This is a genomic window from Acinetobacter sp. YQ_14, from assembly GCF_043102985.1.
Lineage (GTDB): Bacteria > Pseudomonadota > Gammaproteobacteria > Pseudomonadales > Moraxellaceae > Acinetobacter > Acinetobacter venetianus.
In genome coordinates, this window is the sequence record NZ_JBICJJ010000028.1 from 1 (window position 1) to 98,481 (window position 98,481).

The window sequence follows — 98,481 nt, forward strand, 5'->3', positions numbered from 1 at the left end:
TTTATTGATTAAAAAAATATATGTATGCTAATGTAAAAGATCAAAAACAATAATCTTATAACTATTGAGAAAACATAATGAAAAAAATATTTGGGTTTTAGTATCACTATCAGTATTGATGAATAATAGTATTGAAGCTAAGACCATAACCACATCATTAGCCACTCAGAAAACGGCTGAATATTATCAGCAGCTTATTAAGCAACAGCCGCAAAATCTAGCAGAGTTGGCTTTATTTACGAATTTAATGCCTAAAGGAGCAGATTTACATCATCACTATTCAGGTTCTATCTATGCTGAAACCTATTTGGACTGGGTGGATGCACAAGGCTTTTGTATTTATATCGTTAGTACTGAAAGTAAGAAATTATATAGTATTGAAAAGAATCCCAAAGATATTAAAGGTTTAGATAAAGTAAATTGTGTTAGTGCTGCTTCAGTAAGAAGTCATAATGAGTGGTACATAGGTATTTTAAAAACATGGTCAGATAAGGACTACAGTAATCATTACCATATTCAGCCTCCGCCGAATCAGCAGTTCTTTAATACTTTTGGATATTTTGGAGAAGTATCATCCTATAAGTTTAATCAAGGTTTTCAACAATTAAAACAACGCGCCAAAGAGGAGAATGTCAGCTATATTGAAACCATGCTGACAAGTAGCCCTACGCTTGAGCTATCTGATATTGCTGCATTACTTACAAAAATAAATGCACAAAGTACTGATGAAGAGCAAGCTATATTGATAGAACAAGCACTTGTTTTACTTCGTGCAAATAATGATTTAAATAAAGAAATTAACAATTATTTAAATATTATTGATAATGCAGCTGTAGGCTTGGATGATGATCAGTTTACTTTACGTTTTCAAACTTATGTTTCACGTAATAATCAACCTGCGAAGGTTTTGAGCGGTCTTTATAGTGCATTTGTGGCTGTATCGAAAAATCCACATTTAGTGGCTGTCAATATTGTAGGTCCTGAGAATGGTTATGTGGCGATGCGGGATTATGCTTTGCATATGCAAATGTTTAAAGTATTAAAGAAACAATTCCCTAATGTGAAGCTTGCATTACATGCAGGAGAGTTAGCTCTTGGTATGGTACCGCCTGAAGGCTTAAAATCACATATTCATGATGCAATCAAGGTTGCTGGTGCTCAGAGAATAGGACATGGTATTGATATTGTGCATGAACATGAGCCGATTCATTTACTTGATCTCATGAATAAGAATGATATTGCTGTTGAGATTAACTTAACCAGTAATGCTTTTATTTTGGGGATTAAGCCAAATGAACATCCAATTCAGCTTTATCAGAAGTTTAAAGTACCTTATGTCATTTCAACGGATGATTCAGGCGTTTCCCGTAATAATCTAAGTTATGAATATTTGCTGTATACAAGCAATTATCAACCGAGTAATCAATCGCTGAAAGATACTGTGTATCGTAGTATTCAATATTCTTTTTTAAACGAAGTCGAGAAGCAACGAGAAATCCAGAAATTGAACCAACGGTTTTTGACGTTTGAGCAAAAAATTGCATCAATACCTTAAATGTTGAGAGAGTGTGATTTTAAGAATTTATTTCTTGTTTTTAGAATTATAAAAAGGAAACTTTTGTGCTCAATATCATTGTTCAGTTAATGGGCGGAATTGGTCTATTGCTTTTAGGTATGTCTTTGATGACAGATAGCCTAAAAGCAATGGCTGGTGAAGCATTAAGACAATGGTTGGTTCGATTTACCAACTCCCCAATAAAAGCTGTTCTATCAGGTATTGGCTTAACCGTAGTTGTACAATCTTCAACAGCAACAACTTTAGCAACAATTGGTTTTGTGAGTGCAGGAGTATTAAGTTTCAGTCATGCAATCGGTGTGATTATCGGAGCAAATATTGGAACAACGAGTACTGGCTGGATGGTGGCATTGTTAGGCCTGAAATTTTCTATAGCCAGTTTTGCCTTACCATTGATCGGGGTGGGAGCTTTATTAAAACTATTAGGTAAAGAGAAAATCGCATTTATTGGCTTAACTTTAGCAGGCTTCGGTTTACTGTTTTTTGGCATTCAAATATTACAAGATGCCATGAGTGGTGTTGCTGAATTGATTGATTTGTCACGTTGGGCTGAACCAACATTCATGATGAAATTGATTTTAGTTGCTGTCGGTATTCTCATGACGATTTTGCTTCAATCATCAAGTGCAGCGATTACAACCACATTAGCAGCCTTATCGACTCAAACAATTAATTTAGAACAAACTTTAGCACTGGTGATTGGTCAAAATGTAGGAACGGTTGCCACAGCAATTTTAGCTGCGATTGGCGCGACTACAAGTGCTAAGCGTACAGCCGCAGTACATGTTATCTTTAATGTAGTAACAGCCGTTTTTGCATTTTTTCTATTGTCTCCCGCATTTATGTTGGCTTATCAGTATTTTCAATTGATTCCCCAACTTGATTCTGTGTTATTAGTTGCTGCATTTCATACAGCATTTAGTTTATTAGGTGCATGTATTTTTATGCCACTTTTACCTAAGTTTGAACAACTGATTATTCGACTGCTTCCAGAACAAGAGCCAACGACAACACGTTATTTGGATGAGTCACTTTATAGTGTTCCTGCATTGGCGATTGCAGCAGCAGAGCGAGCATTGTTGAAGTCGATTGCTGATATGTATAAGGTTTTGACTCGAAGCATTCGGGGAGAGATTATTGCTTCATTGGTTAATACAGATGAATATGATCGGACTCTTGCAAAAGTTGAACATTATTTAGAAGAAATGTCTGTTCCTCAATCAAGCAGCGACCAGCATCGATTTATTATTTTGTTGAGGTTAGTGGTATATGTTCGAGTGCTCAAAAATGATCTAGCTGAGGTTGCAAATATTGAATCAATTCAGAAGCAAGATTCCATCTATGACTTAGCACAGCGTTTTGCCACGATTCTTGAGCAAAATATTCATTATTTATTGCAAGAACCTTTTGCAAATTTACCGAAAGGGCTAGTGAATGATCTCACTGCCATCGCTGAAGAAATGAAAGATAAACAGGAATTCGTGAGGCAGAAGCTTATAGAGGATTCTTCTCAAAAAAATGTATCTGCAACATATACACTAGAGCTTTTGGCTGCACAACGGTGGTTAGAGCATTTGGTGGTTCACTGTAGCCGTGTTGCAATCTTATTGGGTGATACAGAGCAAGAGTTGGTGGATGAAGAGCTAAGTTTAGTGGAATAAATTTTAGTTTGAGATACGATTAATGATGATATTATGATTCTAAATATCTACTTTAAAATCATAATAATATGAGAAGAAAACTCTACTTGGATTATGTGCTCTATGCATTAATAAGCTGTTGCTTCGTGGTTGGGTATGCCTATATTCTTGGCGAATCATTTCAATGGTTGTACTTAGTAATATCTTTCATCTTTGGTATTCTTTTCATGACTTTTGTGATTGTAAGATTGCCAATTTTTAATCAGCATTATGCGCAAAGTGCTTATCCACGCAATCTGATTATTCCGACAAAACCTATGAATAGAGCAAATCAGCGAGCAGCGCCTGTGATGTCAAGTTTATTAACAGGTGTCGTCTTAGGTGTGACCTTTTATAGCTTTGGGGTTGAACAGTTTAAAGTTGAATGCTTTGTCGGAGCTATTACTTCAGGTGTAATGAGTTTTTATTTTGAACCCAAAGTATAATTCGCCTAAACATCTAGTTTTTTCATAAAAGATAAAGTTTTCTACTTTTCTCCTCAGCTGACACGCCTATAATGATTGAGAATCATTCCAAATCTAATAAGGAAATAACATGTCTACCGATCAACAATTTCCAATACCTGCCAACTTAGGGATCGCAGTTTATTCAAATAATGCGGAAGCGATTGGTAATACACCTTTAGTTCGCATCAATCGTCTCATTAAAACTGGCGCAACTGTATTGGCAAAAGTTGAAAGCCGTAACCCTGCATTCTCAGTGAAATGCCGTATTGGTGCAGCGTTGATTGCGGATGCTGAAAAACGTGGCGTACTGAAAGCAGGGATGCATATTGTTGAGCCAACTAGTGGTAATACAGGGATTGCTTTGGCATTCGTTGCAGCAGCAAAAGGTTATCCAATTACCTTAACTATGCCCGCAAGTATGAGTCTCGAGCGTAGAAAAGTATTAAAAGCTCTAGGTGCAAATCTTGTACTGACTGAGCCTGCTAAAGGCATGAAAGGTGCTGTAGATGAAGCAGTTCGTTTAGCGACTGAGAACCCTGGACTTTATTTCCTACCACAACAATTTGAAAACCCAGCCAACCCTCAAATTCATGTCGATACGACTGGTCCTGAAATCTGGCAAGCAACCAATGGACAAGTTGATATTCTTGTCGCTGGTGTTGGTACTGGCGGTACGATTACAGGTATTTCACGCTATTTTGAGCAAGTTCAGAATAAGCCAATTTATTCTGTTGCCGTTGAACCTGCTGAGTCTCCAATCATTACACAAACAAAAAATGGTGAAAGCATTACACCTGCACCACACAAGATTCAAGGGATCGGAGCAAACTTCATTCCTAAGAACTTAGATTTAGATTTGGTCGATGAAGTTGTACCTGTAAACAGTGCTGATGCGATTGAATGGGCACGAAAATGTGCTACTCAAGAAGGCATCTTGGTCGGTATTTCTAGTGGTGCAGCTTTGGCCGCAGCCGCTCAGATTGCAGAGCGTCCTGAAAATGCAGGCAAAACTATTGTTGTCATCCTTCCAGATAGTGGCGAGCGTTATTTATCCTCAGTACTTTTTGAAGGTTTATTTGACGAAGCTTAATTGGTTAAGCTGCCAAAAAACCATGCTTTCAAGCATGGTTTTTTATTGAAGTTAGAGTGCTTTCTTCAAGGTTTTTTCATGTCGTTTGACTGAGCGTGCGTATTTTTTTGCTTTGTGGCGTGTCCAAAAACTACGTTTATAACCTGTTGGTCCAACATTGTAATAAGCAACGGCTTTCGACCAACTTCCAGCAGATTTATAGTAACTTGCCAATACAAATGCACCACAATTAACATTGACTGTTTCATCGTACAGATTGCCTGGGCAAGATTGACGCCAATGGCTTGGAATAATTTGGGTTAAACCGACTGCACCCGTTGGGGAGCGTGCAGAACTGTTATAGTTTGACTCTTGGCGAATTAGTGCTGCCAGTAGCGTGGGTGATACATCATAACGATCAGCACTTTGCACAATAATGGGCGAGATACGATTTGCAGTATTGGGTGATACAGAATAAGCAGTTTGTAACCCTGAAGATAGTTGAGTTGAGCGATGAGCAAATGATCCACTTAGACTGCTACATGCACTCATGCTGATGGCAATCACAACAAGACTGATTTTTAAAAACACTGAGCTTAGATTTTTAAAGGTGATATGTTGATCAGACGTAGATGTAATTTGCAAAATATTGAACCGTCAAATGAAGCTCTATGGATGGTATTAATTCAATTTGAATGAGTCAAGGCTGTTATTTTATCATGTTGATAAACTTAAAATTCAGTTTGTAAAAAAGCCCCGACATCCTGTCGAGGCTTTTTCATATTTGGTTTCTTGCCGTTAACTCCTGTCAACGACCACGTCCTGTGCTTCTTGTTGTTCTGAATGAGACTTCCTATCTCTTTATGACTCTCATCATAGAACTATATACTTTAGTCGTATATTCGCCAATCACTGCAACGTGTGTACGTTTAAACTTACAGGGCTTCTTTTAAAGCTTGTTCATGGCGTTTTACTGAGCTGGCATATTTATGTGCCTGTTGCCGCATATAGAGGCTTCTTTTATAGCCTGTTGGTCCTACATTGTAGTAACCCAGTGCTTTGATCCAATCACCTGTAGATTCATGGTAACGAGAGAGAATATATGCACCGCAATTAATATTGATTTGCTCATCATAAAGATTACCTGGGCAGGTCTGTTGCCAAAACTTAGGGCGAACTTGAGTTAAACCAACCGCATCTGCGGATGATTTTGCGTTGCTAATATAGCTTGACTCTTGGCGGATTAGGGCTGCGAGTAAATGTGGTGAGATGTTATAGCGATCAGCAGTTTGTAAAATAATGGGTGCAACACGATTTGCAGTGGTGGGATGAACCGAATAAGCGTTTTGAATGCCCGTAGAAAACTGCTGAGAATGGTTGACTGTTGGTGCTTTAGTGGTGCTACAGGCAACGGTTAAATATGAGCTTAGGAAAAGGATACACAACTTAAGAAACGTATTTTGAAACCGAGAAAAAGAGAACTTGTTGTAAGTTATCATCGTTGAAAAAGTTTAACCATCATATAAAAAACAAGAGGATAGTATGGAGGTCAACTTATTGAGTCAATGGTAGCTGTTTAGCTAAATCGTTTGTTTTTATATATTCAGCTTGATCTAGTACACATAAAAAAAGCCCCGACATCCTGTCGAGGCTTTCTCGTATTTGTTTCTTGCCGTCAACTCCTGTCAACGACCACATCCTATGGATCTTGTTATTCTGAATGAGACATCCTATCTCTTTATGGTTTTATAGTAAGCGAAAAATATTTGGGAGCATATTCGTCAATTGCCACAGCTGGCTGTACGTTAAAACCTACAAAAGATCTTAAAAAGATTCTAACGATCTTTAAGAATAAAATTCACGATTCTTTGAGCAATAGGTGCACAGATCAATACACTTGGAAAAGCAAACATCCAAGCAATAATCCATGCTGACATCCACATTGAAAAAAAATGCTCAATAAAACCAACTGCTTTAAGCGTGGTAATTCCTGAAATCAAAAAAGACATCATACAAGACAAAATGAATGGAAATAAAAGCCTTGAAGCCTTCATCAGTTAACCCCTTGGTATGCACTTAAGGTCAATGCAATGTTTTGCCCAAATAATTGAGCCGTTTTAATATCACCAACATGGAATGCATGAGCTGCACTGGCATGTTCGGCTTGAGCCATTAATCCAGACCATGAACCTAATCGATTGACTGCCTCAGTATAGGCAACGCCATGATGTTGGCTCGGTCGTATTGGATTACCGACCCATATCATACCGTGTTGCATACAAAAGGTGAAAAGTGAAATAAGCGTTGACTGTTTATCTCCTGCAGGAAGAGATGAGACCGTAAATCCTGCCGATAATTTTCCTCTAAAGCTTTGCTTTTTCCATAAAGGGCCAGTGCGATCCATCAGCTGTTTGAGAGGACTAGATACACCTCCAAGATAGGTAGGTGAACCCCAAATTAAAGCGTCATATTGAATAAGTTGCTCAGGCTGATGTATTAATTGTTCGGTTGTAAATAAATCAATTTGAATATGATCGACCAGCGCAGCCCCGAGTTGAATTTGCTCGGCGATAAATCGGGTATGACCTTGGTGACTATGATAAATAATTGCGATTGATTTCATGATTGAGGCCCTTAATTGAATAATTTTAAAAATTTGGCTGCGAGATATAAACCACATCCGAAAATACCGTGGTTGATGAGACTTTTAAGACGGTTGAGCCAAGGCTCTGGAATATTTGCAGCTGCTATACCAGCACCCATAGCAGGTTGCATAATCAAAAAGGGAACTAGCACCGTGATCAGGCCGAAAGCGAAAGCGCTATAAAACTGTGGCTGAATGAGCCAAGTTTCCCCCGCGAAAAGAATAAAAATAAAAGCAAACAAGACGCCGACACTGTAATGCGTACACCAACCCAATAGAGATTCATGTTGAATCTGAGGACTTTGGCTAATCGAGTGATGTCGAGTCTTCCCTTTAAATATCCAACCGATCCAACGGCCCAATAAGGCGAAATTTAAAGTCGGAATATTCAGTTGCATTAGGATGAATAACCAAATATCCATGACAATCGTTGCACCAATACCTAAGACGAGTATCTGAAATAATTGCTCGAAAAAGTTCATGAATTCACCTCAATTCCATCTCTACAAATGTGATAAATTCATTGTGCAAGTTCAAGTCAACTTGAAGTCAAGAGGTATTTATGGATATTGGTGAAGTCGCAAAAAAAGCGAATGTTGCTCCTTCAACTTTACGTTTTTACGAAGAGAAAGGATTAATCAAATCTATTGGGCGACAAGGTTTGCGTCGTCAATATGCCAAACAAGTTTTAGATCAGTTAGCATTGATTGCATTGGGGCGGGCAGCAGGCTTTTGTTTAGATGAAATTGCAACAATGTTTGGACAGGATGGTCAGCCAGAGCTAGATAGAGGCTTGTTGAATGAAAAAGCCGAACAGCTCGAGAAGATGACACGACGGCTACATTTGATTAGTGAAGGTTTAAGGCATGCAGCGGTTTGTCCGGCTGAGAATCACCTGCAATGCCCAACGTTTCAAAATTTTTTAAAAGCCGCAATTGCAGGAGAATATCAGCCGACCAAGTTGTAGCAAAAGTATCCGAGTAAATAGGCATGTCATTGTATCGCCATAAAGATTTCATTTTATTGAAGTCAAAGTTTCATAAAAACTTGTTCTAATTTTCTTAATTTTTTTACCAAACGTATAAAATGATGAACAAGAAAACTGTATTGGCTTTGATCTGTGCGACAACTTTTGGATTAAGCGCCTGTAATGATGATAACCAAGATCAAAATACATCAATAGAAAAAGTCACTGAGCCAACTTTGGTTTCTTTTGCCAAACTTCCTGTTGAAACTTACGCAGCTGGCCCTGATTCTGGTCAAGCTGTTCAAGGTGCTAACGGCATTTATCCACCCTTTAAAGGACAGCCTGTACAAGGTTTTTCTGCTGCACTGAAAAACGATGATGGCAGCTATATGGCGATGTCTGATAATGGTTTTGGTACACAAGATAATTCAGCGGATTATTTACTTAGAATTTATAAGCTAAAAGCTGATTTTAAAACTAAGTCGAAAGGAACTGGACAAGTCGAAGTACACAGCTTTATTCAGTTACGTGACCCGAATAAGCGCATTCCATTTGATATTGTGAATGGCAATACCGCCGAGCGCTTATTGACAGGTGCAGATTTTGACCCTGAGTCTATGCAACGCACAGCGGATGGAACATATTGGATTGGCGACGAATTTGGCCCATATTTACTTCATTTTTCCGCTGAAGGTGTCTTGCTGGATGCACCTATTCCATTGCCGAATCCATTGAACCCAGCGCAAGAATTACGTTCACCACAAAATCAATTCAACAAAGCCAATATCAATTATGTTGAACCATTGGTTCCGCAGAGTGGTGGTTTTGAGGGAATGGCAATTTCTCCAGATAGAAAATATTTATATCCATTGCTTGAGAAGCCATTGAAGTCGATTCGAGAAGGTGAGCGTTTATTATTAATTTCTCAGTTTGATGTGCAGAAAAAAGCTTATACAGGACAATACTATTGGTTCGCTTTAGATAGTAAAGCCACGAATATCGGTGATTTCCAGTTGTTCAATGACAAAGAAGGCATCATCATTGAGCGTGATGCCAGCCAAAATAATTTAGGTGGCTATAAGAAATTAATTAAGATCAAGTTTAATGATGCTGCTCAAACGGTAGTGCGTGAAGACTTGGTTGATTTAATGAAGATTGCCAATCCAAATGCTTTATATGGTGCTGCACGAGAAGGTGATATTGGTACAGACCGTGTTTTTGCATTTCCATTTGAAACGATCGAAGATGTGATTATTGAAAATGGTACAACGCTGACTGTGCTAAATGATAATAATTTTCCGGGTTCAACGGGACGTAACGCCAAACTGGCGGATGATAATGAAATTATTCAAATTCGTTTGCCAAAAGCACTATTTTAAACTTTAGGTCAAAAATGGCCTAAATGATCATTTCTCATTTTGGTTGAAAGCGTATACTGATCAGGCATAAGGAGTCGTAATGTCTGAGTCAGTTATACGCCCAACTCATATCGAATATGGTTCGAAATCGTTTACAGCGATTTTATGGTCATTGTTCTTTGCTGGTTTTGCTTCATTTTCATCGTTGTACTGTGTGCAGCCAATGATGCCAATTTTTGCAAAATTCTTTGACGTGACTCCGACACAAAGTAGTTTGCCCCTTTCTTTTTCCACAATTGCGCTCGCAATCGGCTTGTTATTTACAGGCTTTATTTCTGATCGGTTTGGACGTAAACCGATCATGGTGTTTGCTTTATTCCTCGTCTCTGTGCTGTTACTGGTCAGTGCATCTTTTCCTGTTTGGGAAATCTTTCTCACGACTCGTATTTTTATTGGCTTGGCAGTCAGTGGTGTTGCCGCAGTCGCAATGACCTATATTGGTGAGGAAATAGCTCAGAATGATATTGGCTTTGCCATGGGATTATATATTTCGGGCACGGCGATAGGTGGTATGGGCGGACGTTTGATAGCTGGGGTCTTGGTTGACTTTATTTCTTGGCAGTCTGCAACGTATATCATCGGTTTTTTAAACTTTATTATTGCGTGTCTATTTTATTTATTATTGCCGAAATCACAGCATTTTAAACCTTATCCTTTCCGTTTTTCGCGTTTTAAAGCGGCATTTGAACAGAACCTTAAAGATCCGAAATTGCGTATTTTATTTGCGCAAGGCTTTATCTTAATGGGTTGTTTGGTGACTGTATTTAACTACATCAGTTATCACCTGTTAGAAGCGCCATTTCATTTGTCACAAACATGGATTGGTCTGATTTCGATTGCTTATTTAGCGGGTATTTATAGCTCTCCTAAAGCGGCGAAATGGGGCTTTCAGTATGGGCGCGATAAAGTGCTTCCTATTTTACTGTTGACCATGATCGTAGGTTTGCTGATCACCTTGATTCCCACACTTTGGGCGATCTTACTTGGCTTAACGATTTTTACTTTTTCTTTCTTTGCCGCACATTCAACAGCAAGTAGTTGGGTTTCAGTACAAGCCGTACAATATCGTGCAGTCGCATCTTCTTTATATCTGTTCTGTTATTACATTGGTTCAAGTTTACTTGGTAGTAGTGGCGGCTTGATTTGGGAAAATTTTGGTTGGGTTGGGATCAATTTCAGTGTCGGGATGATATTGGTGCTTGGGCTAATTTTAGCGGCTCATCTTAAACGCTTATAAGATATTCTATTTACTAGAATTTGTACTAATTAACTAAATTTTAACAAGGATAATAAATTTGAATCATTTAGAAAGTTTGATTGCGGAATATTATGATTGGAAGGGATATTTGGTTAAGAAGAATCTGAAAGTCGGGAAGTTGAGTCATGGTGGCTGGGAAATGGAACTGGATATTATTGCTTTTAATCCAATTACTCAGCATTTAATCCATATTGAGCCATCTATAGATGCATATTCGTGGGAAATTAGAGAAAGTAGATTTAAGAAGAAGTTTGAGTCGGGTGAAAAATATATGTTTAGTAATGTTTTTCCATGGTTGGATGAAAACACACCCGTTGAGAGAATTATTGTTTTACCTGCACATTCGGCTGGTCGGGATTATTTATGTGGAGCTAAAATCTTTTCGCTAGATGAGTTTATGCTCAAGATAAAGAATGACATTATGAAATGCGGAAAGATGGCAAGAAATGCAATTCCTGAGCAATATCCATTATTAAGAACGATTCAGTTGGTAACGAATGGTTATTACAGGCCTCATTGATAGCTGCGCTTGAAAATTTATAGATTGTGATTAAACTTTATACAAATAATTTGTTATCTCCTTGTTCTTGAATGTTTTATAAACAAGGAAAATGAATGGAATTCATGTTAAAATGATCGGCTTTCATTTTAGGGGCTAAAATACCACCAGCCCCGATAGATGTCTCTCCTTCATCTGCTAGCCGAGATTCGCAAGCCATGTCTACTGCCTACACCATGCAGACCGCGCCAAAAGCGCTGTTTGATTACGACAAATATTGGGCGTCGTGTTTTGAACCCGCACCATTTTTGCCGATGACACGAGAAGAAATGGATCTGCTCGGTTGGGATGCATGTGACTTCATTTTGGTGTGTGGTGATGCTTATATCGACCATCCATCATTTGTATCAGGTGTGATTGGACGTGTACTTGAAGCACAAGGTTTCCGAGTAGGAATCATTGCGCAACCCGATTGGACCAATGTTGAAAGTTTCCGAGTATTAGGTAAACCAACAATCGCATGGGGTGTGACTGCGGGGAATATGGATTCGATGATTAACCGTTATACGGCTGATCGTAAGATCCGTTCTGATGATGCATATTCTCCAAACAATGAAGCGAACAAGCGACCAGACCGTGCGGCAACGGTTTACTGTCAGCGTTGTCGTGAAGCGTTTCCTGACGTTCCAGTGTTATTGGGTGGTATTGAAGGCAGCTTGCGTCGTATTGCGCATTATGATTACTGGTCAGACAAGGTTCGCCGTTCGATTTTAATGGATTCGAAAGCAGACCTGTTGATGTATGGTAATGGTGAGCGTGCCATTATTGACGTCATGCATCGTTTAGCCAAAGGTGAGAAAATCCACGAGATTACGGATGTTCGTGGTACAGCATTTATTATTAATAAACATAACAAAGCATCTAAAGCAAAATTCGTTGAAATTGCTAGTAATGACATCGATACCATTGGACGTGTTGATCCAATTATCAATCCCTATGTGATGACTGAAGATATTGATGGCTGTGAAGTTGAAAAAGAAAAAGGCAACTCACTGGCACAATATCAAAATTTCCAAAAAGAAATCGTTGCTAATCCAATCGTTCGAGAAGGGGATAATTTAGACCCTGATACTCAGATCGTACAATTAAAGCCTGCACCATCAAAAGCAATTAAACATAAGCTGCCACCGCGTGAATTAGCAGTGATTCGTTTGCCTTCTTTTGAAGAAGTTGCTGATGATCAAGTACTTTATGCACATGCGAACCGTATTTTGCATTTGGAAACCAATCCGGGTAATGCGCGCGCTTTGGTGCAACGTCACGGTGAGCGTGATGTTTGGATTAATCCACCACCAATTCCGCTAACGACTGAGGAAATGGACTACGTATTTGATTTACCGTATGCACGTTTACCGCATCCGTCTTATGAGAATGCACGTTTTCCTGCCTTTGATATGATCAAATTCTCGGTCAATATTATGCGTGGTTGTTTTGGTGGTTGTACGTTCTGTTCGATCACTGAACATGAAGGTCGTATTATCCAAAACCGTTCGGAAGATTCGATTTTACGTGAAATTGAAAAAATCCGTGACACTGCACCTAACTTCACTGGGATTATCTCGGATTTAGGTGGGCCTACGGCAAACATGTATCGTTTGCACTGTAACGATCCTGAAATTGAAAAGAACTGTCGTAAACCATCCTGTGTCTATCCGGGTGTGTGTCAAAACTTACATACCGATCATGCACCATTGGTTCAACTGTATCGTAAAGCGCGTGAAATCAAAGGTGTGAAGAAGATTCTGATTGGTTCTGGTCTGCGTTATGACCTCGCGGTACTCAACCCTGAATATGTGAAAGAATTGGTACAGCACCATGTCGGCGGTTATCTGAAAATTGCGCCTGAACATACCGAAAATGGCCCATTATCGAAGATGATGAAACCGGGGATTGGGACGTATGATCGCTTCAAGCAAATGTTTGAGCGTTTCAGTAAAGAAGCAGGTAAGGAACAATATTTAATTCCTTACTTTATTGCTGCACATCCGGGGACCACGGATTACGACATGATGAATTTGGCGATTTGGTTGAAGAAGAATGGCTTCCGTGCTGATCAGGTACAAACCTTCTATCCATCACCAATGGCAACTGCGACCACGATGTATTATTCAGGCAAAAATCCGTTGTCTAAAGTGGCGCGTTATACCGAGAATGTCGATATTGTGAAGGGTGAAAAACGTCGCCGTCTGCACAAAGCATTCTTACGTTACCATGATCCAAATAACTGGCCATTGTTACGTGAAGCTTTGAAAGAAATGGGACGTTCAGACCTCATTGGTAATTCAAAGCAGCATTTGATTCCGACGTATCAACCACAAGGTACGGCTGAAGGTGAATATAAGTCAGCGCGTAAGAAGAATTCGAGTGTTGCTGGGGATTCTGCAAAACGTAATGGTCAACAAAATCAGTCACGTTCGCAGTCAGGTCAAAAACGTCCACAAAAAGGACAGGTTTTAACTCAACATAATGGTTTACCGCCTCGCGAAACAGGTGAGAAAAGACCATTTTCAGGAAAGCCTAAACAAAAAGCCAAAGCACAGCGCTAACTGAACAAAAGAAGGCATTCAATAGAATGCCTTCTTTTTAAGTAATATTGTGAGTTGTGTCACATCGGCTTTAATTTTTCATAACGCAATAGAAACATATACTGACAATATCAACTTGAATATTTACTGCTCGATGATTATAAATAAAAGGGCAGCAAACTTTTACGACTTTGGTCGGCTTGTAAAAAAGGATGAATAATTTTAAGTTTGTATTGCTAAAATGACTTTGCTATCGCTTGCTTTTGACTAAAAAAGTATTGATTAAAAAAATTGGCATCATAGCCAAAATGATTATAAAAAATCTAAAGGATTGGTTAGAAATGTATTATTTCATAACAATAGTAGGATTGCTGCTAATTGCAGCACTTGTGCTTCGGCGTTTACACCAAAATCAACGTCAAGACAGCCCCTTAAAGAGACGTGGTATTCTCACCATTTCAGAACAGATCACCTTGATGCGTCTTCAGGCTGTGTTACCAAGACATACGATTTTAGCGCATGTGTCTTTTGATGCATTATTAACGACTAAATACGCTCATACGCGCCGTAAATATCAAGGTTTAGTTGCTGATTTCGTTGTATTAGATCAACAACATCAGGTTTTGGTTGTGATTGAGATTGTTGATGAGTCTTATGTGAACCGCCTTCATCAAAAACATTACCAAGATAGTTTGCTTGAGCTGGCTGGTTATCGAGTTTTGCGTTATAGCAGTATTCCAACTGAGCAAGAGTTACGTGATGATTTGGTATCTGATCCATTAGAACCCAATACCACAATTTCGACAGTATCAACAGGTATGGTACAAGCAGAACATATCATGAAATATAATATGTTCGCTGCAAAGTCTTAATCTGGCTTCACGGCTGTGACCGTCATTTCAACTAAAACATCAGGTGCATACAGTTTAGATTCTACGCAAGTACGTGCTGGGGGGTGACCCTCAGCAATCCACGCATCCCATACTGCATTCATTGCTGCATAATCTTTCTCAATGTCTTTTAAAAAAATCAACACGGATAAAATATGTGTTTTATCTGTTCCTGCTTCGGCAAGTAAACGATCAATATTGTCTAAGGTCTGCTGTGTCTGTGCAGCCGCATCTACACTGGTATCATCTGCAAGCTGACCTGCCAAATGAACTAAATTTCCTGAGATTGCGACTTCACAAAAACGAGAGGTGACATGTAGTCGTTGCACAGACATTTTATGTTCCTAATAAGAATAGATTTTGTTTAATTGTAATAGATGAGATAAACCTAGAGTGTAAATTTGTTTTAAGTCAAATCCTAAAAGCTTGTATTTCCATCAAGTGACGTTGATAGAAAAATAAAGCACAGCGTTGTTGTGGACAGACAATCAAGCTGCCCAAATTTAAAAATTGAATATTGGCATATCGTAGTTGATTTAAACAGGTTGCGATAGAGCTATGCAGAGGGCACAGTTGTTTCAGTTGACTAATCGTTGCATAAGCGCTGTGATACATATCATTATTCCTTTTTCAATTTTGAAAAAATGGGCGAAATCGCTTCGCCCAATGATGATTTATGTGCTTTGTTGTTCAGATTGATACCAGTTGACATGACGTGTAATGAACATGACGCAGGCGATGAGAATAAAGGAGAGGATGGAGCCAAATAAGAAGGTCTTACCGCTAGATTGTAGTAATAGATACATCATGCTGTACAAAATGCTTAGCAGAACTCCAAATAAAAATGCGGCTTTAAATCCTTTAACGACGAAATACAAATACCATGTGATTAAGCCAATACAAGCGATTGCCGCGATCAGATATGCCCAAGCGAATGCATAGTATTCACTGATTGAAAGCAATAAAACAAAGAATACGCCTTGTGCCATTGCAACAAGTGCATATTGGATGGGATGGATTTTTAGTTGTTTTAAAACTTCGAATAAAAAGAAGCATCCAAAGGTAATAATGATCACCATAACACCATATTTAATGGCACGATCTGTTTGTGTATAGATGTTTACAGGGTCTAGAAATTGAGTAGAAATACCAGAAATATTGGCTCTGGATGCATTACTTTCATATTGATTGTCTGGATTTTCTCTAGAATTGAGCGCTTGATAGAAACATTGGCTATTTTCACATAGGGCGATACGATCCAAATTTCGCTTACCTAAAGCGATATTTTTCCAGTCAGCCTGAAAGTGGTTTTTCTGATTGAGTTTTTTGAATGGCAAACTTTGTCCATCATATTTTACATCGCTCCAATTCCCTTGAGCTTGATAGGTCATTTCATAGCTGGTTGGAATAAAACTAAATTCACTGAGTCCTTCAAGTTCAAACTTTAGATTAAACTTAAAACCTTGTTGAAATTTTTGAATCAGTTCAGGATATTGTTGAGTGGTAATATGCATTAAATCAAAGCTATTTTTTCCTTGGCTTTGTTCATAAAAATCAAATTTATAGGTCTTATTTTCAATGTTTAGAATAGGTTTGGCATTGAGTCCACGAGCATCTTGAATCGGGAAGATGATTTCGGCTTGGTCCCATAGATAATGCCGTTGAGATTTATTATCGATTGCTTTAAAAGAACCTTTGCCTGACATTGAATTTTGATAGCTAATCGCTTTGTAAATTGTGCGCTTATATGTGTTATCGGATACTTTGAATTGCGCACGCCAGTCCGCAGATTCTGCACCTAGAACAATAAAAAGAGTTTGGTTGCAGCTATAGGTTTTCTTATCCTCATCTGTGCATGTTGTTTGGACTTGATAGGGCAATTTTAAGTAAGGTGCGATGATTTGTTGTGGTCGAATTTGTTCATTTGCAATATCATTAATCACTTGTTGTTGATAGCTTTGGCGTTCAGAAACGAGATTGGAAATAAATAGAAGTCCAATATAAAAAATGAAAATCAAGAACAGAATTGCTCCGATTTTAAGATGAATAAAGTTACGGCGCATGGTGGAATCCATTGTCATAGTGATATGACAAGTATTCCAAGGTGATATGCATTTTGAATGCGCTCGATTTGAAGTTTATGTGAAGTTTGTATGAAGTGTTAGTGTGACCAGTACGCCCGAGTGGTGATTCTCTAAGAAATCGAGAGCATTTGCAGAGATATTTTGAATCGTAATTTTACCTCGATGTTGCTGAATAATGTGTTGAACAATGCTTAAACCAATCCCAGTACTACGTTGCTGATTATGTGGTCGAGGCAGTGAAAAATAAGTCTCAAAAATACGATTTATCGCGTATGAAGGGATAGACTCTCCCTCATTAAAAAATAAAATTTCGATCTGATGATTCGCATGATCTTGTTTGAGATGAACTGCTATTTTTCCATCGGGAGGGCAAAAGTCCCTTGCATTATCAAGTAGATTATTTAGCGCCTGTTTCAGCCAAAAGGGATCGGCATATATGCTGCAATATTCAGGTAGTTCCAGTTGAATATGGAGATTTTTGAGTTGTAAGGCACTATTTTGCTGTAAAAAGCATTGTTTTAATAATAGGCATAGATCTAATGTTTGGAACTCAAGCGCATGATCATTTTTTTCTAAACGCGTTAATAAAAGCATTCGTTCGATCAAAGACTGTAAGCGCTGACTTTGCTGCATGATATGTTGTGCAAATTGCTGTTGATCTGCTGGTGGTAGATCATCTTGCAATAGCTCTGCACTGGCTTGAATGGCAGTCAGTGGGCTTTTTAGCTCGTGCGTTAATGTATTGACGTAATTTTCAACATAGGCTTTATCTTCAAGTTTCTCACGCATTTCACTGAGTGCTTGGGTCACTTGATTGAGTTCTTTGGCTGAATAAAAGAATGGAGCTTGATTCACAGGTGCAAGTGCTTGCGCATAACGACGAACCCGATCAATGCTATGTTTAAGCCAATACGCCACTATACTGGCAAGCAAAAGACTGAGCGCTGCTATCCAAAGTGCTTGATAAATCAATTGCTGTTCTGCACGAGCAATATAGGGCTGTACTGACTGGTTGGGCTTACCAATACTGACCACACCGAGCAACTGTTGTTTATAAATGATCGGTGCGGCGATATGCATCACACTGCTATTGCGGTCATCAGGGTTCGTTGCTGTAGAGCGCGCGCCGTATTTTCCTCTTAAGGTTAAATAGACGTCATTCCATTGAGAATAATCCTGTCCAACAGCTTTTCCTTCTGAATCATAAATCACAATGCCATGCTGATCAGTAATATAAAGCTGTTGATTAATTTCTTCTTTTTTATGCTGCCAAATGGTTGCATCAAGTTGACGAGATAATGCAGCTTGAACTTTTTGATTAAATTCAGGCGTATTGACTTGATGTTGATACACATCTTCAGCAATGAGTTGGGCAATAATATTGGCATTTTCGGCAAGCGTGTCTTCAACCACTTGTCGTACATTGGGTTTCACTTGTTGAGTGAGTGTATAAGCGATAAAGCTTAAACTGAGTACAACGACTAAGCTAAAGAAAAACCAAATGCGAATAAAGATGGACATGTTTTAATCCAACTTCATTAAACTATAACCAAAACCTCGATGGGTTCGTATTGGGTCATCGTCTGGCGTAATTTGTTTGAGCTTTTGTCTTAAGCTTTTGATATGTGTATCGACAGTTCGTTCCAAACTATGCTCTGGGTGTTCCCAAATATGGTCCATCAATTGTTGGCGACTAAAGACCTGCTCAGGATGCTGAATTAGCAAAAATAACAAGCGGTATTCATATCGCGTAAGTTGCAACATTTGCCCATGATATTGGATTTGTAAGGCTTGTGGATTACATGACCATGTTGCCGATTGCAAAGTAACGTCAGTTTCAGGAATTTCAAGTGATGCGGTTACAGGCTGTGCTTGAATCTCCATTCTACGCCAAATCGCTTTGATTCTCGCCACGATTTCTCGCGCGCTAAATGGCTTGCTGCAATAATCATCAGCGCCAATTTCCAGCCCTACAACACGATCAATTTCATCGTCTCGAGCGGTTAAAAAAAGTAAAGGGGTATGATCTTTTCTGCGAAGTTGTTTACACACTTCAAAACCATTCATATCAGGTAAGCCGACATCAAGAATAATAAAATCAAAAGTTTGTAATGCACTCATTGCTAAAGCTTGAGTACCCGTATTTGCCCAATGAACAGTCCATCCTTCACGCTCAAGCGCATAACGGAGTGGTAGAATAATCGCAGCTTCGTCTTCAACACAAAGAATTTGTTTAGGGTTCATGATCTCGTTGTAATCAATCGTTTTCTGATTTTATTAAATTGAGTTTATCTGAACTTATTGAGCAATGCAGAAGATTCTAAGAATTTTTATCGCTAGTGGAAATATGTATGAAGGACACCAAAAGTGCCCTGTAATATTCGGATTTGATCGTCACGCCAACCACAGGAGCAGATGCTAAAAGCGAGGATTTCTTTAGCATGGGCAGGTAACAAGGATAAAGTTACTGCGCTGCCTAGAGTACTGAAAACTGGATAAAAAGCAAACATAAATTTAAGTGAGCGCTGTGCTTTTGTGTAAAAAATCAGCACTACCACAATGAAAGTTGGGATTCTTCCTGAGCTTGTTGAAGTTGATATACACCAACACCGACTAAGCGGAATTGAAAATCAGGATCTATATGCATTTCTTCGAGTAGTTGAATCACAACTTGTTGCAAATCATGTTGTGATTGCAAAGGACTTTTAAAGCTCTTGCTGTGTTGTAGCACCTGAAAATTCTTGAGTTTTAATTTGACGTTTACACCACGCGCTGTAAGTTGTTTTTTATTCAGGCTGCGCCAAACTTGTTCACTGAGCGGTTGCCAAGCATGTTGGCATTGAGCAAGGGTATAGTCATCATCAAAGGTAATTTCTTTTGATATCTGTTGGCGTTCACGCTCTGCTTTTACAGGACGATGATCAATGCCTTGCGCATATAAATATAGTTGCTTTCCATATTTACCGAAATGATGAATCAGCACATTTTCGTCAATTTGTTGCAGATCACCAAGTGTATGTAGATTGAGCTGATTAAGTTTTTCTTGAGTAACCTTACCGACCCCTGGAATTTTATTCAGCGCTAAATCTTGGATAAATTTTAGGACTTGATGGGGCTTAATCACAAACAAACCATTGGGTTTATTCCAGTCCGATGCAATTTTTGCCAAAAACTTATTTGGAGCAACACCCGCAGAGGCGGTTAGCCCCGTAACGGCAAAAATATCAGCTCGAATTTGTGTCGCAACTTCCGTTGCGCTCGAAATATTTTTTAAATTTTCCGTGACATCTAAATAAGCTTCATCTAAAGAAAGTGGCTCAATGAGCGGTGTGTATTTTTGGAAAATCTGATGAATTTGAGCTGAAACTTCACGATATTTTTCAAAATGCGGTTCGATCACCACCACTTGCGGACAAAGCTTTTTTGCCTGTCCCATCGACATTGCTGAACGTAAGCCAAACACTCGTGCAGGATAGGACGCTGCTGCGATGACGGCACGAGGATGATGAGAGGAAATGACCACAGGCAAGTCTTTAAGCTCAGGGCGATCTCTGAGTTCGACTGATGCATAAAAGGCATCCATATCGATATGAATGATTTTGCGCAGTTCATTTGCCATCTTGAATGCCTTGTTCTTGTAAAAACAGAAACCATTCTTTTGGTGATTCTGCATAGACATTTAAGTCCACTGCTTTAGGCACGCCTTGAATTTTACCTTGACTGGTATGCTGCCAAAACATCCATTTTCGACCATCTTTCAGTTCAGGTTTTGATTCATAATCTCTCACCCATAAAGGTGTTTGATTAAAATTGCCCATCAATACGATGTGATAAAAGCTTTTAGAAATATAAAAAATGGGCTGTTTACCGTAATGCTTCTGAAGTTGGTCATGCATCACTTGGATTTCTTTAAGCAACTGCTCTTTGGTATAGGTATTAATACAATTACTGTCATATTCGAGATCGATGACAGGCGGTAATGCATCCGTTTTATTGGGCACAGTCGCTATAAAATTTTCTGCTTGAACTTGCCCATCGCGACATAAACGATAGAAGTGATAGGCACCGACATGTAAACCCTGTTCACGCGCTTTTAGCCAGTTTTCTTGAAATTTTCGATCTTTAAAGTCACCACCTTCAGTCGCCTTGAGGTAAACAAACTGATAATGCTGCGGTGAAATTTTTTTCCAATCAATATCACCTTGATGATGAGATACATCAAAACCACGAATTGAATAATCTTTTGCAGATGCTTTCTGTTGGTAGAACAAACCGAAATAGCTCACTAATCCAAGCATGAGTGCTAAACCAACACTGGTGAGCGTTGGATAATACTGGGAAAGTCGTTGTTTCGGTTTTGTCTTGGTCATGGTTGTTCAGTTATGCGATTTCGAGTTGAGTATCAGATTTACAATATTGATCATGCAGTAATTGTACGCGTTTCGCTTTGGGATGGCTGAGTTGGTGACCAAATTGTTCTATAAATCTACAGGATGCATAATTTTGAGCATGTTGTTGATAGTTTTGAACCCAATCTGCTCGTTGTGCAATTCGTTCTTGCTGAACGGGCCATATCCCTTGTCGCAAGCGTTCAACTCCGATGCGCCAAGGTTTGGGACTAATGCGAGCACGAAAACAATTTTGATTTTTGCACATCAGGACATAACAACTGTCCGTTGAAATGGCTTGGAATAAGTTTTGTGCTGGTTCACCCCGAGGATCAAAAGTTTGATGCATAACTAAAATGCGATAACCATTCGGCGTACGATAGACGCGTAAATGCCAATCAGGATGTTGTTGTGAGAAGTGACGGATTTTTTCTAAGGCACGTTGTGCTGGTGTGCCTGTAAATTTGGATTGAATATGGAATAACCATTTACTGATCAGGCCAGTTATAAATAATGCGATGACACATCCAAAGCCGAAGATCCACCAAGAACTCAAGTAAATCGTACACAGGCCGCTCAAGCTGAGTAGGGTAAGAAATACAGTCGTAGCAAGCTTCGAGCTAGGATGATGGATCAGATCAACATCAGCAAATAATACATCAGGTGTATTTAGGCACAACGCTCCGTAGCTATTTCGGGTAATGATGACATCATCCTGTTGGGCAATAATTTCCTCCCGAATCGGTAAACCTTCAGCGCCGTTATAAGCGACTTTATGATCGAGTCGGCGAATCTTTTTGTCTTTTTTAAGTTGTTCTATCGCTCCAGCAACACGTTGTTCAGCATGCTGTTGAGTAGATTCTACGTTTTGATCCGACCAACCAAAGCGTTTAATCGTATATTGTCGGCCTTCAAATTTCATTTTAGTTTTCGCTTCAGCCCAATATCGCGGGATGATCATGTGGTTTTCCTTATTGTCATTGTGAGTGTAGGGTTGATCGTTCTTTTTAGTCTGTTGTGTCTTTGGGAATCTGCCAAAACACAAGTGCTGTAATGATGTTGATACAGCCAAGTGTGATCAATGTGGCATGAAATGCGGTGTCGATGGTCGCTGTTGTAAAATGTTGCTCAAATGTATTGATCAGTGTACCTGCTAACGCCACGCCCATACTCATGGATAACATCATGATCATTGATAAGAAACTATTGCCACTACTGGCGTCTTGTTGTGGCAAATCTTTTAAAGTAAATGTATTCATGCCGACAAATTGCAGTGAATTTAAAGTCCCAAAAATAAATAGATGGAGCACTTTCAGCCAAAGGGGAGTTGCCGCTGTCATCAACGAAAAACTGATGATACATAATCCGACTAGCACCGTATTGGTCAGTAAGAAACGACGATAGCCGACATGCTGAATTAAGGGGCGAACAATTGGCTTCGAGAATAAAGAACCCAAAACAGCAGGGATCATCATTAAACCCGTGATAAATGGCTCAAACCCAAAAGCAACTTGTAGCATCAGTGGGAGAAGAAATGGAATTGCATTGCTACCTAAACGTGCGAAAAAGTTACCGAGCACGCCGATCGAATAGAGTTTGTAGCGGAATAAACGTCCATGGAATAGTGCATTTTGATGGCTATGCGCATGATAGGCATAGCTACAGGTTGCAATCACTCCAACGATTAACAGACTTAGACTGACCCAGTGTGAATACTGCGGTGAGGCAATATTTTCGATTCCGAGAGATAGTCCAACCATGGCAACCATCAATAAAATAAAACCGCTCAAATCGAAATGTTTTACTGTAGGCTCTTTCTGATTCGGCATGACTTTCAGAGTCATGATCATCCCGAGAATACCCATCGGAATGTTAATGAGGAATATCCAATGCCATGTGCTGACCTCGACCAACCAACCACCCAAGGACGGTCCCATTAATGGCCCAAGCAAACCTGCTAAGCTCATTAAGCTCATCGCGGACAAGAATTGCGAACGGGGAATCAATTTGAGTAGTGCCAAACGCCCGACAGGCATCAATAATGCACCGCCAATGCCTTGAATCACACGGAAAAATAGCAGTTGTTCTAGGTTTTGTGATAAGCCACAGCCCAGAGACGCCAAGCTGAAAATGACCATTGCGCTGAGATAAATATTACGAATACCAAAGCGATCCGCCAACCAGCCACTTAACGGAATACAAGCTGCAACGGATAAGACATAGGCCACAATGACACCATGCATTTGCAAGGGATTTTCATTGAGTTGTACTGCCATCGCTGGAATGGCGGTATTAACGATTGTGGTATCCAAGGCTTGCATAAAAAAGCCAATCGACACCAAAAATACCAACAGTCGAAATTCAGGTTGTACAGCTTGATGCGTGGTCGTTGTCATAAGTTGTGACGAATTAAAAGTCAGCTTTAGTTTAAAGCAACTCTGCCTGAAATAAAGCCAAAAATTGTCAAAGAGTCGTCATTGAACTGACATGAAAGTGTCATCGAACTTGCACCTCACAACACTAGATTAGCCATATAAAAGAATTGTATGGAAATTGAGCATGAAATTTAAGATTTCAGTTTTATTGGCAGCAATGCTGTCTGTGGGGTTGGTTGCTTGTAATGATGATAATGACAACCACAACAATACGCCTGAAGTAGTTGAGCCTACGCCTGAGACGATTAAACTCAGTTTATTGGGTCGATATGAAACCAATATATTTGCTCAAAGCGCTGCGGAAATTCCTGCCTATGACGCAGCAGCCAAACGTCTATTTGTCGTAAATGCCCAAAAAGGTTTGGTTGATGTATTAGATGTCTCAGCACCTGAAAAGCCTGTGCATATCGCAGAGCTTTCTGCACGCGCCTATTTGACAGATTCAGAAGTAAATAGTGTTGCCGTGAAAAATGGAATCGTTGCGATTGCAGTTCAAGCAGCCAATAAAACAGATGTGGGAGTTGTCGCATTCTTTAATGCGAAGGATTTGAGTTTTATCAGCAAAGTTGCAGTCGGTGCATTGCCTGATATGGTGACTTTTAGCCCCGATGGCAATACGGTACTGGTCGCAAATGAGGCTGAACCGAATGATGATTATTCTATTGATCCTGAAGGTTCGGTCAGCATTATTGATGTGCATAATATTCAACAACCGAAAGCCAGTGTTGCTGATTTTAAAGCATGGAATAACCAAAAAGCTGATTTGATTGCAAAAGGTGTGCGTATTTTTGGGCCAAATGCAACCGTTGCTCAAGACTTAGAGCCTGAATACATCACGGTCTCTGCTGACAGCAAAACTGCATGGGTGACTTTGCAGGAAAATAATGCAATCGCACGCATTGATCTTGCACAGCAAAAAGTAACGGACATTTACCCATTGGGTTACAAAGATCATGGTCAAGTGGGCAATGAGTTAGATGTCAGTGATAAAGATGGATTGATCAATATTAAAACGTGGGCAGGTCTGGTAGGTATGTACCAACCTGATTCGATTGCCAATTATCAAGCCAATGGACAAACCTATTTAGTTACTGCAAATGAAGGCGATAGCCGTGAATGGTTGGCTGATGAAGATGCTTATTTTGCAGGGGACATGACCAAAGGTTATGTTGAAAATATTCGAATGAAACATTTGTTTAATAGCAAAGGTTTCAATGCAGACGGTGATTATCCTGCCCATTTACAGAAGTTTGCGAATGGGGTGAAAGGTGCAAAACTCAACCCAGTCACTTTTGCTTACTGCGGCGCAACAGCGACTGAAGCGGGTGATTGCCGTAAAGACCCAAATCTCGGGCGTTTGAATATCGCATGGAATATGGGTTATCAAACCAATGCCGATGGTTCGCCAAAGTTAGATGCCAACGGTTTATTAACCTATGACAAGCTTTATGCATATGGTGCACGTTCATTTAGCATTTGGAATACACAAGCTCAGCTCGTTTGGGATTCAGGCAGTGAGTTTGAGAAGAAAACAGCAGAATTGTTCCCAGCGTATTTTAATAGTGATCATGAAGAAGCTGCCTTTGATGACCGTAGTGATAATAAAGGGCCTGAACCCGAAGGAATTGCGGTGGGTGCTATTGGCAAAAAGACCTTCGCATTTATTGGTTTAGAGCGTATGAGTGGCATTATGGTGTATGATATCAGCACGCCAAATCAGCCGAAGTTTATTGAATATTTCAGCACACGTAACTTTGCTGAGGCAGATACAGCGAAACAAGGTGATTTAGGGCCAGAAGGATTAATTTTTATTGCAGCTAAAGATGCACCAAACGGTAAGCCGCTTTTGGTGGTGGGCAATGAAGTGAGTGGTTCAACTGCAATTTACCAAATCAACGTGCAGTAGAGTAGACCCAAAAAAAGCGGATAATTTGATCCGCTTTTTTATCTATTTTTGCTTAAACTTCGATATGTGTTGGTGTGCTTAGATTTTTGATGACGCTGGAAATTTGTTCAAGCGTATCGCAGATGATTACTTTCGCGCGATGTTGTGGAGGTAAAAAACCTTCTTCGACAGCATGATCTAGCTGTGCGATCAGCGGATCATAGAAACGATTCACGTTATAAATGATCATAGGTTTTTGATGTTGGTTGAGCTGTCCCCATGTCGCGATTTCAAGAATTTCTTCGAAAGTTCCAAGACCACCTGGCAATGCAATAAATGCATTTGCACGCTCAGCCATAAGCGCTTTACGTTCATGCATGGTTTTTACAATATGCAATTCAGTGAGTTTGCTGTGGGCAATTTCATAATCCAGCATAAATTCAGGAATCACACCAACCACTTCACCGCTATGTTCCAGTACAGTATCGGCGACTTGTCCCATTAAGCCGATACTTGCACCACCATAAACGATACCAAAACCTTGATTGGCAATGTGTTGAGCAAGTTCGATGGCTTTATCACGATAAATGGGTTTATTGCCTGTACGTGAACCGCAATATAAAGCAATAAGAGGTTGAGTTGTTTTTGGGAGAGTAATCGTTTTATTTTCAGTCATTCTTAATACACTATTCATTTCGTTTATTTTCACCTTATCATTTTCATTGTGCTTGTCTAGGCTAAATCACTTTTATGACAGTTTTATGCACATTTTACATACAATGCCTATTTGTCATTGTGAGAAAGAATTTGCAAAAAACATCCACATAAAATAGATGAATTTCACTGGAATCTTGCCTATACTGAAAATCCTTTTATTAATTCATGTCCCTCTATGAGTAGTGGTTGTTGTTGCTCCGCTTTATTCTTATTTCCTAAAAAAAATGTTTTGGCGACGCCTGCCGATCTTTTAAACTTTCCACTTGATAAAAATATTGCTGATTTAGCCGAGGAGTCACATCAATGATTCTGGAATGGATGTCTGACCCCGCTGCATGGGTAGGTTTAGCAACTTTGGTGGTGCTCGAAATTGTATTGGGTATTGATAACCTTGTTTTTATTGCAATTTTAGCTGAAAAGCTGCCACCTGAACAACGTAATACTGCGCGTCGCGTTGGTTTGATTCTCGCTTTATTCATGCGCTTGGGACTACTTGCTGCCATCGCATGGGTGGTGACACTCACTGAACCATTGTTCCATATTTTTGATCATGCTTTTTCTGGTCGTGACTTGATCCTATTATTTGGTGGTGTGTTCTTGTTATTTAAGGGCACAATGGAGTTACATGAACGAATCGAAGGTCACCAAACACTGAAAGAAGAAAACCCCGTACATGCGACGTTCTGGATGGTTATTGTTCAGATTGTGGTTTTGGATGCTGTCTTTTCTTTAGATAGTGTCATTACTGCTGTGGGAATGGTGAAGCATCAAAGTGTAATGATGCTGGCAATGATTATTGCTGTTGGTATTATGCTTTGGGCATCAAAACCGCTGATGGACTTTGTGAATAAGCACCCAACAGTGGTGATTCTGTGTCTTGGCTTCTTAATGATGATTGGTTTCTCATTGGTGGTTGAAGGTTTTGGCTTCCATATTCCTAAAGGTTACTTATACGCAGCGATTGGTTTCTCTGTATTGGTCGAGATGGTCAATCAAACTATGCGCCGTAACCAAGAGAAACTCGTGACGACAACGGACTTGCGTTATCGCACCGCGTCAGCCGTTTTGCGGATGCTCGGTGGTAAAGGCAGTGAAGGGCAGAACAATGAAGCTGAAGATGTTCTGGCAACACAAGCTTATGCCAAAGAAGTTTTTGACGAAGACAATGGTGTGTACCACAGTGTTATGGTGCAAGGTGTTTTAGGTTTATCTGAACGTCCAGTGAAGTCGGTGATGACACCGCGCCCTGAGCTTGAATGGTTAGATTTAGAGGCTGAACCTGACGAGTTAAAAGCACGTTTAATGGCAATGACGCATTCGCGTCTGATCGTGGCACGCGGTGAATTAGACAATATTGAAGGTATTGTCCTGACGCATAAAGTCCTGAATGAATACATCGAAACAGGCGCAATTGATTTTGCTAAGCATTTACGTGAACCGTTGATTGTTCATGAAAATGCGCAAGTGTTGATGGTGATGGAGCAATTACGTCAAGCACCATTACAAATGGCAATTGTGTTGAATGAATATGGCTCGATTGAAGGGATTGCCACGCCGATTGATGTATTAGAGGCGATCGCAGGTGAATTCCCTGATGAGGATGAACTGGAAGCAGCGGCTGAAAGCCTAGAAGATGGTTCAACTCTATTAGAAGGTTCAACCGATATTCGTCACGTTTCATTGTTATTGGGCAAAGACTTGGTTGATGAAAGTGAAGAATATTCAACCTTATCAGGTTATATCTTGTTCCATTTAGGTCGTTTACCTGAAAATGGTGAGACGGTTGAAGCGGATGGTTACTTATTTGAAGTGGTGACGATGGATGGGCACAAAATTGAAAAAGTGCGCATCATCGCTAAAGACAAGCCAGAGCGAGATTAAATACAGTCACGCTTTGTGCGAACAGCTATGCTGTACGTGAAAAAGTAATTTGTAATAGCGGATAGCCTTGGGTTTTCATAGACGAAACTTAAATAGTTTATGATTGATCCCAAGGCTATTTTTATTTGAGAAAGAACCATGACACTGCTAAAAAATTGTCCATGTGGGCGCGGCTTATATGTTGAATGTTGTCAGCCTTTGCATTTAGAGCAGCAATTTGCACAAAATGCAGAGCAGTTAATGCGTTCTCGTTATAGTGCCTTTGCTTTGCAGCAAGTGGATTATATTTTGTCGACCACTGCGACTGGGCAGCAGGCTTATTTAGATCGTGCTGCGATTGCAGATTGGAGCAAATCGAATCAATGGCTCAAACTCGAAGTGGTACAACATCAGCCTAAACTAGATAAAACACATGCCTTGGTCGAGTTCAAAGCGCATTACTGTGATCAAAATCAAGATGGTAAACAGCAGCATATTCATCATGAAATTTCACATTTTGTTTTACATCAACAGCGCTGGTATTTTCTTGATCCAACCTTGGATATGCCAATCACGATGAAACAGCCTTGTATTTGTGGTTCGGGGAAAAAATTTAAGCAATGTTGTGCACAATTCATCTAAGTTTGTCTTAAAATAGCGCACACTTTTACGCCTGATTTAGGATGTAGGCAGATGTTACTCACCGTTATTTATATTATTGCCATTACTGCGGAAGCGATGACAGGAGCGCTGTCAGCGGGTCGACGTAGTATGGATTGGTTTGGTGTGGTACTGATTGCCTGCGTGACGGCTCTAGGTGGTGGCTCAGTCCGAGATGTGCTATTAGGTCACTATCCGTTAACATGGGTGAAGCATCCTGAGTATTTGGTACTTACTTGTGCGGCTGCATTTGTAACGATCATTATTGCCAAGTGGATGCGTCATTTACGTAATATTTTCTTGGTACTGGATGCCTTGGGACTCATTGGTTTTACCATTATTGGTTGTCAAATTGCATTATCGATGGGACATGGCTTTGTAGTATCTGCGGTGGCTGGCGTATTAACAGGAGTGTCGGGTGGTATTCTGCGTGATATCTTGTGTAATGATGTACCTTTAGTGTTCCGCCGTGAGCTTTATGCGAGTATTTCTTTCGTTGCAGTTATTTGCTATTGGGTATGTTTAGAGCTTGGCCTACCACATGATTTGACTGTAATTTTCACTTTAGTTTTTGGTTTTACCTTACGTTTGATCGCAATTTATTTTGGTTTGGAAATGCCGAAATTTATTTATCAAGAAGATGATGCCGAGTCTGCTTCATCTACGGATGAGCATTGAGATTAAAATGGATAGAGAAAAAATTGAGCAAATAAGAAATGAGTTCTCTATTCCGCTTGCATATGCGATAAAGCTTTTAAAAGAAAATCAAAATGATGTATCTGCTGCGATCGTTGGTTACCATAAAGATAATATTCAAAAAATAATTCAGGTGACTGACTGCCAAATTTCAGTAGCACAGGAGATTTATCTGCATTGTAATTTTGATGTTGAACAGTCAATTAGAAAGATTAAGTCACAAGTGATACTTCTTACAACACGTGAAAATCGAAAAAAAATAAAGAATGAAATAGGGTTTATTCTTTGGGCTGAATCTGAAGGTACTAAAACGAGTTCAAATGATATTTTTATTCCAGTACAGGATTTTGATTGCATCCTAAAAATTTTCCAAGCTGTGTCAGCTTCTAATCTACAATCTTCTTTTGATATGTGTGGCGAAAACTATTTTGATCATGAAACGAGTCTCTGTATTTTAAATGAGATAAAGAAAATTCAAACGAATAACTCTCAAATAAATAATTTCTTGGGATTAGTAATCACTTGGTGGAATGAGCAGCTAAGTGATGCTGAATTTATTGTCGTTTATGGCAATTTATGATACATCTCATTAACTCTGGTTTATGAAGCCTTAGATGTTAAAAAGAATTACTACAGGTATTTATCAATCTCATTCGATCGAAATTGATGGTTATGTACCCTTTGATATTCATTTCAATGAAAAATCTCCAGATTTGTATTGGAGAGGCGGTAATGGCCGTACGTCTTTAGTTGAAGTCGGCCTTTTAAAGACTGGTGAATTATCAACAATTACGTTGGTTAGCTTTAGCTGCCATAAGCTGATTCAAACAGGAAAGAATTTGTTTTCTAGTGATTTAGCACAAGTATATTTACCAATTTTTGATGTGTCATCTTGGTCAGATGATTCGGATGATTTTTCTAGTAGATTTAAGGATGCATTTGATACAGAGTTCCAATTATTCATGGGTAAAAATTATATTGAACTCGTATTTTTACCTTTAGAAAATACAATTGAATATGTGTGTGATTGTAATTTCAGTTTTGGTTTTAACGTTAATAATGAATTGATCTCCTTGCAAATCTTGAATATTGATGAAGTTAAAATGAAATTATTCAGAGAAAGTCTCCGATTTGATAGCTAAAAAGTTGGTTCATTACCTTATTCAATTACAAATTCTCCCAACAAGACACCATTTGACGTTTAAACAACAACAAGGGCTTGTCACAACGCTTTCATCCACATAGCATACAAAACATTGACGATAATAAATGAATTTGGATGACTCGCTGAAATGACCAGCCTTGCACATCATGCAACCGAAAACCGTTCCGTAGCTGAATTCACAGAACAAGCTTATTTGAACTATGCCATGTACGTGATTATGGATCGTGCATTGCCACATATCAGTGATGGTTTAAAACCTGTACAGCGTCGTATTGTCTATGCGATGAGTGAGCTGGGCTTAAAATCGACAGGTAAGCCAAAAAAATCGGCACGTACCGTTGGTGATGTACTGGGTAAATACCATCCGCATGGTGATTCAGCCTGTTATGAAGCCATGGTGTTGATGGCACAACCATTTAGCTATCGTTATCCATTGGTTGAAGGTCAGGGTAACTGGGGTTCGCCTGATGATCCAAAATCATTTGCGGCAATGCGTTATACCGAAGCCAAACTTTCTGCTTATAGTGAATTATTGCTGAGTGAACTTGGGCAAGGTACAAGTGAGTGGCAAGATAACTTTGATGGTTCAATGAAAGAACCAATTACTTTACCTGCACGTATTCCAAATATTTTGTTGAATGGTACCACAGGTATTGCTGTCGGGATGGCAACTGATATTCCACCACATAATCTACGTGAAGTGGTGAAAGGTACGATTGCGTTGATTCGTAATCCAGAAACGACAGATGAAAAGTTAGCAGAATATATTCCTGCTCCAGATTTACCAACGAAAGCTGAAATTATTACCCCACCTGATGAATTATTAAAAATTCAAACCACAGGTCGTGGTAGTTACCGTATGCGTGCGGTATACGCTGTCGATAAAAATGAAATAGTCATTACTGAACTGCCGTATCAAGTTTCAGGTTCTAAAGTGATTACCCAAATCGCAGACCAGATGATTGCCAAGAAATTGCCGCTGGTGAGTGATGTACGTGATGAATCTGATCATAAAAATCCAACCCGTTTGGTGATCGTACTACGTTCTAATCGTGTCGATGCAGAAACAGTGATGAGTCATTTATTTGCAACGACAGATTTAGAGTCGAGCTATCGCGTTAATCTAAACATGATTGGCGCTGATGGGCGTCCGCAAGTTAAATCAATTCGTCGTATTTTGTTGGAATGGATTGAGATTCGTAAGCAAACAGTGACACGTCGTTTGCAATACCATTTAAATAAAATCGAAAAACGCTTACATATCTTGGCAGGTCTTTTAATTGCTTACCTCGATATTGATACTGTGATTCGAATCATTCGTGAAGAAGATCAACCGAAACCAGTATTGATGCAGCATTTTGGCATTGACGATATTCAAGCCGAAGCGATTTTAGAACTCAAACTTCGTCATTTGGCGAAACTTGAAGAGATGGAAATTCGTCGTGAGCAGGAAGAGTTAGAAGCTAAAGCGGCCATTATTCGTGAGCAATTGGCAAATCCAGAATCTTTAAAGAATCTAATCATCAATGAATTAAAAGAAGATGCGAAAAAGTTTGGTGATGATCGTCGCTCTCCAATTGTTGCGCGTGCAGAGGCCGTACAAATTAAAGAGCAAGATTTATTGCCAGCAGAAACGGTCACAGTTGTCCTCTCAGAGGCAGGTTGGGTACGTGCTGCGAAAGGTGGTGAGGTCGATGCAGCGAATTTAAATTATCGTGCAGGTGACCAATATCTCAGCCATGCGGTGGGTAAAACCAACCAGCGAGTCTACTTCTTAGATGAGACGGGGCGAAGTTATGCTTTGCCAATCAGCAGTTTGCCTTCGGCTCGAGGACTTGGTGAACCGCTTAGTTCTAAATTAGCGCCAGCCAGCGGTGTGTCATTTATCCAAGTGTTAACAGGTGATAACAGCCATGACATTCTTGCAGCAAGCACCAAAGGTTATGGTTTTAAAACGCAAATTGCACAGCTTGATACTAATGCAAAAGCGGGTAAGGCTTTCTTAACAGTAACGGACAAAGCAACAGCTTTACCATTGTTGCCAATTCATCAAGCAACGCATGTTGCAATCCTGAGTTCATCAGGTCGTTTGCTTATTGTTGATTTAGCAGAGTTACCTGTACTGAATAAGGGTAAAGGTAATAAGTTGATACAACTTGATGAAAAAGAGCAAATTTTATCCATGACAACCCTGAATTTAGATGAAATAATCCAAGTCGCTGCAGGACAACAGCATCTAAAACTGAAAGGGGATGATCTCCAAAAATATATAGGAAAAAGAGCAACAAAGGGGCAACTTTTACCACGGGGATATCAAAAAGCAAATAGACTCTTCATTCAGAGATAAGGCTAGTATTCTGTGTCACAAATACGTTATATATGAAATGTATTCATATTGTTTGAATAGATTGACAGGGCAATGCAAAAAGTTAAAAAAAATGTTTTGTCATGGAAAGTAACGTTGTTACATTTTTAAGGATTACCACTCGGAGATAATGGCATTATGGAAAAGATTTGGTTTGCTGAATACCAAAAGACAGGAATTCCAGAAACAGTTGCGCTGCCTGCTGAAAACACCTCACTTGTTGATATTTTTGAACGCAATTTCCAAAAATTTGGTTCACGTGATGCCTTTATCTTCATGGATAAAGTTTTAACGTACAATGAATTAGAAGTCGCTAGCCGTAAATTCGCGACATATTTACAAAGCCTTGGCTTGGCAAAAGGAACACGTGTTGCGGTGATGATGCCGAACGTTTTCCAGTATCCTGTGGTTGCTCTTGGTGTATTCCGTGCTGGTTTAGTACTTGTCAATGTAAACCCACTTTATACAGCGCGTGAGCTTGAACATCAGTTAAATGACTCTGGTGCTGAAGCATTAGTGATCATTGAAAACTTTGCTAGCGTTTACCAAAGCATTATTGGTAAAACACCTGTGAAGCATGTTGTGGTTGCTTCTGTAGGTGACATGCTCGGTACATTAAAAGGAACAATTGTAAACTTTGTTTTACGCAAAGTACGCAAACAAATCCCTGCTTGGAATATTCCAGGTCATGTGAAATTCAACACGGCTTTAAACAAAGCTAACCCTAGCAACTATAAACGCCCAAGCTTGACGTTAAGTGATACGGCTGTATTGCAATATACGGGTGGTACTACAGGTGTTTCTAAAGGTGCTGAGTTAACTCACCGTAACCTTGTATCGAATCTATTGCAATGTGATGGTATTTTCTCAAGCAAATTCGGTACAGGCGATGGCGCTAAAGATGATCGTATCGTGTGTGCATTGCCGCTCTACCACATCTTTGCATTCATGGTGTGTGCACTTTATGGTATGTATAAGGGGCAAGCAAATATCTTGATTCCTAACCCACGTGATTTACCTGCTGTAGTTGGTGAATTACGTAAATACCAACCATCATTCTTCCCTGCTGTAAACACTTTGTTTAATGCTTTAGTGAACAACGAAGAGTTTAAACAACTTGATCACAGCAAATTGAAGATGGCTATGGGTGGTGGTATGGCTGTGTTGCCATCAACTGCTGAAGCATGGAAAAAAGTTACAGGCACAATCATTATTGAAGGTTATGGTTTATCTGAAACTTCGCCAGTTGCGACTGCGAACCCACCTGCAACAACTGAATTCAGTGGCACTATTGGTATTCCATTGCCATTAACGGAAGTTGTATTACTTGATGATGATGGTAATGAAGTGGCACAAGGTGAACAAGGTGAGATTTCAATCCGTGGTCCTCAAGTCATGAAAGGCTATTGGAACCGTCCTGATGAAACTGAAAAGGTAATGACCAAAGATGGTTTCTTCCGTACAGGTGACGTCGGTGTTATGGATACACGTGGCTACTTCAAGATTGTAGACCGTAAGAAAGACATGATCTTAGTTTCTGGCTTCAATGTTTATCCAAGTGAAATTGAAGAAGTTATTGCGAAACATCCAAAAGTATTGGAAGTTGCTGCGATTGGTGTGCCAGATGAAAAATCAGGTGAAGTACCTAAATTATTCATCGTGAAGAAAGATCCATCTCTAACGACTGAAGAAATTCTTGCTTACGCGAAACAAAACTTAACAGGCTATAAATGCCCACGTTATGTTGAATTTATGGAAGAATTGCCAAAATCAAATGTTGGTAAAATCTTACGTAAAGATTTACGTAAACCAGCTTAATAAGCTTAGCCTCCTGCTCAAGCAGGGACGCTAAAAAAACGCCGCAATTGCGGCGTTTTTTTATTTTATTTTTATTTTGGGTTATTCGATTTCATGAGCCAACGGTCAATATAAGGACGACCAATCCCTACAATGCCAACAAAAACCAGCATAGTGGCCAATTGAAAGCGTAATCGAGTAGGATCAATGCCATTAAAACTAAAATAATTATCTACAACAGCATAGATGGCAATCGCAGTTAACCAATGCCAAAGCGTCAAACGATAAATGCCAACTGCATAGAAAGCGATGCTGAGGATCACAAAAGTGCCGAGTGTCGATTGCCAATTCAAATTTGCACAAATCACACTCAGCAGAAAAGCGACAATAGGCAAAACCACTTTGAGTACACGATCAACCAAAAGCTGATGTTGGCGTTGTTGTGCAAGCACATCAAACATTTCTTTATGATCTTGCTTTTGCATAGAATGACCTTAAAACAGTATGAAAAGACACAACTTTTGCACAAACTTGCTGTGTAAAAGAAACGCTTGTTGAACAAGCGCAAATGAAAGTTCAATAAATTGTAAGTTATGATAGCATGATCAGAAGAACTTCAAATGATGGATGTCAGCATGCAAGGTATTAGCGGCATTATTTTGATTATTATCGTCGCATGTTTGTTGCCGTATGTTTTTACCTTGATTGCAAAATCAAAAGGTGGTTTCCAAGCGCAAGACAATCAAAATCCTCGAGATTTTTTGGCCAAAACGACAGGTTTGGCAGCAAGAGCAAATGCTGTACAGCAAAATAGCTTTGAAAGCTTACCGCTATTTATTGCTGCAATTTTAATGGCAGAATATATGGTCATACCAGAGTGGTTCATTCTGACTCTAGGTTGGGCATATATCGTATTTCGAGTGATCTACGGGATTTGTTATTTAGCAAATCTAGCGACTTTGCGTTCCATTATTTGGTTTTTTTCGCTGCTTTGTCCAATTTTCCTATTTGTGATCACCATCAAAATGATATGAGACATGCTAGGGATAAAAAACGCTAGCTCTCAGTTTATCTAGCATCATTTTTACTGTATTCACGTTATAATCTGTCCGATTTACATCTGACTTCACAATATATACGAGTGTTGATATGAGTTATAGCAATATTCCTGCGGGTAAAGACGCACCAAACGACATCTATGTCATCATTGAAATCCCTGCAAACGCAGCGCCGATTAAATACGAAATCGACAAAGATTCAGATGCATTATTTGTAGACCGTTTCATGGGTACAGCAATGTTCTACCCAGCAAACTATGGTTATGTACCAAATACATTGTCTGAAGATGGTGACCCATTAGACGTGCTTGTTGTAACTCCACATCCTGTTGCTGCTGGCTCTGTAATCCGTTGCCGCCCAGTGGGTAAATTAAAAATGGAAGATGATGGTGGTATCGATGCGAAACTAATCGCTGTTCCACACGAAAAATTATCTCCACTTTACAAAGATGTTCAAGAATATACTGATCTTCCACAATTGTTGATCAGCCAAGTTGAACATTTCTTTGCTCATTACAAAGATTTAGAGCCTGGTAAGTGGGTAAAAATCAGTGGTTGGGAAGGTGCAGATGTTGCTAAAGCAGAAGTACTGAAAGCAATCGAAGCTGCGAAGAAGTAATAAAACGATTTAATTAGGTTTTATAGATTATAAAACCTAATCTGGTCGATAAAAAAACCTCCATTCAATGAATGGAGGTTTTTTTATAACTCGATCAAATCGACTGCGAATTAGAATAATTTCACAGGAATATCGAGCCAAATACGCCATTCATTCGTATCGCCGATGTAACCAGATTGGTATTCATCGCTTGCACGGTAATAAGAGTGACGTAAACGTAAGCTTGCATCTTTAGCAAAACCAGATTGAACTGTGTACTTCACTTGGTTGAAGAATTCACGTTCAGTTGCATTGTCTGCTGTACGTACACGACCAATTACATCGCCACCAGCATTTTTAACTGCTGCGTTTGTGTCGATATCCCAGCCGTATACAAATGCTGTTGTCCAGCTTAAGCCTGGTACGCCGAAGCTACCAAAATCAAGGCTGTATTGAAGCTGAGCTGATTTTTCATCGTTACCGATAAAGTCAGAAAGGTATGAGTTTGGCATGTAAATCGTTTGGTGACCGTCACCTACGCCTTTACCAAGACCATAGTCGTAACCAGCATTACCACTGTTTTGTTGGTATGCAACCATCACTGTATGTGGGCCAGTATTATATGTTGTAGAGATTGCCCAAATAGAGTTTTGGAATTTATCGTCTACAGAACCGATATACGAATATAAGCTATCATTTGCTTTACGATCCCAATCAGTATGGTAACCACTGAAATCATAAGTTAATGAGCTGTTGTTCGCTAAAGCTTGTTTGTAGTTTACGTTTGCGTAATGACGTTCTAAACGATCTTTGATATCAGTACCATAATAAGAGGTATTAATCTGATCATTTACTTTGTATTTCGCACCCCAAACAACAGCGCTATCTAATTCGTTACCGTCAGATTTAATTTGGTCAGAATATTGATTCTTCGTAAATTTACCAGCAGTAAGTTCTAGACCATCGATTTCGCGGCTGTTCACAAGAACACCTTCGAAATACTCAGGAACTAAACGTGCAGTGTTACTTGCAAGTACAGGAAGATCTAAGATCTGAGTACCGTAAGTTGCAGTTGTATTAGAAACGCGTGCTTTAACAAAACCGCCACCACGAGCCCAATGGTCATAAGCTGAACCATCTGGGTGTTTAGGGATCATACCGTTACCAGCATTATTGTTTGAGCCTAACTTGAAAGAAGCATCGCCAATAATACCAGCACCAAAGCCGACAAAACCTTGAGTAAAACCTGATTCAAGTTTTACCATCGCCGTCTGAGCATATGAGCTAGTGTCTTCGACACCATTTTTCTTGTCACGACTTAAATAACCAGTACGGAATAAAATATTCCCTTTGGCATCTTCAACAAATCCTTTTGCTTCGCTTTGTTCGCTTGCATATGTTGAGGAGATCAATGCGGCATTAATCAAAACCGCCAATGTAAGTTTCTTTGCCTTTGGCATAGGTAGCCTCATAAATAAAAAAATAAATTTCGATCAAAACCGAAATTTTGACCAATTGTATAAGTTATACATAAAAAAGATAGATTTTTATTAAAAAATTTTAATTATTTTTAAATAAAATACATATATGATTTTATGATTTATTTCTTGTTTAAAAAGCAAGCTAATTAAAATTAAGATATTGAATATTATCTATATTTAACATTATATTGAATGTAATTTGTGTTGGTTATTTTTTGATTTATTTCTACAAAAATACGTGATTTGTTCAAGTTTTTCTCCTTTATATTTAAGTATTTATTTTTTCTTTGATTGAAAATTATTCTGCTGATTTGCAAAAAATGACATCCCGATGAATGGCAAATTGTTGAGGATGAAAAACAAACAGTTTGTTCAGTTTTGTTTAAGTTTTTTAAGATGCACTTTTTTTGATCACTTTGGTCTTAATCGCTAGAACAGTTGTATTTTAAATACTCTGAGTGAAGCTAAATTTTTATTTTGCATTGTTTTTGTGCAAAAAATGGTCTGTTTTTTTGTGGTGCGTCGAAATTGATCAAAAATAATCATGATATTGAGTTAAGGGAGCATTAAAAGCGCACAGCTTCTATAAGTTTGGCACTTTTATAGCACAAGACTTAGATTTGATCAGGGTTTTTAAAAGTTGGCACAGCATTTGCTAATTACAAACGTGATGCAATTTAAAACATAAATCAGTCGAATATCCATCATGGGGGAGATCAATATGATGAAATTTGCATGTAAAGCAATCGCGATGAGTATCATTGCTGTAACTTCATCTTTTGCTATGGCTGAAGAAACAACGACATTATCTCAGTACGGACTTAGCTTTTCAGGAAATGCTGCATTAACCACAGATTATCGCTATCGTGGTATGACTCAAACTCAAAGTGATCCAGCCGTTCAAGGTGGTTTTGCGTTATCTCATTCTTCTGGTTTATATGCTGGTGTATGGGGTTCAAATGTAAACTTTGGTTCAGCTGACCCGCACTTAGAATTAGATCCATATATTGGTTATACAACTGAATTGCCTTTTGCTGGCAAGCCAACTTTAGATGTTGGTTTATGGTACTACGGCTATCCAAGTGCGTCAGATTTCAACTGGCTTGAGCTATACGCTAAATTAGGTTTCAGTGATGTTATTGCTTCTGGCGATAGCTTATTAGCAAGTGTTAATTATACAAATGATTTCTTTGGTTTGGATGAAGATGCTTGGTATTTAAACGCAACGTATACAGTACCTTTTGCTGACACAGGTTTTGGTGGTGTCGCAAGTATTGGTTATACAACAGCGGATAACTATGACTTCAGTGATAATGGCAGTAAAGATGACAACTACGTTGATTGGAAAGTTGGCGTAACTTATAGCTTCAAATCTATTCCTGATTTCTCAGCTGAACTTGCTGCTGTAGGTACAAATATTGATGCTGATATGCAACCTTACAAACGCGGTGTAGAAACGGGTGCAGTATTTACATTAAATAAAACATTCTAATTATTTAGAAAACTGAAAAGCCAGCTGAAATGCTGGCTTTTTTGTGCGGTGCATAATTAAAAAAATATTAGTTTCATTTTCTTTATAACTATCTTGGAATGTCTTGATTGCAGGCGTGAATATTTCATTTTCTGCCATAATATTTAAGGTCGTGACTTTATGCGCTAAAAAGAGCAGGTTCGCCCTAGTTTGGTTGCATGTATAAAAACCGCATCATGATAAAAGACTGGAGAATAGCTATTTAGTCTCTTTGTTTTATTCAAGTTTCTGTTAAATATAAGATATTATTTATTTTTAATCTTTTTTTAATGTTGGCACAGCAATTGCTAATTACATATTGATGCAATTTTAAACAGAAATCTGTTGAATATCTAAATCTAGGGGGAGATCAATATGATGAAATTTGCAGTCAAGGCATTAGCTTTAAGTGTTGCAACATTAACATCAACTTTAACAATGGCTGAAGAGAGTAAGCTACCATTTCCGGGAACAGTTTCTGGAAATATCAGTGTGATATCGAGCTATAACTTGCGTGGTATTACTAACTCTCCAGAAAATAGCGGTGCAGCTGTACAAGGTGGATTGGATTATAGCCACAAGGGTTTTTATGCAGGTTATTGGTTTTCAACGTTAGATTATTCTTATGCTTGTCTAAACCCTGACTGTAAAGATGTCGATGCGAGAGATTCTTTTGAAAGTGACTTTTATGCTGGTTATAAGGGCAATATCACTGAAGATCTAGGCTATCAAGTGGGTGGGACGATTTATTATTATTATCCGGGATGGGAGTCTACAGGTTACGAAACCATTGTTGGTCTAAGTTATAAAGACTTTGGTGTGACGGCACAAACTTTATTAAACAACGTTACTTTTGGTAATAAAGGAGATACTTATTTCCTCGCGACTTATGCGCCTGCATTACCTGCTGGTTTTACGGGTAAAGCACAACTGGGTGCCTATTATTATGGCGATGATGATGAGTTTACTGCAAAAACAGAGCATAGTTTTGCTTTCCGTCATGCGACATTAGGTTTATCTCATGCTTTAGGTGATACAGGTGCTAACTGGAGTCTCGATTATATTTTAGGAGGCTATGATCGTTCTGATATCAAACAAAAAAATAAAGTGGTTTTAGGATTAGCTTACGCTTTTTAATAATAACAATAATGAAAAGCGACCAATATGGTCGCTTTTTTTATGCCTGATGCCCTCGATAGGACAATGCTTCTGTTAAATGTGAGCTAGAAATCATTTCACTCTCAGATAAATCAGCAATGGTTCGTGCGACACGTAAAACCCGATGATAAGCACGAGCTGAGAGATTCAGACGTTGTTGAGCCATTGCCATGATTTTTGTTGAGCTGTCATCAAGTAGCGCATATTGCTCTAATAAGTTCGGTGATAACGCTTGATTTAAACACTGCTGTCTTTGCAGTTGTTGTTGATAGGCTTTAATCACACGTTGTCGCACTGTTTCAGAGTTTTCAGTTACTGCTCGATCTTGTAATTCGGTGGCCTGCAAAGGCGGAACATCAATATGTAGATCAATTCGATCTAACAAAGGGCCAGAAATCCGATTTTGATAACGCTGAATACTTTCTGGTGAGCATTGACAGCGACTATCTTGGTTGAATGCGTAACCACAAGGGCAAGGGTTCATTGCAGCAATGAACTGGAAATTTGCAGGAAAAGTCATTTGTCTTGCTGCGCGTGAAATCACAATTTCTTTGGACTCTAAAGGCTGACGCAGCACTTCCAGCACTTTTCGATCAAACTCAGGTAACTCATCTAGAAATAAGACACCTAAATGTGCAAGGGTAATTTCACCTGGTTTTGGCTGTGAACCGCCACCCACCAATGCGATGGCTGATGCTGTGTGGTGCGGGGCGCGAAATGGACGTTGTCCAAAGGTATGTTGGGCATTTGCAACCGAATAGATACTTGCGACTTCTAAATTTTCATGGGCAGCTAAGGGTGGCAAAATTGAGGGTAATCTTGATGCGAGTAAGGTTTTCCCTGTACCTGGAGGCCCTTTAAATAATAGTGAATGTCCTCCCGCAGCCGCAATTTCTAGCGCTCGACGAGGACGCAATTGTCCTTTTACATCGGCAAGATCAAGTTGATAGCCAGCAGAAGTGGTTTCTGTTCTTTGTGGTGCGGCTTCTATCTTGGAGTTGCCCAAAAAATGTGCACAAACATCTTGCAGATGTTGTGCAGCATAAACCTCAAAGTTTGGTAACTGATTGGCTTCTTCTACATTTGATATTGGTAGTAATAGGCGATGTTGAGCTTGTTGGCATGCCATGGCAATCGTTAAAGTACCTGACACTGGTCTTAAGTGCCCATCTAGTGCAAGTTCACCAATAAATTCAAATCCTTCAGTGCAGTTTTCAGGTAGTTGACCTGAGGCAACGAGGATGCCAAGTGCGATAGGTAAATCGAGTCGAGAGCCATCTTTGGGTAGGTCTGCGGGTGCTAAATTGATTGTTAAGCGCTTGGTTGGAAACTGAAAACCACTATTGATGATGGCTGAACGGACTCGATCTTTACTTTCTCTGACGGCAGCTTCTGGAAGTCCGACAATTGTTAAAGATGGAAGCCCTGAACTAATATGGACTTCAACCTCGATTTGAGGAGCATTCAGCCCCAATAATCCCCGCGTATAGATTTTTGCAAAAGACATTTTATTATTGTTCCATCATGGTGCTTTATTTTTAGTCACTTTAGGGTTTAATTTGCACTGTGTTGGTGCTTATTTTTTGTTCTGCACCATTTCTTCAAGTGACTTCATTTGTTGTTGTAATTCATTTAAGCGTTGATTGGCTGAATTAAGGGCAGTTCTTTGACGTTCTAGCTCTTGCTTTGATACGAGATCTAATTTTTCGATGCTTTCATTTAAAAGGGCACGTAGGTTTTTTTCTAAATCTTTTTTTGGTTGATCAACTTGCTGCAAAATTGCTTGTAAAAGAGTTTCAATCATAAAGAGCTCAATAGGTTATGTATATTTGCTGCTCAGTGTATCACTGCTTGTATTAATCCTCTAGCGCTGTTGAATCAAGCGCGATAGATAACTTAGAAATATCGCTAAACTTTGGCAAATGAAACTTATTTTCGATTGTATGTCTACATCTTGAAGCCTAAATAGGTTATAAAGAAAGCTTGTGCTAAGTATTTAAAAATCCCCAACCTTTAAATATTGGCATGAAAATTGAACATAAAACCTTACTGGTGAAAATAAGCCGAAGGAAAACAAACATGAAGCTTGTAACTGCAATTGTAAAACCATTCAAATTAGATGATGTGCGTGAAGCACTCTCTGATATTGGTGTTCAAGGGATTACCGTAACTGAAGTCAAAGGTTTCGGACGTCAAAAAGGTCATACTGAACTGTATCGTGGTGCAGAGTATGTTGTTGATTTCTTACCGAAAGTAAAAATTGAAATTGCAATTAGCGATGAAATGGTTGATGCAGTCATTGAATCGATTACTCGTGTCGCAAGCACAGGCAAAATTGGTGATGGGAAAATCTTTGTCACGAATTTAGAGCAGGTTATCCGTATTCGTACTGGTGAAACTGGGCCAGATGCTGTCTAAATTGGCATAAAGTTTGCTGAGTTAGAAATTAAGAGAAATAGCTCACAAAATAAGGTTGGGGGACACGAATGAAAAAAATGCTTATGGCGCTCAGTCTATCTGGCGCACTCTTAGGTGGTTCAGCTGTTGTTTGGGCAGAAGATGCTGCATCAACTCCAGTGACTGAACAAACTGTAGCAGTTGCTGATACTGGCGCTGCAACTACAGAAGTCGTTGCAGTAGAAGCACCAGCTCCTGAAGAAGCTGCTCCAGCGGCTGAGGCGACAGTAGACACAGGCGATACAGCTTGGATTCTCGTTTCAACAGCACTCGTTCTGTTGATGACTATTCCTGGTTTGGCTCTCTTCTACGGTGGTATGGTTCGTAAGAAAAACGTTCTAAGTACTATGATGTTCAGCCTTTCTGCGGCAATTTTAGTTAGTTTAATTTGGGTAATCGTAGGTTATTCACTCGCATTCTCTGGTTCAGGCGCATATGTTGGCGACCTTGCCAAGGCAATGTTGAATGGGGTCGCATTTGATGCCTTGAGTGGAACGATTCCTGAAAGCTTATTTGTTATTTTCCAAATGACATTTGCGATCATTACTGTAGCGATTATCAGTGGTTCGATTGCAGATCGTATGAAATATTCAGCGTTCATGGTTTTCATCGCAGTATGGGTGATATTGGTATACGCACCAATTACTCACTGGGTATGGGCAGCTGATGGTTGGTTATTCCAAGCAGGTGCATTAGATTTCGCTGGTGGTACAGTTGTACATATCAACGCGGGTGTTGCTGGTTTAGTTGCAGCATACATGTTGGGTAAACGTACTGGTTTAGGCCGTGAATCAATGGCGCCACACAATCTTACTCTTACTGTTATCGGTGCAAGCTTGATCTGGGTAGGTTGGTTCGGCTTTAACGGTGGTAGTGCGTTAGGTGCTGGTGCTCGTGCAAGTATGGCGATTTTAGTAACACAAGTTGCTGCTGCCGCTGCTGCATTCTCTTGGTTAATCGTAGAACGTGTAATTCGTGGTAAAGCATCTGTTTTAGGTGGTGCTTCTGGTGCGGTTGCTGGTTTGGTTGTGATTACACCTGCTGCTGGTTTTGTCGGTGTAGGCGGTGCTTTAATCATGGGCTTAATCGGTGGTGTAGTTTGCTTCTGGGGTATTACAGCATTGAAACGCTTCCTTAAAGCAGATGACGCTTTGGACGCATTCGGTTTACATGCTGTTGGTGGTATCGTTGGTGCGGTTCTTACAGGTGTGTTCTACAGCGATGAAATCATCAAAGCTGCTGAAGTTGCACTTGCTCCAACATTTGCTGGTCAATTATGGGTTCAAGTTGAAGGTGTATTGGCGACAATCGTATATAGCGGTGTTGTAACCTTCATTATCCTTAAAGTGATTGATTTAGTGATGGGTATCCGTGTAAGCGCTGATGATGAACGTATGGGTCTTGACCTTAGCCAACATGGCGAACGTATCGAATAATCGATTATAGATCATCTAAAAAAACAGCCCTCATGGGCTGTTTTTTTATGCATGGGGTGAGCTAGTTCAGCATTTGCATAAACTTTGCTACACTTAAGCAAAGTGAGTAAATAATCGCAAAATTATGCATTGTCCTTTTTGTAACGCTGCTGATAGTAAAGTCATTGACTCTCGTCTGGCTGCCGAAGGGTGCCAGATTCGTCGTCGCCGTGAATGTACAGTTTGTGGTGAACGTTTCACGACCTTTGAAAGTTATGAAATGGTAATGCCTCGTGTGATCAAATCCGATGGTAAAAACGAACCATTTGATGAGGCAAAGCTACGTCGATCATTGATGCACGCATTACAAAAACGTCCAGTTACACAAGAGCAGATTGAAACAGTACTCAGTGATATCCAGTCACAAATTCGACGTTTGGGTGAGCGAGATGTGAAATCCAGAACGATCGGTGAAATCGTCATGCAAGCTTTATTTGCACTGGATCACGTTGCTTATGTCCGATTTGCTTCTGTCTATCAAGATTTCCAAGATGTCGAAGCATTCCGTCATCAAATTGAACAAATGCAACAACGCGAAAACGAAGCTTAAGTTAGAGAACCCATGTCTGAGTTAAATCAAGATTCCTTGTCTCAAGATCAGTATTGGATGCAACGAGCAATTCAACTCGCTCGACTTGGACAATATTCGACAAAACCTAATCCAAATGTTGGCTGTGTCATTGTTAAAGATGGTCAACTGATTGGTGAAGGCTTTCATCCTCAAGCAGGGCAACCACATGCTGAGGTGTTTGCATTACGCCAAGCAGGTGAGAATGCTAAAGATGCGACAGCCTATGTAACGTTAGAACCATGTGCGCATTATGGAAGAACACCGCCATGTGCTGAAGCTTTAGTCAAAGCACAGGTCAAAAAAGTTGTGGTTGCATGTGCTGATCCAAATCCTTTAGTGGCTGGTAAAGGTGTAAAAATCCTACAGGATGCTGGTATAGCGGTTGAAACGGGCATTTGTGAAGACATTGCAAAAACATTGAATTTTGGTTTTTTGAAGGCAATGGCGACGGGTCTGCCCTATGTGCGTTTGAAGATTGCTTCAAGCCTCGATGGTAGGACGGCAATGGCGTCAGGTGAATCAAAGTGGATTACGGGGACAGCTGCTCGTCAGGATGTTCAGCATTGGCGTGCGATCTCTAGTGCTGTGATTACAGGTATTCAAACAGTTCTTGCTGATGACTGTGAGCTGAATGTGCGATCTTTAGAAAATATTGATCTTGAACGTATCATTCAGCCTAAGCGGATCATCTTAGATCGTCAGGGGCAACTACCGCTTTCTGCAAAAATTTTACAGAATCCTGCAACCGTTATGGTGATGACACCATTTCGCCAAGAACTAGATGAATTAGGCGTGATACAATTAACGCCGCAACCTTTAAATCAGTTATTACAAACCTTATCTCAACAATATCAAATTTATGATGTGTTGGTTGAGGCAGGTGCAACATTGTCGACAGCCTTTTTACAGCAAGGTTTAGTTGATGAAATGATAAGTTATGTTGCGCCGACTTTGCTTGGTCAAACAGCTCGCGCCATGTTTAATGCTGAGTTTAGCCAAATGGCTGAGCAGCTTCGCTTTGAGTTAATTGATGTAACCCAACTTGGGCAAGATATTCGCCTAAGATTGCTCCCTATCCAAGAGATGATATGAATCCAGAACCATCGGTTTATCACAAACGTCGTCATGCGGCACGCACGACAGACGAGTATCTTTTTCATCAGTTAGTTCCTTATCTTGGTAATAAGCGTCGTCTGCTACATTTGATTCTTGAAGCACTTGAAATCACTGGAACACTGAATAGTAAGAAAAAGAACCCACCGATTTTTGCGGATTTCTTTGCAGGAAGTGGCGTGGTATCTCGTTTGGCCCGTCAAAATGGTTATCGTGTGATTGCCAATGATTGGGAGCCTTATAGCCATGCATTGAATCATGCCATTTTAGCTTCAGTGGATGCGCCAGCGTTTAAAGAATTAGGTGGTTATCAAAAAGCGATTGATTATTTAAATCGGTTGCCTGAAGTTAAAGGCTGGGTTACGCACAACTTATGTCCGCGTAATGATGATGTTTATGATCCTGCCCGTGACCGTTTGTTCTTCAAACGTCGTAATGGCATGCGTATTGATGCGATTCGTCAGCAAATCGCAACGTGGCAAGCTCAAGGTGCAATTAACGATGTTGAAATGAGTGCGTTACTAGCACCATTACTTTATTCGGCAAGTTTTGTTAGTAATACCAGTGGCGTATTTAAAAGTTTTCACCAAGGCTGGGGCGGGCGTACACAAACTGCTTTAGAGCGCATCGAGTCTTTATTGTGGTTAACGCCAAGTCGTTTCTGTGAAATGGGCGATACGAAGCGTCCTGCCGCAGAAGTGTGGTGTGTAGATGCACAGCATTTAGCAAATCAAATGAGTAGTTTTGAGGTTGATGTTGCTTATCTTGATCCGCCGTATAATCAACATGCCTATAGTAGTAATTACCATGTATTGAATGCCTTAACGCTATGGGATCAGGTGGATTTACCTCCTCCAGATACCAAAGGCTTTAAGAGTGGTATTGATCGTGCGTGGCGTAAAGAACGTCCAAGCCCATATAATTCATCAAAGCATGCTAAAGATGCTTATGAGAAATTATTAAATACGATTAACGCACGCTATATATTGACCAGTTATTCGACTGATGGAAACATTGAGCCGAAGGATTTACTGACAGCCAATTTGAAGCGCGGCAAAGTCACGTTATTGACCCAAGATGTTCCACGTTATCGTGTGAGTAAGCAACGTCAATCTGAGCGTGCACGTGTATTGGAATTTATCGTGATTACAGATACGCATGCGAAATCAGGTCCACCGTTAAGACAACTACTGGGGCAGCTTTATCACTTTGCTGAATTAGGCGGAGTCGATACTTCTGGTAATAGTACTCAGCTTGCGCTTTGGTAGTTTGAAAAACACCACTTCGAGCAATCAAAGTGGTGTTTTTGTATCAACTATTTCTAGTAAATCGGTTAATTAGATTAACTAAATCGGTTTATGTGATAAATATCTGTTTTTATAATAAAAATCTCTCATTTTTCCGCGTAAAACTCGTGTAGAAAATATTTTGGTATTTTCTTTTAACTCTCATTTTATTTTAAGTTTTTAATTTAAAAACAGTAATTTGTGGTGATTTTAATATTTGGTTTAAAGAGAATTATATCTTATTTTTTTATAGAGAATAATTTTACTAATCGTTCAAAAAATTACCAAATGATATTGACCATAATAGAGAATAAATATAATTTGCCGTCCTTAATTTAGGGTCTTGCCTATTTGCAGCGATGACCAAGAGAGGTTGTTATGAGTCGCTCGGAACCCACCTTATTGGGGCAATGTGTAGCAGAGTTTTTCGCTACCGCAGTTTTTCTATCATTTGGTATTGGTGTGGTTGCTGCACTTAAACTTGCAGGGGCAAGTTTGGGGTTGTGGGAAATTAGCTTAGTGTGGGGCCTTGCTGTTGCATTGGCTGTCTACCTCTCGGCAGGTGTTTCTGGTGCGCATCTGAACCCAGCTGTGACGATTGCATTGGCTTTATTTGCAGGTTTTGATAAACGCAAAGTACCTTTCTATATCATTTCCCAAGTGGCTGGTGCTGCTTTAGGTGCTTTTCTGGTTTATAGCTTATATAGCAATCTATTTATCGATTATGAGCAAAGTCATAATATGGTTCGTGGCAGTGTTGAAAGTCTAGAGTTGGCAGGAATTTTTTCAACCTATCCTCATCATTTGCTTTCTATTGGACAAGCGTTCATGGTTGAAATGTTTATTACCATGTTGCTGCTTTGGTTGATTATGGCGATTGGCGATGATGGTAATGGTTTGCCGCGTGGGCCGTTAGCTCCGCTGTTAGTGGGTCTGTTGGTGGCGGTTATTGGTGCATCATTTGGTCCATTGACAGGCTTTGCAATGAATCCTGCGCGTGACTTTGGCCCGAAAATAGTGGCTTATTTTTCAGGATGGGGTCCTATTGCTTTTACGGGTGGACGGGATATTCCTTATTTTATCGTTCCGATTATTGCTCCGATTGTTGGTGCGTGCTTGGGTGTTTTGGGATATAAATTATTTTTTAGTCATTTCTTGGTTAACCATCAAGTCGAAACTAAATCGAATGCTGAAAAGCAAATTTCAGAAATGCAGTCTTGATAAGCTGGTTTTAATGAAATCTATAAGGGCGATCAAAGGATTGCCCTTTTTTTGTAGAGGGAGATTTGAGCGAAGAGTGGCTTGTTATCTCTAGTCCTTTGTTTTAAGGTATTTGATTCACGCTAGCACGTACTTGAATAAAGGTAGGTTATAAGTCTCATGTTTACAGGTATTATTGAAAGTTTAGGTAAGGTTGAGAGCCTGCAAAGTGTGGGCGGTGATGTACGCTTGCGTATTCAAACTGATTTAGACATGTCTGATGTGCATTTGGGTGATTCAATTGCAACCAATGGGATCTGCTTGACTGTAATTGAATGGGGTGCAAACTGGTATGCAGCAGATGTTTCTCGTGAAAGTTTGAATCGAACCACTTTAGGTCAGTGGAAAGTGGGCCAAGCTGTGAATGTGGAAAAGGCAATGTTGCCAACCACGCGTTTTGGCGGACATATTGTCAGTGGTCATGTTGATGGTTTGGGTGAAATTACTTTGGTTCGTGAAGATGCACGTTCATTATATTTTGAAGTGACGGCGCCTGTTGAGTTAGCTAAATATTTAGCAGAAAAAGGCTCAGTGACTGTGGATGGTATTAGCCTGACGATTAATCATTTACGTGGCAATATTTTGAGTTTAAATTTGATTCCACATACAGCAGAACGTACCAATATCGGCACTTGGCAAGTGGGTACGAAAGTGAATTTAGAAGTTGATGTGCTAGCACGTTATATTGAGCGCTTATTGTTGGGTGATAAAGCAGCAGAGCAGAAAACAGAATCCAATATCAGCATGGCTTTCTTAGCTGAAAATGGTTTTTTAAAATAATAGACCTGAATAAAAAGCCCAGTTCAAACTGGGCTTTTTATTACTTTTCATCTGAGAATTCACTGTTCTTTAGAATATATTCGATTTCATCTTGAGCTAGAGCATGCAATTTGGCGCGGAAAACAGTGACGGCCTGTTCAATGAGACTTTCTGCTTCCAATTCTAAGCGTACACGCACACTTTCCAACTCAGATAAAATCTGTTGATCGTCAATAACCAAACGTTGCGGTTGCGCAAAGTCGATACTTGGTTGCTCAGGATTTGGTTGATAACGTTCAGTTTGTTGAGCAATTTCTTGATCGATATGATTGCGTAAAGCCACTAAGTTTTCAGTTTGTTGCTCAAATTGCTTTGCTTCATCGGCATGGAGCTGGGCAGCATACGCTGCTTCAGCGGCACGTTTCTCTTCTAAGGCTTTCTCAAGTGCAAGTTGCTTGCGAATGCGCGCTTGTTCAATTAATTCTGCTTTGAGATCAGCATAGGCTTGTTCAATACGTTGTTGCGAAATGTGTTGAGCCTTTTCCTCATCAAATTTCCACGTTTGAATTGATGTTTGTGGTTGCAGCAGGTCACAGATGCGCGCTAGATCTTCCTGATAGGTTTGACGAACAGCTTCAGGGGTATTGAGCCAACGTTTCTTAAAGTCCTGACCTACATTTAATGCCACACGATACTCCTCAAATGATCTCATCTCATACAGATTTATAATTTAAATGTCCGAGGCTCAATGCCTAAACGACGATACAATTTAAATTTTTCTCGCCCGATCTGCTTAGCAGTCTCATTATTTTCAATAATCTCGATAATGTGGCGAAAATCTTGAGTTAGTTCAAGTGCATGATTGTTAAAATTAAACACGATCCAATCTTTCGATGGTGGAAGTTCTGCGGAAATACAAACTGCACTGTTTGGCGTATCAATACCATGCGGTATAAAACTAAGTTGGTCGAAAGTCCAAAGTTTCTCGTCGAGTTCAGTTTGTAATTCTGAATTAGTACAATGCCACCAGATTTGAGGATGCTGATTCAGAATTTTGCGACATAGGCGGCAAGCACTTTCGACTTGCCGTTCTGTACTATTTTCAAAGAGATAAAAACTAATCTGCGGGTTCACTAACATCAAACCTTAGTGATTCGTCTGAGCACGATTTGCTAAAAATTGCATGAGCAATGGAACTGGACGACCTGTTGCACCTTTGGCTGCACCGGATAACCATGCTGTACCTGCAACGTCTAAGTGTGCCCAACGGTATTCACGGGTAAAGCGTTCAAGGAAGCAAGCCGCTGTAATCGCGCCACCATGTGGCCCACCGATATTGGCTATATCAGCAAAAGGCGTATCGAGTAGTTCTTGGTATTCTTCCATTACTGGCATACGCCATACACGGTCAAGTGATTGTTCGCCAGCTTGGAGTAGATCTTGAGCGAGTTCATCATCAGGCGTAAATAAGCCGCTCACTACTTTGCCAAGTGCAACAACACATGCACCTGTGAGAGTTGCGATATCAATTACAAGGGCAGGGTTAAAGCGTTTGATATAAGTCAATGTATCACACAGTACTAAGCGGCCTTCAGCATCGGTATTTAGGATTTCAACCGTTTGACCGCTCATCGTTGTGACAATATCACCCGGACGTGTAGCATGACCTGATGGCATATTTTCAGCAGCAGCAATTGCACCTATGACATGAATTGGAAGTTTTGCTTCACAAAGTGCTTGCATCGTACCGAGAACGGAAGCAGCGCCGCACATATCGAATTTCATCTCATCCATGCCAGCACCAGGTTTAAGCGAAATACCACCTGTATCGAAAGTTACGCCTTTACCCACTAAGATAACAGGTGCTTGATCAGTATTGGCATTATATTCTAGTGTAACGATACGACCTGGACGATCTGAACCTTTGCTGACGGCAAGAAATGCGTACATGCCAAGGTCAGCCATTTGCTGCTCATCTAATACGGTGACTTTAAGTAAATCAGGGTATTGTTTTGCCAATGCGAGTGCTTGATCTGCAAGATATTCTGGGAAGCAAATATTGCCTGGACGGTTACCCAAATCACGCGCGTAGCTCTGGCCAGACTGTACTGCATGGATCAAGTTCAATTGCGCTTCATTTAAAGATGTTTGGCTTGCGATGAGATCAATCGTTTCTAAAACAAATTCGTTCTTTTTCGACTTAAATTCATCATAACCATAAGCAGATTGAGTGAGGCTAAGTGCAAACAAATGATGTAAATCAGTTGGTAATGCAGATAAATCGACACTAATTTGTTTAAATTTATTTTGTGATGATTTGATAATGGTTTGTGCGAGTTTTGCTAATTTAATCGCTTTTAACTCATTACTTTTACCCAATCCAAGGATTTGAGCATTTGGTTGTGCAGCAATTTTTGCAATCAGTGCTAAGTTTTCATTAAAACCTGCTTTGAATTGAGTTGCGATAATAGATTCTTCTAGGTCTTTGATTTGGTATGAATTTAAATTTTGTTGTAGTTGTTCTGAATCAACCAAAATCCATAAAGATTCACTAGATGATTGCGCAGGAAGGGGGGTGTGCAGGGTAAATTTCATTGTTTATATAAAACCTAATGCATAAAAAACAGAGATCATTCCATTAAACACTTTCAGATATGAGGTTGCAATCCGCAACAAGCGATAGGTTTTATATTTTTAACATTCGGGTAAACTAGCACTACCCCTCGATTGGTCTATTTTTGGAAGCATTACTTTGATTATTCGGCGTTACCTCGTCAAACAAGTGGTGTCCACCTCTCTGGTTGTGACTGCCTTACTCACGTTAATTATCATGGGTGGTCAGTTAATCAAGATATTTGGACGAGCTGCACAAGGTCGTTTGGATGCTGGCGTGCTGCTCAGTATTATTGCTTATCGTCTGCCAGAATTCTTAACTTTGATTCTGCCATTAGGTTTCTTTATTGGTCTAATGTTGGTATTTGGTCGTCTGTATGTCGATCATGAAATGGCAGTTTTGAATGGCAGTGGGGTCAGTCGAAATCAATTAGCAAGATTATTGCTGCCGATGACTTTGGTTTATTTGTTTGTTCAGTCATTTTTAATGTTCTGGGGTTCGTCATCAGGCATACGTGCTTATGAAAATTTGATGCAAACCCAAGCCGTTCGTGCGGGTTTTGATTTAGTTCGACCGAGAGAGTTTATTTCCTCAGGCCCTTATACAATTTATGCGGGTTCTCTTTCAGAAGATCGAAAGAACTTAAAAGACATTTTCTATTATCAAAAAGCAGATCGTGAAGATAAGCCAGACGTCATGATTCTGGCAAAAGAAGCGACACGCGTCGAGATGGCAAACGACACGGCAAATGTAGTTGACTTGGTACAAGGTCGCCGCTATGAGATCTACCCGAATCAGCCCAAATATACCCAAGCCGAATTTCAGTCTTATCGTTTACGTTTAGAAAATGATAAGGATGTTAAATTTGAAAGTGATGATGTTGAAGCATTATCAATGAGTAAGTTGTGGCAAAAACGTGACGACTCAGTTGTTAGAAGTGAATTGGGTTGGCGAATTTTCGGTCCTTTTGTCATTGTCGTTGCATTAATGTTAGCTGTTGCGTTGTCTGAAGTGAGTCCTCGACAAGGTCGTTATTATCGTCTTATTCCTTCAATTTTTATTTTTGCCAGCTTAATTGTATTGATGATCGCAATTAAGACTCGTATTAGTAAAGGTGAGTTGGATGTTTGGGCATATCCAGCGGCGTTGCTAGTTTATGCGACTGCTGCGGCAATTTTTGCACGTAAACAAAAGTTAGCACCAAAAATAAAGAAAAGTATTCAGCGAGTGGGGTTGTGATGTTAGCACGTCGAATAGTTGCCAAACATGTCGTGAAAACCACGGTTTTAGCGATGCTCGGAACCACGCTGGTCTTGTCATTTTTACAGATTTTATTTACCTATTTAGGTGAATTGGGTTCACTCAAAGATAACTATAACGCATGGCAGGCTTTCCTCTATGTGTTGTGGGGTGCTCCAAGCTATTTATATGAGATTCTCCCTGTTGCTGCTTTGATTGGTTCAGTTTTAGGATTGGGTGCTTTGGCATCTAATAGTGAATTGATTGTTATGCGCTCGATTGGTATTAGTCTGTGGCGTATCGTTGGCTGGGTTATGCGTTCTGCACTTTTATTGATTGTTTTGTCTTTTGTCTTAAGTGAGTGGGTGATCCCTTATACCAATGAAAAAGCACAAAGCATCAAGAAACAACGTAGTGTTGCCACTTTAGGTGAGGTCAAGGGTTATTGGTCACGCGAAGGTCAGCGCTTTACCTATATTGATTATGCGAACTCGCAAGGGCAATTGCGTAATATTCAGTCCATTGATTTTGATGAAAATTACCGCTTACAGTCTTTTATCACTGCGGATAAAGGTCAATTTGTTAAAGATGGTCAGTGGAATTTAGAGCAATCACATCAGGTTGATTTACTGGCTCAAGGGAACGCTATTAAAACGGATCATGAGCAACAAGCTCTTGGTTTGGCTTTACAACCCAAATATGTACATATGGTGACTTTAGATCCAGATGATTTATCACCAAGTCAGCTGATTAGCTTCATGCAATATTTAAAAGAATATAGCCAAGTGCCGAAAACTTATGAGTTGGCTTTTTGGCAGAAAGTTTCATCTCCATTTGCCATGATTGCCTTGGTATTAATCGCCTGTTCGTTTATTTTCGGTCCTTTACGTCAACAATCGATGGGCTTCCGTTTGGTTATTGCCTTGTTCACGGGTCTTGGGTTTTTCTATCTACAAGATTTCTTGGGATATGCAAGTTTAGTGTATGCACCTTCGCCTGCGTGGTTTGTGTTATTGCCGATTCTGATGATGTTTGGGGTAGGCAGTTATTTGCTTTATCGAGCAAGATAAACTGATTTGACAATTCTATCCTCAGCATTGAGGAAAGCCATGAGTTAGGTCGTAGAGAATTCGCTTAAATTTCGGTAAAATATGCCGATCAAATGATAGACAAACAGAGAGTCCATTATGACGGATGCAAATGCTGGCAAAATTCCTCACGTTCTTGTAATTATGGATGGTGTGGGACATCGTGAAGCAGTTGAAGATAATGCGTATCTAGCAGCGAAAACACCAAACTTGACTGCGATGAAAGCAAAGCATCCAAATAGTTTAATCTCTGGTTCCGGCGAAGATGTTGGTTTACCTGATGGGCAAATGGGTAACTCCGAGGTTGGACACATGAACCTTGGTGCAGGCCGAGTGCTTTATCAGGACTTTACTCGTATTACTAAAGATATTCGTACAGGCGATTTCTTTGAGCATGAAGTGTTGGTGGATGCTGTAGAGAAAGCTAAAACAGCTAATGGCGTTGTTCATGTAATGGGCTTGCTTTCTGAAGGTGGCGTTCACTCACATGAAGATCATATTGTGGCAATGTGTGAGCTTGCATTAAAGCGTGGCGCAACGGTTTATTTACATGCTTTCTTAGATGGTCGTGATACACCACCTCGTAGTGCCAAGCCGTCATTAGAAAAACTAGATGCACTTTTTGCACAATATCCAAATCAAGGTCGTATCGTTTCGATGATTGGTCGTTACTTTGCAATGGATCGTGATAATCGTTGGGATCGCGTAGAACAAGCCTACCGTTTGATGACAGAGGGTGAAGCGACTCGTGTAGCCAACAGTGCTGTAGAAGGCTTAGAGCTTGCTTATGCAGCAGAAGAGAATGATGAGTTTGTCAAAGCAACCCGTATTGGCGAAACTGTAAAAGTACAAGATGGCGATAGTGTTGTTTTCATGAATTTCCGTGCTGACCGCGCGCGCGAAATTACCCGAGCTTTTGTTGAAAAAGACTTTGCTGGCTTTGAGCGTAAAGTTGTACCGAATTTATCTAAATTTGTCATGTTGACACGTTATCAAGCGAGCATCGATGCGCCAGTTGCTTATATGCCTGAAGCTTTAAAGAACTCAATTGGTGAATATCTATCTAGTTTAGGTAAAACCCAATTGCGTATTGCTGAAACTGAGAAATATGCGCATGTGACGTTCTTCTTTAGTGGTGGCCGTGAAGATGAATATGCTGGTGAAAAGCGTATCTTAATTCCATCACCAAACGTTGCAACTTATGATCTACAACCAGAAATGAGTGCAATCGAAGTGACTGATGAACTGGTGAGCGCGATTAATTCTGGTGAGTTTGATTTGCTCGTTGTGAACTATGCAAACGGTGATATGGTCGGACATACAGGTGTCTTTGGTGCGGCTGTAAAAGCTGTTGAAACGGTCGATACATGTTTAGGCCGTGTTTATGATGCAGTGATGGCAAACAAAGGTCATATGTTAATTACGGCTGATCATGGTAACGTAGAGCAAATGCAAGACTATGATAGTGGTCAGGTTCATACTCAACATACCACTGAGTTAGTACCCTTTATTTATGTCGGGCCAACACAGGCAACGATTGCTGAAGGTGGTGTATTGGCGGATGTTGCTCCAACACTTTTGAGTTTGATGCAAATTCCTGTACCAAGCGAAATGCAAGGTAAAAACTTAATTACATTACAATCAACCTAGTTCTTATTTGTAAGATAAGAAAGTCCCTCTTATCCAATGGGGGATTTAGGAAGATTTTATAAAATAAATAAGGTGAAAGAATGACTCAACACAACAACATTTACCGTGCACTATTTGCAAGTGTGTTGATGTGTTGGTCACATATCACTTTTGCTGCACCGATTACACATGCATCGGGATGGGACGATGAGGCTGCTCCACGTAGTGCTGAAGTCCCGATTGAATCAATTCAGCAATTTGTGCAGATTTATGGCATTGTTAAAGACAATTATGTTGATAAAAAATCTGATGAAGCGCTTTTCCAACAAGCCGTTCAAGGGCTAGTCGGTGGCTTAGATCGTTATTCTCGGTATTTATCTGCTGAGGAATACCGTCAGTTGATTCAATATACAGAGGGTGATCTCGCTTCTGTTGATTTCAATCTCAATTATGATAACCATACTCGTTCATGGCAGATTCAGGATCTTAAAAGTGGCTCTGATTCAAATAAGCTCGGTTTGAAAAATGGTCAAACCATCATCAAAATTGATAATCAAGAATTAAAGAATTTGAACCAAGACCAAGTACAAGGGCTGTTATATGGTTCGATTGGTAGCACCATTCAAATACAACCTGAAAATAGTAATAGCACGGTAATTTTAGTCCGAAATAAAAAGGTCGAAACCGATATCGAACCGGATTTATTGCATAATCAAGTGTTGGTCTTAAAAATTCGCGTTTTTCAACAAGATACGGCAAATGAAATTAAACGGATTATTGAAGAATACAATCCAAATAAATTAAAGGCGGTTGTTTTGGATTTGCGAAATAACCCTGGCGGCTTGCTTTCAGCAGCAGTTGAATCCGCAGATTTGTTTTTGAATGACGGGCTTATTGTTACGACGAAGAGTCGCTCAGAAGGCGATCAGCAATTTCAGGCATTACCAGCAAATAAGTTTCAGAAAATTAAACTTGGCATTCTGATTAATCGTCGTTCCGCTTCAGCCGCAGAAGTTTTTACAGCAGCATTAAAAGAACATAAACGTGCTTGGGTTATCGGTGAGAATAGTTATGGTAAAGGCGTTGTTCAGAAGCTTTTCCCATTACCGAATGGTGCAGCTTTGCAAATGACTGTGTCTCACTACTACACACCCAATGGAAATATGATTGAAGGGCAAGGGATCCAGCCGAATCAAATCTATCCTTTATCTCCAGAGATAAAAGAAGATAACTATTTGGATCATGTCGCAGAGTTCACGCTGAAAAGCAAGTTATAAAAAAAAGCCCCTAATCAAAGGGGCTTTTTTTTAATGATTATTCGTCGTCTTCAGTATCTAAACCAAATTTTTTCAAGCGGTAACGTAATGATCTAAATGTCATTCCAAGTTTCTTCGCCGCTAAAGTTCGATTCCAATGCGTTAAATTCAATGCATTGAGTAAAACTTCTTTTTCAATATTTTCTAAATAGCGTTCCAACCCTTCTGGAGGAAGCTTTTTAGAACTCATGGTTGGGCTTGGACTCTGTTGTACATATTCAACTTCTTCTGGCGCGGAAAGTGATGCGGCAGGAGCAAGAATTGGACTACGTAGTGGTGCAGTTTGTAAATGAGCAAGATCAATCGTTTCATCATCACTTAAGGTAATGGCGCGTTCGATGATGTTACGTAATTCACGTACATTTCCTGGGAAATACTGTTGTAGTAAAAACTGTTCTGCTCTCGAAGAAATTGATTTTGCAGGAAGCTCCCACTCTTGACTAATTTTTTGAATAAAGTGATTTGCCAATAACAAGATATCTTGGCCGCGTTCACGTAACGGAGGCAGAACAATATCCATGACATGGATACGGAAGAATAAGTCCTGTCTAAAACGCCCTTGCTGCACAAGTAATTCTAAGTCTTGATGGCTGGCACTAATCACGCGGAAATCAACATCAATCTCTTGATCAGAACCAACAGGGCGAATTTTTTTCTCCTGCACGGCACGCAAGAGTTTTACTTGCATACTTAATGGCAGTTCAGCAATTTCATCTAGAAATAAACTACCGCCATGTGCTGATAAAATTAACCCTTGTTTATCTTGGGTTGCACCAGTAAAGCTACCTTTTTTATGCCCAAATAACTCACTTTCCATGAGCTCTGTTGGAATAGCACCACAGTTAATTGCGATAAAAGGACCTTCACTGCGGTTGCTTAAACGATGCACAAGGTTTGCAACGACTTCTTTCCCTGTTCCCGATTCACCTGTAATGAAAACAGGCGCTTGCGAACGGGCGATTTTCTTTAATGCAATACGCAATTGTTGAATAGGAGCAGAACGCCCAATCAAGAGCTTATTTTCTAAGGCTGTTTCGGCAGCTTCTTGCTCAGGCTGAGGTCGATTTAAAGCTTTTTGAATGAGCTGATCTAAATGTGTTTGATTGACTGGTTTGCTGACAAAGTCAAAAGCACCTGCTTTCAGTGCTGCAATCGCCGTATCCATATTGCCGTAAGCTGTAAGGACTGCAATTGGCGTATTCGGATAATTTTGTGTGACGTGCTTAACTAAATCTAGACCATTACCATCTGGAAGGTTTAAATCAGTCAAACAAGCATCGTATTGAAACTCAGTAAAGAATTTTTTTGCTTGCTCTACACGATATGCTAAATGAGTTTTGATCCCCATTCTAGATAGCGTCATTTGCATTAAAAGACATAAGTCTTCTTCATCGTCTACGAGTAGAACGAGTGGTTGTTTAGTTGCCATTTCCCCGAAAAACCTAATCTAATCAATGAATTTTTGAGCATTCAATCCTGAAACATGCTCCTTGTTGTTGCTCTACATAAGTGAGCTTTGCATGATTTGCCTCACAAAAAGTATGAGACAGATATAATCCTAAACCAGTTCCTTTAATTTCGGTACTAAAAAATGGCTTGAACAGTTGAGAAATATCTCGTTTTGCGACTCCTGTCCCAAAATCGACAACATCTATGCGAGTACGCCCATTATTTAAGTCGATATTTATCTGAATGAACTCTGCATTCTCTGCATTGTGTCTTAGAGCATTCCTAATCAGATTGATCATCACCTGACGAAGTTGTTTTTCGTCAAATAAGATATTTACTGGTTCAAGCAGATTTAATTGAATTTGATCTTTTGCATCAGCCAAATCTTCATTTAATAGACTGGTAAAGAATTCTTCGAGATGAATAATTTGTGGTTCAGTGGGCTTATTACGAGCCATCCCCAAAGTATCTTGAATAATACTATCAATTCGTTTCGCTTGTTTGCGAATCATTTTAGAAAGCATTTCTTGTTGATGAGCATCACTGTCTTTAAATAAATCATTTGCTTGAACGATCGCAGCTAAAGGGTTTCGAATTTCATGGGCAATACTGGCTGAAAGCTGTCCTAACGCAGCAAGTTTTAATTGTTGTACTTGTTGATTGAGCTTCTGCGCATCTTTCAAAATCAATAAAAAAAGAGGCTGTTCTGGAACAACCAGATGCTTCACGCGAACATTGACGGTATATGGGCTTTGCTGTGATTCAAAGGTAAATTCTTCCCCATCTTCTAACTCACTGAATTTGATCAGCTCAAATAAATCAGGTTGCCATTTAATTAATGGCGTTTTTTCTTGAGAAACAGGGACATTAATGCCTAATAGCGTATTGGCAGCTGGGTTGGTCAACACAATATGGTTGCTTTCATCTAAGACTAAGTAACCATCTTCAATTTGTTCGAGAATATAACGATTGATATTTTGTAGTTGATGAATTTCAATGGATTGATGAAAGGTTAGGGTTTCTAAAATCTTAAAACGTTGAACTGCAATTCGCCCAATTGAATGAACGACAAAGAACAGAAAGGCAAGGAAAATGCTATTGCCTAAATGATTTAAGTTGTTGTAATCAAAAAAGTTACCAAGGAAGCGTTGATAAACCACCATAATCACTGCGAATAGCGTGATAATTAGAGAAAGTTGGGCATTTAATAAAATAGCGGAGGAGAAAATAATAATGACATACAACAGGCTAAGTTGGAGATTAGGACCTCCTGATGAGAACGTAATTAAGCTTAAGCAAATCACATCCACAAGGAAGATAAAAATCAGCTGTTTAGACGTTTGTATGGGCAGAACTTGGAGCAAAAAAAGCTGGAAAATATTTAGCGCGATATAGCAAACGAGCGTGTAAAAATATAAAAAAGGATAGTCATAGTTGGTTGCTAGTTGCTCAGCCGTGAGCATATAAATAAGCAAAAGACTGACTGAAATAATCAGTCTATAGCCGCTATACCAAATTCCCAGCCGATAGACTGTTTGTGATACAGAAGAAGCGATTTTTCCCAACATAGGCGATCACTTTATTAAGGTTTAATCAGTCCATATCGAATCGCAAGATGGGTCAATTTGACATCGCTATCAATTGCCAATTTTTCAAAAATACGATAACGATAGGTATTTACGGTTTTTACACTTACAAATAATTTATCAGCGATCTCTTGGGCACTAATACAGTTAACCACCATCATGGCCACTTGCATTTCGCGTTCTGAAAGTGCATCAAAAGGTGATTGTTGAGTATCAGAGAGATATGAGCTAGCAAGTTGCTCTGCAATATCTGCACTAAAATATTTTCCACCCTGCATCACTTTATTAATCGCACGAACCATTTCTGCGATAGGCGCACCTTTGGTGATATAGCCTTTGGCACCTGCTTTCAATAATAATGAAGGATACGGTTCTTCTGCTAAGCCACTAACGGCAATAACCTTAGTTTCGGGGGCAGTTTGTAACAAGCGGCGCGTCGTTTCTACCCCCCCAATCCCAGGCATATTTACATCAAGTAGTACGACTTGTGGATGAAGTTGACGTACTAAAGCAATTGCTTCTTCTCCAGACTCTGCTTGCCCGACAACATCAACATCTGGATGGTCTTCTAGCATACGGCAAATGCCTGTGCGTACGAGTTCATGATCATCAACAACAAGAACAGTGATCAAGAAGACCTCCTTTTTTTCCAAAAAACTGGTTTTTTGTTACATAAAGCAAAATTAGCTTGCAATGAAACGACAAAATTAGCAATCCTATTCTTCATCATTAGAGAATAGTTGTACACAATTGTGTCTATAAATGCTTTACCCGATTTGTTCAAATGTAAGGCATAATGATAGTAAGCGCAAATGTGCAGCGTCCTGAGTTGAGTATTGTGTCGTGAAAAATTCTAAAAAATCTGTCATGCATGTTCTAGGCATGTCTATCTTGTTGGCTTGGAGTTCAACAAGCTTTGCTGATTTAGTTGTTAACAACAATTCGGCAGCTTCGAGTGTGGGCGCTTCGTCTGCATCGATTAGTTGGTCAGCAAGTGATGCTAGCCAGTTAATGGATGATGATGAAACAGAAATTAGCCCTCAAGGTTCAACGTCGGTTACTACAACTTTACGTAACGGCGGTTCTGCGACAATTACCTCTTCTGCTACGCCGCAGAAAAGCGTCCAGATTCGCGATACCTTTGGATCGACTAGTCAACCCTCAGTAAATGCACGTTCTGCGTTGGTGATGGACGCGCAGACAGGTGAGGTGCTATTCAGCAAGAATAGTAATATGTCTGTGCCGATCGCTTCGATTACTAAGCTCATGACGGCTGTGGTTACTGCTGATGCACGTTTGAATATGTCTGAAGAGATCACACTTGATTCAATCGACTTTGCAGGTGCTGGTGGCAAGAACTCAAGCTCGACATTACGAGTGGGTGACACGATGAATCGTGCAGAGCTGTTATTGTTCGCTTTAATGAAGTCTGAAAATCCTGCTGCTGCTGCCTTGGCTCGCACATATCCAGGTGGTCGTTCTGCATTCGTTGCAGCAATGAATGCGAAAGCAAAACAATTAGGCATGAATTCGACTCGTTATGCTGAGTCGACTGGTTTGGATCCACATAATGTATCTTCAGCACGTGATTTGGGTATTCTTGTAAGTACGGCTTCACAATATGGTTTAATTCGCCAGTTCTCTACAACACCAACTTATGATTTTAATTTGGGTTATCGTGTTCTTAAATCGAATAACACGAATGCCTTGGTTCGTAATGGTGGTTGGAATATTAACTTGTCAAAAACAGGTTTTATCAATGAAGCGGGACGTTGTGTAGTGATGCATACAACTGTGAATTCTCGTCCAGCTGTTGTCGTGCTACTTGGTGCATCGAGCTCTCAAGCACGTACCAACGATGCAACGAACTTATTGAACTGGGTTGCGACATTGCCAAAACGTATTTAATACCATTGGTTCGATTTAAAAACTCTTCTTGGTGAAGAGTTTTTTTATGCTCAAATAAAACGACATAACTTGTCATATATCAATGAAGTATATTCGTTTTTAAAATAAAAATCGGTTAATGTTGAATCACAATTTGAGGTGATGACTTCTCATACAATGTTGTAAATCAATTCCGTTGATTTTACAGTGGTTAAGCTTTACATCAGAAAAATAAACAATTCAGTGATAAATAAATTAGGGGAACAACATGAGCACCTATGTGATTCGTGAAAAATACTTTGGCTACAACGATGAAGTTTTTTATGTGTCAGGGAGCCGTATTAACAATGTTTTTCAAGACAAAGAGCAAGCGGAAGCGGCCTATAAGGAACTAGAAATCAGTGGGGCGCGTGATTTTGCACTCTATGAGGTTGAATCATTGTTTGATGCAGATGAGGCACTATTAAAACAATTGGATGATTTTGTCTTTTTACGTTGTGGTGAACATATTTATCAGGAGGGTGAAGTTTCTCGAGATACGCTGCCTGAAAGCCTAAGTGATGAGGATACTTTTGAATTTATTCAACTTGCAGATATGCAGAAATTTCAACTGGTTCAGTTTGAATATGAAGCGAAGTTTTATGCACTTTGGTCAGTCAAAAAACAACAATGGGTGGAAGAACATGATGAGTTTTTTGCAGGTTTAGCTTATGCAGATCAGCCCGAGCAATTAAAAAGTAATGTCAGAACTATTTTTGCAGATTATGATTATGAGGATATCCAGCTTAAGGGTTCACTTGAAGATTTGTCGGAACAACCTGTATTATTACAAGCTATAATAAAAAATAGTAAAGCATTAAAATATAATAATAAAATTCAAACTTTAACTATTCTGCAGGGCTGGGAGGAAGAGGGGTTGTATGCTGTTAATCCTTTGCTCAAACAGCCTTTATTTGAAATAAAAGAAATTAGTTTAGAGGAAATACAAACGATTGAAAACGAACTAGCCAAGCAGTATAGCTATCATGAAGATGGCTGGGGCGAAGAAGAGGATGAAGACTTTGATGCTGAAGCTCTTGTTGAAGAATTGATTCAGGAGTTGGCCGAAGAATTGGACTTAAGCGATGAACAGCGAGCTGAACTGTTTGATGAAATGAATAAAGAATCCTGAAGCTTAAAGATCAAAAAAAACCTGCCGTAGCAGGTTTTTTTGATGTATCAAAGATAGCTTACATATTAGAAAGAATAGAATCTTTCACTTGATCCATCGTTGCATCAATAGACAACATTACGGCATCAGCACATTGCTTGATTGCAGTATCAGGATCTTTTAAGCCATTACCTGTAACTGTACATACAATGACTGAACCTTCAGCAATTTTACCTGCTTTGATATCACGGATAGCACCACCGATAGAAGCAGCTGAAGCAGGCTCTACAAATACACCTTCATACATAGACAGTAAACGTTGTGCTTCTAAAATTTCGCTATCTTGAAGTTCATCAAACCAACCTTTAGAGTCACGTACAACTGCTTTTGCATGATTCCAGCTTTGTGGATTACCAATACGAATCGCTGTTGCAACTGTTTCTGGGTTTTCAACAGGTGCGCCACGTAAGAAAGGCGCAGCGCCAGATGCTTGATAACCAACCATTGTTGGTAAGCCTTCTGGTTTTGGGCCTGTAAATTGATCTGTCGCTGCATCATAGATCACTTGCTCAAACTGATCCGCAGGCTGATTTGCTACAGCTTCTGTATAACCCATCCAGTGCGCAGTGATGTTACCCGCGTTACCGACAGGCAAGCAGTGATAATCAGGTGCACGACCCAATGCTTCTACAATTTCATAAGCAATGGTTTTTTGACCTTGCAAACGGTAAGGGTTGATTGAGTTAACGATGGTTACTGGCGCTTGGTCAGCAACTTCTTTGACTAGACGCATACCATCATCGAAGTTACCACGAATTTGCATCGTGATCGCACCATACATCATTGCTTGTGCCATTTTACCCATGGCAATTTTGCCTTCTGGGATTAATACGAACGCTTTGATGCCTGCACGAGCTGCATAAGCAGCTGCGGCAGCTGAAGTGTTGCCTGTAGACGCACAGATAATCGCTTTAGAACCTTCCTCAACTGCTTTGGTCACAGCCATTGTCATACCACGGTCTTTAAATGAACCTGTTGGGTTTAGACCTTCGTATTTCACATAGATTTCAACGTTTTTGCCAATAAGACGTGGAATGTTCTCTAGTTTAATCAGTGGAGTATTACCCTCACCTAAAGAAATTGCACGTGTAGTTGCAGACACAGGTAAACGGTCACGATAACGATCTACAAGACCAGTATAACGATTGGCATTCGACATGATGGTGTTCCAATATGAGGTAGAGCGGGGTGAGGGAAGTCATTTTCCCTCAACCTGATTAACTATCGAGCGATTCTAAACGAATTCTAACGATTTCGCCACGAATTGCAGGTAATGCTTGAATTTGTGCTAATGCTGCATCCATTTTTGATTCCACAATTGGATCCGTTAAGATCACGATAGGAATCAAATCTTTGAGACGAGATTGTTGCATGATGGCATCAATGCTAATGCCTGCGCGACTTAGAATCGTCGTTACATCAGCTAATACACCTGTTTGATCTTCTGCATTTAAGCGGATGTAGTACCCAGTCGTCATTTCTTCACGACTGAGAATTGGCATATTGGTCAATGCTTCAAAGGCAAGCTGTGGAATTGTACCAGCACCGTCTTCGGTATATGAAATATCACGGACAATATCAATAACATCAGCAACAACAGCAGATGCTGTTGGACCAGCACCAGCACCAGCACCGTAATATAATGTTGGGCCTACGGCATTGGCTTGAACGAGTACGGCATTCTTAACGCCGTTCACATTTGCAATGAGTTGTTCATCAGGAATGAGCGTGGGGTGTACACGAAGTTCAATCCCTTTTTCAGCACGACGCGCAATACCAAGATGCTTGATTCGGAAGCCTAATTCTTCAGCATATTTCACATCTTGTGCTGTAATTTTGCTGATGCCTTCGGTATATACCTTGTCAAATTGAAGTGGAATACCGAAAGCACATGAAGCCAAAATCGTTAATTTGTGCGCAGCATCAATCCCTTCAACATCAAAGGTTGGATCAGCTTCTGCATAGCCAAGTTCTTGTGCTTCTTTTAGGACATCGTCAAATGCACGCCCTTTCTCACGCATTTCAGTCAGGATAAAGTTACCTGTGCCGTTGATGATGCCTGCAAGCCATTCGATATGGTTTGCTGCAAGACCTTCACGGATGACTTTAATAATTGGAATTCCGCCTGCAACCGCTGCTTCATAGGCGATTTGTACATCATTGTCTTCGGCTGCTTTGAAAAGTTCGTTACCGTGCTCAGCAAGCAAAGCCTTATTGGCAGTCACGACTTGTTTGCCGTGCTTAATCGCTTCCATGATGATTTCATAAGCTGGGTGAATGCCACCCATAACTTCAACCACTACATCAACATCAGGTTGACGGACGATGTCCATCATATCAGCGCTTTGTTTAATTCCATCGAGTTGTAGATCTGGACGTGGACGGCGAGTGCCTACGTGTGTAATTTGAATTTCTCGACCGGTACGGCGTTTAATTTCAGCAGCATTTTCTTGTAGTAATTTAAGGGCTCCACCACCTACAGTACCAAGACCGAGTATCGCCAGACGAACTGGTTTCACGTCACACTCCATTTTATTCAATCGTTTTAATGAAGCTTGATCATAGCTAAAAAAGTGCGCAGACACTAGGGCTAAGATGATCTTTAATCTGTCGCCCTAGTCGTTATTTTGAAAGAAGATGAGAGGGGTTATTTGTTTAAGCGTTGAACGATTTCATCAGGTGTCATATAACCACCTAAATATTCACCATCGACATTGTAAATTGCTGGCGTACCATTCACACCCATGTTTAAACCAAGCTGATATTGTTCACGTACAGGGTTTTTACATTCATTCGCTAACACTGGTAAGCTTTGAGCGGCTTGATCGAATGCAGCTTTGCGATCTTCACTACACCAAATTGCTTGCATGGTTGGCATGAATTGTTCACCACGTGGCCAAGCGATATAACGAACTTCAATCCCTTTCGCGGTAATTTCACCTAAGTGTTCATGGAGTTTATGGCAATAAGGGCAGCTTGAATCGGTAAATACATAAATGACATGTTTTGCTTTGCCATCCTTGGCAGGATAAACAATTAAATCTTCATTTTTCAGTGCAGCTAAGTGCTTTTTATTTTCAGTAGCTTGTAGTGCTTCACTGACATTATGTAGTTGTTTGTCACCTAAACGGATGACATCACCTTGGATAATATATTTGCCATCAGCAGTAGCGTAGACTGAACCCATACCTTCTAAGCTGATCCAAAATAGGTTTGGAACCTCAGTTTTTTTGATTGTAATAATTTTGGCGTTGATATTGGCTGTTTTAAAATTCTTTTCTAAGGTTGAAACTAAACGTTGTTGTGCATTGCGCTCGCTTAATGTAGATGCTTCACCTGTTGCGGGTGCCGTTGCTGTAAGAGCATCTTGTTTTTGTGCGGCATCTTCTTTAGAGCAGGCACTTAGGAGTAGTGTCGATGCTAATGTGCAAGCAATTACAAGCTGAGATCGAGTAAACAACATAAAGAACCTTTTTGTACGTATTCATGTGTGTAAGGGGCTAAGCATAGCAAAAAAATGAAATGACTTCGTTAAATCTTGCATAGTGACTGTGAACGAAATCATGTTTTATCTTTTTCTAAGATAAAAGGTCATTTTAGCCACGTGGATGGTATTTGGTGTGTAATTCTTGCATACGATGTTGAGCAACATGGGTATAAATTTGTGTGGTAGATAAGTCGCTATGACCAAGTAGCATTTGTACAACACGCAAATCAGCACCATGATTAAGTAAATGTGTCGCAAAGGCATGACGTAACGTATGTGGAGACAACTCCGCTTGGATATTTGCTTGTAAAGCATAACGCTTAATCGCATACCAAAAATTTTGTCGACTCATAATCCCACCATGTTGAGTCAAAAACAGATAATCAGTACTACTTTTATAAAGTTGTGGTCGTGAGTCTGCTAAATATTTTTCAATCCAATCACAGGCATATTGACCTAAAGGAACAAGGCGCTCTTTATTACCTTTACCTGTAATACGAAGAAAACCTTGTTTTAAATTGATCAGTTCTAAACGTAAATTAAGTAATTCAGAGACACGTAGTCCACAAGCATATAAAACCTCTAGCATGGCACGATCTCGTAGCCCTAACATGGTATTAATATCTGGTGCGTTGATCAGTGCTTCTACATCTTGCTCAGATAAATCTTTAGGAAGCGCACGACCAATTTTAGGTGATCGATGAGTGGCAACGGGATTGTCATCCCGAATACCTTGTTCTCTTAGAAATTTATAAAATTGGCGTAGGGCAGATAAACAACGTGCAATAGAACGAGGACTTTTTCCTGCTTTAGTGAGCGCAATCAGAACATCAGCAATATCTTCACTTGACCATTCTGGCAAGGTTTGACTTTTATGTATCTCACTACATTGAATCAGATCAGATAAATAGGCATTACGGGTATGTGGGCTCACGGTCTGAGCCACGAGATAATCGCGAAAACCTTGCAAAAAACTAAGATCATTGGGAATAGAAACCGCAGAAGGGATTCGAGGTTTTTTATTTAACATAAATGATGCCCTATATTCATGAGCACTGTAAAAGAAAAATGAATTGTTGTCGATGTGTGACAAAAGCAAATGCCATTGATATTGTTTTTGGTAATTATTCTCATTTGTATGTATACTAAGATAAAAGATTTTAGGGTTAGTAGCGGTGCGATTGTCAGCATTAAAAGTCAAGCAAACGGCGATGATTACTAAGGTAAATCGCTTGGTTGATGACTCTGAACAGCCAGATTTAGTGGCGATTCGTTTAGAAAGTTTAGGCTTTGTTCCTGGTACACAAGTACAAGTCATTACCAAAGGCGTTTTTGGTGGCGATCCGATCCTAATCCAAATTGGTTTTACACGTTTTGCATTGCGTAAAACTGAAGCTGAAAAAATTGAAATTCAAGTTGAAGGAGCACCTGCATGAGTGATGCGTTACGTGTTGCCCTTGTGGGAAATCCAAACTGCGGTAAAACTTCTCTATTTAACCACCTTACTGGAACACGCCAAAAAGTAGCCAACTATGCAGGCGTGACCGTTGAGCGTAAAGTCGGTCATTTTCAGCTTCCTTCTGGGAAAAGTGTACGTGTTTTAGATTTGCCGGGTACTTATAGTCTACTTGCGACGAGTCCTGATGAAGAGATTACGCGTGATGTCTGCCAAGGTAAAATTGCTGAGGAAGGGCAACAAGACGCCTTTTTGTGTGTGGTTGATGCGACAAACTTAAAGTTGCACTTGGGTTTAGTGCTTGAAATGATTGAATTGGGTCGACCAATTCTTGTGGTGTTGAACATGATGGATGAAGCGCGTCGTCGTGGCATCCAGATCAATACGCAAAAACTGTCTGAGCGCCTTGGTGTCCCTGTTGTGGAAACAGTGGCTGTGCGTAATACAGGGATCGAAAACTTACTGCATGCCTTGGATCAAGAAAAATATACCGCTCCGCAAACAGAATTAAGTGGTTTAACGGGTGAACACCATCAGAAAATCGAAACGATTTTTAAAGATGTGGTGAACTTCGTTGATCAGGAGGATAAGCGTACAGATTTCCTAGATCGCATTTTCTTGCATCCTGTGCTGGGTTTGCTCAGCTTAGCGGTGATGATGTTTATCGTGTTCCAAGCGGTATTCGCTTGGGCTGCGCCATTCATGGATGGTATTGAAGGCTTCTTTGGTTGGTTAGGTGAAACTTTAGGCGAACACATTACGCAACCATTACTTCAAAGTCTTGTAGTAGATGGAATTATCGCCGGTGCAGGCGGTGTGGTGGTGTTCTTGCCGCAGATTTTGATTTTATTCTTCTTTATCTTAGTGTTGGAAGAATCTGGTTATTTACCACGCGCAGCTTTCTTACTCGATAAGTTGATGTTTAAAGCAGGCTTAAGTGGTCGAGCATTTATCCCTTTGCTTTCAAGTTTTGCCTGTGCAGTGCCGGGAATTATGGCAACACGTAGTATTAGTGATCCGCGTGATCGTTTTACCACGATTATGGTTGCACCACTCATGACCTGTTCGGCACGCTTACCTGTTTATGCTTTGTTAATTGCCGCATTTATCCCAAGTCAAACCGTGTGGGGGATCTTTAGCCTGCAAGGTTTGGTGTTATTCGGTTTGTATATGGCAGGCATCGTGAGCGCATTGTGTGTTTCATTTGTGATGAAATTTTTGCAGAAAGATAAATCACAGCATGCATTACTGCTTGAGCTGCCAAGTTATCGTATTCCAGATTTAAAGAGTGTGGGTATTGGTTTACTTGATCGCGGCAAGATCTTCTTGAAGCGTGTCGGTGGAATTATCTTTGCACTTTCAATCTTGCTTTGGTTCCTATGCACCTTCCCTCAAGCACCTGATGGTGCGACACAGCCAGCGATTGATTATAGTTTTGCAGGAATGTTAGGGCATGTAATGCAACCAATTTTTGCTCCGCTCGGTTTTAATTGGCAGATCTGTATTGCCTTGATTCCTGCAATGGCAGCGCGTGAGGTTGTGGTTGCTGCATTAGGAACGGTGTATGCCTTATCTGGTGCTGATGATGATGCCGTTGCTCAAGGCTTAGCACATTTAATCAGTGCTGATGGCTCAGGTTGGTCTTTAGCTACAGGCTTATCTTTGCTGGTTTGGTTTGTTTATGCGCCACACTGCTTAGCAACACTGGCAACTGTTCGCCGTGAAACAGGTTCTTGGAAGCATGTCGCAGTGATGACTGCTTATTTGTTTGGTTTAGCTTATTTAATGTCTTTCTTTACCTACCAAATCGCATCACGCATTTGGGGGTAATGAAATCCCACTACACCTCCCTTTAAAAGAGGGAGGGAATCATTGGAGAGACGCTTATGTTTGAATACTTAATTGTTGCAGTATTGGTGCTGTGGAGTGCTATCGTTGTCTTTAAAAAAGTGTTCCCTCAGACTGCGAACTCTGCATTTTTAGGACTATCGAATATCTGCCAAAAATTCGGCTGGAATGGTTTGGCAAAATGGTTTAAACCTAAAGTGGCAGTAGGCTGTGGCGGTGGTTGTGGATGTGCTGTCGATGAAAAAAATGACAGCAAAACTACTGAAGCTGTGCAAACAGTGAAATGGCGATAAGAAACAAAATGATAAATACCCATACTTGATATGGGTATTTTTTTTATGCTGAAAAAATAAAATAGCTCTAAATAAAAGAAGTTTTAAAAAAGAAGATGGTTTTGAATTTAATTAAGCTAAAACTTCATTTATGAAGCTTCATAAACCATGAGGAAATCGAAGTGGCTAAGGATCGCTTTTGTTTTACTCACTGACACAAAAAAGACGGAATAAAACTAAAACTGAAAAAGCATTTAAAACAGTAAAGTGCTAACATTTTTGCCATTCTGTGATCTGCAATCAAATGGGGCAAAAATGTTAATACAACGTGGTGGATTAAAAGTTGTGGCTGGCTTGGGAATCTCTGGCGTATCAGCTGTAAACTTTCTACATGGACAGGGCTACCAAGTTGCAGTAACAGACTCTCGAGAGACTCCACCGGGTCATGATCAAATTCCTGCTGGCGTTCGAACGAGCTTTGGGAAATTAGATACAGAGCTTTTGCTACAAGCGGAAGAAATTATTTTAAGTCCAGGGCTTGCACCACAGCTCCCAGAAATTCAACAGGCAATTGAGGCGGGTATTCCTGTTGTAGGTGACATCCAACTTTTACGCCGTGCAACAGATGCGCCAATTATTGCGATTACAGGTTCCAATGCAAAAAGTACTGTAACGACTTTGGTTGGCTTAATGGCAGAAGATGCGGGTAAAAAAGTTGCTGTAGGTGGAAATCTTGGTCGCCCTGCGCTTGATCTTTTGCAAGATAAGCCTGAGCTGATTGTTTTGGAGCTTTCAAGTTTTCAGCTTGAAACGACTTCGCATTTAAATGCAGAAGTTGCAGTTGTGCTTAATATGAGTGAGGATCACTTGGATCGTCATGGTGACATGTTGGGCTATCACAAAGCTAAACATCGTATTTTCCAAAGTGTGAAAAAAGTGGTGTTTAACCGTGATGATAATCTCAGTCGTCCGCTGGTTCCAGATGTTACGCCAATGCAAAGTTTTGGTCTCAATGCACCTGATCTGAATCAATATGGTGTACTTCGTGATGCAGACGGTACAATGTGGTTGGCACGAGGCCGTGAACGTTTGCTTAAAACGTCTGAAATGTATATTCAGGGCATGCACAATGTCGCGAATGCTTTAGCATGTTTGGCATTAGGCGAAGCAGTTGGTTTAGATATGCAATCGATGCTTAACACATTAAAAACCTTTAAAGGTTTGGAGCATCGCTGTGAGTTTGTGAAAACAGTCGATAACGTCCGATATTACAACGATTCTAAAGGTACCAATGTTGGTGCAACGCTCGCTGCGATTGATGGTTTGGGCGCTGCGATTGATGTAAAAAAAGGTAAACTTGCATTGATTCTAGGTGGGCAGGGTAAGGGTCAAGACTTCCGTCCATTGCGTGATGCGATACAAAAATATGTCAAAAATGTCATTCTGATCGGTGAAGATGCCGCGATAATTGAGCAAGCCATCCAAGGCACTACAATCATTCAGCATGCTGATACGCTCAAAGCTGCTGTTGAGCTTGCTCAAACAGTCACACAAGCTGAGGATGTTGTTTTACTCTCGCCAGCTTGTGCTAGCTTTGACATGTTCAAAAGCTATAATGATCGTGGACATCAATTCGTGGCATGTGTAAATGCCTTGAATGAAAATAAAAACTAGGAACTGAAGTATGGCTGATTTAGCCCAAAATACAGTGCAGAAGATTTCAAGATTATTTAATCGGTTGCCTAAACTTCCTGCTGAAATGACACCACGCAATATTCTGATTTTTTGTGTGATTTCGTTACTTTGTTTTGGTTCTGTCATGGTGGCATCGGCATCTATGCCTTATGCAGAGTATATCCATGAGAATCCATTTTACTTCTTGATCCGTCATGGTATTTCAATTGTTGTTGCAGCTGTCGTTGCTTTTTTGACGTATCGTGTTTCTTTAAATATCTGGTTTAAAAATGCCTTCCCTTTATGGCTAGTTACCATGGTGCTGTTATTGGCGGTATTGGTTGTAGGCACAGAGGTTAATGGTTCGCATCGTTGGATTAAAGTCGGTGGTTTTACTTTGCAGCCGACAGAAATCGCCAAAATCGTTATGGCTATTTTCACGGCAGATTACGTTGTGCGCCGTGCGAAAGAGGTTAGAACGCATTGGAAAGGCTTGCTGCGTTTGAGTGGCGTGATGGCGCTTACGGTTGGTTTTATTGTGGCAGAGCCAGATTTAGGGGCAACCGTTGTTATTGTTTTGATGATGGTGGGTGTATTCTTCTTGGCTGGTGCGCCTGCAACCCAGTTCTTAATTATGCTTGGTGCAATTCTTGCAGGGATTAGTGCACTGATTATCTTTGAGCCTTTCCGTTTCCAGCGTCTTATTTCATTTACCAACCCTTGGGCTGACCCATTAGGTGTTGGATATCAGTTATCCAATGCATTGATGGCATTTGGTCGTGGTGAATGGTTTGGTACGGGGTTAGGTCATAGTGTGCAAAAACTTTCCTACCTTCCTGAAGCACATACCGACTTTATGTTGGCTGTTTTAGGTGAGGAGTTTGGATTCTTCGGCGTAACGACAGTGATGGTTTTGTCATTTACTATGTTGGCATGCTGTATTCGCATCGGACATCGTGCCTTACAACATAACTACCTGCGTGCAGGTTATTTGGCTTATGGAATCAGCATTATTTTCTTACTGCAAATTCTGGTGAATGCGGGCATGAATATGGGTTTAATGCCGACTAAGGGTTTAACGTTGCCATTCATTAGTTATGGTGGTACATCTCTGATGATGTGTGCTGCGATGATTAGTCTGATTTTAAAAATTGATGCGTCAACGCAAGAGTTGAATCCAGTGAAAGAAGAATCAAACTTCTAATCGCATTAAATTCAAAAAGCCCTGAATTCAGGGCTTTTTTATTGCTTATTGATAGATGTCATTTAAATAAATGCCTTTGGGAATACGTTCTATATCCCATTGTTGAATAGCTTGTTGTAGCATTATGCGAGGTTGATCGAGCTCAACCATAGACTGACCTAAGGCAAGAATTGCTGCACTAAGTAATTCAGATGCTTTATTGATGTCTAAGGCTTGAGCGAGATTCTGCTTTGATAATTTTTGGCCTTGACCATTCATTGCCAATGGGAGATGCATATAGCTTAACTTGGGATAGTCAAGTAATGACCCAAGCCAAATTTGTCGAACAGTATTGTCGAGTAAATCTGCACCACGAACGACATGCGTGATCTTTTGTAGATAATCATCTACAACGACGGCAAGTTGATAGCTGATAATGCCATCGCGTCGCTTCAAGACAAAATCACCTAAGTCATTTTGTAGGTTTGAACATTGTTGTGCTTGTAAACGATCCTCGAAACAAATCAGTTGATCTGATACTTTTAGGCGAATGGCCTGCTGCTCAAAATGAAGATTTTGATTGCGGCATGTACCTACATAAATATGATTTGAGCCAAGCATTTTACGTGTACATTGGCAGGCATAAATCAATTGTGCTTGCTTGAGTTGTTCAAGCACTTGCTCATAAATATCTAAACGGTCTTTTTGAAAAATAATTTCGGAATCTGGTTCGAATTGAAATGCATCAATACAAGATAGAATATGCATTTCACTATTTGGATAAATACGAGGGATGTCTGTATCTTCGATACGAACCAACCATTTACCATGGTTGGCTTTAGCATCACAATAACTCGCAACGGCTGTTAGCAGCGAGCCAAAATGCAAAGGGCCAGTTGGCGATGGTGCAAATCGTCCGATATAAGACATAAAGATTGAATGGTCGTGTTTTTTAATCCTCCCCCAGACCCCTCCTTTATAAAGGAGGGGAGTACTCAAACATTATAAATTTTCAGTACTCCTCCCATTTTAAAGGGAGGCCCGGTGGGATTATTAACCGTTATTTTGCTTTTCTTTGATTTCAGCCAAAGTTTTGCAATCGATACATTGAGTTGCTGTTGGTCGAGCTTCTAAGCGACGCAAACCAATTTCGATACCACAGGTTTCGCAGAAACCATAATCACCGCTTTGAATTGTTTCAAGAGATTGTTCGATTTTACGAATAAGTTTGCGCTCACGATCACGTGTACGTAGCTCAATCGCAAACTCTTCTTCTTGAGTTGCTCGGTCATTGACATCAGGTAGTGCACTTGATTCATCTTGCATTGTATTCAATGTGCGATCAACTTCAGACATTAACTCAGCTTTCCATGCATTTAGGATTTGGCGGAAATGCTCAAGTTGTCCATCAGACATGTATTCTTCATTTTTTTTCGGCTGATAAGGTTCGATTCCAAACAAGCTAGCAGTTGTACCGCCTTCAGAAGCTTTTGGTTTGGTTTTGCGTACACGTTTTACAGTCGATTTGTGATCGTCGATCACTGCTGTCTGTTCGTCCAAGACTTGATTTTGGTTGTCATTCGCCATATAGGGCATTCCTCATCATACACGTACTATCTATACGCAAAAAATATGGTGATATGCAAGTGTTTTTATAGAAACCGAAGATGGTTTTTTCCATCAAGGGTCGACATCATATAGAGTTTTTGAGCAAGATGGTAGTCATTCCTGTCTAGATTTCGTGAGAAATCTAGGATGTGATTTGTAATCAAAAGTTTAGTCATAGCCTAAAACTTCAGAACTACTCATCCGCTGCGAATTTGATAGTCTATAGACTTGAGTTTCGATTTCACCATTGGATTTAAGTCGGATATAACGATAACCAGGATGTTCTTCGTCTAAAGCAAATTTGTCACTTTTTGGCTTAAACTGGATGCATGTCGAAGGTGTAGATAAGAATTCTACGCCTTGCCAAGTATTGATCGAATCCTGATGCACATGCCCACATACAATTGCTTTAACATTATTAAATGGCTCGATCGTCTCTAATAAATCAGAAGAATTTTTGAGTTTATGTTGATCAATCCAAGCTGATTGCATTGCAAACGGATGATGGTGACATGCAATAATCACATAACAATCTTTTAACTCAGTTAGTAATTGAGTGAGTTGCTGTAATTGAATGTCTGCAATTTTCCCATCGATACGTTCTGGTTGCGCGCTGTTTAATAAAATGATGCGCCAGTTACCTACTTCAACAACGGTCGGTTTGGTCGGTTCTGTTTCATGAAATGGAAAATAGGCTACATCGTCATGATTTCCCGGTGTATGAAAAAATGGAATTCCCAAGGTATTCATATGTTCGAGATAACGATGGTACGTCACGGGTGTTGGATTTTGTGCTAAATCACCAGTATGGACGATTAGGTCAATTTCAGAGTGCTGTTGGCGCATCAAGTCGATTACTGCACGGAAACTTTGCTCAGGTTGCATCCCGACAAATTCCAAATGCGGATACTCTAATAAGTGTGTATCGGTAATCTGTACCATCACAAAATCTTTTTGTGATAATGTTGAGACTTGAAAAGTCACAGTCTTACCCCCTTCAGATTTTTATCGTTGTTGTAAATGTTGAGCAAGCCACTGTAATGCCATGATCACAGGTGCATTTCTCAAACGCCCGTTTTTTAATAAGAGTGTTAACTCAGAATAATCAAATAAATGAAGTTGAATATTTTCGCCTTCATCTGGCATACCAAAGATTCCACCTGTTAAAGGTAGATCTACTTCTGCCACATAGAGATGAAAGAATTCTGAACATGCGCCAGCAGAAGGGTAGAAGCTAAATAAATGTTGTAATTCTTTTATTTCACAACCTGATTCTTCTAAACTTTCACGGCGAATACATGTTTCAGGAGATTCATCTCCATCAAGTACACCAGCAATCACTTCAAGTTGCCATGCTGATTCAACGTCATTCAACGCACCAATACGAAATTGTTCTATCAATGCAAAGCGCTGTTGTTGATCATCATATAATAAAACGCCAGCGGCTTCTGGACGATGTACGAGTTCACGTTGAATCAAAGGTGAATAATCCGAGCGATTAAATAATCGATGTCGAATATTCACTTTCTCAACTTGAATGAATCCTCGAAATAAAAACTCTCGAGATTCTATCGTAACGTCGGATGCTGAATAGCTGGCGTGGTCAAGAATGGTCATCTTCAATCAGGATGAGATTGTACATATCTCATCCTAACCGAGAATGATTCGCGGGAAAATCTTTTTTTAGTCGATTTACACTTTGTGGTACAGTTTTTGACCATGTTCCTGATAAGCGGTTTTCATGGCATTGAGACCTGCTTCAACATCTGTTTCTGCATCATTTGACTGCTTGGCATTGTGTTGATTTTGAGCATAGTCTCGCACATTTTGTGTGATTTTCATCGAGCAGAATTTAGGTCCGCACATTGAACAGAAATGCGCTGATTTATGTGCTTCTTTCGGAAGTGTTTCATCATGCATACTGCGTGCTGTATCAGGGTCTAAACTCAGATTGAATTGGTCATCCCAGCGGAATTCAAAACGTGCTTTAGATAAAGCATTGTCACGAACTTGAGCACCCGGATGACCTTTGGCTAAGTCGGCTGCATGAGCTGCAATTTTATAAGTAATGATGCCATCTTTAACATCTTTCTTATTTGGCAAACCTAAATGCTCTTTCGGGGTAACATAGCAAAGCATCGCTGTGCCATACCAACCAATCATCGCAGCACCAATCGCAGAGGTAATATGGTCATAACCCGGAGCGATATCTGTAGTGAGTGGTCCAAGCGTATAGAACGGCGCTTCTTTACAGACTTCAAGTTGTAGATCCATATTTTCTTTGATCATATGCATTGGCACATGTCCCGGGCCTTCGATCATCACTTGTACATCATGTTCCCAAGCACGATGTGTCAATTCACCCAGCGTTTTAAGTTCACTAAATTGAGCTTCATCATTGGCATCTTGAACACAACCAGGGCGTAACCCATCACCTAAGCTAAATGACACATCATAAGCTTTCATGATTTCACAAATTTCGTCGAAATGCGTGTAGAGGAAGTTTTCTTCATGATGCGCTAAGCACCATTGTGCCATGATTGAACCACCGCGAGACACGATGCCAGTGAGGCGATTCGCGGTCATTGGTACATAACGAAGTAAAACGCCAGCATGGATCGTAAAATAGTCTACGCCTTGCTCGGCTTGCTCAATCAACGTGTCTTTAAAGATTTCCCATGTGAGATCTTCAGCAACGCCATCGACTTTTTCTAAAGCTTGATAAATCGGAACTGTACCAATTGGAACTGGAGAGTTGCGGATAATCCATTCACGTGTTTCGTGAATATTCTTGCCTGTCGATAAATCCATAATAGTGTCGGCACCCCAACGGGTTGCCCATGTCATTTTAGAAACTTCTTCATCAATCGAAGAGCCAAGTGCTGAGTTACCAATATTGGCATTAATTTTGACCAAGAAATTGCGACCAATAATCATTGGTTCACATTCTGGATGGTTAATATTGGCAGGAATGATGGCACGACCCGCAGCAACTTCTTGACGGACAAATTCAGGCGTAATCTCTTTTAGATTCTGTGCACCAAAGTTTTGACCTTCATGTTGACGCATATCAACACCTTCAGATTGACGCTGATTTTCACGAATCGCAATATATTCCATTTCAGGCGTGATGATACCTTGTTTGGCATAGTGCATTTGCGTGACATTCTTGCCAGCTTTGGCGCGGCGAGGGTTTTGAATATGTGCAAAGCGAATGTCTGCGGTACGAATATCTTTTAAACGTGCTTGGCCAAACTCAGAGCTTAAGCCTGTCAGTACATCGGTATCTTGACGTTCTTCGATCCACGTTTGGCGTATAGAAGGTAAGCCTTTATTGAGATCGATTTCGATGCTTGGGTCAGTATAGACACCAGACGTGTCATAGACCATCACAGGTGGATTATGTTCACCGCCTAAACCTGTGGGTGTTTCAGTCAAACTAATTTCACGAAACGGAACTTGGATGTCAGGGCGAGAACCTTCAACATACACTTTGCGCGAAGCAGGTAATATACGGGTTAAATCTTTAGCGTCTTGCTCATGTTGAGCAGAAATATCAGCAGGGGAAAGATTCGTTAATTGGTTCATGGCATGATCCTTATGTATGGCATTAACGAATCAAGCACGACCAAAAACAATGGCGGATTTATCTCTATGATAAATAAAGGCTAAGTTTTTTGTTGGGCTTGATTCCTACGCAGGTGTTAACCTGATCAGGTTCAACGGTACTCATCTTTAAATCCCGAAGTGTGACCTCAGTATTAAGACAATCTCAGCAGTTTGTTAACTGCGCTCCGTCAAGCTATGTCCAAAGCTTAGCAGATTTAAAAAAAAATGCTTGTTTAATTCTCGTCAAATTTGAATGCAAATCGCATCAACGTGACAGTCTTTTTGGCGCTCCTTTTCCCAAGGTGAGGAAAGCTGCAATAACGATTTTAATTGCTCATATGGATTCGGTGTTTCATGGCTCTCACTTGTTGCAGAAGCCTCATGAATGTCTGAGTCACTGACAATTTGAAACTTCTCAGATCGCTGCTCTATTGGTGTCGCGATAAAATCCAAGAATTTTTGTGCAGTAGAAGCAAGGTTGGTGTCTGTTCGTTTTGCTAAGGCTTTAATTGCGGCTAAGGCGTCTGGATCAATCCATGTATTTGGAGCAAACTCATCCGAAACAGGGCTGTTGTCTACTCCTAGAAAGATCAGGTAACGATACTCGTCCAGTAGACTTTGAGCATCTGTTTTGAATTTAGCGTTTGGATATTTTTTTAAGTAGTTTTCCCAAAATAATGCTCGATTTACTAACTCATTCCAAGAAATAGTTAATGCAGCATCATTGTAGAGAATATCTTGGTTATCCATTGCCATTTGTTTGACAAAGCGCTGTTGGTCTATGGGTAAAGCGGGAGCGAAAATATCAAGGATATATTGAGGCTGTCTTCGATATTCAAAAACACCTTCACCAATATATTGAAACTCAATATAGGCTTGACCTTGATGTTTGAGTAAATATTGATCTCTCTTTGCTAATTTTTTAAATAGCTCCTGACTGCCCACTTGGATTGTTGATGTGCGACGGTCTGGATGATTATTTTCGTTATCTAAAATGCTATATGAGTACTCTGAAAGCGCATCTAAACTTTTCTCATCTGTATCTGCATCCAAGAAACGTTTGTACATTTTTGTTGAATCATCTAACCATTTTAATTGTTGTGTATTGTCAGCTTGAGTCATACATTTCTTTAATTGAGTATTGACCTGAGTGAGTGATTCAACGGTGCTGCTACGGCCAATCTTTTCAAGATTTTGGCTCAAAGTTTGACATTCATGATTTGCTGACTTGGTTTTAACTGAAGGTTGTTTTTGTTGCTGCTCGTTTTCAATAGCATTTTGGGGTGTTTTCTGACATCCTGTGATGAAGACGGTGCATAACAAACATATGTTGAAAATACGCATCATAAAGTTCTTTATCTATTTCTATATTGTTGTGTTGACGTGATTATAATGACAAGTTTATAAACATGAAATCTAGCGATTGATTGTCATAAAACTTTCATCATTATTATGTTTTAATCACCAATCATTTTTCCATGTGTCTAGTGGAGGCATACTGTGAGTCCAAGTAATCCTGTGTTAAGTCACCATATTTCTTCACAATTTAATGAAGACTTACAAGCTGTGCACACTAAATTTATGACAATGGGGGGATTGGTTGAACAGCAGGTTGCCAATGCAATTCATTCTTTGCTCGATACAGATGCAAATTTAGCAATTGATGTTCAATTTAAAGATAATACGGTCAATCAATATGAACGTGATATTGATGAGGGTTTGACTTTAATTTTGGCACGTCGTCATCCAGCTGCAATCGATTTGCGTATGGTGATTGCGATGAGCAAAGCCAATACCGATTTAGAGCGTATCGGCGATGAAGCTGCAAAAATTGCACGTATTGCACAAAACCTTTGTGAGGAAGGCGAGTCTCCTCGTGGTTATATGGAAACGCGTCATATTGGCAACCAAGTCCGTGTCATGATCCATGATGCACTAGATGCTTTTGCTCGTTTAGATGTGGATCAAGCGCTCAAAGTTGTTATGGCAGATGCTGATATTGACCGTGAATATCAATCTGCAACACGTACCTTGATGACTTATATGATTGAAGATCCTCGCCATATTTCGCGTGTGATGAATGTGATGTGGGTGTTGCGTGCGCTTGAGCGTGTTGGTGATCATGCTCGTAATATTTCTGAGCAAGTGATTTATATGGCGAAAGGGATGGATGTTCGTCATACCAGCATTGAAGAGATTGAGCAGAAAGTAAATCAAAAATAATTGGAAAATGAAAATAATATCGAGCCGTAGATTATTCTGCGGCTTTTTTTATCGGTCAATTTAAAATAAAAAAATCCCAGACTTCGGGGGAAAAGTCTGGGAGAGAAATATCATGCATTACGTGAGATATCGGTGTATCTCTTTGTCTTTCTGGATACAAATATAGATCGAGTTGATTTAAGTGTCATGTAGACAAGTGTGTATACTCTGTAATGCTTTATTACTAGTGTAAATATCACGTAAAAAGAGAGCTGAAACACAGCTCTCTTTTTATCAATAGAATTAGACTAAGTGCTTATTTTTGCTCAGTCCAACCTTCTGCTTTCTCAACGCTTTCATCATTGTTGAAGAATTTCTCACGTTGCTCTTCAAGGAATTTTTTTGCATCAGGTTCAAACACATTCAAGCGTTTTTCATTGATGAGCGTGGTTTGGTGTTTTAACCATTCCTGCCAAGCCTGTTTCGATACAGTCTCAAAAAGCTCTTGACCCTTTGCTCCTGGAAAAGGTGCAAAGTCTAAGCCCTCTAATTCTTTTTGATACTTACGGCAAAATATTTGTCTAGTCATCATAAATCCTTAAGCGTATAGCTGTTCTAGGCGAGTGTGTGCACGAGCGATTGCAGCTTCAACTTGTTTAGGTGCAGTGCCACCGATGTGATCACGCGCATTCACAGAAGCTTCTAAGGTGAGTGCTTTATCGAACACATCTGCTGTAATGAGATCAGAGAACTGTTGAAGCTGTTCAAGTGTTAATTCAGATAAATCTTTCTCTTCGGCAACACCGAGTGCAACTGCCTTACCTACGATTTCATGTGCATCACGGAAAGCAACACCTTTCTTCACAAGATAGTCAGCAAGGTCTGTTGCTGTTGAGAAACCACGTAATGCAGCTTCACGCATAATTTCAATATTTGGTACTAATGCTGGCACCATGTCAGCAAACGCCATCAATGAACCACGGACAGTATCAATCGCATCGAATAGTGGCTCTTTGTCTTCTTGGTTATCTTTGTTATACGCCAAAGGCTGACCTTTCATGAGTGTCAGTAAGCTAATTAAATCACCAAAAACACGACCAGATTTACCACGTACTAACTCAGGAACATCTGGATTTTTCTTCTGTGGCATGATTGATGAGCCAGTACAGAAACGATCAGGAATGTTGATGAATTTGAACTGTGCTGAAGTCCATAAAATGAGCTCTTCAGACATACGTGATAAATGCATCATGATTAACGACGCTGCTGCATTAAATTCAATTGCAAAGTCGCGGTCAGAAACTGCATCTAATGAGTTTTCTGAAACAGCTTCAAAGCCTAAAAGTTCTGCAGTATAGGCGCGATCAATCGGGTAGGTTGTGCCTGCCAAAGCTGCTGAGCCGAGAGGCATACGATTGACACGTTTGCGACAGTCTTGTAAGCGCTCAGTATCACGTACCAACATTTCAAACCAAGCTAATAAGTGATGACCAAAAGTTACAGGCTGAGCTGTTTGTAAATGCGTAAAACCAGGCATGATGGTATTGGTATTTTGGCTTGCTAAGCTGAGAAGGCCTTTTTGTAGACGTAGTAGCAAACCTAAAATGTCATCAATTTCATCACGTAGATATAAGCGAATATCTGTTGCAACTTGGTCATTGCGGCTACGGCCTGTGTGGAGTTTTTTACCTGTAATGCCAATACGTTGAGTCAGACGCGACTCAATGTTCATGTGCACGTCTTCTAGGTCAATGCGCCATTCAAAGTTACCCGCTTCAATTTCTGCTTTAATCGTCGTTAAACCTTGAATGATATCATCACGTTCAGCTTCAGTAAGTACACCGACTTTAGCGAGCATCGTTGCATGTGCAATTGAACCAGCAATATCTTGTTTATAAAAACGTTGGTCAAATTGCACAGATGCTGTAAATTCTGCAACAAAAGCATCTGTTGCTTCAGAGAAGCGACCGCCCCACATACCAGAGGTTTGATTAGGGCTTGCTGAAGATGAGGATTGAGAAGATGTGGTCATGGTGGCTCAGTAAAATAAAAAAGAGTATAGCAAATCCAAACGCAGTTGCCGAAACTCGACGTAAGAAGTTATCGCAATCTCGTCAGATGAATTCATCAGGGTCTTATTTTTTTACGAAAATTGGCCAATGGCAACACTTATTAGAATTAATTGTTGCAAGTAACGTTTTAGCGATGGTTTTAGCTCTTGCAGAAGCACGCTCGTGGGAAGCATTAGAATGGCTTCGATTTTTACAATTCATGTTTTTTATTAACTGGGTGATTTTATCTTTTTCTGCACTTGTGGATTATTTCCAAGAATTTTTTGCTAAATTTAGCCAGAAAGTTGCATTAACACTTGGTTTTCTTTTACTTCAGATGATTGTGTTATTTACCACTTGTGCGGTGAATATTATTCAATTTTGGGCGACACGTTCGACTCAGTTCTCTGAAGAAATTCTGTTTCATGGCGCGAGCTTGCATTTGGGCTATGGAGTCTTGCTAGGTGCATTCTGTTTGCGCTATTTATATATGCGGGAACAATGGCTTAACCAGCAGTATAGTGAGCTGAATGCGCGTATTCAGGCAATGCAGGCTAGAATCCATCCACATTTTTTATTTAATAGTTTAAATAGCGTGGTGAGTTTGATCGCGATTGATCCTGATAAAGCCGAAAATATGCTAATCAATTTGTCGCGGTTATTTAGAGCGAGTTTTCAAGAATTGAAATTGGTGAGTTTGGATGAGGAAATTGACCTCTGTCAGCAGTATTTAAGTATAGAAAAAATGCGTTTGGGTGAGCGTTTAAATGTAGAATGGAACATACAAGCGACACCAATTGAATTAAAACGTGTGACGATTCCATTATTAACGTTGCAACCTTTGCTAGAGAATAGTATTTTTCATGGGGTGGAATCGGTTTTGCAGCCATCTACAATCAGCGTATTGGTTGAAATATTGCAAAATCAAGTCAGTATAGTCATTACTAACCCTTATTCTCACGATAAAATAAAATCGAGAAAAGGGAATGGTATTGCGATAGAAAATGTGGAACAACGCTTGAAAGCTTATTATGGGCGGTCGGTGAAGTTTCAGGTCTATGGGGGAGCGTCCTTATATACGACTGTGGTGAGTTACCACTATCGAGTAAAATAATAAGTCGAGTTAACCATAAAAAATATGGATGAAGTTAACGGTGACAAGGAGGAGAGGATGAAAGTTCTGATTGCTGATGATGAACCTCTCGCAGTAGAGCGTTTGTCACGTTTAGTGACCCAAATGGGGCATGAAGTGATTGCGACGGCGCATCATGGGCAGGATGTGTTAAATCATATTGAAAACGACTCGCCCGATGTCGTTTTATTAGATATTCAAATGCCAGGAATGAATGGTTTGGAATGTGCTGAACAACTCAGCCGTTTAAATCCGCGTCCAGCAATTATTTTTTGCACTGCATATGATCAACATGCATTAGAAGCATTTAAATTTCAAGCACAAGGATATTTGCTTAAACCTGTTGCACAACAAGACTTACAGCAGGTTTTTAATAATTTAACTCAATTAACACAAGCACAAATGACTGGTTTACAACAACAAGACGATATGTACGATACCAAAGCCCAACGCCATCAAATTGCTGCGAAAACTTATCGCGGGGTCGAACTCATTCCACTGGAAAATGTTTATTATTTTCTTGCTGATCAAAAATACGTTACGGTTCGCCATAAAAATGGCAGCGTATTAATTGATGAGACGTTAAAAGACTTAGAGCTTGAATTTTCGGATCGTTTTATTCGGATTCATCGTAATGCACTCGTTTCTTTAGATTATTTGGAAGGACTGGAGTTGGTTGCTGCGGGACAATATCAAGTGCGCTTGCGGGAACTTGATGAGCGCTTGTCGGTGAGTCGTCGCCACTTACCAAGTCTACGAGAGTGTATGCATCAGTTGTAATCAGGCAGTTTTCTGTAGGATAGCGCACACTTTGTGATTTTTTGCTTGCAATTTTAGATGAGCAAGTTAAGTTTGGAACAATTGCTTTGATCAATACTTAACTTAGATTTATGAAAACCCTAAAAATTGCAACTCGACAAAGCCCACTTGCTCTTTGGCAGGCCGAGCATATTCGTTCTCGTTTAAATGCGCTTTATCCAGATTTAACGGTTGAATTGGTTAAGTTTGTGACGCAGGGTGACAAGATTCTTGATACGCCCTTGGCTAAAATTGGCGGCAAGGGTTTATTTGTAAAAGAGCTAGAGGCTGCTTTACTCGATGGGCGTGCTGATTTGGCTGTACACTCGATGAAAGACGTGCCGATGCACTTGCCTGAAGGTTTAAGTTTGGCAGTGATCTGCGAGCGTGAAGATCCCTTAGATGCTTTTGTATCAAACCAATATCCGCATTTTGATGAATTACCGCAAGGTGCCAAAGTTGGGACTTCAAGTTTGCGCCGTAAATGTCAGATTTTACAGCAACGTCCTGATTTAGAGATTATTGATCTGCGTGGGAATGTTGGCACACGTTTATCGAAACTAGATGATGGTCTGTATGATGCGATTATTTTAGCAAGCGCAGGTTTAAAGCGTTTGGGCTTAGAAGATCGTATCCGTCATTGTTTAGCGCCAGGTGTGAGCTTACCTGCAGTGGGACAAGGTGCATTGGGTTTAGAATGCCGTACAAATGATGATGAATTATTAAAGCTTATCCAACCTTTACAACACGAAGAAACCTCGATTTGTGTGCGTGCTGAACGCGCATTCAATGCCTATTTAGAAGGTGGATGCCAAGTTCCAATCGCAGGTTATGCGACTTTGCAGAACAATCATTTGCAAATTGAAGGGCGTGTGGGCAGTGTTGATGGTAAAACGCTACTGAAAGAACAGTTAGATGGCACAGCGGAAAATGCTGAAAAATTGGGTGTTCAGCTCGCACAACGATTATTAGAGCAAGGCGCTGGTGAACTGCTCAAAGCGCTTTATTAATGTTATTTATCAATACTCGCCCACAAGATAGAGCCTCTACATTAACAGAGGCTCTTGTTGATGCGGGGTATCAGGTTGAAACATTACCATTGCTTGAACTGACAGCTGTGCCATTTTCTATCGAGTTGCAGCAGCTCTATCAGCAGCTTGAACAAACTCAAGTGATTGTTGTGGTGAGTCCTACAGCCGTTGAGGTTGGAATGCGATATCTGCAACAAGCAAACATTGATTTGGTGCAGTTAACACATATTCGGTGGATTGCTGTGGGGCAAGCAACCGCACAGGCATTGGCAAAATTTAAAATAGAAAGCCTCGTTCCTGAGGTAGAAAGTTCTGAAGGCATGCTGGATTTACCAATTTTAAAGCAACAAGATCAGCTCAAACAGATTGCTTTTTGGCGTGGTTTAGGTGGGCGGCAATTCATGATGCAGCAATTACAGCAACAAGGGGTTTCTGTTCTCAATTTTGTGCTTTATCGCCGTCAGTGTCCTGAATTAAGTGTCCTAAAAATTCCTACAATTTTAAAAAATATTGAATCTCATCAGCAGGTTGCTGTGTTGATTAGTAGTGAAGCCAGTTGGAACAATTGGCAACAATTAACCTCACAAAATCAAGTAGAAGCAGAGTGGATCTATTTGACACTTGGTGAGCGACTGACACAGTTATTAACACATTCACAAGCATTGTTAAATCAAGCAAGTAACATTATTCAGCTTGAAAAGTTATCTGCATCAGAGATTATTCACCGTATGCGTTGCTGGCAAGGAAAGGTATGAGAAAAATTGTTTATTTGATTCTATTGCTAAGTTTATTGTGGTTAGCAAAACTTAGTTATGATGTCGCGCAATATTCTCAAACAACACCTGAATTACAACAGCAACTTGCCCAAACTGAGCAACGTTATTCCTTACTCAATGATCAATTTGTAGCTTTACAGCGCCAAGTGCAGAGTGGACGCGCTGCAGAACCTGTTGAAAATAGTATTCCACCTCCGATGATGATGGTGGGCGTTGCACCTGTTATTTTAATTAAGCAACATTTAGAGTTGGTTCAGTTTGCTATTGATCAACAACAGTTTATTTATGCGTTAGAGCACCTCAACCAACTACAACAACAAATCGTTCAATACAATGTGGCTCCTGCTTTACAACAAAGTTTAATGAAAGCGATAGAGCAAGATCGTCTTGCCATTCAGCAGTATGTTTTAGCTCAAACTCAGCAACAGCAGCAGCTAGATAACTTATTGCAGCAACTGGATCAGCGTTTACAAGCCGAGATTGATAATCCAACCGTACAAAAGGTAAAAAGTGAAAATCGGGCTTGGTGGAAATGGTTTAGTTTTGAAAAAGTGCAACGTGCCGCACCAGATTTAATTAACCGTTCAATTATCTTAAAAGAAGCTCAGCTACGTTTATTGCTAGCATCTCAAGCTTTACATCACAATCAGATGTCTGAATATCGAAAATCAATTTTAGAGGTGATGCAGATATTGGCAAATCTGCCTGATCGAGATAGCCAGCAAATGAAAATGAAATTGGAAAAAATTTCAAATTTACCTACTGTACCTGCACCAAAACTTACAACACTTGGTTTGCTTGGATAATTAACGATGAAACATTTATTGCTGATCTATTTATTTGCAACATTGTTGATATTTGCAGCTTTTGCGGTACTGAGTTTTGGTTACGGAAATGGTTATGTTTATATCTATTGGCGAGATTGGCAATTTCAAAGTAGTGCTTTGGGGCTGATTGCGCTCTTTATCGTGATTAGTTTGTTGGTGCAATTGGGATGGTTGTTTGGTAAACGTTACTTTGTAAGAGAGCAGCGCAAAAAAGAGACTGTTTTAAATTTCAAAGAACTTCACCCTTATGAGCAATTGGGTATTGTTTGGCTGTTAGATGCGGCTAAAGATCAACAAGTCTTTATTGAGCGCGTTTTTGCTCAGTCAGGCTTGCTGAGTAATATTATTGATGCACAGTTCGATTATAGAAATGGCGATTTTGATACTGCCTTACAAAGTTTAGATAAATCAGCACCGATGGCATTTGAATTGGCTGAATTGTTACGAATAGATATTTTTTTAGAACGGCTAGAAACTGAAAAAGCGCTGACACATCTCGAATTTTTATCTCAGCACCAACTTTCGCCTTGGTTGACCGAGATTGAAAATGCATATCAACAGCGGATGACTGCATTATGGGGGAAATTAGCCTTACAAAAACCTTGGATATTTTTGCAGACAACACAGCATGGTTTATTAGATGCAGAGCATCGTGACTTGTGGTTGCAGCAACTCTTAATTCAGTTTGAACAGGCTTCAGTGGATGACTTAGCACTGCTACAACAGCGTTATTTGGCATTGCAATCAGAGATTCAGCTTCGTCCATACAGCAGTAAAGTATTATGGCTAAAACTGTTGGCACGTATGCCAGAAATGGGGCTTCAGCATGCTGATCTGGCTTTACATTTATTGCAAGAGCATTTTGACCCAGAAGTCTTTTATCTTTGGTTCCAGCAGCAGTTATTAAAGCAAATTCCAGATTATCCCTATGTTGAGCAGCGTATTCTTCAGCTTGAACAAAAATATACCAGTGTCCCGATGCTAACATTTGCGAAATGGCATGTTTATATGGCAACTGAGCGTAAATCTGAGGCAGAACAGCTATTGGCTTTATATCCAGATAATATTCTAATGAGTTATCTACGGATTAAATCAACTCTGGATGACAACCCTGATTTAATCAGACAGTTGAATTTAATCTTTGAAAATGATGTTAATTTTCTTAATTTTAAGATATGAGTGTAAATATGAAAGAGTTGTCTGTCTATCCTATCGTTCATGAACAAACCGTTGCTTGGGGTGATATGGATGCTTTTGGACATGTAAATAATGTACAGTATTATCGTTATATTGAGAGTGCCCGAATTGCTTATTTAATGGCTTTAAATATATTCGATCAAGATATATTGACGGTTGTTGCATCTAGTCAGTGTAAATACTTAAGTCCTGTATTTTATCCAGATGTGCTGCATATTGGTGCGAGAATTGAGGAATTAAGGAATAGTGCTTTTCGTATGCATTATGTCTTATGGAGCAAAGCACAAAACCAAGTAGTTGCTACAGGAGAAGCTGTACTTGTCTGTGTGACGAAGCATGACTCAAAGAAAGTTAATATTCCTGATTCAATCCGAAATAAGATTATTCAACTCGAATCTAATGCTGGGCATAATCTAGTATCCCATTAATAATTATAAAGACTATTATGTCTATTTTGGTATTTTATTGCGAAGATTTATACAGTTGTTATTGATGGTCAATAGAAATTATAGTAACTGTATAAATTATCCAATAGGTAAAATATTTCATAAAAATTAAGATTCAATTAATATTTATAATAACCAAGTGTTAAATTTTTTTATTATAGTTCTTAAGTTTGATTAAATATTTTGACTTAAATTTAGGATTTTTCTTAGCTTTATTGTAAATATAAGCTGATTTATTGAGGTCTTGTGATTAAGTCGACTATTTTAATATTGATTATTTAATTGTATATAAATTAATATTGAATTGAATTTTTAATTCATTTTTTATTTTTGAGTGATATATCCCCTTTTTGAGTTGGAGTGGTTCTAATGAAACCAGATATTAGTGATTTGTCTGTTGAAGATCTAAAGCGTTTACAAGCAGAAGCAGAAGCTTTAATTGCGAGTAAAAAAGATCAGGCAATCGAAGATGCTTATAATCAAATTATCGCGATTGCTGAAAAAGTTGGCTTTAGCGTAGAAGAGTTACTGGAAGTTGGCGAGCAAAAGCGTAAAAAAACAACACGTAAAGCTGTAGAGCCACGTTATCGCAATAAAAATAATACTGAAGAAACTTGGACTGGTCGTGGTAAGCAACCACGCTGGTTAGTTGCAGAATTAGAAAAAGGTGCAAAACTTGAAGATTTCTTAATCTAATCAAGTTTGAAAGTCATCGTTTTGTCATACGATGATTTTATCCTTCATTAAAAGCCAGGCTTAAAAAGCTTGGTTTTTTTATATGAGAGAATTGGCGATGTTGAAAAAGTATGCATAATGTCATTTATAGAGCGAGTGTCTCAACACGGATGATATTTTGCATGTTGGTAAGGGTTGAATGAAAAAAAAGACCAAGCAATGGAGATGGTGGATTTTCGCCATTTTTGCATTTTTAATTTTTATTATTTTACAGATTCCAGCGACATGGTTAATTGCGAAATTTTCAAAAAATAATCAAATATTACATAATGTCAGCGGTAACATTTGGCAAGGGCAGGCAGATTGGCAACGTGGTCAATTGAGTGGTTCTGTTCATTGGAAAACACGCCCTTTAGATTTGCTGTTACTACGCCTCGGTGCTCATCTTGATATTCATAGTGGCAATACTCAATTCAATGGGGTTTTTGGCTATGGTCTAGGCCAAAAAATCATGATTAAGGATTTACAAGGTGAAATTTCACCGGAAACCTTAAAATACTTCGCTAACTGGCAATGGCCAGAAAATGCGATTCAGTTAAAAGATGTGCAGTTGAATTATCAAAAAGAAAAAGGATTCAGTGCAACTGAAGGGCAGCTAAATTGGGGCGGTGGTGCATTGACTTATACATTCGGTCAGCGCCAAGATCGTATGAATATGCCTTCTTTAGTTGCTGAAATGAAAGATGAAAACGGACAATTACAAATAGATGTTCGTGATCAACGTAGCCAAAAAATGGCAAATCTCAGTTTAGATGCTGGCTTAATGTTGGACGTACAACTTACCCAGCGAATGCTTCTTAATATTCCATCCTATCAAGGTAAAGCGGGTTTAGACACTTATGTGGTCAGCTCACGCCAACCGTTATTGCAGGGTGGTTTCTAATGAAAGTCATCACTCAAAAAATGCAACAGATACGTTTGCAGAAATTAGATAAGTTAAGTGGTTTGGTTCTCGCATTATTAATTTTATGGTTATGTTGGAAACTCGCATCATTATTTTGGTGGGTGATCGTACCACCACAACCGATGCAGTTTGATCGAGTGCAATTAGGTTCGCAGCAAGCTCAAGTCCCAAATATTAGTTCTTTTGCTTTATTTAACGAACCTGCAACAACCTCAGCGGATGATAATGCCAATTTAGAGTTACAAGGTGTGTTACTTGGTTATCCAAGTTATTTGTCTTCGGCGGTAATTAAGTTAAATGATATTGCAGAGCGCTATCGTGTAGGCGAAACAGTTGGTTCGACGTCTTATCAGTTGGCTGAGGTCTACTGGGATCATGTGATCTTGAGACAAGGTAATGGCGCAACGCGTGAAGTGAAATTTAAAGGCTTAGATAAAGGGTTATACCAACCAATCGCGCCAGTATTAGGTGGTACGAATAATGCAGCACCACCTTCTTCTGCACCTCAGCAAGCTACGCAAAATACACCGCAATCTGCTTTAGGTCAGGCCATCCAACAAATGCAGGAAAACCGTGAACAATACTTAAAAAATATGGGTGTGAGCGGTGGTGGTGCAGATGGCTATGAAATATCAGATCGTACACCAATCAGTTTAAAAAACACTTTGGGTTTACGTTCAGGTGATCGTATTCTATCGATCAACGGTCAAACAGTAGGGCAAGGACTCAGTGACGTACAATTACTAGAGCAAGTGCGTCGTGAAGGACATGCCAAAATAGAAATAAAACGTGGTGATCAAGTGATGACCATACAACAAAGTTTTTAGTGATGGAACGTCACCACATAAGTTAGGAATAAGTGCAGGTTATGGCTTTATTGAATCATCAACGTCCACTTTGGGCATTACTTGCTGCAGCGCCTTTAGTTGCGACAATCAGTACCAATGTGCAAGCACAGACATGGAAGATTAATCTACGTGATGCGGATTTGACGGCATTTATTAATGAAGTGGCTGACATTACGGGTAAAAACTTTGCGGTTGATCCACGCGTACGCGGAAATGTCACGGTTATTTCAAACAAGCCTTTAAATAAAGATGAAGTTTATGATCTTTTTTTAGGGGTGTTGAATGTCAATGGTGTGGTGGCACTCCCTTCTGGAAATACGGTTAAGCTTGTCCCTGACAGCAATGCAAAAAATTCGGGGATTCCGTACGATGCGCGCAGTCGAGCGGGTGGTGATCAAATCGTTACGCGTGTCATTTGGTTAGAAAATACCAATCCGAATGATTTGATTCCTGCATTACGTCCTTTGATGCCACAATTTGCACATTTAGCTGCTGTGGCTGGAACTAATGCATTAATTGTTTCAGATCGTGCAACCAATATCTATCAGCTTGAAAGTATTGTGCGTAATCTAGACGGCACTGGTCAAAATGATATTGAAGCGATTACTTTGCAATCGAGTCAGGCTGAGGAAATTATTGGCTTATTGGAAACAATGAGTGCAACAGGTGCTTCAAAAGATTTTATCGGTTCACGTGTACGTGTGATCGCGGATAACCGTACCAACCGTATTTTGATTAAAGGTGACCCAAACTCACGTAAACGTTTACGTCACATGATTGAAATGTTGGATGTTCCTTCGGCTGATCGTTTAGGTGGACTCAAGGTCTTCCGTTTAAAATATGCGAGTGCGAAAAATTTAGCTGAAATTTTACAAGGCCTAGTAACAGGACAGTCAGTTTCATCGTCATCATCAAATAGTGGTAATTCCTCTTCTAGTAACTCAATTAACAATCTGATTTCGAATAATCAAAACTCTAGTTCTTCAACGGGCTCATCATCTTCTATTTCAACACCGTCGATTAATCTAAATGGTGGTTCAAACAACAATCAAAATGGTGGTGTCACAAGCTTTAATGGTGGTGGAGTGAGTATTATTGCGGATAGTACTCAAAATGCTTTGGTAGTGAAGGCTGATCCTCAGTTAATGCGAGAAATAGAAGCGGCTATTCAACAGTTGGATATTCGTCGTCAACAAGTTTTGATTGAGGCTGCAATTATTGAAGTGGCTGGTGATGATGCGGATCAATTAGGGGTTCAATGGGCATTAGGTGATATTAGTAGTGGTGTAGGCCTTATTAATTTTACCAATGTCGGGTCAAGTTTATCTAAGTTAGCTGCGGGTTATCTAACTGGTGGTGCAGCCGGTTTAGGTTCAGCTGTTGGTGCGGGGTCATCCATTGCGTTAGGTGATTATAAAGAAGGCGCAGATGGTTCGCGTAAATTGTACGGTGCGCTCATCCAAGCGTTAAAAAGCAATACCAAGTCTAATCTGCTTTCTACACCATCGATTGTAACGATGGATAATGAAGAAGCGTACATTGTTGTTGGTCAAAACGTTCCTTTTGTTACAGGTTCTGTGACGACGAATAGTACTGGTGTGAACCCTTATACGACTGTTGAACGTAAAGATGTGGGGGTTACTTTAAAAGTTGTTCCTCATATTGGTGAAGGTGGATCGGTTCGTTTAGAGGTAGAGCAAGAGGTTTCTGCGGTTCAAGAAAGTCGTGGACAAGCAACTGATTTGGTCACCAGTAAGCGAGCAATTAAAACAGCAGTTCTAGCAGATCATGGGCAGACCGTTGTGCTTGGTGGTTTGATTTCCGATAATACGGTCCAATCTCGACAAGGTGTCCCAGTTCTTAGTGATATTCCTTACTTAGGTCGATTGTTTAGAGCGGATAGCAAGACGAATGAGAAACGCAATTTACTTGTTTTTATCCATCCTACCATCGTAGGCGATGCGGATGATGTTCGACGTATTTCTCAACAACGTTATAATCAACTTTATAGCTTGCAGTTGGCAATGGATAAAAATGGTAACTTTGCAAAATTACCAGAAAATGTGAATGATATTTATCGCCAACAACCTGTGGCAACGAATAGTTCTCCTTATCAGAAAGTTCCAACAGCAACTCAGCAAAATCAATCTGGCGCTGTTTCAACACCTGTAGCGGAAGATAGACCTGTTGTACAGCAAAAATCAGTTGCACTTCCTGTAAAGGAAACTGAACGCAGTAAAAATACGGTGACAACAACAACGATTCGCCCAGCATCTTCACAGTAGATGCACAGAAGACCTTATGCGACAATGTTACAATTGCAAGAAATTATATAAGGATATGCATCTATGACTTGGAAATTACAAGCCATTACAGGTGAATTTACGGGGCAAGAAATTAGTGTTGAACGTGATATGTTGGTTGGGCGCCATCAAGATGCTGATTTGCTGCTGCAATCGGCAGATATATCACGTCGACATGCTGCATTGTTGCTGAAAGATCAGCAGCTTTGGGTGCAAGATCTGAATTCTTCTAATGGAACATTTATCAATGATCTAAAAATTGAGCAAGAGACAGAATTGAATGATGGTGATATTGTTCAATTTGCAAGCTTTATGTTTTCTGTTCTTGCCCCAGTAAGTGTTGCAGATTTGCCTGAAATTGAAGCTGAGCCTGTATCATCTTCGGCACACGATCAAGGAATGCCTAGTATTGCAGAACGCGCTGCAGAAACTTCTATTGCTCGAGATGGTATGCCACAACAAGTGACAATACCAAAACCAGCACCAATTCCAGAGGGTGTGGATGTCAAAGTCACTGCGCCTGAGCAACAACCAGTTGTGATTGAAGAGCCAGTTTCTCGTGTTGAACAAGAAAAAGAACAGCAAAATGCTTCTGTAGGCTTAATTTCAATTATTGTGTTGGTGATTTTAGCTGTGATTGCATGGTTGTTCTTTAAATAATCGATCTAAGCTTTTACAATCAAAGGCATGCTATTTGAGCGTGCCTTTTGTTTTTGAGTGAAAATATGTCTGTTGCACAGTTACAACATCGCGATCTAATTTTATTTGATTTGGATGGAACTCTAGTTGATTCAGCTGCTGATTTATATCGATCAATGAATCTCAGCTTGGAACAACTAGGATGGCCTTTGGTGACTGAATTACAAGTTCGAGAGTGGGTTGGTAAAGGCGCAGCAAAATTATGCGAAACAGTGCTTGAGCATTTGTTTGGTCAAGTTGATGCACAAAAGCAGAAAAAATTACTCGATACTTTCTTGGATGTTTATGCACGTGAGCTATGTGTAAATACCACAATTTATGATGGTGTCTTAGCTTTCTTGGAGTACTGTCAAAGCCATAATATTTTAATGGCATGTGTGACTAACAAGCCTGAGCACTTGGCTGAGGGAATCTTAGAAAGCTTAAAGCTCTCTTCTTTTTTTGAAATGGTGGTTGGTGGTGATACTTTGCCAGAGCGCAAACCACATCCGTTGCCTTTATTACATTGTATGCAGCAGCAAAATGTTGATAAGGCAGGCACATTAATGGTAGGTGATTCCAGTAATGACGTGGAAGCGGCTAGACGTGCAGGTATTGATTGTATTGTGGTTAGCTATGGCTATAATCATGGTGAAAACATCTATGATTGTCAGCCACAACAAGTTGTTGATAGTTTATTTGAATTGGTTGAAGAAGATCAAATAAGGAGAAAGGCATGAGCTTGGTTATGGTTTTTCGATGGCGAAATTAAAGCAAGATCGAACGAAAACGCAAAGAAACTTAACCATAGAGAATATTCATGACTTCACAAGTACAATTCGAACAGCTGAAATCGGCTGGCTTCAATACGATTCCTGTTTATCGCCAGCGTTTGGCGGATACAGAAACGCCGCTTTCAGTATTTGCTCGTTTTAAAGAACAGAAACAAGCCTATTTATTTGAATCTGTAGAGGGTGGTGAAAACTGGGCGCGTTACTCCATGATTGGTTTGGGTGAATCGACCGTTTTTTCATGTAATGCTGGGGTTTTAACGATTCAGCAGGCAGATGGCTCGGTAACAGAACAGCCGTGTGCTGACCCGTTTCAGTATATCCGTGAATTTCAAAGCCAGTTTAAAGTACCGACTCAAAAAGAAATTCCAGATTTGCCGAGTTTTACTGGTGGTTTGGTAGGGTATTTGGGCTATGACGCTGTTCGTTATATTGAGCCAAAACTCAAAAATGTTCCAACTGCGGATCCTGTAACACTACCTGATTTATGGTTAATGTTGTCTCAAACAGTTATCGTATTTGATAATTTAAAAGATACCTTGTTTTTAATTCATCATGCGGATGCTAAACAGCCAAACGCGTATGATCAAGCTCAGACTAAATTAGATCAACTTGAGCAATTGCTTGCAATCCCAGTGAGTTTACAAGCTAAGCCACATACCAAGCCGAACTTTGAGTCAATTACGGGGCGCGAGAAGTTTCTTCAGACTGTTGAAAAGGTAAAAGAATACATTCGTGCTGGTGATGTAATGCAGGTGGTGCCTGGGCAACGTATGGTGTCTGATTTTGATGGAGAGGCCTTGCAGGTTTATCGTGCTTTGCGTCATTTAAATCCATCACCTTATTTATTCCTTGTACAAGGGCAGACCATTACTGATCAAAAGCCTTTTCATATTGTAGGTTCATCGCCTGAGATTTTATCTCGTTTAGAGAATGGTATTGCAACAGTTCGTCCATTGGCTGGAACACGACCTCGTGGTAAGACCAAAGAAGAAGATCTTGCTTTAGAGCAAGATTTACTGGCAGACGAAAAAGAAATTGCTGAGCATCTCATGTTGATTGATCTTGGTCGTAATGATGTTGGGCGTGTTTCAAAGATTGGTAAGGTTCAAGTAACGGACCGAATGGTCATAGAGCGTTATTCGCATGTCATGCATATTGTGTCAAATGTGCAAGGTGAAGTTCGAGATGATGTTGATGCTTTAGATGTATTTAAAGCAACGTTCCCAGCAGGAACACTTTCAGGCGCGCCAAAAATTCGTGCCATGGAAATTATTGACGAAGTTGAGCCTGTAAAACGCGGTGTTTTTGGTGGTGCAGTTGGATATCTGGGCTGGCATGGTGAAATGGATATGTCTATTGCGATTCGAACCTGTGTTATTCGTGAAAATAAAGTCTATGTGCAAGCTGGTGCGGGACTGGTTGCAGACTCAAATCCTGAATCAGAGTGGAATGAGACCCAAATAAAAGCTCGTGCAGTGATCAAAGCGGTTGAATTATCGTCAAACGGGTTGATTTTATGAGTTTTTAAGGTTTTTTTTGAAAAAACCACTTGCATCGATTCAGAGTTTTGCTAAACTGCACACCGTTCCGATACGAAACGTACGAAACGCTAAGAAAGAGCCGGCATAGCTCAGTTGGTAGAGCAACTGACTTGTAATCAGTAGGTCCACAGTTCGAATCCGTGTGCCGGCACCATCTTAAAGTGTACTGTGTGAGTAGTAAAGGAAAGCGCTGAAATAAGTGCGACGTGGTGGGATTCCCGAGCGGCCAAAGGGGGCAGACTGTAACTCTGTTGCGAAAGCTTCGAAGGTTCGAATCCTTCTCCCACCACCATTAACTTCGAATGAAGTGGTTAATACCAATGTCGTGCGGGAGTAACTCAGTTGGTAGAGTGGCAGCCTTCCAAGCTGCATGTCGCGAGTTCGATCCTCGTCTCCCGCTCCATCGAAGGATAATCGCTCTTATAGCTCAGTGGTAGAGCACTCCCTTGGTAAGGGAGAGGTCTCGAGTTCAAATCTCGATAAGAGCTCCAGATATACAGCTTAGTAGAGTTTTCTACAAAATTTTAAAGAAGCAGGCTTTTATAGTCTGCTTTTCAAGTATTAGGTGTCTAGTTTTTTAGGCAAATGTCGATAAAGAAGGTTTTTCAGGGTTGTTTTTCTCTAAACTGGTGTCGACGTAAACGAGGAAAATCAAATGGCTAAGGCTAAGTTTGAACGTAATAAACCACACGTAAACGTGGGTACAATTGGTCACGTTGACCATGGTAAAACAACTTTAACTGCTGCGATTGCAACGATCTGTGCAAAAACTTACGGCGGTGAAGCTAAAGATTACGCAGCTATCGACTCTGCACCAGAAGAAAAAGCACGTGGTATTACAATTAATACTTCACACGTAGAATACGATTCTCCAACTCGTCACTACGCTCACGTAGACTGCCCGGGTCACGCCGATTATGTTAAAAACATGATTACTGGTGCTGCTCAGATGGACGGCGCGATCCTTGTATGTGCTGCGACGGATGGTCCAATGCCACAAACTCGTGAACACATCCTTCTTTCTCGTCAGGTTGGTGTACCTTACATTCTTGTATTCCTTAACAAGTGTGACCTTGTTGATGATGAAGAATTACTTGAATTAGTAGAAATGGAAGTTCGTGAACTTCTTTCTACTTATGACTTCCCAGGTGATGACACTCCAGTTATCCGTGGTTCTGCTCTTGCTGCGCTTAATGGCGACGCTGGTCAATATGGTGAGTCTTCAGTTCTTGC

93 protein-coding genes, 4 tRNA genes and 1 riboswitch are annotated in these 98,481 nt (G+C 40.0%); of the genes, 60 read left to right on the forward strand and 37 right to left on the reverse strand.

Annotated features, from left to right (window positions below; translation table 11 throughout):
• The first annotated feature begins 118 nt into the window (after positions 1 to 118).
• The 4 genes from ACF8D3_RS15350 to cysK all read left to right on the forward strand — a co-directional run bounded on the left by ACF8D3_RS15350 (position 119) and on the right by cysK (position 4,812).
• The gene (locus tag ACF8D3_RS15350; protein WP_392472254.1) at positions 119 to 1,555 is read left to right on the forward strand and encodes a hypothetical protein; all 1,437 of its coding nucleotides are present in this window, start codon (positions 119 to 121) and stop codon (positions 1,553 to 1,555) included.
• Between the two features lie 65 nt (positions 1,556 to 1,620).
• Positions 1,621 to 3,237 carry a Na/Pi cotransporter family protein gene (locus ACF8D3_RS15355; RefSeq protein WP_392472256.1) on the forward strand — a complete coding sequence of 539 codons (1,617 nt, stop codon included), beginning with the start codon at positions 1,621 to 1,623 and terminating at the stop codon, positions 3,235 to 3,237.
• Between the two features lie 206 nt (positions 3,238 to 3,443).
• Positions 3,444 to 3,701 carry a hypothetical protein gene (locus tag ACF8D3_RS15360; protein WP_392472258.1) on the forward strand — a complete coding sequence of 86 codons (258 nt, stop codon included), beginning with the start codon at positions 3,444 to 3,446 and terminating at the stop codon, positions 3,699 to 3,701.
• 109 nt (positions 3,702 to 3,810) lie between these two features.
• Positions 3,811 to 4,812 (forward strand): cysteine synthase A, encoded by a 1,002-nt coding sequence (cysK, locus tag ACF8D3_RS15365; protein ID WP_392472261.1) that lies wholly within the window; start codon positions 3,811 to 3,813, stop codon positions 4,810 to 4,812.
• 51 nt (positions 4,813 to 4,863) lie between these two features.
• On the opposite strand, the gene ACF8D3_RS15370 is transcribed toward cysK, so the two are convergent.
• From ACF8D3_RS15370 to ACF8D3_RS15390, 5 genes are all read right to left on the reverse strand, one after another.
• A complete protein-coding gene (locus ACF8D3_RS15370; protein WP_241775553.1) occupies positions 4,864 to 5,343 on the reverse strand; it encodes a lytic transglycosylase domain-containing protein in 480 nt (159 codons plus the stop codon).
• A 383-nt stretch (positions 5,344 to 5,726) separates the two neighbouring features.
• Positions 5,727 to 6,290 carry a lytic transglycosylase domain-containing protein gene (locus ACF8D3_RS15375; RefSeq protein ID WP_392472262.1) on the reverse strand — a complete coding sequence of 188 codons (564 nt, stop codon included), beginning with the start codon at positions 6,288 to 6,290 and terminating at the stop codon, positions 5,727 to 5,729.
• Positions 6,291 to 6,626: 336 nt separating this feature from the next.
• Positions 6,627 to 6,845, reverse strand: a complete 219-nt coding sequence (locus ACF8D3_RS15380) for a DUF2798 domain-containing protein (protein WP_004876265.1) — start codon at positions 6,843 to 6,845, stop codon at positions 6,627 to 6,629.
• A complete protein-coding gene (locus tag ACF8D3_RS15385; RefSeq protein ID WP_392472263.1) occupies positions 6,845 to 7,414 on the reverse strand; it encodes a flavodoxin family protein in 570 nt (189 codons plus the stop codon). Before ACF8D3_RS15385 ends, ACF8D3_RS15380 begins: the two co-directional genes overlap by 1 nt.
• An 11-nt stretch (positions 7,415 to 7,425) precedes the next feature.
• Positions 7,426 to 7,917 (reverse strand): DUF2938 domain-containing protein, encoded by a 492-nt coding sequence (locus tag ACF8D3_RS15390; RefSeq protein WP_392472264.1) that lies wholly within the window; start codon positions 7,915 to 7,917, stop codon positions 7,426 to 7,428.
• A gap of 80 nt (positions 7,918 to 7,997) precedes the next feature.
• On the opposite strand from ACF8D3_RS15390, the gene ACF8D3_RS15395 reads away from it, so the two are divergent.
• The 6 genes from ACF8D3_RS15395 to ACF8D3_RS15420 all read left to right on the forward strand — a co-directional run bounded on the left by ACF8D3_RS15395 (position 7,998) and on the right by ACF8D3_RS15420 (position 15,034).
• Positions 7,998 to 8,402: a helix-turn-helix domain-containing protein gene (locus tag ACF8D3_RS15395; protein WP_392472266.1), complete on the forward strand. Its 405-nt coding sequence runs from the start codon at positions 7,998 to 8,000 to the stop codon at positions 8,400 to 8,402.
• A gap of 122 nt (positions 8,403 to 8,524) precedes the next feature.
• Positions 8,525 to 9,781, forward strand: a complete 1,257-nt coding sequence (locus ACF8D3_RS15400; protein WP_392472268.1) for an esterase-like activity of phytase family protein — start codon at positions 8,525 to 8,527, stop codon at positions 9,779 to 9,781.
• Positions 9,782 to 9,860: 79 nt separating this feature from the next.
• Positions 9,861 to 11,057, forward strand: coding sequence for an MFS transporter (locus tag ACF8D3_RS15405; protein WP_392472270.1), 1,197 nt, complete (start codon positions 9,861 to 9,863; stop codon positions 11,055 to 11,057).
• Between the two features lie 58 nt (positions 11,058 to 11,115).
• Positions 11,116 to 11,598: a hypothetical protein gene (locus tag ACF8D3_RS15410; protein WP_007482617.1), complete on the forward strand. Its 483-nt coding sequence runs from the start codon at positions 11,116 to 11,118 to the stop codon at positions 11,596 to 11,598.
• A 197-nt stretch (positions 11,599 to 11,795) separates the two neighbouring features.
• Entirely contained in the window at positions 11,796 to 14,183 is a 2,388-nt protein-coding gene (locus tag ACF8D3_RS15415; protein WP_392472271.1) for a YgiQ family radical SAM protein, read from the forward strand.
• A 320-nt stretch (positions 14,184 to 14,503) separates the two neighbouring features.
• Positions 14,504 to 15,034 (forward strand): DUF2726 domain-containing protein, encoded by a 531-nt coding sequence (locus tag ACF8D3_RS15420; protein WP_023013617.1) that lies wholly within the window; start codon positions 14,504 to 14,506, stop codon positions 15,032 to 15,034.
• Here the strand turns inward: ACF8D3_RS15420 and ACF8D3_RS15425 are convergent.
• The 9 genes from ACF8D3_RS15425 to mdtD form a co-directional block, all read right to left on the reverse strand.
• Complete coding sequence (locus tag ACF8D3_RS15425; RefSeq protein ID WP_004876275.1) at positions 15,031 to 15,387, reverse strand: RidA family protein; 357 nt, start codon at positions 15,385 to 15,387, stop codon at positions 15,031 to 15,033. The two genes, ACF8D3_RS15420 and ACF8D3_RS15425, sit on opposite strands and share 4 nt — an antisense overlap.
• 76 nt (positions 15,388 to 15,463) lie before the next feature.
• Positions 15,464 to 15,667 carry a hypothetical protein gene (locus ACF8D3_RS15430; protein ID WP_023013618.1) on the reverse strand — a complete coding sequence of 68 codons (204 nt, stop codon included), beginning with the start codon at positions 15,665 to 15,667 and terminating at the stop codon, positions 15,464 to 15,466.
• A 59-nt stretch (positions 15,668 to 15,726) separates the two neighbouring features.
• Positions 15,727 to 17,115 (reverse strand): cell envelope integrity protein CreD, encoded by a 1,389-nt coding sequence (gene creD / locus ACF8D3_RS15435; RefSeq protein WP_004876277.1) that lies wholly within the window; start codon positions 17,113 to 17,115, stop codon positions 15,727 to 15,729.
• 75 nt (positions 17,116 to 17,190) lie between these two features.
• Positions 17,191 to 18,657, reverse strand: coding sequence for a two-component system sensor histidine kinase CreC (gene creC, locus ACF8D3_RS15440; RefSeq protein WP_392472275.1), 1,467 nt, complete (start codon positions 18,655 to 18,657; stop codon positions 17,191 to 17,193).
• A gap of 3 nt (positions 18,658 to 18,660) precedes the next feature.
• Complete coding sequence (gene creB, locus ACF8D3_RS15445; RefSeq protein WP_161626786.1) at positions 18,661 to 19,383, reverse strand: two-component system response regulator CreB; 723 nt, start codon at positions 19,381 to 19,383, stop codon at positions 18,661 to 18,663.
• A gap of 304 nt (positions 19,384 to 19,687) precedes the next feature.
• Positions 19,688 to 20,743, reverse strand: coding sequence for a DNA polymerase IV (dinB, locus tag ACF8D3_RS15450; protein WP_392472351.1), 1,056 nt, complete (start codon positions 20,741 to 20,743; stop codon positions 19,688 to 19,690).
• Between the two features lies 1 nt (position 20,744).
• Complete coding sequence (locus ACF8D3_RS15455) at positions 20,745 to 21,506, reverse strand: GH25 family lysozyme (protein ID WP_392472276.1); 762 nt, start codon at positions 21,504 to 21,506, stop codon at positions 20,745 to 20,747.
• 10 nt (positions 21,507 to 21,516) lie between these two features.
• The gene (locus ACF8D3_RS15460; protein ID WP_392472279.1) at positions 21,517 to 22,485 is read right to left on the reverse strand and encodes a hypothetical protein; all 969 of its coding nucleotides are present in this window, start codon (positions 22,483 to 22,485) and stop codon (positions 21,517 to 21,519) included.
• 46 nt (positions 22,486 to 22,531) lie between these two features.
• Positions 22,532 to 23,920: a multidrug transporter subunit MdtD gene (mdtD, locus tag ACF8D3_RS15465; protein WP_023013624.1), complete on the reverse strand. Its 1,389-nt coding sequence runs from the start codon at positions 23,918 to 23,920 to the stop codon at positions 22,532 to 22,534.
• 163 nt (positions 23,921 to 24,083) lie between these two features.
• Here mdtD and ACF8D3_RS15470 point away from each other — a divergent pair, with 163 nt between their 5' ends.
• Positions 24,084 to 25,865, forward strand: coding sequence for a choice-of-anchor I family protein (locus ACF8D3_RS15470; protein ID WP_392472281.1), 1,782 nt, complete (start codon positions 24,084 to 24,086; stop codon positions 25,863 to 25,865).
• Positions 25,866 to 25,917: 52 nt separating this feature from the next.
• Here the strand turns inward: ACF8D3_RS15470 and ACF8D3_RS15475 are convergent, their stop codons facing one another.
• The gene (locus ACF8D3_RS15475) at positions 25,918 to 26,538 is read right to left on the reverse strand and encodes a TIGR00730 family Rossman fold protein (protein WP_026094243.1); all 621 of its coding nucleotides are present in this window, start codon (positions 26,536 to 26,538) and stop codon (positions 25,918 to 25,920) included.
• A gap of 326 nt (positions 26,539 to 26,864) precedes the next feature.
• Between ACF8D3_RS15475 and ACF8D3_RS15480 the strand changes: the two genes are divergently transcribed.
• From ACF8D3_RS15480 to ACF8D3_RS15510, 7 genes are all read left to right on the forward strand, one after another.
• Positions 26,865 to 28,442, forward strand: a complete 1,578-nt coding sequence (locus ACF8D3_RS15480; RefSeq protein WP_392472283.1) for a TerC family protein — start codon at positions 26,865 to 26,867, stop codon at positions 28,440 to 28,442.
• A 138-nt stretch (positions 28,443 to 28,580) separates the two neighbouring features.
• The gene (locus tag ACF8D3_RS15485; RefSeq protein WP_392472285.1) at positions 28,581 to 29,063 is read left to right on the forward strand and encodes a YchJ family protein; all 483 of its coding nucleotides are present in this window, start codon (positions 28,581 to 28,583) and stop codon (positions 29,061 to 29,063) included.
• A 51-nt stretch (positions 29,064 to 29,114) separates the two neighbouring features.
• Entirely contained in the window at positions 29,115 to 29,759 is a 645-nt protein-coding gene (locus ACF8D3_RS15490) for a trimeric intracellular cation channel family protein (protein ID WP_004876296.1), read from the forward strand.
• Positions 29,760 to 29,766: 7 nt separating this feature from the next.
• Positions 29,767 to 30,357, forward strand: a complete 591-nt coding sequence (locus tag ACF8D3_RS15495; RefSeq protein ID WP_392472287.1) for a hypothetical protein — start codon at positions 29,767 to 29,769, stop codon at positions 30,355 to 30,357.
• Between the two features lie 34 nt (positions 30,358 to 30,391).
• Positions 30,392 to 30,919, forward strand: a complete 528-nt coding sequence (locus tag ACF8D3_RS15500) for a hypothetical protein (RefSeq protein ID WP_392472289.1) — start codon at positions 30,392 to 30,394, stop codon at positions 30,917 to 30,919.
• A 150-nt stretch (positions 30,920 to 31,069) separates the two neighbouring features.
• Positions 31,070 to 33,289 carry a DNA topoisomerase IV subunit A gene (parC, locus tag ACF8D3_RS15505; protein ID WP_004876299.1) on the forward strand — a complete coding sequence of 740 codons (2,220 nt, stop codon included), beginning with the start codon at positions 31,070 to 31,072 and terminating at the stop codon, positions 33,287 to 33,289.
• A 156-nt stretch (positions 33,290 to 33,445) separates the two neighbouring features.
• On the forward strand, positions 33,446 to 35,125 hold the full coding sequence (locus ACF8D3_RS15510; RefSeq protein WP_004876300.1) for an AMP-binding protein: 1,680 nt from the start codon (positions 33,446 to 33,448) through the stop codon (positions 35,123 to 35,125).
• A 71-nt stretch (positions 35,126 to 35,196) separates the two neighbouring features.
• On the opposite strand, the gene ACF8D3_RS15515 is transcribed toward ACF8D3_RS15510, so the two are convergent.
• Positions 35,197 to 35,589 carry a hypothetical protein gene (locus ACF8D3_RS15515; RefSeq protein ID WP_392472291.1) on the reverse strand — a complete coding sequence of 131 codons (393 nt, stop codon included), beginning with the start codon at positions 35,587 to 35,589 and terminating at the stop codon, positions 35,197 to 35,199.
• A gap of 150 nt (positions 35,590 to 35,739) precedes the next feature.
• Here ACF8D3_RS15515 and ACF8D3_RS15520 point away from each other — a divergent pair, with 150 nt between their 5' ends.
• Both ACF8D3_RS15520 and ppa read left to right on the forward strand, forming a co-directional pair.
• Entirely contained in the window at positions 35,740 to 36,138 is a 399-nt protein-coding gene (locus ACF8D3_RS15520; protein WP_004876305.1) for an MAPEG family protein, read from the forward strand.
• Positions 36,139 to 36,253: 115 nt separating this feature from the next.
• A complete protein-coding gene (ppa, locus tag ACF8D3_RS15525) occupies positions 36,254 to 36,781 on the forward strand; it encodes an inorganic diphosphatase (protein WP_004876306.1) in 528 nt (175 codons plus the stop codon).
• A 110-nt stretch (positions 36,782 to 36,891) separates the two neighbouring features.
• On the opposite strand, the gene ACF8D3_RS15530 is transcribed toward ppa, so the two are convergent.
• Positions 36,892 to 38,220, reverse strand: a complete 1,329-nt coding sequence (locus ACF8D3_RS15530; RefSeq protein ID WP_004876308.1) for an OprD family outer membrane porin — start codon at positions 38,218 to 38,220, stop codon at positions 36,892 to 36,894.
• Positions 38,221 to 38,962: 742 nt separating this feature from the next.
• Here ACF8D3_RS15530 and ACF8D3_RS15535 point away from each other — a divergent pair.
• Positions 38,963 to 39,733 (forward strand): TorF family putative porin, encoded by a 771-nt coding sequence (locus ACF8D3_RS15535; RefSeq protein WP_007479698.1) that lies wholly within the window; start codon positions 38,963 to 38,965, stop codon positions 39,731 to 39,733.
• 393 nt (positions 39,734 to 40,126) lie between these two features.
• A complete protein-coding gene (locus tag ACF8D3_RS15540; protein WP_023013631.1) occupies positions 40,127 to 40,888 on the forward strand; it encodes a TorF family putative porin in 762 nt (253 codons plus the stop codon).
• A gap of 40 nt (positions 40,889 to 40,928) precedes the next feature.
• Here the strand turns inward: ACF8D3_RS15540 and ACF8D3_RS15545 are convergent, their stop codons facing one another.
• A complete protein-coding gene (locus tag ACF8D3_RS15545) occupies positions 40,929 to 42,416 on the reverse strand; it encodes a YifB family Mg chelatase-like AAA ATPase (protein WP_019385876.1) in 1,488 nt (495 codons plus the stop codon).
• Positions 42,417 to 42,485: 69 nt separating this feature from the next.
• A complete protein-coding gene (locus ACF8D3_RS15550; protein WP_004876316.1) occupies positions 42,486 to 42,713 on the reverse strand; it encodes an accessory factor UbiK family protein in 228 nt (75 codons plus the stop codon).
• Between the two features lie 275 nt (positions 42,714 to 42,988).
• On the opposite strand from ACF8D3_RS15550, the gene glnK reads away from it, so the two are divergent.
• The 7 genes from glnK to ACF8D3_RS15585 all read left to right on the forward strand — a co-directional run bounded on the left by glnK (position 42,989) and on the right by ACF8D3_RS15585 (position 49,851).
• Positions 42,989 to 43,327, forward strand: coding sequence for a P-II family nitrogen regulator (gene glnK, locus ACF8D3_RS15555; protein WP_000780326.1), 339 nt, complete (start codon positions 42,989 to 42,991; stop codon positions 43,325 to 43,327).
• 68 nt (positions 43,328 to 43,395) lie between these two features.
• Positions 43,396 to 44,802, forward strand: a complete 1,407-nt coding sequence (locus tag ACF8D3_RS15560) for an ammonium transporter (protein ID WP_004876320.1) — start codon at positions 43,396 to 43,398, stop codon at positions 44,800 to 44,802.
• Positions 44,803 to 44,926: 124 nt separating this feature from the next.
• On the forward strand, positions 44,927 to 45,391 hold the full coding sequence (nrdR, locus tag ACF8D3_RS15565) for a transcriptional regulator NrdR (protein ID WP_004876323.1): 465 nt from the start codon (positions 44,927 to 44,929) through the stop codon (positions 45,389 to 45,391).
• Positions 45,392 to 45,403: 12 nt separating this feature from the next.
• Positions 45,404 to 46,504 (forward strand): bifunctional diaminohydroxyphosphoribosylaminopyrimidine deaminase/5-amino-6-(5-phosphoribosylamino)uracil reductase RibD, encoded by a 1,101-nt coding sequence (ribD, locus tag ACF8D3_RS15570; RefSeq protein WP_392472296.1) that lies wholly within the window; start codon positions 45,404 to 45,406, stop codon positions 46,502 to 46,504.
• Positions 46,501 to 47,793, forward strand: a complete 1,293-nt coding sequence (locus tag ACF8D3_RS15575) for a DNA adenine methylase (protein WP_004876328.1) — start codon at positions 46,501 to 46,503, stop codon at positions 47,791 to 47,793. Before ribD ends, ACF8D3_RS15575 begins: the two co-directional genes overlap by 4 nt.
• Positions 47,794 to 48,189: 396 nt before the next feature.
• Positions 48,190 to 49,032, forward strand: coding sequence for an MIP/aquaporin family protein (locus ACF8D3_RS15580; protein WP_392472297.1), 843 nt, complete (start codon positions 48,190 to 48,192; stop codon positions 49,030 to 49,032).
• Positions 49,033 to 49,191: 159 nt separating this feature from the next.
• On the forward strand, positions 49,192 to 49,851 hold the full coding sequence (locus tag ACF8D3_RS15585; protein WP_392472299.1) for a riboflavin synthase: 660 nt from the start codon (positions 49,192 to 49,194) through the stop codon (positions 49,849 to 49,851).
• Positions 49,852 to 49,891: 40 nt separating this feature from the next.
• Here ACF8D3_RS15585 and ACF8D3_RS15590 read toward each other — a convergent pair whose 3' ends face one another.
• The 3 genes from ACF8D3_RS15590 to ACF8D3_RS15600 are packed head-to-tail and all read right to left on the reverse strand — an operon-like array spanning position 49,892 to position 52,425.
• A complete protein-coding gene (locus ACF8D3_RS15590; protein WP_392472300.1) occupies positions 49,892 to 50,518 on the reverse strand; it encodes a hypothetical protein in 627 nt (208 codons plus the stop codon).
• Positions 50,519 to 50,553: 35 nt separating this feature from the next.
• Complete coding sequence (locus tag ACF8D3_RS15595) at positions 50,554 to 50,970, reverse strand: DNA polymerase III subunit chi (protein WP_392472301.1); 417 nt, start codon at positions 50,968 to 50,970, stop codon at positions 50,554 to 50,556.
• Positions 50,971 to 50,976: 6 nt separating this feature from the next.
• Positions 50,977 to 52,425: a leucyl aminopeptidase gene (locus ACF8D3_RS15600; RefSeq protein ID WP_392472303.1), complete on the reverse strand. Its 1,449-nt coding sequence runs from the start codon at positions 52,423 to 52,425 to the stop codon at positions 50,977 to 50,979.
• 157 nt (positions 52,426 to 52,582) lie between these two features.
• On the opposite strand from ACF8D3_RS15600, the gene lptF reads away from it, so the two are divergent.
• From lptF to ACF8D3_RS15620, 4 genes are all read left to right on the forward strand, one after another.
• A complete protein-coding gene (lptF, locus tag ACF8D3_RS15605) occupies positions 52,583 to 53,683 on the forward strand; it encodes an LPS export ABC transporter permease LptF (protein WP_392472305.1) in 1,101 nt (366 codons plus the stop codon).
• The gene (gene lptG / locus ACF8D3_RS15610) at positions 53,683 to 54,753 is read left to right on the forward strand and encodes an LPS export ABC transporter permease LptG (RefSeq protein ID WP_004876343.1); all 1,071 of its coding nucleotides are present in this window, start codon (positions 53,683 to 53,685) and stop codon (positions 54,751 to 54,753) included. Before lptF ends, lptG begins: the two co-directional genes overlap by 1 nt.
• Positions 54,754 to 54,870: 117 nt before the next feature.
• Complete coding sequence (gpmI, locus tag ACF8D3_RS15615; RefSeq protein ID WP_136458757.1) at positions 54,871 to 56,421, forward strand: 2,3-bisphosphoglycerate-independent phosphoglycerate mutase; 1,551 nt, start codon at positions 54,871 to 54,873, stop codon at positions 56,419 to 56,421.
• Positions 56,422 to 56,501: 80 nt separating this feature from the next.
• The gene (locus ACF8D3_RS15620) at positions 56,502 to 57,677 is read left to right on the forward strand and encodes a S41 family peptidase (protein WP_004876346.1); all 1,176 of its coding nucleotides are present in this window, start codon (positions 56,502 to 56,504) and stop codon (positions 57,675 to 57,677) included.
• Between the two features lie 37 nt (positions 57,678 to 57,714).
• Here the strand turns inward: ACF8D3_RS15620 and ACF8D3_RS15625 are convergent, their stop codons facing one another.
• The 3 genes from ACF8D3_RS15625 to ACF8D3_RS15635 are packed head-to-tail and all read right to left on the reverse strand — an operon-like array spanning position 57,715 to position 61,383.
• On the reverse strand, positions 57,715 to 59,145 hold the full coding sequence (locus ACF8D3_RS15625; RefSeq protein ID WP_007480198.1) for a sigma-54 dependent transcriptional regulator: 1,431 nt from the start codon (positions 59,143 to 59,145) through the stop codon (positions 57,715 to 57,717).
• Positions 59,146 to 59,167: 22 nt separating this feature from the next.
• Positions 59,168 to 60,733: a sensor histidine kinase gene (locus ACF8D3_RS15630; protein ID WP_392472308.1), complete on the reverse strand. Its 1,566-nt coding sequence runs from the start codon at positions 60,731 to 60,733 to the stop codon at positions 59,168 to 59,170.
• 14 nt (positions 60,734 to 60,747) lie between these two features.
• Positions 60,748 to 61,383: a response regulator gene (locus ACF8D3_RS15635; RefSeq protein WP_004876352.1), complete on the reverse strand. Its 636-nt coding sequence runs from the start codon at positions 61,381 to 61,383 to the stop codon at positions 60,748 to 60,750.
• 211 nt (positions 61,384 to 61,594) lie between these two features.
• Here ACF8D3_RS15635 and pbpG point away from each other — a divergent pair, with 211 nt between their 5' ends.
• Together pbpG and ACF8D3_RS15645 are read left to right on the forward strand one after the other, a co-directional pair.
• Entirely contained in the window at positions 61,595 to 62,659 is a 1,065-nt protein-coding gene (gene pbpG, locus ACF8D3_RS15640) for a D-alanyl-D-alanine endopeptidase PBP7/8 (protein ID WP_130133757.1), read from the forward strand.
• A gap of 247 nt (positions 62,660 to 62,906) precedes the next feature.
• Positions 62,907 to 63,809, forward strand: coding sequence for a hypothetical protein (locus ACF8D3_RS15645; protein WP_392472311.1), 903 nt, complete (start codon positions 62,907 to 62,909; stop codon positions 63,807 to 63,809).
• Positions 63,810 to 63,867: 58 nt separating this feature from the next.
• Here ACF8D3_RS15645 and thrC read toward each other — a convergent pair whose 3' ends face one another.
• The 4 genes from thrC to xerD all read right to left on the reverse strand — a co-directional run bounded on the left by thrC (position 63,868) and on the right by xerD (position 68,365).
• Entirely contained in the window at positions 63,868 to 65,007 is a 1,140-nt protein-coding gene (gene thrC / locus ACF8D3_RS15650) for a threonine synthase (RefSeq protein WP_004876355.1), read from the reverse strand.
• 58 nt (positions 65,008 to 65,065) lie between these two features.
• The gene (locus ACF8D3_RS15655) at positions 65,066 to 66,367 is read right to left on the reverse strand and encodes a homoserine dehydrogenase (RefSeq protein WP_392472314.1); all 1,302 of its coding nucleotides are present in this window, start codon (positions 66,365 to 66,367) and stop codon (positions 65,066 to 65,068) included.
• A gap of 128 nt (positions 66,368 to 66,495) precedes the next feature.
• Positions 66,496 to 67,311, reverse strand: a complete 816-nt coding sequence (locus ACF8D3_RS15660) for a DsbC family protein (protein WP_392472316.1) — start codon at positions 67,309 to 67,311, stop codon at positions 66,496 to 66,498.
• A gap of 133 nt (positions 67,312 to 67,444) precedes the next feature.
• Complete coding sequence (xerD, locus tag ACF8D3_RS15665) at positions 67,445 to 68,365, reverse strand: site-specific tyrosine recombinase XerD (RefSeq protein ID WP_392472318.1); 921 nt, start codon at positions 68,363 to 68,365, stop codon at positions 67,445 to 67,447.
• Positions 68,366 to 68,510: 145 nt separating this feature from the next.
• Here xerD and ACF8D3_RS15670 point away from each other — a divergent pair, with 145 nt between their 5' ends.
• The 5 genes from ACF8D3_RS15670 (at position 68,511) to ftsW (ending at position 73,789) form a co-directional block, all read left to right on the forward strand.
• Positions 68,511 to 68,771, forward strand: coding sequence for a FeoA family protein (locus ACF8D3_RS15670; protein WP_007480191.1), 261 nt, complete (start codon positions 68,511 to 68,513; stop codon positions 68,769 to 68,771).
• Positions 68,768 to 70,621, forward strand: coding sequence for a ferrous iron transporter B (locus ACF8D3_RS15675; protein ID WP_392472320.1), 1,854 nt, complete (start codon positions 68,768 to 68,770; stop codon positions 70,619 to 70,621). Before ACF8D3_RS15670 ends, ACF8D3_RS15675 begins: the two co-directional genes overlap by 4 nt.
• Before the next feature lie 56 nt (positions 70,622 to 70,677).
• Positions 70,678 to 70,932: a DUF6587 family protein gene (locus ACF8D3_RS15680; RefSeq protein ID WP_392472322.1), complete on the forward strand. Its 255-nt coding sequence runs from the start codon at positions 70,678 to 70,680 to the stop codon at positions 70,930 to 70,932.
• A gap of 294 nt (positions 70,933 to 71,226) precedes the next feature.
• Positions 71,227 to 72,585, forward strand: coding sequence for a UDP-N-acetylmuramoyl-L-alanine--D-glutamate ligase (gene murD / locus ACF8D3_RS15685; RefSeq protein WP_392472323.1), 1,359 nt, complete (start codon positions 71,227 to 71,229; stop codon positions 72,583 to 72,585).
• A gap of 10 nt (positions 72,586 to 72,595) precedes the next feature.
• On the forward strand, positions 72,596 to 73,789 hold the full coding sequence (gene ftsW, locus ACF8D3_RS15690) for a putative lipid II flippase FtsW (RefSeq protein WP_004876364.1): 1,194 nt from the start codon (positions 72,596 to 72,598) through the stop codon (positions 73,787 to 73,789).
• A 45-nt stretch (positions 73,790 to 73,834) separates the two neighbouring features.
• On the opposite strand, the gene gluQRS is transcribed toward ftsW, so the two are convergent.
• The 6 genes from gluQRS to ACF8D3_RS15720 form a co-directional block, all read right to left on the reverse strand.
• Positions 73,835 to 74,698, reverse strand: a complete 864-nt coding sequence (gene gluQRS / locus ACF8D3_RS15695) for a tRNA glutamyl-Q(34) synthetase GluQRS (protein ID WP_392472326.1) — start codon at positions 74,696 to 74,698, stop codon at positions 73,835 to 73,837.
• Positions 74,699 to 74,821: 123 nt separating this feature from the next.
• Complete coding sequence (gene dksA, locus ACF8D3_RS15700; protein WP_061397006.1) at positions 74,822 to 75,355, reverse strand: RNA polymerase-binding protein DksA; 534 nt, start codon at positions 75,353 to 75,355, stop codon at positions 74,822 to 74,824.
• Positions 75,356 to 75,544: 189 nt separating this feature from the next.
• On the reverse strand, positions 75,545 to 76,360 hold the full coding sequence (cpdA, locus tag ACF8D3_RS15705) for a 3',5'-cyclic-AMP phosphodiesterase (RefSeq protein ID WP_004876370.1): 816 nt from the start codon (positions 76,358 to 76,360) through the stop codon (positions 75,545 to 75,547).
• A 21-nt stretch (positions 76,361 to 76,381) separates the two neighbouring features.
• Positions 76,382 to 76,993, reverse strand: a complete 612-nt coding sequence (locus ACF8D3_RS15710) for an NUDIX domain-containing protein (protein ID WP_004876374.1) — start codon at positions 76,991 to 76,993, stop codon at positions 76,382 to 76,384.
• A gap of 75 nt (positions 76,994 to 77,068) precedes the next feature.
• Complete coding sequence (gene thiC, locus ACF8D3_RS15715) at positions 77,069 to 78,964, reverse strand: phosphomethylpyrimidine synthase ThiC (RefSeq protein WP_007480185.1); 1,896 nt, start codon at positions 78,962 to 78,964, stop codon at positions 77,069 to 77,071.
• 85 nt (positions 78,965 to 79,049) lie between these two features.
• A riboswitch (TPP riboswitch) is annotated at positions 79,050 to 79,183 on the reverse strand.
• Between the two features lie 45 nt (positions 79,184 to 79,228).
• Entirely contained in the window at positions 79,229 to 80,188 is a 960-nt protein-coding gene (locus ACF8D3_RS15720; RefSeq protein WP_392472329.1) for a hypothetical protein, read from the reverse strand.
• Positions 80,189 to 80,485: 297 nt separating this feature from the next.
• Here ACF8D3_RS15720 and phoU point away from each other — a divergent pair, with 297 nt between their 5' ends.
• Positions 80,486 to 81,208: a phosphate signaling complex protein PhoU gene (gene phoU / locus ACF8D3_RS15725; RefSeq protein WP_004876380.1), complete on the forward strand. Its 723-nt coding sequence runs from the start codon at positions 80,486 to 80,488 to the stop codon at positions 81,206 to 81,208.
• Positions 81,209 to 81,503: 295 nt separating this feature from the next.
• Here phoU and ACF8D3_RS15730 read toward each other — a convergent pair whose 3' ends face one another.
• Together ACF8D3_RS15730 and argH are read right to left on the reverse strand one after the other, a co-directional pair.
• Positions 81,504 to 81,776: an oxidative damage protection protein gene (locus ACF8D3_RS15730; protein WP_392472331.1), complete on the reverse strand. Its 273-nt coding sequence runs from the start codon at positions 81,774 to 81,776 to the stop codon at positions 81,504 to 81,506.
• Positions 81,777 to 81,785: 9 nt separating this feature from the next.
• A complete protein-coding gene (gene argH / locus ACF8D3_RS15735) occupies positions 81,786 to 83,219 on the reverse strand; it encodes an argininosuccinate lyase (RefSeq protein ID WP_007480183.1) in 1,434 nt (477 codons plus the stop codon).
• Here argH and ACF8D3_RS15740 point away from each other — a divergent pair.
• The 19 genes from ACF8D3_RS15740 to ACF8D3_RS15830 all read left to right on the forward strand — a co-directional run.
• On the forward strand, positions 83,210 to 84,352 hold the full coding sequence (locus ACF8D3_RS15740; RefSeq protein WP_392472333.1) for a sensor histidine kinase: 1,143 nt from the start codon (positions 83,210 to 83,212) through the stop codon (positions 84,350 to 84,352). The genes argH and ACF8D3_RS15740 overlap by 10 nt on opposite strands.
• 57 nt (positions 84,353 to 84,409) lie before the next feature.
• A complete protein-coding gene (locus ACF8D3_RS15745) occupies positions 84,410 to 85,150 on the forward strand; it encodes a LytTR family DNA-binding domain-containing protein (protein WP_007480181.1) in 741 nt (246 codons plus the stop codon).
• Between the two features lie 110 nt (positions 85,151 to 85,260).
• Positions 85,261 to 86,178 carry a hydroxymethylbilane synthase gene (hemC, locus tag ACF8D3_RS15750; RefSeq protein ID WP_392472335.1) on the forward strand — a complete coding sequence of 306 codons (918 nt, stop codon included), beginning with the start codon at positions 85,261 to 85,263 and terminating at the stop codon, positions 86,176 to 86,178.
• On the forward strand, positions 86,178 to 86,954 hold the full coding sequence (locus ACF8D3_RS15755; RefSeq protein WP_392472336.1) for a uroporphyrinogen-III synthase: 777 nt from the start codon (positions 86,178 to 86,180) through the stop codon (positions 86,952 to 86,954). The genes hemC and ACF8D3_RS15755 overlap by 1 nt, the downstream gene beginning before the upstream one ends.
• Positions 86,951 to 87,781, forward strand: coding sequence for a hypothetical protein (locus ACF8D3_RS15760; protein WP_023013653.1), 831 nt, complete (start codon positions 86,951 to 86,953; stop codon positions 87,779 to 87,781). The genes ACF8D3_RS15755 and ACF8D3_RS15760 overlap by 4 nt, the downstream gene beginning before the upstream one ends.
• A 6-nt stretch (positions 87,782 to 87,787) precedes the next feature.
• Positions 87,788 to 88,981 carry a heme biosynthesis protein HemY gene (locus tag ACF8D3_RS15765; RefSeq protein WP_392472338.1) on the forward strand — a complete coding sequence of 398 codons (1,194 nt, stop codon included), beginning with the start codon at positions 87,788 to 87,790 and terminating at the stop codon, positions 88,979 to 88,981.
• Positions 88,982 to 88,989: 8 nt separating this feature from the next.
• On the forward strand, positions 88,990 to 89,427 hold the full coding sequence (locus tag ACF8D3_RS15770; protein ID WP_004876395.1) for a thioesterase family protein: 438 nt from the start codon (positions 88,990 to 88,992) through the stop codon (positions 89,425 to 89,427).
• 387 nt (positions 89,428 to 89,814) lie between these two features.
• The gene (locus tag ACF8D3_RS15775) at positions 89,815 to 90,141 is read left to right on the forward strand and encodes an H-NS family nucleoid-associated regulatory protein (protein WP_004876396.1); all 327 of its coding nucleotides are present in this window, start codon (positions 89,815 to 89,817) and stop codon (positions 90,139 to 90,141) included.
• Positions 90,142 to 90,319: 178 nt separating this feature from the next.
• Positions 90,320 to 91,063 (forward strand): type II secretion system protein N, encoded by a 744-nt coding sequence (gene gspN / locus ACF8D3_RS15780; RefSeq protein ID WP_392472341.1) that lies wholly within the window; start codon positions 90,320 to 90,322, stop codon positions 91,061 to 91,063.
• Positions 91,063 to 91,911, forward strand: a complete 849-nt coding sequence (locus ACF8D3_RS15785; RefSeq protein WP_392472344.1) for a type II secretion system protein N — start codon at positions 91,063 to 91,065, stop codon at positions 91,909 to 91,911. The genes gspN and ACF8D3_RS15785 overlap by 1 nt, the downstream gene beginning before the upstream one ends.
• A gap of 41 nt (positions 91,912 to 91,952) precedes the next feature.
• Complete coding sequence (gspD, locus tag ACF8D3_RS15790; protein ID WP_392472346.1) at positions 91,953 to 94,217, forward strand: type II secretion system secretin GspD; 2,265 nt, start codon at positions 91,953 to 91,955, stop codon at positions 94,215 to 94,217.
• A 63-nt stretch (positions 94,218 to 94,280) separates the two neighbouring features.
• A complete protein-coding gene (locus ACF8D3_RS15795; RefSeq protein ID WP_392472347.1) occupies positions 94,281 to 94,895 on the forward strand; it encodes an FHA domain-containing protein in 615 nt (204 codons plus the stop codon).
• Between the two features lie 65 nt (positions 94,896 to 94,960).
• Positions 94,961 to 95,653: a phosphoglycolate phosphatase gene (locus tag ACF8D3_RS15800; RefSeq protein WP_023013657.1), complete on the forward strand. Its 693-nt coding sequence runs from the start codon at positions 94,961 to 94,963 to the stop codon at positions 95,651 to 95,653.
• Between the two features lie 80 nt (positions 95,654 to 95,733).
• Positions 95,734 to 97,227, forward strand: a complete 1,494-nt coding sequence (gene trpE / locus ACF8D3_RS15805; RefSeq protein WP_392472349.1) for an anthranilate synthase component I — start codon at positions 95,734 to 95,736, stop codon at positions 97,225 to 97,227.
• 99 nt (positions 97,228 to 97,326) lie between these two features.
• A tRNA-Thr gene (locus ACF8D3_RS15810) sits at positions 97,327 to 97,402 on the forward strand.
• Positions 97,403 to 97,456: 54 nt separating this feature from the next.
• Positions 97,457 to 97,540 (forward strand) — tRNA-Tyr (locus ACF8D3_RS15815).
• Between the two features lie 35 nt (positions 97,541 to 97,575).
• Positions 97,576 to 97,651: transfer RNA gene (locus ACF8D3_RS15820), tRNA-Gly, on the forward strand.
• A 13-nt stretch (positions 97,652 to 97,664) separates the two neighbouring features.
• Positions 97,665 to 97,739: transfer RNA gene (locus ACF8D3_RS15825), tRNA-Thr, on the forward strand.
• A 164-nt stretch (positions 97,740 to 97,903) separates the two neighbouring features.
• A partial coding sequence (locus ACF8D3_RS15830) for a GTP-binding protein (RefSeq protein ID WP_392471164.1) occupies positions 97,904 to 98,481 on the forward strand: 578 nt, incomplete at its 3' end.

What these genes read in the sequence shown, in the direction of transcription:
- ACF8D3_RS15350 (WP_392472254.1), top strand. Translation starts at nt 119, where the DNA reads ATGAATAATAGTATTGAAGCTAAGACCATAACCACATCATTAGCCACT.
- ACF8D3_RS15360 (WP_392472258.1), top strand. Translation starts at nt 3,444, where the DNA reads ATGACTTTTGTGATTGTAAGATTGCCAATTTTTAATCAGCATTATGCG.
- cysK (WP_392472261.1), top strand. Translation starts at nt 3,811, where the DNA reads ATGTCTACCGATCAACAATTTCCAATACCTGCCAACTTAGGGATCGCA.
- ACF8D3_RS15370 (WP_241775553.1), bottom strand. Translation starts at nt 5,343, where the DNA reads ATGAGTGCATGTAGCAGTCTAAGTGGATCATTTGCTCATCGCTCAACT.
- ACF8D3_RS15375 (WP_392472262.1), bottom strand. Translation starts at nt 6,290, where the DNA reads ATGATAACTTACAACAAGTTCTCTTTTTCTCGGTTTCAAAATACGTTT.
- ACF8D3_RS15380 (WP_004876265.1), bottom strand. Translation starts at nt 6,845, where the DNA reads ATGAAGGCTTCAAGGCTTTTATTTCCATTCATTTTGTCTTGTATGATG.
- ACF8D3_RS15385 (WP_392472263.1), bottom strand. Translation starts at nt 7,414, where the DNA reads ATGAAATCAATCGCAATTATTTATCATAGTCACCAAGGTCATACCCGA.
- ACF8D3_RS15390 (WP_392472264.1), bottom strand. Translation starts at nt 7,917, where the DNA reads ATGAACTTTTTCGAGCAATTATTTCAGATACTCGTCTTAGGTATTGGT.
- ACF8D3_RS15395 (WP_392472266.1), top strand. Translation starts at nt 7,998, where the DNA reads ATGGATATTGGTGAAGTCGCAAAAAAAGCGAATGTTGCTCCTTCAACT.
- ACF8D3_RS15400 (WP_392472268.1), top strand. Translation starts at nt 8,525, where the DNA reads ATGAACAAGAAAACTGTATTGGCTTTGATCTGTGCGACAACTTTTGGA.
- ACF8D3_RS15405 (WP_392472270.1), top strand. Translation starts at nt 9,861, where the DNA reads ATGTCTGAGTCAGTTATACGCCCAACTCATATCGAATATGGTTCGAAA.
- ACF8D3_RS15415 (WP_392472271.1), top strand. Translation starts at nt 11,796, where the DNA reads ATGTCTACTGCCTACACCATGCAGACCGCGCCAAAAGCGCTGTTTGAT.
- ACF8D3_RS15420 (WP_023013617.1), top strand. Translation starts at nt 14,504, where the DNA reads ATGTATTATTTCATAACAATAGTAGGATTGCTGCTAATTGCAGCACTT.
- ACF8D3_RS15425 (WP_004876275.1), bottom strand. Translation starts at nt 15,387, where the DNA reads ATGTCTGTGCAACGACTACATGTCACCTCTCGTTTTTGTGAAGTCGCA.
- ACF8D3_RS15430 (WP_023013618.1), bottom strand. Translation starts at nt 15,667, where the DNA reads ATGTATCACAGCGCTTATGCAACGATTAGTCAACTGAAACAACTGTGC.
- creD (WP_004876277.1), bottom strand. Translation starts at nt 17,115, where the DNA reads ATGCGCCGTAACTTTATTCATCTTAAAATCGGAGCAATTCTGTTCTTG.
- creC (WP_392472275.1), bottom strand. Translation starts at nt 18,657, where the DNA reads ATGTCCATCTTTATTCGCATTTGGTTTTTCTTTAGCTTAGTCGTTGTA.
- ACF8D3_RS15455 (WP_392472276.1), bottom strand. Translation starts at nt 21,506, where the DNA reads ATGACCAAGACAAAACCGAAACAACGACTTTCCCAGTATTATCCAACG.
- ACF8D3_RS15460 (WP_392472279.1), bottom strand. Translation starts at nt 22,485, where the DNA reads ATGATCATCCCGCGATATTGGGCTGAAGCGAAAACTAAAATGAAATTT.
- mdtD (WP_023013624.1), bottom strand. Translation starts at nt 23,920, where the DNA reads ATGACAACGACCACGCATCAAGCTGTACAACCTGAATTTCGACTGTTG.
- ACF8D3_RS15470 (WP_392472281.1), top strand. Translation starts at nt 24,084, where the DNA reads ATGAAATTTAAGATTTCAGTTTTATTGGCAGCAATGCTGTCTGTGGGG.
- ACF8D3_RS15475 (WP_026094243.1), bottom strand. Translation starts at nt 26,538, where the DNA reads ATGAATAGTGTATTAAGAATGACTGAAAATAAAACGATTACTCTCCCA.
- ACF8D3_RS15480 (WP_392472283.1), top strand. Translation starts at nt 26,865, where the DNA reads ATGATTCTGGAATGGATGTCTGACCCCGCTGCATGGGTAGGTTTAGCA.
- ACF8D3_RS15485 (WP_392472285.1), top strand. Translation starts at nt 28,581, where the DNA reads ATGACACTGCTAAAAAATTGTCCATGTGGGCGCGGCTTATATGTTGAA.
- ACF8D3_RS15490 (WP_004876296.1), top strand. Translation starts at nt 29,115, where the DNA reads ATGTTACTCACCGTTATTTATATTATTGCCATTACTGCGGAAGCGATG.
- ACF8D3_RS15495 (WP_392472287.1), top strand. Translation starts at nt 29,767, where the DNA reads ATGGATAGAGAAAAAATTGAGCAAATAAGAAATGAGTTCTCTATTCCG.
- ACF8D3_RS15500 (WP_392472289.1), top strand. Translation starts at nt 30,392, where the DNA reads ATGTTAAAAAGAATTACTACAGGTATTTATCAATCTCATTCGATCGAA.
- parC (WP_004876299.1), top strand. Translation starts at nt 31,070, where the DNA reads ATGACCAGCCTTGCACATCATGCAACCGAAAACCGTTCCGTAGCTGAA.
- ACF8D3_RS15510 (WP_004876300.1), top strand. Translation starts at nt 33,446, where the DNA reads ATGGAAAAGATTTGGTTTGCTGAATACCAAAAGACAGGAATTCCAGAA.
- ACF8D3_RS15515 (WP_392472291.1), bottom strand. Translation starts at nt 35,589, where the DNA reads ATGCAAAAGCAAGATCATAAAGAAATGTTTGATGTGCTTGCACAACAA.
- ACF8D3_RS15520 (WP_004876305.1), top strand. Translation starts at nt 35,740, where the DNA reads ATGCAAGGTATTAGCGGCATTATTTTGATTATTATCGTCGCATGTTTG.
- ppa (WP_004876306.1), top strand. Translation starts at nt 36,254, where the DNA reads ATGAGTTATAGCAATATTCCTGCGGGTAAAGACGCACCAAACGACATC.
- ACF8D3_RS15530 (WP_004876308.1), bottom strand. Translation starts at nt 38,220, where the DNA reads ATGCCAAAGGCAAAGAAACTTACATTGGCGGTTTTGATTAATGCCGCA.
- ACF8D3_RS15535 (WP_007479698.1), top strand. Translation starts at nt 38,963, where the DNA reads ATGATGAAATTTGCATGTAAAGCAATCGCGATGAGTATCATTGCTGTA.
- ACF8D3_RS15540 (WP_023013631.1), top strand. Translation starts at nt 40,127, where the DNA reads ATGATGAAATTTGCAGTCAAGGCATTAGCTTTAAGTGTTGCAACATTA.
- ACF8D3_RS15545 (WP_019385876.1), bottom strand. Translation starts at nt 42,416, where the DNA reads ATGTCTTTTGCAAAAATCTATACGCGGGGATTATTGGGGCTGAATGCT.
- ACF8D3_RS15550 (WP_004876316.1), bottom strand. Translation starts at nt 42,713, where the DNA reads ATGATTGAAACTCTTTTACAAGCAATTTTGCAGCAAGTTGATCAACCA.
- glnK (WP_000780326.1), top strand. Translation starts at nt 42,989, where the DNA reads ATGAAGCTTGTAACTGCAATTGTAAAACCATTCAAATTAGATGATGTG.
- ACF8D3_RS15560 (WP_004876320.1), top strand. Translation starts at nt 43,396, where the DNA reads ATGAAAAAAATGCTTATGGCGCTCAGTCTATCTGGCGCACTCTTAGGT.
- nrdR (WP_004876323.1), top strand. Translation starts at nt 44,927, where the DNA reads ATGCATTGTCCTTTTTGTAACGCTGCTGATAGTAAAGTCATTGACTCT.
- ribD (WP_392472296.1), top strand. Translation starts at nt 45,404, where the DNA reads ATGTCTGAGTTAAATCAAGATTCCTTGTCTCAAGATCAGTATTGGATG.
- ACF8D3_RS15575 (WP_004876328.1), top strand. Translation starts at nt 46,501, where the DNA reads ATGAATCCAGAACCATCGGTTTATCACAAACGTCGTCATGCGGCACGC.
- ACF8D3_RS15580 (WP_392472297.1), top strand. Translation starts at nt 48,190, where the DNA reads ATGAGTCGCTCGGAACCCACCTTATTGGGGCAATGTGTAGCAGAGTTT.
- ACF8D3_RS15585 (WP_392472299.1), top strand. Translation starts at nt 49,192, where the DNA reads ATGTTTACAGGTATTATTGAAAGTTTAGGTAAGGTTGAGAGCCTGCAA.
- ACF8D3_RS15595 (WP_392472301.1), bottom strand. Translation starts at nt 50,970, where the DNA reads ATGTTAGTGAACCCGCAGATTAGTTTTTATCTCTTTGAAAATAGTACA.
- ACF8D3_RS15600 (WP_392472303.1), bottom strand. Translation starts at nt 52,425, where the DNA reads ATGAAATTTACCCTGCACACCCCCCTTCCTGCGCAATCATCTAGTGAA.
- lptG (WP_004876343.1), top strand. Translation starts at nt 53,683, where the DNA reads ATGTTAGCACGTCGAATAGTTGCCAAACATGTCGTGAAAACCACGGTT.
- gpmI (WP_136458757.1), top strand. Translation starts at nt 54,871, where the DNA reads ATGACGGATGCAAATGCTGGCAAAATTCCTCACGTTCTTGTAATTATG.
- ACF8D3_RS15620 (WP_004876346.1), top strand. Translation starts at nt 56,502, where the DNA reads ATGACTCAACACAACAACATTTACCGTGCACTATTTGCAAGTGTGTTG.
- ACF8D3_RS15625 (WP_007480198.1), bottom strand. Translation starts at nt 59,145, where the DNA reads ATGGCAACTAAACAACCACTCGTTCTACTCGTAGACGATGAAGAAGAC.
- ACF8D3_RS15630 (WP_392472308.1), bottom strand. Translation starts at nt 60,733, where the DNA reads ATGTTGGGAAAAATCGCTTCTTCTGTATCACAAACAGTCTATCGGCTG.
- ACF8D3_RS15645 (WP_392472311.1), top strand. Translation starts at nt 62,907, where the DNA reads ATGAGCACCTATGTGATTCGTGAAAAATACTTTGGCTACAACGATGAA.
- thrC (WP_004876355.1), bottom strand. Translation starts at nt 65,007, where the DNA reads ATGTCGAATGCCAATCGTTATACTGGTCTTGTAGATCGTTATCGTGAC.
- ACF8D3_RS15660 (WP_392472316.1), bottom strand. Translation starts at nt 67,311, where the DNA reads ATGTTGTTTACTCGATCTCAGCTTGTAATTGCTTGCACATTAGCATCG.
- xerD (WP_392472318.1), bottom strand. Translation starts at nt 68,365, where the DNA reads ATGTTAAATAAAAAACCTCGAATCCCTTCTGCGGTTTCTATTCCCAAT.
- ACF8D3_RS15675 (WP_392472320.1), top strand. Translation starts at nt 68,768, where the DNA reads ATGAGTGATGCGTTACGTGTTGCCCTTGTGGGAAATCCAAACTGCGGT.
- ACF8D3_RS15680 (WP_392472322.1), top strand. Translation starts at nt 70,678, where the DNA reads ATGTTTGAATACTTAATTGTTGCAGTATTGGTGCTGTGGAGTGCTATC.
- murD (WP_392472323.1), top strand. Translation starts at nt 71,227, where the DNA reads ATGTTAATACAACGTGGTGGATTAAAAGTTGTGGCTGGCTTGGGAATC.
- ftsW (WP_004876364.1), top strand. Translation starts at nt 72,596, where the DNA reads ATGGCTGATTTAGCCCAAAATACAGTGCAGAAGATTTCAAGATTATTT.
- gluQRS (WP_392472326.1), bottom strand. Translation starts at nt 74,698, where the DNA reads ATGTCTTATATCGGACGATTTGCACCATCGCCAACTGGCCCTTTGCAT.
- dksA (WP_061397006.1), bottom strand. Translation starts at nt 75,355, where the DNA reads ATGGCGAATGACAACCAAAATCAAGTCTTGGACGAACAGACAGCAGTG.
- ACF8D3_RS15710 (WP_004876374.1), bottom strand. Translation starts at nt 76,993, where the DNA reads ATGACCATTCTTGACCACGCCAGCTATTCAGCATCCGACGTTACGATA.
- thiC (WP_007480185.1), bottom strand. Translation starts at nt 78,964, where the DNA reads ATGAACCAATTAACGAATCTTTCCCCTGCTGATATTTCTGCTCAACAT.
- ACF8D3_RS15730 (WP_392472331.1), bottom strand. Translation starts at nt 81,776, where the DNA reads ATGACTAGACAAATATTTTGCCGTAAGTATCAAAAAGAATTAGAGGGC.
- ACF8D3_RS15740 (WP_392472333.1), top strand. Translation starts at nt 83,210, where the DNA reads ATGTGGTCATGGTGGCTCAGTAAAATAAAAAAGAGTATAGCAAATCCA.
- argH (WP_007480183.1), bottom strand. Translation starts at nt 83,219, where the DNA reads ATGACCACATCTTCTCAATCCTCATCTTCAGCAAGCCCTAATCAAACC.
- ACF8D3_RS15745 (WP_007480181.1), top strand. Translation starts at nt 84,410, where the DNA reads ATGAAAGTTCTGATTGCTGATGATGAACCTCTCGCAGTAGAGCGTTTG.
- hemC (WP_392472335.1), top strand. Translation starts at nt 85,261, where the DNA reads ATGAAAACCCTAAAAATTGCAACTCGACAAAGCCCACTTGCTCTTTGG.
- ACF8D3_RS15755 (WP_392472336.1), top strand. Translation starts at nt 86,178, where the DNA reads ATGTTATTTATCAATACTCGCCCACAAGATAGAGCCTCTACATTAACA.
- ACF8D3_RS15760 (WP_023013653.1), top strand. Translation starts at nt 86,951, where the DNA reads ATGAGAAAAATTGTTTATTTGATTCTATTGCTAAGTTTATTGTGGTTA.
- ACF8D3_RS15765 (WP_392472338.1), top strand. Translation starts at nt 87,788, where the DNA reads ATGAAACATTTATTGCTGATCTATTTATTTGCAACATTGTTGATATTT.
- ACF8D3_RS15770 (WP_004876395.1), top strand. Translation starts at nt 88,990, where the DNA reads ATGAAAGAGTTGTCTGTCTATCCTATCGTTCATGAACAAACCGTTGCT.
- ACF8D3_RS15775 (WP_004876396.1), top strand. Translation starts at nt 89,815, where the DNA reads ATGAAACCAGATATTAGTGATTTGTCTGTTGAAGATCTAAAGCGTTTA.
- gspN (WP_392472341.1), top strand. Translation starts at nt 90,320, where the DNA reads ATGAAAAAAAAGACCAAGCAATGGAGATGGTGGATTTTCGCCATTTTT.
- ACF8D3_RS15785 (WP_392472344.1), top strand. Translation starts at nt 91,063, where the DNA reads ATGAAAGTCATCACTCAAAAAATGCAACAGATACGTTTGCAGAAATTA.
- gspD (WP_392472346.1), top strand. Translation starts at nt 91,953, where the DNA reads ATGGCTTTATTGAATCATCAACGTCCACTTTGGGCATTACTTGCTGCA.
- ACF8D3_RS15795 (WP_392472347.1), top strand. Translation starts at nt 94,281, where the DNA reads ATGACTTGGAAATTACAAGCCATTACAGGTGAATTTACGGGGCAAGAA.
- ACF8D3_RS15800 (WP_023013657.1), top strand. Translation starts at nt 94,961, where the DNA reads ATGTCTGTTGCACAGTTACAACATCGCGATCTAATTTTATTTGATTTG.
- trpE (WP_392472349.1), top strand. Translation starts at nt 95,734, where the DNA reads ATGACTTCACAAGTACAATTCGAACAGCTGAAATCGGCTGGCTTCAAT.